The 115,343-nt window shown below is 41.0% G+C and carries 93 protein-coding genes, 5 tRNA genes and 1 pseudogene (2 of these 99 only partly in view); 47 read left to right on the top strand and 52 right to left on the bottom strand.

Features of this window, described 5'->3' with window-relative positions; translation table 11 throughout:
• Positions 1-297, bottom strand: partial view of an META domain-containing protein gene (locus SYJ56_RS10495; RefSeq protein ID WP_323834045.1) — the 5' portion only. It extends 126 nt beyond the left edge of the window; the window shows 297 of its 423 coding nt (coding positions 1-297); the start codon lies at positions 295-297; the stop codon falls past the left edge of the window.
• Between the two features lie 513 nt (positions 298-810).
• On the opposite strand from SYJ56_RS10495, the gene thrA reads away from it, so the two are divergent.
• From thrA to thrC, 3 genes are read left to right on the top strand one after another with little or no spacing between them, the layout of a single operon-like run.
• The gene (thrA, locus tag SYJ56_RS10490) at positions 811-3,261 is read left to right on the top strand and encodes a bifunctional aspartate kinase/homoserine dehydrogenase I (protein ID WP_323834044.1); all 2,451 of its coding nucleotides are present in this window, start codon (positions 811-813) and stop codon (positions 3,259-3,261) included.
• Entirely contained in the window at positions 3,261-4,196 is a 936-nt protein-coding gene (locus SYJ56_RS10485) for a homoserine kinase (protein WP_323834043.1), read from the top strand. Before thrA ends, SYJ56_RS10485 begins: the two co-directional genes overlap by 1 nt.
• 4 nt (positions 4,197-4,200) lie before the next feature.
• A complete protein-coding gene (gene thrC / locus SYJ56_RS10480) occupies positions 4,201-5,496 on the top strand; it encodes a threonine synthase (RefSeq protein ID WP_323834072.1) in 1,296 nt (431 codons plus the stop codon).
• Between the two features lie 28 nt (positions 5,497-5,524).
• On the opposite strand, the gene SYJ56_RS10475 is transcribed toward thrC, so the two are convergent.
• The 3 genes from SYJ56_RS10475 to SYJ56_RS10465 form a co-directional block, all read right to left on the bottom strand.
• Positions 5,525-5,998 (bottom strand): hypothetical protein, encoded by a 474-nt coding sequence (locus SYJ56_RS10475; protein ID WP_323834042.1) that lies wholly within the window; start codon positions 5,996-5,998, stop codon positions 5,525-5,527.
• Between the two features lie 18 nt (positions 5,999-6,016).
• Positions 6,017-6,982: a Fic family protein gene (locus SYJ56_RS10470; RefSeq protein ID WP_323834041.1), complete on the bottom strand. Its 966-nt coding sequence runs from the start codon at positions 6,980-6,982 to the stop codon at positions 6,017-6,019.
• Between the two features lie 77 nt (positions 6,983-7,059).
• Positions 7,060-8,034, bottom strand: a complete 975-nt coding sequence (locus SYJ56_RS10465; RefSeq protein ID WP_323834040.1) for a polyprenyl synthetase family protein — start codon at positions 8,032-8,034, stop codon at positions 7,060-7,062.
• Between the two features lie 148 nt (positions 8,035-8,182).
• Here SYJ56_RS10465 and SYJ56_RS10460 point away from each other — a divergent pair, with 148 nt between their 5' ends.
• From SYJ56_RS10460 to SYJ56_RS10445, 4 genes are all read left to right on the top strand, one after another.
• Complete coding sequence (locus SYJ56_RS10460; protein WP_323834039.1) at positions 8,183-8,686, top strand: DUF4199 domain-containing protein; 504 nt, start codon at positions 8,183-8,185, stop codon at positions 8,684-8,686.
• Between the two features lie 63 nt (positions 8,687-8,749).
• On the top strand, positions 8,750-10,447 hold the full coding sequence (locus tag SYJ56_RS10455; protein ID WP_323834038.1) for a 1-acyl-sn-glycerol-3-phosphate acyltransferase: 1,698 nt from the start codon (positions 8,750-8,752) through the stop codon (positions 10,445-10,447).
• Positions 10,425-11,483, top strand: a complete 1,059-nt coding sequence (locus SYJ56_RS10450; protein ID WP_323834037.1) for an NAD(P)H-dependent glycerol-3-phosphate dehydrogenase — start codon at positions 10,425-10,427, stop codon at positions 11,481-11,483. The genes SYJ56_RS10455 and SYJ56_RS10450 overlap by 23 nt, the downstream gene beginning before the upstream one ends.
• Before the next feature lie 60 nt (positions 11,484-11,543).
• Positions 11,544-11,732: a hypothetical protein gene (locus SYJ56_RS10445; RefSeq protein ID WP_323834036.1), complete on the top strand. Its 189-nt coding sequence runs from the start codon at positions 11,544-11,546 to the stop codon at positions 11,730-11,732.
• Between the two features lie 131 nt (positions 11,733-11,863).
• On the opposite strand, the gene SYJ56_RS10440 is transcribed toward SYJ56_RS10445, so the two are convergent.
• Both SYJ56_RS10440 and fbp read right to left on the bottom strand, forming a co-directional pair.
• A complete protein-coding gene (locus tag SYJ56_RS10440) occupies positions 11,864-13,030 on the bottom strand; it encodes a PQQ-dependent sugar dehydrogenase (RefSeq protein ID WP_323834035.1) in 1,167 nt (388 codons plus the stop codon).
• Between the two features lie 68 nt (positions 13,031-13,098).
• On the bottom strand, positions 13,099-14,136 hold the full coding sequence (gene fbp, locus SYJ56_RS10435) for a class 1 fructose-bisphosphatase (RefSeq protein ID WP_323834034.1): 1,038 nt from the start codon (positions 14,134-14,136) through the stop codon (positions 13,099-13,101).
• A 57-nt stretch (positions 14,137-14,193) separates the two neighbouring features.
• On the opposite strand from fbp, the gene SYJ56_RS10430 reads away from it, so the two are divergent.
• On the top strand, positions 14,194-15,462 hold the full coding sequence (locus SYJ56_RS10430; RefSeq protein WP_323834033.1) for an aspartate kinase: 1,269 nt from the start codon (positions 14,194-14,196) through the stop codon (positions 15,460-15,462).
• Positions 15,463-15,554: 92 nt separating this feature from the next.
• Positions 15,555-16,679: a Gfo/Idh/MocA family protein gene (locus tag SYJ56_RS10425; protein WP_323834032.1), complete on the top strand. Its 1,125-nt coding sequence runs from the start codon at positions 15,555-15,557 to the stop codon at positions 16,677-16,679.
• Positions 16,680-16,697: 18 nt separating this feature from the next.
• On the opposite strand, the gene SYJ56_RS10420 is transcribed toward SYJ56_RS10425, so the two are convergent.
• The gene (locus SYJ56_RS10420; RefSeq protein WP_323834031.1) at positions 16,698-17,573 is read right to left on the bottom strand and encodes a fructosamine kinase family protein; all 876 of its coding nucleotides are present in this window, start codon (positions 17,571-17,573) and stop codon (positions 16,698-16,700) included.
• Positions 17,566-18,051 (bottom strand): low molecular weight protein-tyrosine-phosphatase, encoded by a 486-nt coding sequence (locus SYJ56_RS10415; RefSeq protein WP_323834030.1) that lies wholly within the window; start codon positions 18,049-18,051, stop codon positions 17,566-17,568. The genes SYJ56_RS10420 and SYJ56_RS10415 overlap by 8 nt, the downstream gene beginning before the upstream one ends.
• A gap of 278 nt (positions 18,052-18,329) precedes the next feature.
• On the opposite strand from SYJ56_RS10415, the gene SYJ56_RS10410 reads away from it, so the two are divergent.
• The 4 genes from SYJ56_RS10410 to panB all read left to right on the top strand — a co-directional run bounded on the left by SYJ56_RS10410 (position 18,330) and on the right by panB (position 21,877).
• A complete protein-coding gene (locus SYJ56_RS10410) occupies positions 18,330-19,487 on the top strand; it encodes a 3-deoxy-D-manno-octulosonic acid transferase (protein WP_323834029.1) in 1,158 nt (385 codons plus the stop codon).
• An 87-nt stretch (positions 19,488-19,574) separates the two neighbouring features.
• Positions 19,575-20,498, top strand: coding sequence for a ribosome small subunit-dependent GTPase A (gene rsgA / locus SYJ56_RS10405; RefSeq protein ID WP_323834028.1), 924 nt, complete (start codon positions 19,575-19,577; stop codon positions 20,496-20,498).
• A 61-nt stretch (positions 20,499-20,559) separates the two neighbouring features.
• Entirely contained in the window at positions 20,560-21,051 is a 492-nt protein-coding gene (locus SYJ56_RS10400; RefSeq protein ID WP_323834027.1) for a phosphoribosyltransferase family protein, read from the top strand.
• Positions 21,052-21,055: 4 nt separating this feature from the next.
• On the top strand, positions 21,056-21,877 hold the full coding sequence (panB, locus tag SYJ56_RS10395; RefSeq protein WP_323834026.1) for a 3-methyl-2-oxobutanoate hydroxymethyltransferase: 822 nt from the start codon (positions 21,056-21,058) through the stop codon (positions 21,875-21,877).
• A gap of 61 nt (positions 21,878-21,938) precedes the next feature.
• Here panB and SYJ56_RS10390 read toward each other — a convergent pair whose 3' ends face one another.
• From SYJ56_RS10390 to SYJ56_RS10355, 8 genes are all read right to left on the bottom strand, one after another.
• Positions 21,939-22,970 carry a hypothetical protein gene (locus SYJ56_RS10390; RefSeq protein WP_323834025.1) on the bottom strand — a complete coding sequence of 344 codons (1,032 nt, stop codon included), beginning with the start codon at positions 22,968-22,970 and terminating at the stop codon, positions 21,939-21,941.
• Between the two features lie 183 nt (positions 22,971-23,153).
• Positions 23,154-23,306 carry a hypothetical protein gene (locus tag SYJ56_RS10385; RefSeq protein ID WP_323834024.1) on the bottom strand — a complete coding sequence of 51 codons (153 nt, stop codon included), beginning with the start codon at positions 23,304-23,306 and terminating at the stop codon, positions 23,154-23,156.
• Between the two features lie 491 nt (positions 23,307-23,797).
• Positions 23,798-25,006 carry a glycoside hydrolase family 57 protein gene (locus tag SYJ56_RS10380; protein ID WP_323834023.1) on the bottom strand — a complete coding sequence of 403 codons (1,209 nt, stop codon included), beginning with the start codon at positions 25,004-25,006 and terminating at the stop codon, positions 23,798-23,800.
• Complete coding sequence (locus SYJ56_RS10375) at positions 25,003-26,289, bottom strand: glycosyltransferase family 4 protein (protein ID WP_323834022.1); 1,287 nt, start codon at positions 26,287-26,289, stop codon at positions 25,003-25,005. The genes SYJ56_RS10380 and SYJ56_RS10375 overlap by 4 nt, the downstream gene beginning before the upstream one ends.
• A gap of 10 nt (positions 26,290-26,299) precedes the next feature.
• Entirely contained in the window at positions 26,300-28,216 is a 1,917-nt protein-coding gene (locus tag SYJ56_RS10370) for an amylo-alpha-1,6-glucosidase (protein ID WP_323834021.1), read from the bottom strand.
• 109 nt (positions 28,217-28,325) lie between these two features.
• Positions 28,326-28,466: a hypothetical protein gene (locus SYJ56_RS10365; RefSeq protein ID WP_323834020.1), complete on the bottom strand. Its 141-nt coding sequence runs from the start codon at positions 28,464-28,466 to the stop codon at positions 28,326-28,328.
• A 92-nt stretch (positions 28,467-28,558) separates the two neighbouring features.
• Positions 28,559-28,634: transfer RNA gene (locus tag SYJ56_RS10360), tRNA-His, on the bottom strand.
• A 76-nt stretch (positions 28,635-28,710) separates the two neighbouring features.
• Positions 28,711-30,054 (bottom strand): dihydroorotase, encoded by a 1,344-nt coding sequence (locus SYJ56_RS10355; protein ID WP_323834019.1) that lies wholly within the window; start codon positions 30,052-30,054, stop codon positions 28,711-28,713.
• A gap of 47 nt (positions 30,055-30,101) precedes the next feature.
• Between SYJ56_RS10355 and SYJ56_RS10350 the strand changes: the two genes are divergently transcribed.
• Both SYJ56_RS10350 and SYJ56_RS10345 read left to right on the top strand, forming a co-directional pair.
• The gene (locus SYJ56_RS10350; protein WP_323834018.1) at positions 30,102-31,475 is read left to right on the top strand and encodes a DEAD/DEAH box helicase; all 1,374 of its coding nucleotides are present in this window, start codon (positions 30,102-30,104) and stop codon (positions 31,473-31,475) included.
• Positions 31,476-31,558: 83 nt separating this feature from the next.
• The gene (locus tag SYJ56_RS10345) at positions 31,559-32,722 is read left to right on the top strand and encodes an alpha/beta fold hydrolase (RefSeq protein ID WP_323834017.1); all 1,164 of its coding nucleotides are present in this window, start codon (positions 31,559-31,561) and stop codon (positions 32,720-32,722) included.
• 75 nt (positions 32,723-32,797) lie between these two features.
• On the opposite strand, the gene SYJ56_RS10340 is transcribed toward SYJ56_RS10345, so the two are convergent.
• Entirely contained in the window at positions 32,798-34,105 is a 1,308-nt protein-coding gene (locus SYJ56_RS10340; protein ID WP_323834016.1) for an amidohydrolase, read from the bottom strand.
• A gap of 147 nt (positions 34,106-34,252) precedes the next feature.
• Here SYJ56_RS10340 and SYJ56_RS10335 point away from each other — a divergent pair, with 147 nt between their 5' ends.
• On the top strand, positions 34,253-34,951 hold the full coding sequence (locus tag SYJ56_RS10335; protein ID WP_323834015.1) for an SDR family oxidoreductase: 699 nt from the start codon (positions 34,253-34,255) through the stop codon (positions 34,949-34,951).
• Positions 34,952-34,976: 25 nt separating this feature from the next.
• Here SYJ56_RS10335 and SYJ56_RS10330 read toward each other — a convergent pair whose 3' ends face one another.
• Positions 34,977-36,191 (bottom strand): ATP-binding protein, encoded by a 1,215-nt coding sequence (locus tag SYJ56_RS10330; protein ID WP_323834014.1) that lies wholly within the window; start codon positions 36,189-36,191, stop codon positions 34,977-34,979.
• A gap of 193 nt (positions 36,192-36,384) precedes the next feature.
• Here SYJ56_RS10330 and gldA point away from each other — a divergent pair, with 193 nt between their 5' ends.
• The 4 genes from gldA (at position 36,385) to dnaN (ending at position 41,331) form a co-directional block, all read left to right on the top strand.
• Positions 36,385-37,293, top strand: a complete 909-nt coding sequence (gene gldA, locus SYJ56_RS10325) for a gliding motility-associated ABC transporter ATP-binding subunit GldA (RefSeq protein WP_323834013.1) — start codon at positions 36,385-36,387, stop codon at positions 37,291-37,293.
• A 388-nt stretch (positions 37,294-37,681) separates the two neighbouring features.
• Entirely contained in the window at positions 37,682-38,401 is a 720-nt protein-coding gene (gene gldF / locus SYJ56_RS10320; protein ID WP_323834012.1) for a gliding motility-associated ABC transporter permease subunit GldF, read from the top strand.
• Positions 38,398-40,086: a gliding motility-associated ABC transporter substrate-binding protein GldG gene (gene gldG / locus SYJ56_RS10315; protein ID WP_323834011.1), complete on the top strand. Its 1,689-nt coding sequence runs from the start codon at positions 38,398-38,400 to the stop codon at positions 40,084-40,086. Before gldF ends, gldG begins: the two co-directional genes overlap by 4 nt.
• Before the next feature lie 120 nt (positions 40,087-40,206).
• Entirely contained in the window at positions 40,207-41,331 is a 1,125-nt protein-coding gene (dnaN, locus tag SYJ56_RS10310) for a DNA polymerase III subunit beta (protein ID WP_323834009.1), read from the top strand.
• A 200-nt stretch (positions 41,332-41,531) separates the two neighbouring features.
• Here the strand turns inward: dnaN and SYJ56_RS10305 are convergent, their stop codons facing one another.
• The 5 genes from SYJ56_RS10305 to SYJ56_RS10285 all read right to left on the bottom strand — a co-directional run bounded on the left by SYJ56_RS10305 (position 41,532) and on the right by SYJ56_RS10285 (position 45,468).
• Positions 41,532-41,762: a VF530 family protein gene (locus tag SYJ56_RS10305; protein ID WP_323834007.1), complete on the bottom strand. Its 231-nt coding sequence runs from the start codon at positions 41,760-41,762 to the stop codon at positions 41,532-41,534.
• 54 nt (positions 41,763-41,816) lie between these two features.
• Entirely contained in the window at positions 41,817-42,203 is a 387-nt protein-coding gene (locus tag SYJ56_RS10300; RefSeq protein ID WP_323834005.1) for a VOC family protein, read from the bottom strand.
• Between the two features lie 179 nt (positions 42,204-42,382).
• Positions 42,383-42,757, bottom strand: coding sequence for a VOC family protein (locus tag SYJ56_RS10295; RefSeq protein WP_323834003.1), 375 nt, complete (start codon positions 42,755-42,757; stop codon positions 42,383-42,385).
• A gap of 155 nt (positions 42,758-42,912) precedes the next feature.
• Positions 42,913-43,860 carry a TIM barrel protein gene (locus SYJ56_RS10290; RefSeq protein WP_323834001.1) on the bottom strand — a complete coding sequence of 316 codons (948 nt, stop codon included), beginning with the start codon at positions 43,858-43,860 and terminating at the stop codon, positions 42,913-42,915.
• Between the two features lie 93 nt (positions 43,861-43,953).
• Positions 43,954-45,468 carry a Gfo/Idh/MocA family protein gene (locus tag SYJ56_RS10285; protein ID WP_323833999.1) on the bottom strand — a complete coding sequence of 505 codons (1,515 nt, stop codon included), beginning with the start codon at positions 45,466-45,468 and terminating at the stop codon, positions 43,954-43,956.
• A gap of 179 nt (positions 45,469-45,647) precedes the next feature.
• Here SYJ56_RS10285 and SYJ56_RS10280 point away from each other — a divergent pair, with 179 nt between their 5' ends.
• Positions 45,648-47,279 carry a sulfatase family protein gene (locus SYJ56_RS10280; RefSeq protein ID WP_323833998.1) on the top strand — a complete coding sequence of 544 codons (1,632 nt, stop codon included), beginning with the start codon at positions 45,648-45,650 and terminating at the stop codon, positions 47,277-47,279.
• Positions 47,280-47,313: 34 nt separating this feature from the next.
• Here the strand turns inward: SYJ56_RS10280 and SYJ56_RS10275 are convergent, their stop codons facing one another.
• The 17 genes and pseudogenes from SYJ56_RS10275 to SYJ56_RS10195 all read right to left on the bottom strand — a co-directional run bounded on the left by SYJ56_RS10275 (position 47,314) and on the right by SYJ56_RS10195 (position 65,937).
• Positions 47,314-48,072 carry an SDR family NAD(P)-dependent oxidoreductase gene (locus SYJ56_RS10275; RefSeq protein ID WP_323833997.1) on the bottom strand — a complete coding sequence of 253 codons (759 nt, stop codon included), beginning with the start codon at positions 48,070-48,072 and terminating at the stop codon, positions 47,314-47,316.
• Positions 48,073-48,358: 286 nt separating this feature from the next.
• Entirely contained in the window at positions 48,359-49,876 is a 1,518-nt protein-coding gene (locus tag SYJ56_RS10270) for a sulfatase family protein (RefSeq protein ID WP_323833995.1), read from the bottom strand.
• A 190-nt stretch (positions 49,877-50,066) separates the two neighbouring features.
• On the bottom strand, positions 50,067-51,146 hold the full coding sequence (locus SYJ56_RS10265) for a fatty acid desaturase family protein (protein WP_323833993.1): 1,080 nt from the start codon (positions 51,144-51,146) through the stop codon (positions 50,067-50,069).
• Positions 51,147-51,218: 72 nt separating this feature from the next.
• Positions 51,219-51,404 (bottom strand): hypothetical protein, encoded by a 186-nt coding sequence (locus SYJ56_RS10260; protein ID WP_323833991.1) that lies wholly within the window; start codon positions 51,402-51,404, stop codon positions 51,219-51,221.
• 692 nt (positions 51,405-52,096) lie between these two features.
• A complete protein-coding gene (locus SYJ56_RS10255) occupies positions 52,097-52,441 on the bottom strand; it encodes a cupin domain-containing protein (protein ID WP_323833989.1) in 345 nt (114 codons plus the stop codon).
• A gap of 466 nt (positions 52,442-52,907) precedes the next feature.
• Positions 52,908-53,468, bottom strand: coding sequence for a helix-turn-helix domain-containing protein (locus SYJ56_RS10250; protein WP_323834071.1), 561 nt, complete (start codon positions 53,466-53,468; stop codon positions 52,908-52,910).
• 335 nt (positions 53,469-53,803) lie between these two features.
• The gene (locus SYJ56_RS10245) at positions 53,804-54,685 is read right to left on the bottom strand and encodes a Nif3-like dinuclear metal center hexameric protein (protein ID WP_323833987.1); all 882 of its coding nucleotides are present in this window, start codon (positions 54,683-54,685) and stop codon (positions 53,804-53,806) included.
• A 110-nt stretch (positions 54,686-54,795) separates the two neighbouring features.
• On the bottom strand, positions 54,796-55,443 hold the full coding sequence (locus tag SYJ56_RS10240) for a hypothetical protein (RefSeq protein ID WP_323833985.1): 648 nt from the start codon (positions 55,441-55,443) through the stop codon (positions 54,796-54,798).
• A 30-nt stretch (positions 55,444-55,473) separates the two neighbouring features.
• The gene (locus SYJ56_RS10235) at positions 55,474-56,265 is read right to left on the bottom strand and encodes an SDR family NAD(P)-dependent oxidoreductase (protein ID WP_323833983.1); all 792 of its coding nucleotides are present in this window, start codon (positions 56,263-56,265) and stop codon (positions 55,474-55,476) included.
• Positions 56,255-56,929, bottom strand: coding sequence for a hypothetical protein (locus SYJ56_RS10230; RefSeq protein WP_323833981.1), 675 nt, complete (start codon positions 56,927-56,929; stop codon positions 56,255-56,257). The genes SYJ56_RS10235 and SYJ56_RS10230 overlap by 11 nt, the downstream gene beginning before the upstream one ends.
• A complete protein-coding gene (locus tag SYJ56_RS10225; protein WP_323833979.1) occupies positions 56,922-57,683 on the bottom strand; it encodes an SDR family NAD(P)-dependent oxidoreductase in 762 nt (253 codons plus the stop codon). Before SYJ56_RS10225 ends, SYJ56_RS10230 begins: the two co-directional genes overlap by 8 nt.
• 96 nt (positions 57,684-57,779) lie before the next feature.
• Positions 57,780-59,498 carry an IlvD/Edd family dehydratase gene (locus SYJ56_RS10220; protein WP_323833977.1) on the bottom strand — a complete coding sequence of 573 codons (1,719 nt, stop codon included), beginning with the start codon at positions 59,496-59,498 and terminating at the stop codon, positions 57,780-57,782.
• A 292-nt stretch (positions 59,499-59,790) separates the two neighbouring features.
• Positions 59,791-61,098 carry a UDP-N-acetylglucosamine 1-carboxyvinyltransferase gene (gene murA / locus SYJ56_RS10215; RefSeq protein ID WP_323833976.1) on the bottom strand — a complete coding sequence of 436 codons (1,308 nt, stop codon included), beginning with the start codon at positions 61,096-61,098 and terminating at the stop codon, positions 59,791-59,793.
• Positions 61,098-61,766 carry a DUF4290 domain-containing protein gene (locus SYJ56_RS10210; protein WP_323833974.1) on the bottom strand — a complete coding sequence of 223 codons (669 nt, stop codon included), beginning with the start codon at positions 61,764-61,766 and terminating at the stop codon, positions 61,098-61,100. The genes murA and SYJ56_RS10210 overlap by 1 nt, the downstream gene beginning before the upstream one ends.
• Before the next feature lie 66 nt (positions 61,767-61,832).
• On the bottom strand, positions 61,833-64,100 hold the full coding sequence (locus SYJ56_RS10205; protein WP_323833971.1) for an ATP-dependent helicase: 2,268 nt from the start codon (positions 64,098-64,100) through the stop codon (positions 61,833-61,835).
• Between the two features lie 13 nt (positions 64,101-64,113).
• Positions 64,114-64,959 (bottom strand): annotated as a pseudogene (locus SYJ56_RS10200) (lysophospholipid acyltransferase family protein); the annotation flags it as partial.
• Positions 64,960-65,097: 138 nt separating this feature from the next.
• The gene (locus SYJ56_RS10195) at positions 65,098-65,937 is read right to left on the bottom strand and encodes a lysophospholipid acyltransferase family protein (protein ID WP_323833969.1); all 840 of its coding nucleotides are present in this window, start codon (positions 65,935-65,937) and stop codon (positions 65,098-65,100) included.
• Positions 65,938-66,061: 124 nt separating this feature from the next.
• Between SYJ56_RS10195 and SYJ56_RS10190 the strand changes: the two genes are divergently transcribed.
• The 7 genes from SYJ56_RS10190 (at position 66,062) to SYJ56_RS10160 (ending at position 70,233) form a co-directional block, all read left to right on the top strand.
• On the top strand, positions 66,062-66,658 hold the full coding sequence (locus SYJ56_RS10190; protein ID WP_323827093.1) for a sigma-70 family RNA polymerase sigma factor: 597 nt from the start codon (positions 66,062-66,064) through the stop codon (positions 66,656-66,658).
• A 13-nt stretch (positions 66,659-66,671) separates the two neighbouring features.
• Positions 66,672-66,944 carry an anti-sigma factor gene (locus SYJ56_RS10185; RefSeq protein WP_323833967.1) on the top strand — a complete coding sequence of 91 codons (273 nt, stop codon included), beginning with the start codon at positions 66,672-66,674 and terminating at the stop codon, positions 66,942-66,944.
• A gap of 2 nt (positions 66,945-66,946) precedes the next feature.
• Positions 66,947-67,519 (top strand): guanylate kinase, encoded by a 573-nt coding sequence (gmk, locus tag SYJ56_RS10180; RefSeq protein ID WP_323833966.1) that lies wholly within the window; start codon positions 66,947-66,949, stop codon positions 67,517-67,519.
• A 125-nt stretch (positions 67,520-67,644) separates the two neighbouring features.
• A complete protein-coding gene (nadD, locus tag SYJ56_RS10175) occupies positions 67,645-68,211 on the top strand; it encodes a nicotinate (nicotinamide) nucleotide adenylyltransferase (RefSeq protein WP_323833964.1) in 567 nt (188 codons plus the stop codon).
• 186 nt (positions 68,212-68,397) lie between these two features.
• Positions 68,398-68,637, top strand: coding sequence for a hypothetical protein (locus SYJ56_RS10170; RefSeq protein ID WP_323833962.1), 240 nt, complete (start codon positions 68,398-68,400; stop codon positions 68,635-68,637).
• A 50-nt stretch (positions 68,638-68,687) separates the two neighbouring features.
• Entirely contained in the window at positions 68,688-69,806 is a 1,119-nt protein-coding gene (locus tag SYJ56_RS10165; RefSeq protein WP_323833961.1) for a 6-bladed beta-propeller, read from the top strand.
• Between the two features lie 40 nt (positions 69,807-69,846).
• Positions 69,847-70,233 (top strand): nicotinate-nicotinamide nucleotide adenylyltransferase, encoded by a 387-nt coding sequence (locus tag SYJ56_RS10160; RefSeq protein WP_323833959.1) that lies wholly within the window; start codon positions 69,847-69,849, stop codon positions 70,231-70,233.
• Positions 70,234-70,334: 101 nt separating this feature from the next.
• Here SYJ56_RS10160 and SYJ56_RS10155 read toward each other — a convergent pair whose 3' ends face one another.
• The 7 genes from SYJ56_RS10155 to SYJ56_RS10125 form a co-directional block, all read right to left on the bottom strand.
• Positions 70,335-73,646, bottom strand: a complete 3,312-nt coding sequence (locus tag SYJ56_RS10155; protein WP_323833957.1) for a VCBS repeat-containing protein — start codon at positions 73,644-73,646, stop codon at positions 70,335-70,337.
• A gap of 59 nt (positions 73,647-73,705) precedes the next feature.
• Positions 73,706-73,885: a hypothetical protein gene (locus tag SYJ56_RS10150; RefSeq protein ID WP_323833955.1), complete on the bottom strand. Its 180-nt coding sequence runs from the start codon at positions 73,883-73,885 to the stop codon at positions 73,706-73,708.
• A 60-nt stretch (positions 73,886-73,945) separates the two neighbouring features.
• Positions 73,946-77,230 carry a VCBS repeat-containing protein gene (locus tag SYJ56_RS10145; RefSeq protein ID WP_323833953.1) on the bottom strand — a complete coding sequence of 1,095 codons (3,285 nt, stop codon included), beginning with the start codon at positions 77,228-77,230 and terminating at the stop codon, positions 73,946-73,948.
• 346 nt (positions 77,231-77,576) lie between these two features.
• Positions 77,577-80,900 carry a VCBS repeat-containing protein gene (locus tag SYJ56_RS10140; RefSeq protein WP_323833952.1) on the bottom strand — a complete coding sequence of 1,108 codons (3,324 nt, stop codon included), beginning with the start codon at positions 80,898-80,900 and terminating at the stop codon, positions 77,577-77,579.
• Between the two features lie 25 nt (positions 80,901-80,925).
• Positions 80,926-81,528, bottom strand: a complete 603-nt coding sequence (locus tag SYJ56_RS10135; RefSeq protein ID WP_323833951.1) for a hypothetical protein — start codon at positions 81,526-81,528, stop codon at positions 80,926-80,928.
• 176 nt (positions 81,529-81,704) lie between these two features.
• Positions 81,705-83,339 (bottom strand): RagB/SusD family nutrient uptake outer membrane protein, encoded by a 1,635-nt coding sequence (locus SYJ56_RS10130; protein ID WP_323833949.1) that lies wholly within the window; start codon positions 83,337-83,339, stop codon positions 81,705-81,707.
• Between the two features lie 18 nt (positions 83,340-83,357).
• On the bottom strand, positions 83,358-86,324 hold the full coding sequence (locus SYJ56_RS10125; protein ID WP_323833947.1) for a SusC/RagA family TonB-linked outer membrane protein: 2,967 nt from the start codon (positions 86,322-86,324) through the stop codon (positions 83,358-83,360).
• A 292-nt stretch (positions 86,325-86,616) separates the two neighbouring features.
• Between SYJ56_RS10125 and SYJ56_RS10120 the strand changes: the two genes are divergently transcribed.
• From SYJ56_RS10120 to SYJ56_RS10105, 4 genes are all read left to right on the top strand, one after another.
• Positions 86,617-86,832 carry a hypothetical protein gene (locus SYJ56_RS10120; protein WP_323833945.1) on the top strand — a complete coding sequence of 72 codons (216 nt, stop codon included), beginning with the start codon at positions 86,617-86,619 and terminating at the stop codon, positions 86,830-86,832.
• Positions 86,833-87,211: 379 nt separating this feature from the next.
• Positions 87,212-88,294 (top strand): BF3164 family lipoprotein, encoded by a 1,083-nt coding sequence (locus SYJ56_RS10115; protein ID WP_323833943.1) that lies wholly within the window; start codon positions 87,212-87,214, stop codon positions 88,292-88,294.
• A 111-nt stretch (positions 88,295-88,405) separates the two neighbouring features.
• Positions 88,406-90,187, top strand: coding sequence for a glycoside hydrolase family 15 protein (locus SYJ56_RS10110; RefSeq protein WP_323833941.1), 1,782 nt, complete (start codon positions 88,406-88,408; stop codon positions 90,185-90,187).
• A 224-nt stretch (positions 90,188-90,411) separates the two neighbouring features.
• Positions 90,412-91,305, top strand: coding sequence for an N-acetylmuramoyl-L-alanine amidase (locus tag SYJ56_RS10105; protein WP_323833939.1), 894 nt, complete (start codon positions 90,412-90,414; stop codon positions 91,303-91,305).
• A gap of 106 nt (positions 91,306-91,411) precedes the next feature.
• On the opposite strand, the gene SYJ56_RS10100 is transcribed toward SYJ56_RS10105, so the two are convergent.
• Together SYJ56_RS10100 and SYJ56_RS10095 are read right to left on the bottom strand one after the other, a co-directional pair.
• Complete coding sequence (locus tag SYJ56_RS10100; RefSeq protein ID WP_323833938.1) at positions 91,412-93,586, bottom strand: bifunctional alpha,alpha-trehalose-phosphate synthase (UDP-forming)/trehalose-phosphatase; 2,175 nt, start codon at positions 93,584-93,586, stop codon at positions 91,412-91,414.
• 173 nt (positions 93,587-93,759) lie between these two features.
• Positions 93,760-95,100: a vanadium-dependent haloperoxidase gene (locus SYJ56_RS10095; protein ID WP_323833937.1), complete on the bottom strand. Its 1,341-nt coding sequence runs from the start codon at positions 95,098-95,100 to the stop codon at positions 93,760-93,762.
• Between the two features lie 813 nt (positions 95,101-95,913).
• On the opposite strand from SYJ56_RS10095, the gene SYJ56_RS10090 reads away from it, so the two are divergent.
• Entirely contained in the window at positions 95,914-98,571 is a 2,658-nt protein-coding gene (locus tag SYJ56_RS10090) for a DUF5686 and carboxypeptidase regulatory-like domain-containing protein (RefSeq protein WP_323833935.1), read from the top strand.
• Between the two features lie 319 nt (positions 98,572-98,890).
• Here SYJ56_RS10090 and frr read toward each other — a convergent pair whose 3' ends face one another.
• The 3 genes from frr to SYJ56_RS10075 all read right to left on the bottom strand — a co-directional run bounded on the left by frr (position 98,891) and on the right by SYJ56_RS10075 (position 100,852).
• Positions 98,891-99,451 carry a ribosome recycling factor gene (frr, locus tag SYJ56_RS10085; protein ID WP_323833933.1) on the bottom strand — a complete coding sequence of 187 codons (561 nt, stop codon included), beginning with the start codon at positions 99,449-99,451 and terminating at the stop codon, positions 98,891-98,893.
• A gap of 11 nt (positions 99,452-99,462) precedes the next feature.
• Entirely contained in the window at positions 99,463-100,173 is a 711-nt protein-coding gene (pyrH, locus tag SYJ56_RS10080) for a UMP kinase (RefSeq protein WP_323833931.1), read from the bottom strand.
• Between the two features lie 184 nt (positions 100,174-100,357).
• Positions 100,358-100,852, bottom strand: coding sequence for an acyl-CoA carboxylase biotin carboxyl carrier protein subunit (locus tag SYJ56_RS10075; protein ID WP_323833929.1), 495 nt, complete (start codon positions 100,850-100,852; stop codon positions 100,358-100,360).
• 66 nt (positions 100,853-100,918) lie between these two features.
• Here SYJ56_RS10075 and SYJ56_RS10070 point away from each other — a divergent pair, with 66 nt between their 5' ends.
• From SYJ56_RS10070 to rpoC, 14 genes are all read left to right on the top strand, one after another.
• Positions 100,919-103,558 (top strand): M1 family metallopeptidase, encoded by a 2,640-nt coding sequence (locus SYJ56_RS10070; RefSeq protein WP_323833927.1) that lies wholly within the window; start codon positions 100,919-100,921, stop codon positions 103,556-103,558.
• Between the two features lie 149 nt (positions 103,559-103,707).
• Positions 103,708-103,790, top strand: a tRNA-Tyr gene (locus SYJ56_RS10065).
• Between the two features lie 160 nt (positions 103,791-103,950).
• Positions 103,951-104,023, top strand: a tRNA-Gly gene (locus SYJ56_RS10060).
• A 42-nt stretch (positions 104,024-104,065) separates the two neighbouring features.
• Positions 104,066-104,137 (top strand) — tRNA-Thr (locus SYJ56_RS10055).
• A 66-nt stretch (positions 104,138-104,203) separates the two neighbouring features.
• Positions 104,204-105,391, top strand: a complete 1,188-nt coding sequence (gene tuf / locus SYJ56_RS10050) for an elongation factor Tu (RefSeq protein ID WP_323833925.1) — start codon at positions 104,204-104,206, stop codon at positions 105,389-105,391.
• A gap of 119 nt (positions 105,392-105,510) precedes the next feature.
• A tRNA-Trp gene (locus tag SYJ56_RS10045) sits at positions 105,511-105,584 on the top strand.
• Between the two features lie 16 nt (positions 105,585-105,600).
• The gene (gene secE / locus SYJ56_RS10040) at positions 105,601-105,789 is read left to right on the top strand and encodes a preprotein translocase subunit SecE (RefSeq protein ID WP_026966270.1); all 189 of its coding nucleotides are present in this window, start codon (positions 105,601-105,603) and stop codon (positions 105,787-105,789) included.
• 18 nt (positions 105,790-105,807) lie between these two features.
• Positions 105,808-106,365: a transcription termination/antitermination protein NusG gene (gene nusG, locus SYJ56_RS10035; protein WP_323833923.1), complete on the top strand. Its 558-nt coding sequence runs from the start codon at positions 105,808-105,810 to the stop codon at positions 106,363-106,365.
• A gap of 3 nt (positions 106,366-106,368) precedes the next feature.
• On the top strand, positions 106,369-106,812 hold the full coding sequence (rplK, locus tag SYJ56_RS10030) for a 50S ribosomal protein L11 (RefSeq protein WP_091692127.1): 444 nt from the start codon (positions 106,369-106,371) through the stop codon (positions 106,810-106,812).
• 10 nt (positions 106,813-106,822) lie between these two features.
• On the top strand, positions 106,823-107,521 hold the full coding sequence (rplA, locus tag SYJ56_RS10025; RefSeq protein ID WP_057939467.1) for a 50S ribosomal protein L1: 699 nt from the start codon (positions 106,823-106,825) through the stop codon (positions 107,519-107,521).
• 2 nt (positions 107,522-107,523) lie between these two features.
• The gene (gene rplJ, locus SYJ56_RS10020) at positions 107,524-108,066 is read left to right on the top strand and encodes a 50S ribosomal protein L10 (RefSeq protein WP_323833921.1); all 543 of its coding nucleotides are present in this window, start codon (positions 107,524-107,526) and stop codon (positions 108,064-108,066) included.
• A 42-nt stretch (positions 108,067-108,108) separates the two neighbouring features.
• Positions 108,109-108,489, top strand: a complete 381-nt coding sequence (gene rplL / locus SYJ56_RS10015) for a 50S ribosomal protein L7/L12 (RefSeq protein ID WP_323833919.1) — start codon at positions 108,109-108,111, stop codon at positions 108,487-108,489.
• 157 nt (positions 108,490-108,646) lie between these two features.
• Positions 108,647-112,522 (top strand): DNA-directed RNA polymerase subunit beta, encoded by a 3,876-nt coding sequence (gene rpoB / locus SYJ56_RS10010; protein ID WP_323833917.1) that lies wholly within the window; start codon positions 108,647-108,649, stop codon positions 112,520-112,522.
• Between the two features lie 48 nt (positions 112,523-112,570).
• On the top strand, positions 112,571-115,343 hold the 5' portion of the coding sequence (rpoC, locus tag SYJ56_RS10005) for a DNA-directed RNA polymerase subunit beta' (protein ID WP_323833915.1). It continues 1,538 nt past the right edge of the window; the window shows 2,773 of its 4,311 coding nt (coding positions 1-2,773); it begins with the start codon at positions 112,571-112,573; the stop codon falls past the right edge of the window.

Below are 115,343 nucleotides of genomic sequence, written 5' to 3'. Positions count from 1 at the left end.
AGGGCACATTTTTTTGGTCATTGCCCCGGGGTCAAGCTTGATTCCAGTGCCCTCAAGTGAGAAGTTTCCTGAGAAATTATTACAACCTGAAAATCCTGCTAGATTCCCCCCATCAAGAAAGCTCAACGTTGGAATACCTCCTGCAAATTGATTCATGTCTAGTCCAGTACCCATTAGGGATGAAAGTGCCCAAGTATTTCCTGTCAAAAGGTTCAAGGGGTTTATGGCCTTGTTGCCTGCGCAGCTCGTAAAAAGCAGGAAAATAAGTCCAATGGATAAGGTTTTTATAGCTCTCATGATTACCGGGGTTTAATACTTACCTAAATTTAAGTGATTTGAATCCAAATTCAATTTTGCCTTTCGGTCACATCAACAATGATTCTATGTAATTCTCATTTTTTTAGAGAATTGTTACAGTATTTCTAATTGGATTTCACTTTTTTTCAAAAAACTCCAATGGTTTGTTTGGGTAATAGAAATTTTGGCAGTAAGATTGTCCTGTCAATTGTCCAGTTATGGTATTTGCAGTAAAAATCTCTTCAGACAAAAATTTACTTCCAGCCAAGGAAGCGAGAGCCTGCACCACTTTTTCTATGACGACATGGATGGGTACCACAATTACGGGGTGATCCCGTTTCAATTTATAAAGTATCCGCCCCCGAGGCCTTTTGAAGGTCTATTTTAATTTCCCAGTAATTAATTCCAGAAGTATTATTTATGAAATCGAGCATGACTGAAGTGTCACACAACGGGATGACCGTCAAAACATGCGAGATTCCATAAGACCTTTGAAAAGAAAATTATCAACATATGAAAATCATCAAGTTCGGTGGCTCATCCGTAGCGAACCCAGAAAATATACAACGAGTTTTTTCCATCATTCAAAACAAACTCAAAGAGCATGAAATCGCCATTGTTTTTTCTGCTTTTGGTGGAGTCACCGAGAGTTTGCTAAAGATTGCTCAGCTGGCCAGAGAAGGGGATGAAGCGTATCGGGAAGTGCTTCAAACGCTCGAAGAGAAGCATTTGACAATTGTACGTCAACTTATCGCAGTACAGAGCCAATCTACAGTGATGACTTTTGTGAAGGTGAGATTCAAAGAACTAGAAGATCTTTTCCACGGTATCTACCTGATAAAAGAGAACTCGCCTCGCACCTTGGATTATGTGGCAAGTTTTGGAGAAAGACTGGCAGCATTTATCCTAGCTGAATCTATGCAAGGGCATGGGTTCAAAACGCAGTTCCTAGACGCTCGTGATGTTATTCGCACCAATGATAGATTTGGGCAGGCAAAAGTTGATTTTGAAGTGACGAATGCTGCGATCAAAAATTATTTTGCTAAGCATGAAGGTATTAAGGTAGTTACTGGATTTATAGCTTCCACGGCAAAGGGTGAGACGACTACGCTTGGTAGATCAGGATCTGACTATACCGCAGCGATTTTGGCAGCAGCTCTGGATGCTGAGAATCTTGAGATATGGACTGATGTTTCGGGAGTGCTGACTTCAGACCCGAAGTTGGTTTATACCGCATTTACCATTCCTCAGCTGAGCTACAATGAGGCGATGGAGCTATCGCATTTTGGGGCCAAAGTAATCTTCCCCGCGACCATGCAGCCTGCGATGCGCAAAAGCATCCCGATTTATATCAAAAACACTTTTGAACCAGAAAATCCAGGGACACTGATTAACGGAGAAGTAAGTCCAGGAGCTTTGATCAAAGGAATAAGCTCTATACCTAATGTATCCATTGTAACTGTTCAAGGAGCAGGTATGTTGGATTCAGTAGTGGGTACAAGTCGCGTCTTCAAAGCATTGGCAGAGGCAAAAGTTAATATTTTGCTGATATCACAGGCTTCTTCGGAGCACAGCATCTGCTTGGCGATTAAGACTCAGGAATCTTATTTGGCAAAAGAGGCAGTAGAAAAAGAGTTTTTCTATGAAATCAAATCCGGTGAAATGGATCAGGTAATCTTGTTGCATGACTTGGCTACCGTGGCAGTAGTCGGTGAAAACATGAAGCATAACCCTGGGGCTTCAGGACGAATGTTCCGAGCTTTGGGTAGAAATAACATTAACGTGGCGGCAATCGCACAGGGGAGTTCGGAGCTGAATATCTCGGCGGTGATCCCTCAACCTGATTTGCAGAAAGCGCTTAATGCACTCCACGAGGCATTTTTCCTTTCTGAGAATAAAGTGCTTCACGTCTTCTTGGTGGGTACGGGATTGATTGGTCAGGCTTTGATCAGAATGATCGCTAACCAACAGCAGAAACTGCGTGGAGACAATGAACTTGATATTCAGATTCACGGCTTGGCAAATAGCCGATTTATGGCATTCCATGAGGATGGTTTTGACCTCAGTAATCCTTACGAGTTGAGTGATGCTGATGATAAAACTGATCTTGACAAATTCATCAGAACGATGGAAGAAATGAATTTCTCCAACTCTGTATTTGTGGATTGTACCGCCAGTCAGTCTGTGGCAGAGCTCTATACTCAAATCTTGGAAGCAAAAGTGGCTATCGTCACCCCGAATAAAAAAGCAAATTCCGGCTCCATGGAACAATACAGGGCTTTGAAGAAGTTGGCTAAAAAACGTGGCGTAAAATTTCTTTACGAAACCAACGTGGCAGCGGGTCTTCCTGTAATCAATACTTTACAAGATTTGATGTTAAGTGGAGATAAGGTAATCCGTATCGAGGCAGTACTTTCCGGTTCCATGAATTACATCTTCTCTGAACTTGAAAAAGGAGATCCTTTCTCCGAAGTGGTTAAAAAAGCAAAGGAATTGGGATTTACTGAGCCAGATCCAAGAGATGATTTGAGCGGAATGGATGTGGCTAGAAAGATCTTGATATTAGGCCGTGAAGCAGAACAGGATTTGGAGTTTGATTCCATAGACATTCAAAGCATGGTTCCTGAAGATTGTCAGAATTTAAATTCTGTTCCTGAGTTTTTTGAAGTGCTGAAAACGCACGATAAAGATTTTGCCGAAATGCTAAAAACCGCTGAAGGCAGGGGAGAAAAGCTGCGTTTCATGGCTACTTTGGAGAATGGAAAGGCTAAAGTTGGCTTGAATTCACTTCCTATTGCTCATCCATTTAGTGGATTGGGAGGAAGCGATAATATGATTCTATTAACTACCGATAGGTATCGTGATAGGCCAATGATCATCAGAGGCCCTGGGGCTGGTGCAGATGTAACTGCTGCAGGAGTATTTGCAGATGTGATTCGTATCGGTAACTACACTAGAGAATAATGCGCTCAGTTAAAGCCTTTGCCCCTGCTACTGTCGCGAATGTGTCCTGTGGATTTGATATCCTTGGATTCGCGATTGATGCAATGGGTGATACAGTCGAATTGGTTCTGAAAGATGAACCGGGATTGGTTGTCGTTTCCATAGAAGGAGACGGTGGGAAGCTTCCTCTTGAAGCAGAGAAAAACACCTGTGCGGTGGCTATTCAAGCCATGTTGGATGAATTGGATTCCAAGGTGGGGATGAATATTTACCTGACAAAGGGTTTGCCATTGGGTTCAGGTATGGGTTCAAGCGCAGCCAGCGCTGTTGCGGCCTTAGCAGCTGCCAATCGGCTGTTGGGCGATCCTTTTGATAAGAAAGATCTATTGCCTTTCGCTATAGCTGCAGAGAAAGTTGCTTGTGGTGCTGGGCACGCAGATAATGTTGCTCCAAGTTTATTAGGAGGTTTTGTGCTGATTCGCGATTACCATCCGCTGGATGTGATCAAACTTCCAGTTCCAAGTGGTCTTTATTGTACGTTGTTGCATCCACATTTTGAGTTGAAAACGGCAGATTCCAGATCAGTGCTGAGAGATCAGATCCCTATGAAGTATGCGACAATTCAGTCAGGAAATGTCGCGGGGTTGATAGCGGGATTATATGAAAGTGATTTTGAATTGATTTCAAGATCGCTAAGGGATGTGATCGCAGAACCTTATCGTGCAGTTTTGCTTCCTGGTTTTTACGAAGTCAAAGAAGCTTTGAAAGCAGCGGGTGCTTTGGGTATGGGTATTTCCGGTTCGGGGCCTACACTTTTTGCACTATCCGTAGGAAAGGAAACTGCGGAGGCTGTGGGAGAAGCTGGTAAAGAAATCTATTCTAAAATAGGGCTTGGTGTGGATGTGTATTTTTCTGAAATCAACATCAAAGGCGCTTATGTCATCGAAGAAAAATAAGGTTATGAAGTTTTATAGTACAAACAATTCCGACCACCAAGTCAATCTTGCCGATGCGGTGATCAAAGGCCTGGCCCCAGATCAGGGGCTTTACATACCTATGGAAATCCCTGTTTTACCTAAGGAGCTTTTGGATAAATTTCCAGAAATGAGTTTTCAGGAGATAGGGTATGAAGTAATTGGAGCTTTGTTTTCGACTGCCTTAAGCCAAGAGCAGATCAAAAAGTTAGTAGATCATACACTGACTTTCGATGCGCCTTTGGTGAAGGTGGAGGAAGGTGTCTATAGCTTAGAGCTTTTTCATGGCCCTACGCTGGCATTTAAGGATTTTGGAGCGCGATTCTGTTCCAAATTGATGAGTATGCTGATAGCTAAGTCCGATCAGAAAGTAAGGGTGCTTGTCGCTACTTCAGGTGATACGGGAAGCGCAGTAGCCAATGGGTTTTTGGGAGTGGACGGAGTAGAGGTGATCATTCTTTTTCCAAAGGGAAAAGTAAGCGAACTCCAGGAGAAGCAGTTTACTACTTTGGGACAAAATATTACTGCACTGGAAGTAGATGGCGTTTTTGACGATTGTCAAAAGTTGGTGAAGGACGCATTTTTGGATGCTGAATTAAACGAAAAACTGTTGCTGACTTCGGCCAATTCTATCAATGTGGCTAGGTGGATACCGCAATGCTTGTATTATTTCTACGCTTTTTCCAGACTTCCCATAAATGGTAAAAAAGTAGCTTTCGCAGTTCCTTCGGGAAATTTCGGGAATATAGCTGCTGGTATTTTAGCACAAAGAATGGGTTTGCCTATAGACCAATTTGTGGCAGCAACGAATATGAACAAGGTAGTTCCCGACTTCTTAAATGGGGCCGATTTTCTGAAAATGTCCTCCATTGCAACGATTAGCAATAGCATGGATGTGGGGAATCCGAGCAATTTCCCCCGTTTATTGGCTTTGTATGGAGATGATGCCAACGTATTGAAAGATAATGTGAAGGGTTATTTCTACTCCGATGAGGAGACAATTGAAGCAATGCAGGCTGTCAAAAAAATGGGTTACACGCTCGATCCTCACGGTGCGGTCGGATACAAAGGCCTGAAGGATTTTATGACTGCCAATGCTGGTTTCCAAGGCGTATTTTTGGAAACTGCACATCCAGGTAAATTCCGGGAAACTGTAGAGAAGGCACTGGATTTAAAGTTGACTTTGCCAGAACGACTTGCAGCGTTTATGGACGGAGAGAAAAAAGTGGAAGCTATGGGGAATGACTTTGAGGAGTTTAAGGGGTATTTGATGGAGCTTTGAAAGAAATTAAATTGTATGTAATTGTAATTCAGAGGTTGTGCCCATAAGGTTTTAGTATCCCTATCTCTGAAAGTTTCCTGCTCAATAAATCAAATTCTGTGCTATTGAATTGGCCTACGAAATACTGGGTAAGTTCTTTTTTAGAATTGACCATAAAACAGATCCTTTGAAAGGATCTATGGTATTCTTCTATTTCTCTAAAGGTTAATTGGCTTTTTTCTGATTTAATCTTTCGCAAATTGTTTGATATGAGATATGTTATTTCAATTTCATGCTCTGAAACAAAAATTTGTTGTATGGCGATTTTGCTTACAAATAAGGCTCTTGTCAAAGCAATTAAGAAAAGAGGCAAAATAAAATAAACAGAATAAATTGGTAGTTTTTTTTCTACGAATAGAATAGATGATGCAGCCAAAATAGAAAGGAAAAAGTATTTATCTTGACTAATAGCCATTATAGTTCTTATGAGGAAGGGATTTGGTTGTTTTTCAAAAATAATCATGGAGCTTAATTACTTTTTCTACTTTATAATGTACTTCATCTGATTTCCTTTACCTCTTGCCAAGATCATATTGGACTCAACCGCTTTTTTCAAGTCTCTACTTGCTGTGGCAGAAGAAATAGATTTGAATACGTCCATGTAGTCTTTCCGGGTGAATTCGTTTTTATTCAAGGAAATGAAATGTGAAATCCTTTGATCTGAAGTCAGGACTTGTCCATTTATGTTCAGTAAGTTCCCAAGAGAACTGTCAATAATATTCAGCATGTATTCGACGAACAATGTTGACTTTCCTGCTTTATCGCTTCCCGCTAGGGCTTGATAGTACTCATCTTGAGTTTGGCTGATAAGTGTTTCAAAGGGTAGATATTCGAATACCGCGTACCTTTCTTTTAGAATTAGCGTTTGCCACAACCTTCCCATTCTGCCATTTCCATCCACAAATGGATGAATAAATTCCATTTCGTAGTGAAAGACACAGCTTTTGATTAATGGAATCTCTTCATCATTTTTCAAGTATTGGAAAAGATCCTTCATTAGTCCAGGTACAATTTGAGCAGAAGGAGCTAAATGGGCCACCTGCGACCCTTTTACCACTCCAACTCCTCCAGTCCGATATTTCCCAGGCTGATCAATCAATCCCTTCATAAGGGTTGCGTGTGCGGAGAGAAATGATTTCTCAGAAGTCAGCTTATAGCTATTTAAATTCTCATAAACTTCTATGGCATTCACTACCTCAGCAATATATTTCTGCGGCCCTATGATACGTTTATTTTCAATTAATGCAGTTATTTGATCTTCAGAAAGTGTATTTCCTTCTATCTGAAGAGAGGAGTGTATTGTCCGTATCTTATTTTGTTTTCGAAGCTGAGGTGATTGCTTGTCTAAAAAAAGTGTATTTGCCTCACCTATTTTTTCAGAAATAGAACTTACCAATTGAAGAATTTTTGGCGTGATATCGTAAGGAGGTCTGTTTGATAGTATCATTTGATACTATCAAAGATATTGTTATTTATTTTACCATGGATAATTTGTGATGGAATACTAGACTTTTGATTACCCGACTATTTCTTCCTTTCAATCGTGTAGCTCACAAGTCCCTCCAAGGATGTTTTGTAGGCTGATTCTGGGAAAGTTTTTAGGATATTGAGTGCTTCCATATAAAACCTGTCCATGATGGTTTTAGCATATTCGAGCCCTCCACTTTTCTTTACAAAGCTGATCACTTGATTTACCGCCTTCTTATCCTCACTTCGATTTCTGATCAGGTGAATAATTTTCTTTTTTTCCAGCCAGTCTGCTTTTTGCAAAGCAAAAATGAGAGGAAGAGTCATCTTCTTCTCTTTGATGTCAATTCCAACAGGCTTGCCGATTTCATCCTCTCCGTAGTCAAAAAGATCGTCTTTGATCTGGAATGCCATGCCTACTTTTTCTCCAAATTCCCGCATTTTGGCTATAGTCTCTTCATTACTTTCGGTGCTTGATGCTCCTACAGCACAACAAGAAGCCATAAGGCTGGCGGTCTTTTGCCGGATGATATCATAGTAAACTTCCTCAGTGATATCGAGTTTTCTTGCCTTGGCGATTTGAAGAAGTTCGCCTTCAGACATCTCTTTTACCGCATTCGAGACAATTTTTAACAGTTTAAAGTCGCCATTATCGACACTTAATAGCAAGCCTCGGGAGAGTAGGTAATCTCCAACTAAGACGGCGATTTTATTTTTCCAAAGCGCATTTATTGAGAAAAATCCACGTCTATAATTTGCATCATCGACTACATCATCATGTACTAAGGTAGCCGTGTGAAGCAACTCTATAAGGGCAGCTCCTCGATGGGTAGAATCATTAATACCTCCACAAACACCGGCACTCAAAAAAACAAACATAGGGCGCATCTGCTTGCCTTTGCGCTTGACAATATAATTTGTAATGTGGTCGAGTAGCTTAACCTTACTTTTCATAGAGTCCCGAAATTTCAGTTCAAACTGAGCCATTTCGTTCTCTATTGGTACTTGTATTTGCTTAAGGTCTAATTTCATCCGGTCTTTGATGCCGTAAAAATAATACCCTTTCGGTCATGGACAAGGGTTTGAGTGTCTAGGTATAGCAATCAATGGAAAATGATGTGGATTTTAAGAAAATGAAGTATTTTGTATTAAAAATTCCGCATCATTACCTTAGAGACATATGAAAAATATTAAGATTGAAATCAAATGGGCATTGATCTTTGTAGTCATGATGCTTGCTTGGATGGTTATGGAAAAGTCGCTAGGCTGGCACGATGAGAAAATAGCAGACCATGCTACAATGACCAATCTGGTGGCAATTCCTTCAGTTGCGATTTATGTTTTTGCTTTGCTGGACAAAAGAAAGAATTTCTATCACGGAGTGATGAGTTATTACCAGGGCTTCATGGCCGGTTTGCTGATTACTCTCATTGTAGCAATGCTCAGCCCGATTTCTCAATATATAACTAGCATTTTTATTACGCCTGATTATTTTTCGAATGTTACTAATTATGCAGTGAGCACAGGAGAAATGACCCAAGAGAAAGCAGAATCCTACTTCAGTCTAACTAGTTATATGATGATGTCTGTTGTTGGAGCTTTGATTATGGGGATTGGTACATCAGCTGTTGTGGCTGTTATTGTAAAGTCGAAGTCGAAACCTTCTGCTCTTTCTTCCCATTGATCATTCGCAGGAGAAAGGGCTTTTTCACTATCTTTGACTATATTTTCAATAACAACCAGCCACTTGGAGGAGAAATACATCAAGCATAAATACGAGCCGATTCACCCCAGCAAAGACGAATGGCCCGTAGTGAAGCTGGCAAGAGAGCGTAAGGAGTTTGTAAAGAAGGTTGCGGATCTGTCCGAAGAGCGAATTCTTAATCTGACGGGCAATAATCCGGATATTCTTAAGGAAGAGTTAGAGACAACGCTATATAGGGAAAAGCTCCGAATCAAGCAGAATCCATGGGTCGTAGATCCTGATGATGACGGGTCTTTTTGGAGTGGAGTAAAGTCTTCCTTGGTGCAAATTAGTACTGAAACTGCAAGAAGTAAAATCAAAAGTTTTCAGGCTTATAAGGCAGTTTTGAATAGTATTACAGCACGTTATGCGGAAGAAATAGCCAGTAATTTCAAGACAACGCATTACAAATTCACTCGCTCAGTAGTTACTTACGGCTTTTCAAGGTTGTTGAATGCTGCCCGTGTAAAGGGGTTTAAGTCAATCTTCAGTACCCAATACACTCTTCAGGATAAGATCCAGATTACAGGAGAAACAGACCAGTTACGGGATTTGGCTACCAAAGGAACGGTGGTAATGGTTCCTACTCACTTCAGTAACCTAGATAGTATTTTAATAGGTTGGGTAATATCAGTATTGGGCTTGCCTCCATTTATTTACGGTGCAGGATTGAATCTCTTCAATATCTCTATTTTCGCATACTTCATGAATTCACTTGGTGCCTATAAAGTGGATAGAAGAAAGAAAAATCTAATGTATCTGGAGACGTTGAAAACTTATTCCAAGGAAGCTATCCAGTTCGGGTGCCACTCATTGTTTTTTCCAGGAGGTACCCGATCCCGAAGCGGGATGATTGAATCAAAGCTCAAGCTTGGACTTTTAAGTACTGCGATAGAAGCACAGCGCGCAAATTTTGAGAATGGACTGAATACTATTTCAGGGAAGATTTTTATTGTGCCGGTTACGATCAATTATCACTTCGTGCTGGAAGCTCCAAGTTTGATCCGTGATCATCTCAGTATCACAGGCCAAGAACGATATTACAAGGAAAATGATGAGTTTTCGAATTCTTACAAAATCTCTAAATTCCTCATCAAGTTTTTTACTAAGGGGTCTGATATCTCCGTTTCCGTGGGGAAAGCCATGGATGTGCTAGGGAACTATGTCGATGTGGATGGTAGAAGCCTGGACAAGCATGGTAGAATAATTAACACTCGGGATTATTTTATTTCCGACGGAAAAGTCTCAGTGGATAATCAGCGGGAGGAAGAGTATACCAATATGCTCGGAAAGCGAATCGTGGAGGAATTCCATAAAATCAACCGCGTATTTAATTCTCATTTAGTGGCTTTTGTGGCTTTTGAAATGATCAAAAAGCAAAACAGAAAGCTGGATTTGTTTGATTTGCTTAGACTTCCCGAGGAAGATATTTCCATTCCATACGAAGATTTCAAGGCGAGTTGTCAGCTCGTTTTGGGCAAAATCAACGAACTGAAAGCACAGGGGCTTATCAATACCGCGCCGCATCTTTCCCGTGACCTAGATGAAATTATTAAGTGGGGAATGGAGAACGTAGGAATGTACCATTCCAAACGACCAATTATTCAAGATAAAAATGGGGATATAGGCACGGATGATATGAGCCTACTTTATTTTTATCATAACAGATTAACAGGATATGGACTCGAAAAACTCTACTAAACCAAAGTACATTGGCGTAATCGGAGTGGGAAGCTTTGGAGCCGTAATAGCGAATATTCTGGCTGCCAAAAACCCAGTGATGGTCTATGCGCGAAAGCAGGAAGTAGTGGATGAAATCAATGCCACTCATACTGCCCAAGGGAAAGTGCTGAGTGACAATGTAATTGCTTCAAATGACCCGGAGCAATTATGCAAAAGCTGTGATGTGCTATTTTTCATGGTTCCCTCTGTTGGATTCCAGAATGTGGTGAGAACTTTCTCTCCTTTTCTTTTCCCGTATCATTTGATTATTCATGGGACAAAAGGTCTTTGTCTAAATCTTAAACCAGGAGAAACGCTAGAGACTGTCAAGAGAATCAAACGAAGCCAAATCTTGACTATGAGCGAAGTGATCCTTCAGGAAACTGTCGCTGTACGAGTGGGATGCCTAGCTGGCCCTAACCTTTCTAAAGAGCTTTCCCAAGGCCAACCCGCAGCTACAGTGATTGCTAGTAAATACAATGAGGTGATCTTGGAAGGACAGAGTCTGCTGAGGTCTGAAAAATTTCAGGTTTATGGAAACTCGGATATTATCGGAGTGGAGATCAGCGGAGTGTTGAAAAACATCATTGCGATTGCCTCTGGAGCATTGGCTGGATTAGGTTTGGGTGAAAATGCAAAAGGATTGCTGATCAGCCGAGGAATGGTGGAAATGATTCACTTGGGAAATGCTCTGGGAGGGAGTATCAAATCTGTAATGGGGTTAGCCGGTATTGGTGATCTGGTTACTACCTGCAACTCGGTTCATTCCAGGAATTTCACGGTAGGCTACAGGCTGGCCAAAGGCGATTCTCTGGAGACTATACTTGGAGATATGGATGAAGTGGCAGAAGGCATCAATACAGTAAGAATCATTAAGGCATTTTTGGAAACAGCAGATCTCCGGGCTCCGATCACTGAGAATCTTTACCGGGTTCTTTTTGAAGATTTGGAAATCGAAGAGGCACTCCAGTTCTTGATGAAATATCCATTTAATGTGGATGTAGACTTTGTGTAAACAGGCAAGATGATGATGTGTGATGTTTTATTTCAGATTTTCATTTGATATCTTAAAGTGATGGAAATTAGATTTTTGACAAAAGAGGAAAGTAATGCATCAAGGAAGAAAGAGTTTTTAGCCCTTTCTGGTGCTGAGCGTTTTATGGCATTTTTAGCGCTGAGCCGAAGGATAAATCGGTTGTTTCCTTCAAAGTCCTCTTTGAGAGAACGTACGAAAGACAATTTCATTCTTGAAAGAAAAAAATGAACAAATCTGGCAAGAAAAAATGGAGGGTTTCAAGTAGCTCTGGCTAACGATTTATTGGATATGGATCAGTTAAAAAGAAAAAAGCTCTCCGAGCTTGCAGAGAGCTTTGTGCTTATTTTATCATTAGGAGACTATCTAATCGGAATAAGTTTCACCATCAAACCAGTACCTTGAGTGATAGCATAGATATAACCATCCGGACTTTGAGATACCTGGCGTACCCGACCAATATCCTGAAGCATTATTTCCTGTTCACCAGCGGAAGATCCGTCCATATCCACTCTATTGATATGCATTTTGGCTAGGGCTCCAATCAGGATATCACCTTTCCAAGCAGGGTATTTATCTGAAGATACCATAGTCATTCCAGCCGTAGCAATAGATGGAACATAATATGTTAAAGGCTGCACCATTCCTTCTTTTTCCTGAATATCCGAGATTGGCGTATCATCATAGTCAATTCCCCAAGTAATTACCGGCCAGCCGTAATTATTTCCTTTTTCAATCAAATTTAACTCATCACCACCTTGTGGACCATGCTCGGTTGCATACAATTTGTTGTTCTCCTTGTCGAAATACATTCCTTGAGGATTTCTGTTTCCATAAGTCCAAATAGAAGCAACAGCTCCTTCAGTATCTACAAACGGATTGTCAGTAGGGATCTTTCCGTCGTCATGAATACGGTGAATTTTGCCGTGAGAATTGGTTAGATCTTGTGCATTGCTAGGCGTGTCTCCACGCTCTCCGCTGGAATAATAAAGATATCCGTCGTTGTCAAAAACGATTCGGCTTCCCAAGTGTCGACCACCTTTCCAAGCTGGCAGTGATTGAATAATTTCTTCTTGGTTGGTCGCCGTATTGCCTTCTAATTTAAACCTCATGATCGTGGTAGAAGAAGTGCTGTCAGGCATTGGTTTACCATAGGAAATATATATCCAGCCATTTTCATCAAAATTTGGATGAGCTGTTATATCCAAAAGTCCCGATTGGTTTACTGTCCAAACTTCTGGAAGTCCCTGGATTTTTTCGCCGGTGTATTTGTCGTCTTTGAATATAAGTATTTCGCCCTCTTTTTCAGTGACTAGCATCCTACCATCAGGAAGCCAGGTCATGCCCCAGGGATTGTCAAATTCAGTATAAAGTGTGTCCACATTGATCAACATCGCTTCAGTTTGCACAGCATAAGTTTCATCGATTGGCTCGACTGCAACTTCCTCTTTTTTGGGTGAACATGATGTCCAAAAAGAGATGGCTGTAACCATTAGGGCTATAGGTAGGTGGGGTTTGATATTTTTCATAGTCAGTTAATTAATCACACAAGATAAAAGGCATCTTTCGTATACTGAACTATTTTTACACGAAGTGATTAAGAAATAGTCTTTTCCGCTAAGGAGGACAAGAAGGATTCCGCCTCTTTTACCATATCTGAAGAACCTATCAGAAGTGGAGTTCTTTGATGAAGCGTGGTAGGCTGGATCTCCAAAATCCGTTGAGTTCCATCCGTCGCCATTGCACCTGCTTGTTCGGCTATAAGTGCCAAAGCATTTGCTTCATACAGCAAGCGTAACTTTCCAGAGGGATTCTTTTTGGTGGCTGGGTATATGTAAATACCGCCTTTCAGCAGGTTTCTGTGAAAGTCTGCGACTAATGAGCCAATATATCTTGCAGAATATCTTCTTTCCTTACATTTTTCTATGTAAGTCTTAAAACCCTCTTCCCAATCATTCTGAGTTCCTTCATTTACAGAGTAAATCTCTCCACTTTTTGGAGCTTGAATATTGGGGTGAGAAAGGAAAAATTCGCCCAAAGACTGTTCGTATGTGAAACCATTCACTCCGCATCCTGTAGTATAGACTAGCATAGTGGACGATCCATAGAGTACATAGCCGGCTGCAACCTGCTCGGTACCTGCCTGCATAATATCTTCTTTTTGAATTGGACTGCCAGCGGGAGTTTTTCTTCGGTAAATTGAGAAGATTGTCCCGATACTGATATTTACATCGATATTGGAGCTTCCATCTAGCGGATCTATAGCCACTACATATTTGCCAGAGCTATTTTGCAAATCAATAACAGAATCCTCTTCTTCGGAAACAATGGCACAGACTTCGCCACCTTTACTCAAGGCACGCATAAATCTGATATTTGCGATTACATCTAGTTTCTGTTGCTCTTCACCTTGTACATTGACTTGGCCAAAAGCTCCTCCAATATTCGATAATCCGGCTCGAGTAGTTTCGCGATTTACTATCTTGGAAGCTAGTGCGATATCACGCAAAAGTTGGGAAAGTTCGCCTGAAGCAAAAGTGAAATCACTTTGCTTAAGTTTGATAAAACGATCGAGCGTGGTGCCGACTGAGTAAGCTAAGCCACTTTGATCTGGCTGATAAGGTAGAATTTTCATATGTTGGAATAGTTCAATTGGTGGTTAAATTCTCTTGAAAAATAAGCAAATATTTTAATGACAAAAACTCAAATCCACAAATTTGGAGGTGCATCAGTGAAAGATGCGCTTGCAGTTCAAAACTTAGCTATTATTCTCCGTAATCGATTGCGAAATAATTTTGTGATTGTGGTTTCGGCCATGGGGAAAACAACCAATCATCTGGAAAGTATTCTGTCACTAAAGTTAGAAGACCTGGAATATTCTAGGAATAGTGCAATTTTAAAGAGTTTTCATTTGGATATTTGCAAGACCTTGTTTCCAGTGGGGCATGTGATTTTTGCTAAAATCGAGAATTATTTTATCCAGCTCCATCATGAACTGAACAAACCTATTTCCAAGGAAAATTATGATGAGTATTATGATCGGATTATCGGATTCGGGGAATTGCTTTCATCTCGAATTGTCATGGAGTATTTATGCTTACAAAATTTACTAGTGCTGTGGCAAGATGCCCGGGAGCTGATATGTACAGACAGTGATTTCCGCTTTGCCAAAATAAATTGGGATACAACACGCAGAAATTGTCAATCTCAACTGAAGCCAAAGCTGGTGCAATTTCCTGTGTTGACGCAGGGCTTTATTGGGGCAGATGCTGCAGGTAAGCCTACTACGTTGGGACGAGAAGGGTCAGATTTTACTGCTGCGATTTTGGCTGCCAGTCTGGATGCAGGATCAGTGACTATCTGGAAAGATGTGCCCGGAGTATTGAATGCAGATCCAAAGATTTTTAGCGACACCACTCTTTTTACGGAGCTGGATTATCAACAAGCTGCGCAAATGACTTTCTATGGCGCGTCTGTTATTCATCCGAAGACGATCAAGCCATTGGCAAATGCCGGGATTCCGCTTTTTGTCAAGTCTTTTCTCAATCCTGATGAACCAGGGACGAGGATCTACTCACAAGCCAAGGCCGATTCGGTGCCTACTTTTATTTTGAAAAAGGACCAGATCTTGGTGAGCTTCAAAGTGACAGACTTTACCTTTATTGAGGAGAAGCACATTCACCAAGTATATGAACAATTGCAAAGGCTAAAGCTAAGGGTGAATATGCTACAGACTTCAGCGATTACCATTTCTATCGTGATCGATTCCCAATTGTTCAAGCTGGAGCAGTTGCTTTCTGAACTTAAGGGAGATTTCGAGATTAGGTATAATGAAGGGCTAGAGTTACTCACAGTCCTTCACCCGGATAATGATTCTATGCCAAAGCTGCTGGACGGCTATGAGGTTTTATTGGAGCAAAGCACACGAAATACAGTTCAGATCGTCCGAAGGATAAAATAGTCTTTATGGAAGTCATTTGTAAAACAGCGAGGGTATTTGGTCAAAAATCAATATTTTCAGGATATCCAAACTCAATAACCTAAACCTTATCTATGAAAACCAGAAGAATATTTTTACAAAAGGCCAGCTTATCAGCTATGGCATTGACCATTCCCGCATTTAACCCGCTATCTGCAATGACAAATTCAATGAACACATCGGCAAAAGATGTCAAAACACTTCGCGTTGCCATTATGGGATTAGGAAGCTATGGTACTCGGGTAGCAGAAGCTATTCAGGATTGTGAACGTGTAGAACTTGTGGGAGTGATTAGTGGAACACCATCCAAGGTGGTGACTTGGCGTGAGAAATATGGAATTCCAGAGAAAAATTGCTATAACTATGAAAACTTCGATGCGATAAAGGATAATCCAGATATTGATGCGGTCTATGTGATCACCCCAAATGGCTTGCACAAAGATCAGGTAATTCGTGTAGCAAAAGCTGGAAAGCATGCAATTTGTGAAAAGCCTATGGCTGTAAGTGCAGAAGATGGACAAGCTATGGTAGATGCATGTAAAGCTGCTGGAGTTCAGTTGCTGATTGGATACCGTATGCACTTCGAGCCGAATACCTTGGAAGTGATCCGAATGCGAAAAGCAGGCGAATTGGGAGAAATTCGATTCTTCCAGGGCTTGTGTGGTTTTGTGATCGGTGACCCAAATCAATGGCGCTTAGACCCGGTACTTTCAGGAGGAGGGGCGATGATGGATATCGGGATTTATGCGATTAATGGCGCTCGTTATATGATCGGCGAAGAGCCGATTTGGGTGACAGCCCAAGAAGTAAAAACCAATCCCGAGAAATTTAAAGAAGGGATAGACGAGACCATCACGTTCCAACTTGGTTTTCCAAATGGAGTGATTGCTTCATGTCTATCAACTTATAGTATGAATAATTTGGATCGTTTTTATCTCAATGGCAGTAAAGGCTGGGTAGAAATGCAGCCTTCTACCGGATATGGGCCTATCAAAGGAGAAACTCATAAAGGGCCGCTTACAGAGCCGATTGTTACTCATCAGACAGTGCAGATGGATGAGATGGCCGCGATAATTTTTGATGGAAAAGAACCAGAAGTGCCAGTGGATGGGGAAGAAGGCGTGAAGGATATGAAAATTATCGATGCAATTTTTAAAGCTGTAGAGACTGGTGAAAAAGTTCAGTTGAATCTCAGCTAAGACATTCTTGTAACTGGCCTATCTTACCAATCGATTGATGGTTCGCTCAATCCCGGGAAGGTAGGCCGTTCCAAAAAGATTCAGATGAACTAGTAGCGGGTATAAGTTGTAAATACCCATTCTATTTTCAAAGTCCGGTTCTAGCGGAAGAACTGATTCATAAGATTCGTAAAATCTACTATCAAAGCCCCCGAAAAGACGACTGAATGCCAGGTCCATTTCCCTATGTCCAAAATAAACAGCAGGGTCGATTAAACAAGGTTGGCCATCTGCTGTGCTTATTACGTTCCCAGACCATAAATCCCCATGTACTAAAGCTGGTTTTTCTTTTGGGAAAATAGCTTCTAGTTTAGGATAGATTTCCTGAAATTTCTTAAGGAATTCTAATGGTATTAGCCGATCAAAATAGGCTTTCCCCAACAAAGGCTCTAGTCGCTGCTCAATATAGAAGTCAACCCAATTAGCCGTTTGGAGATTTTTTTGGAGAAGTGAGGCAATGTAGTTGTTGTTTTCAAGCCCGAATTCATTTTGATGTGTCAGGTGAAGATGTGCTAATCCCAATCCAAGATTTTCCCAATAGTCGAGTTTATACCGTCCTGAAGAGACAAATTCTGACAATAAAAAATTGTAATCTCCAATTCTACCGCATCCATACGTTTCGGGAACTTTCAGAAAGGTTGATTTGCGCAATAAATCTAATCCTTCCAATTCTTTATGGAGTATATCTCTTTCGTGATCGAAATTCAGCTTTAGGAAAAAAACACCCTCGTTGCATTCAATCCGTACTCCTTGATTATGATTTCCAGCGGCAACCAGCGAGACTGATTTTAATTCTGCCATACCGCCTAGGCTTTCAAAAAGTATTTGCTGGTAAATATCGCTCTGCTCATGCATAGAGATGATGAGTAGCTTTTACCTGTGCCAGAAAGCTATCAAGTGCCTCATCCAAAATCTGATATATTTCCTCAAATCCTTCTTCTCCACCATAATACGGATCGGGAACGGACATCCCTTGAGTTTCAGCTACAAAATCACGCATTAAATGTATTTCCTTATCCTTAAATCCGTATCGAATTTTTAGGTTATTTAGATTTCGCAGGTTGTTATCATCCATTGCCAGTATGTAATCGAAATCTCTGAAATCTGTACGATTTAATTGTCTTCCACGGTGATTTAGAGGTAGGTTATATTTAATAGCGCATTTTATAGTTCGCTCATCAGGTAATTCTCCGATATGGAAATCAGAAGTTGCAGCGCTATCACATTTGAATTGTGCCTCCATGCCTGCCTGCTTTACCTTACTATTAAAAATAGCTTCGGCAAGAGGAGATCTGCAAATATTACCAAGACAAACAAACAAAACTCTAATCATAATACTTAAACGCTGAACTAATTAAGTTTAAAAAAAACGAGGGGTTTGAAAGTACCTAATTTTGGGTGGAAATGCACGGCGTAGTTTATCTTTTTTTTATAGGAAAGCACAAAATATGCCTTTTTATAATGCTTCTTGACCTAATTAATTGTGATTAAAACTATTCCCAGTCAAATGGCTACTTTTGACAGATGAAATGGATTTACAGACTCGGGATATTTTTTGCCAGGATACTTTTGCTCCTAAGCGGATTATTTATTCCCAAAATTAGCCATTTCTTGGCTAGTAGAAAAAATCTATTTCGAAGACTTTCTGAGTTTAGATCTATAAATTCAGGTGATCTGGCTTGGTTTCATGTAGCATCTTTAGGTGAATATGAGCAGGCTAGGCCGGTGATCGCTGAGCTAAAGCGAGTGCAACCCACTCAGCTAATTGCTGTAAGTTTTTTCAGCCCTTCCGGTTTTGATAATGTGATAAAAAAACCGCAATCCAATGTAGATTTCATTACTTATCTGCCCCTAGACAGTAAGAACCATGCAGAGGAATTTGTGAATATCCTAAGTCCACGGATTGTTTTTTTTGTCAAATACGACCTCTGGTATCATCATATAATGGCTGTGAAAAACGGAGAGATTCTTCTTTTTTTATTCTCTGCATCTTTTCGCCCAGATCAGATTTATTTTAAGCGAGATGGATTTTTCAGAAAGATCCTGTTTCAATTTGACCATATTTTCACTCAAAATAAGGATACTTTCGATTTACTAAATTCAATCGATTATCAACAGACTAGCATTGCTGGTGACACGCGCTTTGACCGAGTAGCTGAAACGGCTAAGAACTATAAAGAATATCCTGAACTGGCTAATTGGGTCGGTGAGAAACCGACTCTAGTTGCAGGCTCAGTGTGGCAACAGGACATGGATCTTCTTATTCCCCTGATGAATGCACATCCAGAATATCGATGGATCATCGCACCACATGATTTGTCTCCCGAGCCGATGAATCGTTGGGCGGATCAGTTATCATTATCAGCGATTAGGTATTCTCAATGGGATTCGGATCAATCTCCTGATGTGCTTTTTATAGATAATATTGGAATGCTAAGTTCATTGTATCAATTTGCTAGAGTGGCTTATGTGGGGGGGGCATTTGGCAAAGGACTTCATAATATTTTGGAGCCATTAGGGTTCCAAGTTCCGGTGATTTTTGGCAAGTTGAAAAAGACAGCTAAATTTCCTGAGTCAGCAGAGAGTCAGAAAAAAGGATGTGGATTTGAAGTAAGTGATGTAGAAAGTTTGAAAGCAGTTTTTGAGAAATTGGAAAAGCCGGATTTTTATCAACAAAGTGCGGATTCAGCAAGGGATTGGGTGGAAATGAATATTGGAGCAGCAGCAAGAATTATTAACAAGGTGGAGAAACTAGTTTCAGAAGCATGAAATCGAGCATGTCACAGGCGACACACAGTGGGATGATTATCCTCCAAGCGAGATTCCATGTGACCATTAGAAAACAATTATAAAAACATGAAAGGAAGAGTGATAAAATCCACTGGGTCTTGGTATTTAGTTCAGACCGACGGAAAAGTCGTTTCTTCCAGATTAAAAGGGAAGTTTAAGCAAGACGACCTTAAGTTGACCAATCCTATTGCCGTGGGGGATTGGGTGGAATTGGCAAAGGAAGAGAATCAGGAGACTGCTGTGATTTCGGACATTTTACCTCGTGAAAATTATGTGATACGGAAATCCACTCGAAATCAGCATTTTTCTCACATCATCGCCAGTAATCTAGATCAAGCAATTCTTGTCATTACCATGAAAAGCCCGAGGACATCCTTAGGTTTTATAGATAGGTTTCTGGTAAGTACTGAGAGTTTTAGAATTCCAGCCATTTTGGTAGTCAACAAAATGGATCAAATGTCTGGTGAAAAAGCAGAAGATTGGCTTTTGGATATTCATGAGATCTATGAGCCTTTGGGCTACCAGGTATTGGAAGTGTCGGCATTGAAGGAGGAGAATTTGAAAGAAAAATTCAATCCAGTTCTAGCAGGAAAATCCACGTTGATTGCTGGACATTCAGGAGTGGGGAAATCAACTTTGCTGAATGCGTTGGTTCCCGAAGCTGCACAGCATACCAAAGAAGTTTCTGGATTTACATCCAAAGGTGTGCATACAACTACTTTTGCAGAGCTTTTTACCTTGGAAAATGGAGGTGATTTGATCGATACACCTGGAATTAAGGAGTTTGGAATTCTTGATATAGAGGATAACGAACTCTCTCATTATTTTCCTGAAATGAGGAAATACCTTGGACAATGCAAATACAATAATTGCCAACACGTAAACGAGCCAGGTTGTATAGTGCTGGAGAAAGTGGAGTCAGGATATATCCATCCTTACCGTTACCAAAGCTATTTAAATATCCTCAATGAGGAAGATGACTACAGATAAGCTGTTTGCTTGATTTTGAATCCATGTAGAATTGGCCTAATTTTCATTTTTGAAATATACCATGAGCGAAGTACTCAATCACCAGCAGATAAAGAAGAAAATCACCCGAATGGCCTATGAGATTTACGAAAGGAATCTCAACTCAAAAGCCGTTGTGTTTGCAGGGATTTCTGGAATGGGGGAAACTCTAGCTGACCTTCTTGCCACCGAGCTAAGAGCAATTTCTCCTCTTACTATTGAGCAAACTGAAATTATTTTGGACAAAGCGCGCATAGCTACAGAAGAAGTGAATCTTTCCCATGAAATAGACTTGCAAGGAAAGACGCTGATTTTGGTGGACGATGTTCTCAACACAGGGAAAACTTTAGTGTATGCCATGAAGCCTTTTTTGGATGAAGAACTTTATAAAATGGAAATAGCAGTACTGGTCAATCGCAGCCATGGCCTCTTTCCTATTCGACCAGATTACACAGGCTTCGAACTTTCTACCACGCTCAATGAGCATATCAAAGTAGATTTCTCAGGAGATAATTACTTCGTTTATCTGCACTAAAACTATGTCAGTACATTCCTCTGCCAACGTAAAAAGAATCACTACGCACATTCTTCAGGAGATGAAAGATCGTGGTGAGAAGATCTCAATGCTCACTGCTTATGATTACTCCATGGCCAAAATTGTAGATGCTGCCGGGATAGATATCATCCTTGTGGGTGATTCTGCATCTAACGTGATGGCAGGTCATGAGACTACCTTGCCTATCACTTTGGATCAGATGATCTACCATGCTTCGGCTGTGGTGCGTGCGGTAAGTAGGTCATTTGTAGTGGTGGATATCCCGTTTGGCAGCTATCAGGGGAATAGCTCAGAGGCCTTGCGCTCCACTATTCGGATCATGAAAGAATCCGGGGCTCATGCTGTAAAAGTAGAGGGTGGTTCTGAGATCAAAGAATCAGTCGCTAGAATACTTAGTGCTGGAGTTCCGGTTATGGGACATCTGGGATTGACTCCCCAGTCGATTTATAAGTTTGGGACATATACAGTGAGAGCCAAAGAAGATGCAGAAGCAGCCAAACTAGTGGAGGATGCTAAGCTCTTAGAAGAATTGGGTTGCTTTGCCATCGTGGTGGAAAAAATCCCGGCTGATCTAGCGAAGAAAGTTGCCGAATCAGTATCCATTCCGATTATCGGCATAGGTGCTGGAGGTGGAGTAGATGGCCAAGTCTTGGTGGTTCACGATATGCTTGGAATTACTCAGGAATTTAAACCAAGATTTTTAAGGCAATATGCCGACTTAGAAGGTATAATGATGGAGGCCTTTGGGCAATATATTAAAGACGTGAAGAGTAAAGACTTTCCAAACGAAAAGGAGAGTTATTGAAATCTGACCAAACAAAAAGAGCAGCTTGGTCAAGCTGCTCTTTTTGTTTGGAGTGTATTTATCAATAGTTGCCGGTGTATGCTTTTAAATGGTAGGTTAGAAATTCATGGCCTGCGTTGTAAAGCCCTTCAGCATACTTAGAAGGGTCTACATCTACCCATTTTGTTTCTTTGGAGTAAGATGGTCCAGCGATCACCACTGGTGTGAAGGATGTAGTGGTTGCTGAACTCTGTCTGGAATAAACCACCATTTTCTCTTTTTTGATGATTCCTTCAATTTCTAAAGCTTCTTTTAGTGAACCTTGATATTGAATTTCTGCACCTGCTCCAATTTTCCCTTGGACAACCTTGATCATTGAAGTGATTTTGTCAAAGGATTCGGAACCTTTTAGCCCCTTTTCTTTCGGGGCGCGCACCATATATTCTCCAGCAAGTCTATAATTAGTGAGCATCTTTATCTCTGCACCATTTGAGGGCATCCAACTATCTCCATCTTCAGAATACATAAAGAAAAGATTAACAGAGGCAACGGCTGCATCATCCAATTCGCTAGAGAGTTTTTGTGCCGCATTTAAGTTTGCTAATGGTCCTTCTTTTCCACTATAGTAAAACGTAAAACCAGTAGGTACGCTCACCATGAGACCAGGGAGTGGTGATTCTATCACGTAAGGGCCTGTCGCTTTTTCCCAACCTTTATAAATCTCTGTGGCTCCAGCAAGCGCTGGATCTACTATTTCGAAACCTGATACTTTCAGACCCTCAATAAATTCCTGATATAATTGATCGGTTTTTTCCTGAATTTTAGCCTGATCTAGTCCGGTGAGACCAATTGCTCCTCTTGCAGTGGCCTCTCCTTTTACATTTCCACCAAAACCTGCTCCTCCTTTTTTATAATCTATAGCTTCTTTGTAGACTTCAAAGTTGATGTTGAAAGAAGCGATATAGATTTTTTTTGGTTTCTTGCTTAGCTTTTTTAAGCCATAGGACATTTCATCTGAGGGTGAGAATTTACTCAATGATTGGGCTGATAGTTCTGAGTATATGCTTAATACAAAAAGTAGAATTACTGCTTGCGTAATATTTTTTAGGTCCATGTTGGTGTGTGGGTTGTTTGAATTGCCAATTTGATTACAAATCCACTTTCAATAAATACGGCGTATGACCTATTTTTCATAAATCTCCAAGCTTGAAAATTCATTAAAAAAGCTAGATTATTATTCCAGCTTTATTGGATGTAATCCGAAAACTTAATTTTCTAAAAGTTCCTTGAAAATTATTTATTCAACGTCCTGCATTGAGCCTTTAGCTGCATCCTCTGCTGAAATGATTTCAAAACCTTCCGCTTCGAGTTGAGCTACAAAATCTGTATAAGCCATATCAACAATTTCTTGAAAATCGGGAATATCTACTCCGATGAGCTGAACTCCCATTCTGGTTTTGATTCCTGATACAGTTTTAAAAGGTATGTTGTGCGCAATTGGCAGCACTAAATAGGTAAAAGGAATTGTGATTGTAAAGCAGTGCTTTCGGCCTCAGTTTTTTGTCTGAGCGCATTTAACCCGGATTTTGCATTAGCAATTCTATTGCGACCAGTAATTGCTTCAAAATCAGTCACTACGTTGCTGTTTTCGACTTCACCATATCCGCCGCGGCGGACTCAGTTTCCAAGCAGCCTGATTTTATTGCAATTACTGGCCTCATAACGAAACCTAATGCAAAATCCGGGTTTAACCACTTTAAAAATTTGAAAATCAAGTAATTATACTGTTGGGTTAAGTTGTTGTCTTAGGGAGGGGTTCCCGTAAAATAGGGTGTATGTCGCACGAAAAAAATTGTCCTGTAAATGCGATATCAAAAAAAATGAGCTGAAAAGAGTTGATTTAGTGGAAAGCAAAAGAGCCGACTCGGGTCGGCTCTTTTTTTAGACTTCTATGGGATTTTTTGTTTTTTCCTTGAGTCGGATCATGAAGTCACTGAGTACATTCATGAAATTTATAAAGGCATCGTAGGGAGAATCATAAGGGCTAAAATAGGAGTGAATATCTCCGTCTGAGAAAAACTTTGTACACATATAATAGAAGTGATCCGAAGTCTGTAAGTATCTCCAGTCACGCTGAATCTCCTCATCGTCTATGGTATTGACTAGTTTTTCCAAATCATATAGCCGATCAAATGCCTCATCTTGCAAGTCATTTCCAAGCCATGCGGTCAAATCCCTTTCTTCATCAGCCCAAGAAATAGGAATAGGTACATGGATTTTTCCCACTGGTGCAATTTTCGATATTACTTCCGATGGAGTGGAAAAACCGAAGTTGGTTTTTGTAAATACTGCCTCTGGAAGGTGTCGCATGAAATCAAATATTCCAGTTTCAGCCCATTGATGTTCTCCAAATGTCTCGTAATCCATGAATAGATTAACAGTTTCTTCCTCTTTTGGAATCGCATTGATCCAGTTGATAAACTTATCAGTCGTCAATGGATAGTCATTCCAGGCCTTATTCCCAAATCTAAAAGCAATGTCATCGCTCAGTTGGAAATTCTTCAATAGAATTTTTAATTTTGGTTCAATGCTGTTTAAATAGATATAGTTGGGGCTTTTCCATCCCAGAATATGCTTTGCTCCTTCGGTTAGCATGGCATCGTATCCCAGTTCGGCGACTAAAGCTCCTATCAGATCACTATAAATCAACTCTGTATTTCGAAAGACTTTTGGAGTATATCCGTTGAAAAGCTCTTTGATTTTAGCCTGATGTTTATAAACAAGATCTTTAAACTCACTCTTGCTTTTGAGTGAGGCTAGTGAGTGGGAAAATGTTTCATTCAATAATTCGACATGACCTGTTGCCACCAGCTTCTGGAAACTCTCCAAAACATCAGGAGCATATGCCTCCATTTGATCCATGAAGGTTCCCGAGATAGAAAAACTAACCTTAAATGCCCCATTATATTTATTGATAAGCTCAAGAAGAAGGGCATTCATAGGTAAATAGCACTTTTGTGCTACCTTCCTCATGATACTTCGATTGGAGAAATCGTCCCAATAATGGTGATCCTCACCAATGTCAAAAAAGCGATAAGGTTTCAGTCGGTAAGGCTGATGAACCTGGAAATAAAAGCATAGGGTTCTCATGGTTTTTGCGATAATGTGTTTTGGTACACAGTGACAAGTTTTTCGGCCACATGCTCCCATTTTAATTTTTTCAATTCTTCAGTTCCAAGCTCTTTGAACATTCTGGAAATACCATCGTAGTGAAGCAATGCGAAAATGGCATCTGCCATGGAATCAATATCCCAAAAGTCAATTTTGATCGCATTATTAAGGACTTCCGCAACACCTGATTGCTTGGAAATAATCACAGGAGTATTGTGTCTTACAGCCTCTAGAGGAGAAATTCCAAAGGGTTCAGATACAGACGGCATCACATAAACATCAGAAATGGCATACATGTGATCTACATCATCGCCTTTAAGAAATCCAGTAAAATGAAATTTAGTACCCATGCGAAGCTCAGCTACACGATCAATCATTCTATTCAATAAATCTCCGTTACCCGCCATTACAAAGCGAACATTGGGATCTCGCTCAATGACTTTTTTGGCGGCTTCCACGAAGTATTCAGGGCCTTTTTGAAAGGTGATTCTGCCCAAAAAGGTTACAATTTTCTCAGGAACTTTCTTTTGATAGTTGGATTTGATAATACTAGCGTCCAAAACTGCATTGTGTAGTACGGTTATTTTGCCAGCCGGAACTCCATATTTTTTGATGATAATATTTTTTGTGAGCTGACTTACCGCGACTATGTGATCTGCCGCATGCATTCCAGCTCTCTCTATGTCATAGACGACTTGATTGACGGATTCACCCGAGCGGTCAAACTCAGTTGCATGGACATGCGCTACCATAGGTTTGCCACTGATTTCCTTCGCTGCAATTCCAGCCGGAAAAGAAAGCCAGTCGTGGGCATGGATGATGTCGTGTTCTTTGCTTTTGGAAATATGAGCAGCTACTAAGGCATAGCGAGAAACTTCCATCATCAAATCCTTTCCATATTTGCCGCTGAATGCAAATTTGTTTGAAAATACACTTTCATCTACATCAGTCCTATCATGGATTGTATAGTCGGTGTATTTCTTAAATTCATCAGGTCCCAGGTAAGGAACCAAAAAACTACTTACTTCTAGGTAAGTGAGGTTTTTCCAGAATTTTTTAAACCGTTTTTCCCGGTAATCTATGGTGACATCACTCGCATTGACAAAATCTGCCAATGGCTCCTCGTCGCCCCAGAGTTTAGGTACTACAAATATGATGTCTTGATGGTGATGAGCCAATCCCTTGACCAAACCATAGCACGCTGTCCCAAGACCTCCTGAAATATGTGGTGGGAACTCCCACCCAAACATTAGCACCTTCATAAAAAGTCTGTTATATCTTTTTGACCAAATCCATCATTCTAAGCAATTCTGATACGCTCCAAGCCTGCGAAATAGCACCTTTCGGGCGATGAGGTGGATCTCCATCATATATTTCTGCTACTGCCCCCACTCCATATTGAGTCATCACACCGTCAAAACCGTTTACGATTTTTTGGATGAAATTTGCTCCTGATTTCCCATGAAGTCTAATATATCCTTCTACAAAATGCCCCAATGGCCAAACCCACACGGTGCCATTATGATACGCTTCATCTCTGCTAATTTGGTCACCAAAGTAGTAACCTTTATAGGCGGGATCGTCTGGGGAAAGTGAGCGCATCCCCCTTGTAGTGAGAAGTTTTGATTTTGCAGTCTCCAGTACCTGATCACATTTATCATCACTGAGCATTACATAAGGTAGGGAGGTGGCAAAAATCATATTGGGACGTATTGCCCAGTCTTTTTCATCTCCATTTATGTAATCTGCCAAATAACCATGCTCTTCAGACCAAAACTCCTTTTCAAAAGTATTACTGATTTTTGTAGCATGACCTGCGATTTCTTCATCGCCGGTCAATTCATAGTAGAAGCAAAGGGCATTATACCAAAGTGCCTGAATTTCTACAGGGCATCCAGTCCTGGGAGTTACTGGCCCATCTGGAGTCACCGCATCCATCCAGGTAAGTGCTTTCCCTTCTTCCCCTCCGTAAACTAGGCCATTTTCCAGAACATGGATATTGAAATCAGTACCTTTTAGGTATCCGTCAATAATCCCTTTCATTTTACCTAAATAGCGATCTTTAATTGTCTTGCTGTCCCCTGTATATTTGATATACTGCTGTAATGCCCAAAAGTACCAAAGCGGGGCATCGATAGAATTCATATTGGTGGTCACTCCGCTTCCTACATTTGGAAAAAGAGGTCCTTTTAAATCACGGGACATGGTGTCCATGATATCCAAAAAAGTCTTTGAGTCACCCGTGGTGAGGGTCAGGCCAGGAGCCGCTACAAAGGTGTCTCTTCCCCACCAGCCAAACCAAGGGTATCCTGCAATAATTCTGGTGGCTCCGTCCCGCTGTCTTATAAATTGACCAGCAGAGTTTTTGAGACAGTTTACAAAATTACTTCTAGGGATTCTTCTTGCGATTTCTTTTTCGAAGGCATTTTGACGTGTTTTTGGATCTGCTTCTGTTAGCCCTGCCGAAAATATGACAGATTCACCCTTTTCGATATCAAATTCGAAATATCCTGGCACATATAAGTCTTCCTGATAGTCATATCCCCGCTCACGTTCGAGTATATATTCAATATTATGATACCAATCTGGAGCTGGAACAAAATCTACTTTCTTGGAGACCTGCAAATAAAGTGGGTCGTATTTTTCGTAAAGATGGAAAACTGCCCCATTCGCCGCCTTTTTGTAATTCTTATTTATATCCGAGCTGGCCTTAGAAAGGTCGTGAAATCCTCTAAAGGCCAAAAATGGCTGAATACGTATTTTGGTTGGGGAATGCGCATCCAGCAACGTATAGCGAATCATCAATCTATCTCTGTTAGTATCCAGGATTAATTCCTTCTGCAAAAGTACCCCCCCCACTCGGTAGGTTAATTTCGGGATTGGCTCAGAATCAAAGTCCTCAAGGTATTTATGACCTCTGGGAGAATAATTTCCCGGGAATTTACTGATGCCCAGATTAAAACTTGAACCGTGCTGGATTACCGTTTCATGAACGGTAGATAACATGACATGACTTTGAGAGTCGATTTTTGGTTGAGGTACAACCAACAGCCCGTGGTATTTGCGGGTATTGCAGCAAATAATCGAGGTACTGGTATAGGCACCAGAACGGTTGGATCTGATGATCTCTCTATCAAGAGAATAGTTCAGATTGACTAATTGTGTTTTATCGAAATGGATATAACTCATGAGGGAAAAATTCTATGTCGTTAAAAATAGAGTTTTGCACTGACAAGAAAAATGAAATGGAAAAAAATAAAGGTTATGTTTCCATAACCTTTTGTTTTTGTAGAGAAAATCAAGAATGAATCGCCTCTTTTTGGACTTCTTCGAAATTTCTTAGCGATTCTTCAAACTTCATCAAGTAGCTTTTTGCCATTCTGATGTTAATGGGTTTTACCTGAGGAAATTTTGGCGAAGTTTTGAACAAAGTAAACATCTGAAGTTGGTTTAGTTCTGGCAGGTTTTATCAAATGCTGTGCCAACAGAACTCTGGTAATAACAAAGCCCCTCAATTATGAGGGGCTGCTTGGGTGAAAGACCGGGTTCGAACCGGCGACCTCTGGATCCACAAACCAGCGCTCTAACCAGCTGAGCTACAATCACCATTTATACACCTGGACTGGTTTCTTCCAAACGGTCTGCAAAAGTAATAATTAAGCTGAATCAGCGCAACATGATTATCAAAATTTTATAGAAAAATTAAGTCGCTCACCTTTTTTCTCTTCATGGAATGTGCCGTTTTCGTACGCTAAATGTCCAGAAACGACTGTGTGTGTGACTTTTGACTGGAATGTGTGACCTTCAAAGGGAGACCACCCACACTTTGATAAAATATTCTCTTTGCCGACTTTCCATGGATTATTTAAGTCTACCAATACCAAATCGGCGTAATATCCCTCTCTGATAAATCCTCTTTCCTTAATGTGGAATAAGGTGGCGACGTTATGACACATTTTCAGTGCAATTTTTTCCAAGCTGATTTTACCTTGATGATAAAAGTCAAGCATGGCAACTAAGCTGTGTTGATTAAGTGGTCCGCCCGAAGGAGCTTTAGTGTAATTCTGAGCCTTTTCTTCTAGTGTATGCGGTGCATGATCTGTGGCTACTATATCGATGGTACCGTCAAGCATTGCATTAAATATGGCTTCCCTGTCTTTTGCTGTTTTTACTGCAGGGTTCCATTTAATCAGGTTTCCTTTGGTTTCATAATCTGATTCGGAAAACCACATATGGTGAATGCATGCTTCAGCAGTTACTTTCTTTTCTTCCAATGGAATAGTATTGGTGAAAAGCTCCAATTCTTTTGCGGTACTGATATGGAGAATGTGAAGGCGAGTGCCATATTTTTTTGCCATTGCCACGGCTCTGCTGGAAGCGTCGTAGCAGGCTTCTTCGGATCTGATTTTTGGGTGAAATTTTACAGGAATATCATCACCATAGATTGACTTGAATTCATCTAGATTGGCTTTGATGATGTTGTCATTTTCACTGTGGATCGCGATGATCGCTTTGCACTGTTTAAATATCTCTTCTAAGGATTCAATGTTGTCCACCACCATATTACCAGTGGAAGAGCCTTGGAAAATCTTTAATCCACATACTTCTTCGAAATTGACTTTCATGATCTCATCCAAGTTGCTGTTTGTCGCCCCCATGAAAAAAGAATAGTTGGCCAAAGAAACCTCAGAAGCTCTGGAGTATTTCTGCTCGAGAAGTTCCAAAGTAGTTGATTGAGGTACTGTATTTGGCATTTCCATATACGATGTAGTGCCTCCAGCCACGCCGGCTTTTGCCTCTGTGTAGATCTCAGCTTTGTGAGTAAGCCCAGGTTCTCTGAAGTGTACCTGATCGTCAATTAGCCCAGGAAAAAGATGTTTTCCAGTAGCGTTAATATGAATGTCAGCATTTTCCCCACTTAGGTCTTCTCTAAGTTTTGAGATTCTTCCATTTTCTACTAAAACATCGCCCGGACTTATCCGGCCTTCATTGACTATATTTGCACCGGTGATCAGAATACTTTTCATCTTTACTCCTTTTAGGATTTTACTAGTTCAACCAAAATTAACAAATCATGAGCAATGAGGCCTCAACTTTTGAAGCATTTAAGCTAAATCGACAGCTATTGAATGCGGTGGCGGACGCTGGATATGTTCACCCAACACCTATTCAGGAAAAGGCTATCCCGCTTGCTCTTGCTGGTCATGATGTGTTAGGGATTGCTCAGACAGGTACAGGAAAGACTGCAGCCTATGTATTGCCTCTTCTCATGAAAGTGAAATATGCGCAAGGTGATCATGCGAGAGCAGTGATATTGGCACCTACCCGTGAGCTGGTGATGCAGATCGAAGAAGTGGTGCTTCAGATGGCAGCAAATACCGATTTGAGGATGGTAGCCCTCTATGGTGGTTTGGGGCCAAAAACTCAGATTGAAATCCTGGAGAAAGGTGTTGATATTATTGTTTCTACACCGGGAAGATTTCTGGATATCTATAGAAAAGGAAAAATCCTGACCAAGGAAATCAAAACCTTGGTTTTGGATGAAGCTGACAAAATGATGGATATGGGCTTTATGCCTCAAATCCGTTCAATTTTGGAAGTCATTCCAATTAAGCGACAAAATTTACTTTTCTCTGCAACTTTTGGAGAACGCATCGACAGGTTTGCTGGCGAATTTTTGGAGTTTCCGGAGCGGGTAGAGGTTACTCCTCAGGCGACTACGGCTGAGACTATCGGTCAGGTAAAGTATTTGGTACCAAATATTAAAACGAAACTGAGTCTTCTTGCTCATCTATTCAAAAATGAAGAGATTAATAGAGCTATAATTTTCACTCGATCTAGAAGAAATGCTGAAGAGGTATTTGCTTTTCTAAGTCATCGGAGTTACGGCGAAGTGAGAGTTATTCATGCGAATAAGGGGCAAAATACCCGTATCAATTCCATTGAAGATTTTAAAGGTGGCGAAGTACGGATACTTGTTGCGACAGATGTTGCCTCTAGAGGACTGGATGTGACAATGGTTTCTCATGTGGTGAACTTTGATGTGCCGCTGATCTATGAGGACTATGTACACCGAATCGGTCGAACAGGCCGAGCTGAGAAAGAAGGCAAGGCAATCAGCTTTGTCAATCCTGCAGAGGCCTATCACTTCGAAAAAATCGAAGAAATCATACGCATGAAGGTAGAGGAAGCAGAAATACCTTCCGAAGTGGAAGTCACTGCTACTCCTTATGAGGAAAAACAAGCCTATGCACGTGAACTTGATCGCTTGCTACAAAGAGATAATCCTGATTATAAGGGAGCTTTTCATGAGAAAAAAGAGTTTAAAAAACCGAATCCAAACCTAGAGCAACAGGAGAAAGAGAAAAAGCGTGGAAATAAAAATTCCAAAGCCAAAACCAATAGAAATCAACTAAAGACAAAGCACCAGAAGAATAAGGGGAAGTAGATGATTTGCTTGTGTTGAGTTATTTTTCTGTAAAACTAATCCGGATCTATTTGTCGTTTTATATACAATGATAAAATTACTGTGTGAGATTAGTGTTACTATTTGTTTTTATAAGAGCTTCCCTGCAAGCCCAAACTTTTTTGGTTCCCTATGACCATCATCTTCCTGGTTCAAGAAAAATAGAAATTCAAGTTGAGTTGTTAAACGGATTTGATGAAGAAAGAGAAACCGTATTCCTTCTGGAAGATGCTTTCGATGAGCTTTTTGTATCGATCAATGAATTGCTGGATTTTTCTGAATCTTGCAATTTTGTTTTGATCAAGGGGAGAAAGAATAATGAAGAACTGAGAAGGGGTGTGATGTATTCGGGAGCCCCGGATTACCAATTGGCTTACAAGCTTTACAATCAGGATCAAGTTGCACGGGATATTGAAGTGATCCGAAAGAAGCTTCTTGGAGATAAGCAGGTGATTTTATTGGGCTACTCTTCCTCGGCCATGGTGTTACAGCATTACCTATCCTTATTTCCGCAGCATGTAAGCAGAATGATCAGCGTCAATCCCTTGGTTTTTGACATTCAAAAGAACCTGCGTTTTCCTTCCTCAGGGCTGTCGTTTTCGGATATGAAACTTAGAGATGAACAAAAGGTTGATTTCAGTTATTATGCAAATTTCGATAGAGAGAATATGGGTAGAAAGTCATTATCCATAGAGAACCTGATTAATTTTTTGACTTTTCAGGATGTCTTGACGGGATTAGCGAATGTTCAGGATATTCAAAGCAATATCCCGTTAATGGTGAGGTTGTTTGAGCATGCGATAGCACTTTCCGGATTGCAGGATTCTGTAAATAAGAGCAACTTGAGCGTAGAAATGATGAAAAAATTGAGCAGCCCACTTTGGACTGCCTATCAAAATAGCAACTTTGACTTCTATGGTACCAACTACGATAACTTATTGGAGTTTGATGGGAAAATGATATTAATCGGAGGAGCGTTTGATCATTTGATTTACTCCAAGTCTTATGATGTCCTCGCAGAATATTATGCTAATTGCACCTTGTTATTGCTCAACGATGGTCATGGGTTGCAGCAAGCACTGAAGCTTACTTCCTTCCATGAATTAGTAAATGCATTTATTTCCAATGACACTGCGGGCAAGATTGCTGCATATAAAAAGTTGTCCGAGGAGAACTTCATCTTCGAAAAATATTACGAGGGGGACTTTAAAGTTCCTCCACTTTTTTGATTCAAATTTGGATAGAAATATAAAACCCGATTCATTATGAATCGGGTTTTTCAATATCTACCGACATATAGCTACCTACTCACTCTTATTCTGTCCCATATAATCCACTACGAAATAACTTAACGTTCGCATTCCCAATACAAATCCGCCCTCGTCAATGTAGAAACCAGGCGTGTGGTGAGAAGGAGTAGTAAGCGGATCGCCTCCTTTTTTCATTCCTCCCAGAAAAATAAACACACCAGGCTTTTCTCTCTGGAAAAAGCTAAAATCTTCTGCTCCTGTAACAGGGTTTAAATAAATTAAATTTTCTGCACCTGCTGCAGCTTCTAGCGAAGGGAGCATTTCCTTGGTCAGATCGGAATGATTGACGGTGGATGGATATAGTTTCTCGATCTTCAGGTCAACTGTAGCTCCTGCACTTTCGGCAATATTTGTCACGATCTCTTTCACACGCTTATGCACTAGCCCTTGCTGTTCGTCACCAAAGGTTCTGATGGTTCCGATCATTTCCACTTCCTCGGGGATAATATTATGACGAATTCCACCATGAATCGCTCCAATGGTCACTACTGCTGGGTTCTGGGTGACATTTACATTTCGGGAAAGAATGGTCTGTAGTCCTATGATGATCTGCGAACTGGTAACTATGGGATCCACACTGGACCAAGGATAGGCACCATGGGCTTGCACACCTTTGACTGTGATTTCAAGATTATCTACAGCTGCCATTATTGGACCAGATCGGTAGCCAATCTTCCCTACTTCTGTCTGGGAATTGATATGCAAGCCGAAAACAGCATCCACATCCTCCATCACGCCTTCTTTCACCATCAGCTCCGCTCCAGCCATTTCAGCATCAAATACACCTTCTTCTGCTGGTTGGAAAATGAACTTCACTGTTCCTTCCAGGTCATTCTTCATGCTGGCTAGAACCTCTGCCACACCCATAAGGATGGCTACATGTGAATCGTGACCACAGGCATGCATTACACCTGTTTCCTGGCCGTTGTAAGTAGCGGTGTTAATGGATTTGAATGGTAAGTCATTTCGTTCGGTTACAGGAAGGGCATCCATATCTGCGCGAAGTGCTACGGTCGGGCCGGGCTTTCCACCTTTCAAAACTCCTACTACTCCTGTAATAGCTACGTTTTCGGTGACTTCTATTCCTAAAGAACGAAGATGGTCTGCGACTTTCTTTGCTGTACGAAATTCCTGATTTCCCAACTCTGGATGCATATGAAAGTCTCGGCGCCACTCGATCACCTTAGATTCTATTGAATTTACCTTGGTGTCGATAGCTGGCCGGAGTTCGGATTGTGCGCAAAGAGTTCCTGTTCCTATGAGCATTGGAACAAATAGTAGGGGGCGTAAAAGTTTTTTCATGGTTGGGGGTTTTCTTGATGTTATTCAAATTTAGAAAAATGTGCCAATGCTCAAGTTTTTTAGGGCTAATAGGAAGGAAACTCTTTAGATTATAGAACTATTTCACCTGAAATGCTTTTGTAGTATAAATCTCTTGAACAAGAATCTATGCAACTGAATAATCAAATCGCAGTGGTAACTGGCGTGAGTAAAGGAATAGGGCTGGAAGTAGTCAAATTATTAATTGAAAAAGGAACGATTGTCGTGGGATGGGGTAGAAATGCTCCGGATTTTCAGCATGATAATTTCCATTTTTTCACATGCGACATTTCGAAGGAAGATTCAGTGGAAAAAGCTTTTCAGCAAACTACGAGTAAGTTAGGTTCGGATATCAGAGTACTAATCAATAATGCGGGGTTTGGTATTTCGGGTAAATTAGAAGAAATGTCCTCAGAAGATTGGAAAACCATGTTTGACACGAATGTTCATGGATTGTTTTATGTGAGCAAAAGGCTGGTTCCAGCAATGAAATCTGCGGACGAAGGACATATTTTAAACATCGCATCAATCGCTGGATTGAATGGGGTGGCCAATTTTGCTGGATACGTAGGGACAAAACATGCAGTACGCGGGATTTCCCATTCTATGTATATGGAACTTAGAGATTTTGGAATCAAAGTTTCTACGATCTACCCAGGTTCTACACAGACGAACTTCTTCGATGATATAGAAGGTGCAACTGCGCATGAAAATATGATGCGTCCTGAGGATGTAGCTCAGACGATTGTCCAAACCTTAGAAACTCACCCGAATTATTTCGTGGCAGACGTGGAATGTAGACCTCTAAGACCAAAAGGGAAGAAGTAGGGAGTGATATTGCTGAAGCCAATACTCACTCAAGATTAAAGTAAGTATTGGCTGGCTTTAAGAACCATTTCCACGCTGCAATCACAGAAATTCCTTCGAAGATGTCTTCCTGATTATACGTGATGATAAAGCCTGAGCTGAGTCCGATTTCCTTCATCGCATCTTTGATGCCTTTTACTTCTCTTTGCAAATTGTCTGAGTTTAATTCCCAGCAGACCTGGACTGTACCGATAATTTCTTCATTCCATTTGATAAGAAAATCACATTCAGAGTTTTTGGATCTGTAATAATGGATTGTATTGAATGACCTCCGCAGATGTAAATACACGAAATTCTCAAGCCTTCTTCCCAAATCCTTACTAAAGGAGAGGGAATTTGCGGAAGCCAGTGCCGGATCAACGCAAAAGGCTTTTTTTGGATTAGCTACTTGCTTTCGGATGGATTTGGAATACATAGGGATCAAGTCAAATAAGTAACTTTCTTCCAAGTAATCACAGTAATCTATCAGTGTTCGCACGGATTTGATTTCCAGCAGTTGTGCCATTTTAGAATAACTGAATTCCTTTCCTACGTTGGATGCTAAAAAGACCCCTAATCGGATCAGTTGAGTTTCATTGGAGATATTTCTTCTGACAGCCACATCCCGAGTCAATATATCCCGCATCAATGTTCTTAGATATTCTTGATCTTGGTTGTGCAAATATTCAGGAAAGCCTCCAAGGTGAAAATAAGATTCGAAGCTGGCTTCCTCAGGAGCCAAACCTTTATAGGTTAAAAACTCTGTATAACTGAACGGGAAGAGCTCTATTTGTTTGTATCTACCGGTAAGTCTGGTTCCTAGCTCTCGGCTGAGCATGCTGGCGTTGGAGCCTGTGATGTATAGCGGTTGCCCTTTTTCATGTAATGAGCGGGCAAAAACCTCCCAGCCTTCTATCCATTGAAGTTCATCTAAAAGTATGGTAGTTTTTCCAAACTCATTTCTTAACTCTTCTAGCTTTGGGAAATCCGTTGGCTCAAAGTCTACCAGTCTAGGATCCTCAAAATTGAGATATAGTCCGGATTGGTTTTCGGAAAAGCTGTTCCGTATCAAAATACTTTTTCCACAGCGTCTCACCCCGCTTACTATCACGATTTGATTCATGTAATCGGGTAGGCTTTCCTCTCTTGCTATCAGGGATTTTTGAAGAAAATTTTTATTTTGATCTAAGATTATTTCTCCAAGTGTTTGCTTTTGTATCATTTAAGTTTCTGTAAATCAATGTAAATATAATATCTTGTATTTACAATACAAGATATATTGTATTGTAAATACAAGATATTTCAAAAAGAATGGAGTTGAAAAGTGAATTGTCGAAGATGTAATGACTTCCAAATGCGCTTCGGCCAATGAAAACTACATTTTTTCCTTACTTTTGATTGACTAAAAAAGCTACATGTCACTAGAAGTATCCCAACTCACCAAACTCTATGGAACCCAAAAAGCATTGGAAGAAGTGTCTTTTGTTGCTACACCTGGAAGGATTCTTGGGTTTTTAGGTCCAAATGGCGCAGGGAAATCCACCACGATGAAAATCATTACCGGATTTCTGTCGGCAGATTCCGGGGGAGTGACTGTGTTGGGGAAGGATGCATTGAATTCACCAAAAGAGGTCAGTCCATTGATAGGCTATCTGCCTGAGCACAATCCTCTTTACTTTGATATGTATGTGCGGGAATTTCTGGAATTCTCTGGAGGACTGTATGGGTTGTCAGGCCAAAAATTAAAGTCCAGAACCAGGGAAATGCTTAATCGCACCGGTCTTGAACCGGAGCAACATAAAAAAATAGGACAGCTTTCCAAAGGATACCGACAGCGGGTAGGTTTGGCCCGGGCTTTAATCCATGATCCGCAGGTGATTATTCTGGATGAACCGACTACTGGCCTAGACCCTAATCAATTGGTGGAAATCAGAAGCCTGATTCAAGAAGTGGCTAAGGACAAAACACTAATACTTTCCACTCATATAATGCAGGAAGTAGAGGCAATCTGCCATGATGTGGTCATTATCAATAAGGGTAAGATTCTAGCTTCGGATTCACTTTCAAATTTGAAGTCCAATTCTAATGAGACTATTTTAATTCTTGAAACAGAGGAGAATTTAGAGCTTTTATGGTTTGAAAATGTGGGTAAAGTAGATTTTGGCTCAAAAGGAGAAATGGAGTTACTTATTTCTACTTCAGATCCTGCTTTCGCAAGAAAAGCTATCTTACAAATTCTTCATGAGCGTTCAATAAATCTGGTCAGCCTCAATCAAAGTAAAAAAAATCTGGAATTAATTTTCCGGGAAATCACCAACGCCTAAGTATGAAATCGAGCATGACTCCAACGTCACATACTGGAATGATTATTTACCATGCGAGATTCTTTCCAATAGCTAGCGGGATGGTAAAAATATAATTATATAAAACAGATGAAATACTCATGATGAGCGGACGACACACAGGGGGATGATTATATCCAGACATATACCGCATCAGCAGATTTGCTTGTTGTTAGGGCGCGCTGGGGTGACGCAGCAGCGAGCCAGGCGGCTGGCCTGCGGGGTGAAGCTTTGCTGGCGTCTTGACTTTTTGGTTCTTTTGCGTCAAGGCAAAAGAACAGAGAAATCGAGCATGACTCAAGCGTCTCACACTGGGATGATTATAATACATGCAATTCCATATGACCTTTAAAAATCAAATTATAATCATATGAAAAGCCTTTTTCTTAAAGAAATCAATGCCTTTTTCGGAAGCCTTTTAGGTTATCTGGTTTTAGCATTGTTTCTGGTATCGCTAGGTTTGATTGTTTGGGTATTTCCAGAAAGCAGTGTACTCGAATATGGTTTTGCCGATCTGGAAGCACTGTTTACTTATACTCCTTATGTATTTACGTTTCTAATCCCTGCGCTCTCCATGCGAGCAATTGCTGATGAGCGGAAAACCGGAACCTGGGAGCTATTAAGAACCTCTCCACTTTCTCTAGTGAAGATTATTCTGGCAAAATATTGTGCGTTGCTTTGTATGGTACTTGTGGCGCTATTACCTACCCTTCTTTACTTCTATAGCATTATTCAACTTGGTGACCCAATAGGCAACCTAGATCAAGCAGGCTTTTTTGGCTCTTGGATTGGATTGATTATGATCGGAGCGGTTTTCGCGGCGGTGGGCTTATTTGCAAGTTCGCTGACTTCCCAGCAGGTTGTAGCTTTCGTATTGGGCGTGTTTTTATGCTTTGTTCTTTATTTCGGGTTCTCCGCTTTGGCAGACATGCAGCTCGGCAATCTTTCCTATTGGGCAGAAGATCTTAGCCTTAGTTTTCATTATATCAACCTGAGCAGGGGAGTTATTGATTCAGCAGATTTGTTCTTTTTATTCGGCATGATTTGGTTGTTTTTGGGTGGGTCGATTTTGGTTTTGAGAAATAAATGAAAAACACGGCCTTACATATCGCAAAGCCTTGGTTATTCCTTTTTGGGGGAATTCTTGTATTTGTATTGTTGGCTCAATTCCTCAATTTCCGGATTGACCTTACAGAGGAAAAGCGCTATTCTCTTCATCCTGCCACTGAGGATGTGCTTTCTGAAATCACCGAGCCCCTGCGTGTGGAGATTCTTTTGGTAGGAGAAAATCTGCAAGGTGGTATGAGAAGATTGCAAAAATCCATTGAAGAAACAGTAAGGACTTTCAATGCATATAGTCCTGAGAAAATCACTTTTTCATACTTTGACCCAATGAGTATAGAAGCCGAACAGCGGGAAGAATTTGTGCTTTCTCTGACTCAATATGGCATCAATCCAACGAACCTTTCCGTCAAGCAAACTACCGGGTTGCAGACGCAGCTGATTTTTCCGGGTATCCTTGTCAGCAATGAAGAATACGAAACTGGAGCATTGATTCTCAAAGGAGAGCGTGGAATGAGTTCGGATCAAATCCTAAATCAATCCATCGAGAATTTGGAATTTGAACTCAGCAACGCCATCCGAAAGTTAACTTCTCCTGAGTCCTCTTCCATAGCGATGATCATGGGGCACGGAGAAATGAGTTCAGATGAAGGCTTTGGAATGGTAGAAGCATTGGACGGAGAATTTGAGCTTTTCAAAGTACCGCTTGAGCAGGCCAATTCTCCTGCAGACTTGGTTGGGTTCAAGATGATTTTTATTCAGGGACCAAAAGAAAGTTATACTGAGCGGGAGGTTTACCTGCTGGATCAGTATGTTATGGGAGGAGGAAATTTAGTGATATTACTAGATGGTGTAGCAGTGGAAATTGAGAATGCAGGAGGTGAGGGAACCTTAGCTATGCCTGTTGATCTGGGCTTGGACAACTTGCTATTTCGCTATGGTATCCGCGTGAACAAGGATCTGATTCAGGATTTAAACTTTGGATATTTCCCGGTGATGGGAGGGAATTTTGGAGATCAACAGCAAATGGTGCGACTGCCTTGGCCTTTTTATATCAATGCTGGAATAATGGCTGACCATGCCATCACCAAAGGCTTAGATGTGGTCCAATTTCGATTTGCAAGTAGCTTAGATACTGTCAAGGCCGATGGTGTTATTAAGACTCCTTTGATTTTCAGTTCAGAGTCTTCCCGGATTTTACCAGCTCCGGTGCGTGTTGCATTCAGCGATATGGAAAGTGAACCTGATTTGACACTTTTCAATAGAAAAAATCTTCCACTAGCGTATTTACTGGAGGGCAATTTTACTTCCATGTATAAAAACCGTTTTCTGCCAGAGGACTTTGCAAAAGCAGATTTTAAAGATACAGGAAATGGGAAAGTGCTCGTGATCGGGGATGGTGATGTATTTCAATCTCAAACTAGCCTAGAGAACGGTGCACCGTTGGCATTGGGAGAAGATCCATTTAGTCAAACTACTTATGCGAATAAGCTTTTTCTGAAAAATTTAACACAGTATCTTGCTGATCCTGAAGGGATAATTGCTTCACGTACACGTACATTCCAGATTCGCCCATTGAATAAGGTGAAGATTGCACAGGAAAAGACATTTTGGCAAGGATTGAATGTGCTGGCCCCGGTAATTGTATTGGTTATTTTTGGATGGATAGTCTGGTGGATTCGAAAGAATAACTACAGCAGAAAAGTAAACTAGCCTAAAAAATAGCATCTATTTCAATAATTTTCCAGAGAATCATTTATACGGCGGTTCGAATTAGAATTTATTTATAAATTTACCCCCATTCAAAAGTAAAAATAAAATAAGCCCTACGATATGAAATTTATTGTTTCCTCTTCTGCCTTACTAAAGCAGCTTTCGGCTATCAACGGGGTGGTGACAACCAATCCCGTAGTGCCAATTTTAGAAAATTTTCTTTTTGAGATCAAAGAAAGTCTATTGACTATTACTGCATCTGATTTGCAGACTTCCATGATTACAGAAATCGGCGTGGAGGCCAAAGAAGATGGCAATATCGCGGTGCCAGCAAAGATTTTGATTGAGACATTGAAAAATCTTCCTGAGCAGCCGGTTACATTTAGTATCGACCACGATACCTATGCTGTAGAAATCAGCTCTGATAATGGGCGCTACAGACTGGCTGGGGAGAATGCTACTGACTTCCCAAAAATCCCGACCGTAAGCAACGCTACTTCTGTAGATATGTCCACTGAGGTGCTTTCTTCTGCTGTTTCTAATACCATCTTTGCTACTAGTTCTGACGAACTTCGCCCTGCGATGACGGGTGTTTACATCAATCTAAGCCCAACCAATACGACCTTCGTGGCAACAGACGGACATAGATTGGTGAGATATAGAAGAGTGGATATTGCTTCCCAGGAGGCTGCTACATTGATTATTCCCCGTAAGGCGTTGAACTTGCTTAAGTCAACATTGCCTTCTGAAAACCTTCCGGTTACCGTAGAATTCAATCAGTCGAATGCTTATTTCAACTTCAATAATATCAAGATGATTTGTCGTCTGATCGACGAGCGTTTCCCTGATTACGAAAATGTGATTCCTGCGGAAAACCCAAATCGTATGAACATTGACCGTCAGGAATTATTGAGTTCGCTACGTCGAATTGCGATCTATGCTAATAAAACTACGCATCAGGTGAGATTGAAATTGACAGGTAGTGAATTGATGATTTCTGCTGAGGATCTTGATTTCTCTAACGAAGCGAATGAAAGACTATCCTGTGATCATGACGGTGAGGATATCGAGATCGGATTCAACGCAAAATTCTTGGTAGAAATGCTTAATAACCTTTCTTGCAAAGAAGTTAGCTTGAAGTTCTCTGCACCTAACCGTGCGGGTTTGATTCTCCCTGCTGAACAAGACGAAAACGAAGACATCCTTATGCTGGTGATGCCAGTGATGTTAAATAATTACGTATAATAACCACAAACTATAAAACGAAAAGCCCGGAGATTTCTTCGGGTTTTTTTGTGAAAGACTTTTTTTAACCGCAGTGTACGTGGAGGGTTTCACAGAGGACACAATTGGTTCGTATGGTTTATATTCTCCAAGTCAGGAGAATTGAACAAGAGAAGTTTTTTATCCCGTCGCGCTGCCGACCTGCTGCGAGAAAAATCAACTTAATTCTTTTTCGCGTCACGAAGCGACTTCAGATACAATCCTTCTACCCGCTCTCTGGCCCAAGGCGTTTTTCGAAGAAATTTCAAGCTGGAATTCACGGAAGGATCATGTGTGAAGCAACGGATAGTAATTCGCTCTCCTAGTTCTTCCCAGCCGTAAAATTCAACTAGATGCTCAACTATATCTGCGAGTTTGATTCCGTGAAGAGGATTGTTGGGTTGGGGTTCCAAAATGGAATATAAAATGAGTGAATTTAAAATTATGAATTCTTTATTACTTGTTAATTATTTCCTCTCTATAAAATCCCAGAGATTTCCATATAAATCCTTAAAAACTGAAACCGTCCCAAATGCTTCCTCAGAGGGTTCTCGGATGAATTCCACGCCTTTAGCAGTGTAATTATGATAATCTCTGTAGAAATCGTCAGTGTACAAAAAGAGAAAAACTCTTCCTCCAGATTGAAAGCCAATTTGATTTCGTTGGAGTTCATCAGCAGCTTTTGCTAGTAATAATTGGCAGGATGAACCTGGTGGACAGACTCGTACCCAGCGTTTTGTGTCGCTGAGATGCGTGTCTTCTACCAATTCAAATCCCAAGGTTTGCGTATAATATTCAATTGCCTCATCGTAATCCCTAACCAAAATTGCGATTTGCCCGAGTTCTTGTTTCATCTGTTTAATAATTGATTTTTTATGGCCACATAGCCTGTCCCGTCCCGATAGTTATCGGGATCGATTCGGGAGAATCTCACATGGCCAATAATCATCCCTCTGTGTGATGAGTTAGTCCTATTCGATTTCATATTCAAAATAGGCTAAATCCATTCTTAATTGGAAGCCAATTGAAGTATTTAGGAAGTTTTTTCTGTTGAGGATGCGATGTCTTCGACAATGAAAATCGCGTTGTTATTCGGATCATACAGCCCAAATTCATGAGTCCCCCAAGCAGTATTTCTGATAAGTTTATCGCATTTAATAATTCCTTTTATCACTAGGGATTCAAAATACGGTTCAATGTTTCTTACAACCGATCCTCCCAAAAGTGGGTCTTCTGTAGTATCGGCATGCCATTGTAAATGTATCTCAATCCCTTCCAGACGCATGCCCGCGTACCTATTATCACCAAAGGTCTTGATAAATCCAAAGTTTCGGGAATACCAGTCCAAATCCCGGGCAATATTTTGAGACGGTAGAACTGGAATAGTGCTTATAAAATCAGTTTTCATATGTTTATAATTGACTTTCAAAGGCCATCCCGATAGCTATCGGGAGGAATCTCGCAAGGTGAATAATCATCTCGCTGTGTGTAGCCTTCGATATGCTCGGTTTCATAAGAGTAAATAAAAGCGGTCCCGAAGAATCAGTCGGTCCGTGCAGTATATTAACCTTCGTTTTGGAGCTGGTTTCTTACTTTCTCCAGCTCTATTTTTATATCTTCTATACTTTCCCACTCCCGACCTTCTTCACCATGTTCTATGCCTACATATTCATGAAAATCATGTGCTAGTACAAGTTTCATCATTTTAGAATAATCTAAGGGGAATTGATTGCCTTTGTCATCCCAAACCGTAGGCTTTAGACTCACTCCTTTTGCTCTTGGCATCAATTCATCCACTCCAAGGTAGGAGTCATAGGAAATGTCTTTCCCATCTTCACTAGTGATTCTGAAATTACCAAAATCTGGCAGCGTTCCTGCCCGACGATGATTAGTTTTAGCAATCATTTCGGCAAGCCATTTTCCATTGCTTGAAAACCCACCGTGATTCTCAATGAGGACATTGATATCAAAATCATCTGCAAATTCACAAAGTTCATGCAAGCCTTCGCTGGCAAGATCACTTGCCATTTTATAATCTTGCTCAGAAGCACTCCAAGGTACTGATGAGTAAGCATTTACCCGGATGGAATGACAGCCTAAAAATTTGGCTGCCTCTACCCATTTTTTATGATTCTCTACTGTTTGTGCTCGCTCTTCAGCCGTCGCCGCACCTAGCATACCTTCCCCATCACACATAATCAAAACAGATCTAACTCCTTCTCCATCAGCCCGGGTTTTCATTTCCTTAAGATAGGCCATGTCTTGTGCCTTGTCTTTGAAAAACTGATTGACGTATTCTACTGCTTCGATTCCAGCTTTTTTGGTGAGAATGGGGAAATCCAAGTGGTCCATTTTTTCAGCGAAAAGCTGCTTATTCAGAGACCATTCCGCAAGGGATATCTTAAAAAGAGGATCGGCTTTACCTGATGAAAAAGCCATTTGTGGCATTCCTAGGCCAATTGCAGCAGTAGCAAGCCCAGCTGATTTGAGAAAATTTCTTCTGTTAGTCATGTTGATTTTTTGAATGGTTTAAATGAATTTAATGGTTGACAGGAGACTTGATATTCACGCTTCTTATTGGAAAACTGGAAACTGAATGCGTTCTTATATCTCCCAGCCTTTTCTATATTCTCTTGTTAAGAATTTATTTGCTTCTTTATCATTGGTAATCTCCAAAGTTGAAGCGTCAAAATCCACCTTTTTTCTTGCTCTCAAAGCTACAGCACCAAGATTGATGGTATCTGTGATGGTCTGTGCACGGATGAAGCTACCTGGGGTTTGCATTCCTGATTGGATTGCTTCCACCCATGCCGATGTATTCCTTTCTACACTGTCAGAATCAATTCGCTCTGATGCAGGACGACTGGCCATTTTACTTTCTGGAAGTAGCACAGGATTTTCTCCTCTGAATCCTCCTAATATTTTGCCTTTGGTTCCCACAATCATTAAGCCTTCCTCAGGCGTTTCTTTACCATCCACTTCCAGTTCCTCTGGGGCAAATGGCTTCATGCCTCCATCATACCAGATTAGATCAAATGCAGGTAGGGAAGTTTGCTTAGGGAATTGCCATTTGATCATACAGCTGGCAGGAAAAGCTACATCATTGTTAACCCATTGATAGACCCCATTGATTTCTTCCCGGGTGGTGGTCCCGTATGCTTTGGCGGTTAAAGGAGATTTAGTAATGCCCAGGGTTTCAAAAAGCGGAAAGAGACTGTAATGTCCCATATCTGCTACAGAACCTCCCCCGAAGTCATACCAGCCTCGAAAAACATTATGTGTGTAGTTTTTGTGGTAATCCATTTCGGGTACGGGTCCCAACCAAAGATCCCAATTGAATCCTTTCGGAATAGTTTCTTCGCCCTTAGGTCGCTGTGTCCATTGCTGCCAAACTGGTCTATAGGACCAATTGTGAATTTCTTTGAGGTCCCCAATTAACCCTGCATCCATCCAAGATTTGATCTGACGATACTCTGGACGATCAGACCAAGCAAGTAAGTGCGTGATTACTTCGGATGATTTTGCCTTTTCTATTACTTTTCTTCCTTCCAGAAGTCTATTGGAAATAGGCTTGTGAGTCACCACATGTATTTTTTGTTCCATTGCGGCTATGGCAATGGAAGCATGCGTATGGTCAGGTGTCATTACTTTGACTGCGTCGATTCCTTTTTCCTTTGCAAAAAGCTCCCTAAGATCTTCGTAGGATGCGCAGCCTTTGTATTTCCCAGAGGGGTTATTTTTTGAATAGTATTTCTCCACATAGGCTTGGGCCACATCTCTTCCACCAGCAATTCCTTTTACGTCGCTCCTCCAGCTGTCATCACCCAGTGTCTTGCGAATATTATCCCGGATCCCATAAGGGGACCAATCAATGTAATCTTCCGAGTATTTATTCGCATCGCAAACGGCAACTACCCGAACTTTTTGGTTCTGTAAGAGCTCTCCCATTTCTCGCAATCCTTGCGTCCCGCAACCAATATTTGCTACGGTGATTTGATCGGAAGGAGGAATTTTTCCAAGACCGGCAATGACATTTGACGGGACAATAGAAATAGATGCAGCTACTGTGGCTGCGGAGCCAAGGAATTCTCTTCGGTTGAAATTCTTAATTGGAGCCATTTTTTATGGATTCATGAAATTGGGCTTTTAAGTTACCAAAGCTGGACATTATTCCAAAGAAGTCTGCCGTTGGATGGGGTATTGTAAAATGTTCTATGGCTAATAGCTGAGTTGATATAGGGAAGATTTTAATTTCTAGAGTAAATGGAATATCTTGAAATGTTCAAAACCATTTCAGTATGAAGTACTTATTTGCTATTTCTCTTCTTTCGATTCTATTTTTTTCATGCCAAAAGAAGTCAAATTCTGATGCGGAAATAGAATATCCTGAACGACCTAATATCCTTTGGATTGTGAATGAGGATATGTCACCAGAGCATTTGGGAATATATGGAGGAACTGGCGGAGAAACCCCCGTTTTGGACTCGTTGGCTAAGGCTGGTGTTCTTTTTACAAATGCCTTTTCTACAGCAGGGGTTTGTGCTCCAAGTCGTGCAGCACTTATTACAGGTGCATATCAAACATCGATTGGTGCAATGCATATGCGCACTCTTTCCTTTTCAGCTGCAGGTGGGGATAATTACCCTCCGGATCATAAATCCTATTCGGCTGTAATACCAGAAGGAATGCATGGGTTTCCTGAATACCTACGCATGGCGGGTTATTATACCAGTAACAATGTGAAGGAAGATTACCAGTTTGTCGCGCCTGGTACGATGTGGGATGAAAGTAGTAACCGCGCGCACTGGAGAAACCGTAAAGATCCAGACCAGCCATTTTTCTCAATTTTCAATTTCACTACTACACATGAATCTCAAGTATGGGGACGGGAAAATGAAGATTTGCTGATTGATCCGACAGATGTGACGGTGCCACCAGTGTATCCTGATGATTCCATTACACGAAGGACCTTAGCAAGATTTGTTACAAATGTGATGCGCTTTGATGTACAGGTGGGGGATCTTTTGCAGCAGCTAAAAGATGATGGGTTGTATGAAAACACGATTATTTTCTATTATTCAGATCATGGGGATGGCATGCCTTATTATAAGCGGGAGTTGTATGATAGAGGCTTGCGAGTACCTCTTTTTATAAAGGCGCCTTTTATCGAACCAGGAACAGTGGATGATCAGTTGGTGAGTTTTGTGGATTTTGGTCCTACTGTACTTTCACTGGCAGGTGTGAAAATCCCAAATAACATGCAGGGGCAGGCATTTATGGGAAATCAAAAGTCAGCTCCAAGACAATACATCTATGCTGCACGGGATCGAATGGATTCTGAGGTAGATCGGGTTCGAGCAGTGAGTGATGGTCGATATAAATACATTAAAAATTATTTGCCTGATAAGCCCAATTATCAGCATATACGTTACCGATTAAGTAATCCTCTGATGGTTCACTTGCTGGAATTACACAAAGAGGGGAAATTGGATGAAAACCAAGAACGCTGGTTTGATGAGACAAAGCCGGAGGAGGAATTATATGATACACAATCAGATCCCTATGAGTTTACTAATCTGGCAGGAAATCCTGACTTTGCAGATAAACTCATAGAGCTTCGTGACGCCCATTTAAAATGGGTCGATGAGTTTGGAGATTTGGGAGCACTTCCTGAAATGGAAATGGTGCATCAGTGGTGGAATGGAGTAGATCAAGCGCCGACTACAGACCCTGCAGAAGTGCATTTTGAGGAGGGCATGGTTTCGATTTCCACTGCGACAAAAGGGGCTTCAATAGGCTTCAAGAAGAATGCTGCAGAGGGTTGGTCGGTGTATCAGGTTCCGTTTAAAATGAATCCGGGAGATTCTTTGTATCTATTGGCACATCGAATTGGCTATGAACCCTCGACTGAGGCGATAGTGGTGAAGTGAAAAGTCTATTCGCTTATAGGGTTGCTCAAAGTTCCTATTTAACTAAAATTCCCCCATCAATCGTGTAAGCTGATCCTGTAATCCAGGAAGCTTCATCAGAAACCAGAAACAAAGCCAGTGAAGCAATATCTTCTGGCTGGCCAAGACGCTTCATCAACGTATTATTGGCTGTTTGCTGTACGATGGTATCAGGCGCACCAAAAGCTTTTGCTGAATCCCAAATTAAAGGAGTGTCGACAGGACCGGGACAAATTGTATTCACACGGATTGTTGGACCATAATCCAACGCCATCTCTTTTACCAACGCAACCAGAGCTGCCTTGCTGGCACAATAGGCTGCATGATTGGGGAAACTCTTGAACGCTGCAATCGAACTATTTGCGAGTATGACCCCCTTACCATTTTTCTGCATCTCAGGAATCGCAAACCGACTCAGGTAAAACACGGAGTTCAGATTGGCGCTTATGGTTTCATTCCATTCTTCAAAGGAAATATCCGTCACAGATCCTAAACCTAACCTTCCGGCATTGGTTACGACAATATCCAGTTTTCCGAAATTATGAATCGCTTCGTGAACGAGCGTTTCATTTACAGCTATAGTAGAAATGTCCCCAGCAACAAAAACTGCCTTTCCGCCATGCTGAATCAGCTTTTTCTCTAACTCTTTGCCTCTAAGTTCATCACGACCACTTAAAATCACGGATGCTCCTTCGCTGACAAAACGCTCTGACATGGCTTTTCCCATGCCACTTGTAGCTCCGGTTATGATGGCTGTCTTTCCTTGCAATCTCATTTTTTGGGGTCTAGTAGAAAATGTTTTTTTATCCTGAATTGGTTGGGTGACATGCGCTTTAGTTTCGCGTTGCGGATTTAATTTACTTCTATTTCTCGTTAAACCTTATGCCAGTTTAGGTCACGCTAAATCTTCTTTTTCAAAGATGTACTTTTGAGTACTTAGTTAATTATTTTTCATCCGTTTTGGGATAAAGGATTGCAAACCCATTGATGGATCTTCGAGATTACAAATCTCGAAGATCTGAATCTTGAAAAAACAATAAAAAAACACAATCGTGGGACTTTCAATTTACAGGCAAACAAGGGATTCCTCCCTTTGTATATTTTCCAAATGGGGGTTTAATCCGGTAATCTTTTATTCCCTGATGAAAGTCAAAATCTTTCATCTGATAATTGGGAGTATAGCGGACTTCATCCCAATACAAAGAACGGGGATCACTCGCTCTTAGGTCACCTGTTTCTTCCATCCAGGCTTGTAGCTTTTTTCTCATTTTGACTTTGACAGTTTCATAGTTTCTGTCATCTGCCAAATTAGTTAGCTGGTATGGATCTGCGATTACATTGTAGAGTTCTTCTTCAGGTCTTTTACCAAAGGCCAATTTGAAATAATCAGGACTCCCAGAAATAGATTTTCCTTCCATTTCCATTATTAGATATTTGGTGATGGAATTGTCCACGTCTCCATATTGCCCCACGGATTGATGTACTTTCGGATCTCCGGCAGGATTCCTCTCGGGCATCATATTCCTGATGTATAGATATTCATGATCTCTGACTGCGCGCATTGGATAGGAGAGATTGCCTTTTCTCACATTTGCGTGTCGTTCTCTTTCCAAATATACTTGAGCCCGATCTTGCTTTTCTCCTGCCAGCAGCGGCCATAGTGATTGGCCACTCATTGTCTGGGGACTTAAACCAGCAGCTTCAACAAAGCTTGGGGCAAAGTCCACAAAATTCACAAACTCATTGATGACGGTTCCAGCTTTTACTTTTTCTGGCCATCTAATCACAAGAGGCATGCGTGTACCATAATCGTATAGATTCGCTTTTGCTCGGGGAAAAGGCATGCCATTATCACTCGTCATCACGATAATTGTATTATCCAATTCCCCCGCTTCCTCCAGCATCTTGATAAGTTGCCCACACTCTCGATCAAATCGCTCCACTTCGAAATAGTAATCCAACATGTCATTCCTTACACAGTCCACATCAGGAAAAAAGCCAGGTACCCGAACATCTTCTAAAGCCATTCCAGTTTGGATTCCAGAGTTTGTTACATATTCCCGATGTGGGTCTGTACTTCCGAACCAAAATGTAAAGGCTTGATCTTTTGGTTTTTGAACGAGGAATGACTGAAAGTCTTCGTAAGTTTTTCCTGCAGGATTATGTGCCAAGCCACTTACTTCGTATTCTCCGGGGCCCCAACCTTTTCGAGTTGATCCTGTGAAGTATCCATCTTTTTCTAATAGGCTTACGTAAGTCGGGTATTGTTCTGGGAATTCTGACCAAAGATTACCACCATCTTGATTTTGGTGAGGATATCTACCCAAAAGAATTGCAGCACGGGAGGGAGAGCAAGAAGGCGAAGCTGTATAAGCATTGGTAAATAATGCCCCCTCTGCGGCCAACCTGTCAAAGGTTGGGGTACGTACTACCTGGTCTCCATACACTCCCGCATGAGGGAATGACCAGTCATCGGCTATCAAAAAGAGAATGTTGGGCTGGGAGGCTCTTTTTATTTCGGGGGTTTGGGGTGTTGAAAAAAGTGTGATCAACAAAACTATAATCGAAAAAAGATGCATGGCTACAGGGTTTAGAGAAATAAGTTAAGTCTCTTCTCCAAGTGATGCAAATTTCAAGCTGCACCTATAGGACACTTTTCTTCTATGAGTTTTCTAAACCAGAACTTAATAGGGACAGAATATTTCGACGGCAATGATCGATAGTGTAACCCTGAAAACGGGGTAGTATATTTTTCTGCCTAATTATCCGCTATGCTCTTCCTAACTGCCTGAGCATTTTTATATGATCACCTAGCGCACCCAAAAATGTATCTTTTACTAAGTAGGGGATATTATACTCTTCAGCTGTTTCAGAAACTATACTAGAAAGATTATGATAGTGGATGTGTGAAATATTAGGGAATAAATGGTGCTCGATCTGAAAATTCAGACCACCGATCAACCAGGAAAAGAACCTGCTTTTAGGTGCATAATTACTGGTAGTGGCCAATTGATGTACCGTCCAATCACCATGGATTTGACCAGTATCATCGGGCTGTGGAAAGGAGGTGTCTGAAACAATATGTGCCGTCTGGAAAACAGCACTAATGCAAATCCCAGTAACAAAATGCATACTCAAAAAGGCTAAAATAATTATCCAAGCTGGGAGTGGTACCATAATCAAGGGCAACACAAGTGCGTAAGAATAATAGAGCATTTTCCAGCCTATAATTTTTAAAATTTCCTTTTTGAATTCACTTCCTCTCTTGAAGAATCCCATTTCCTTATAACGGTTGATTCTTACAAAATCCTTCATGGTAATCCATGATATAGTAGAAAGCCCATAAAATAACCAGATATACAAATATTGAAAACGATGGATCCAATATCTCTTAGCGTGTGGGGAAAATCTCAAGAAAAATGGAGCATTTATATCGTCGTCAGCATGATCGATATTAGTGTAAGTATGGTGAAGGACATTGTGCTGAATCCTCCAAACGCTAGCATTGGCACCAATTAGATTCATAGTGTAACCCACATACTTATTCACAGATTTGTGTTTAGAATAAGATCCATGGATTGCATCATGCATTACTCCCATACCCACTCCTGCCATTCCTAGTCCGCTGGTGATGTATAGTGCAAAAAGTAAAAATGGACTGGCAATTAACCCAGTGCTAATAGTAATGAGTGGCAAAAAAAATATAGAAAGCATAAAAACGGTCTTGAAGACCATGTTGCCATTACCATAAATGTTCTTGTTGTTTTTTTTGAAATAATCATTCACTCTCATTCGCAAGATTTTAGAGAATTCAGCATTTCCTGTTTTGTCGAATGTTAAAGTTTTCATTTATATTTTGTCTATACTATTTCTTTTCCTACCAATCTTCAATACTTGTCTGGGCCGGCTTCTGTTTACGACTCAATAGGTCTGCAATTCGGCAAAGAGTGTTTGAAGCTCTTCCTTGGTTTTTTTAAGTTTTTGAGAAAGCCTGTCGAGCATACTTTCCCTTTGTCCTTGATTAAATTGGAAATCCGCATCCTTTAGAATAGGAAATCGTAGTTTTAGCATCACTTTTTGCTCTCGCCAGCTTCTTGTTATTTCCATTATTATATTGATCTCCCTTTTTATCAGGATGTTTTATTCTTGGGCTTTTTGATTTTTTTCCTCCAACGGAAGATTTGCTACTATTTCTCTTTCAAAATAGACCAACTCTTTTTTTTCTGGATGATCCTTTATTTTGCAATAATAGACCCCATTATAAAATCGCCTTAATAACCAAATCTAATGAGGGATTGACTATCGCATTTACAACATCACCTGAGTTGTGTTTGTTTTGGACAAATTCTTTATCCATGGTGGGCTCTATTGGGTGAATAACATCAACAAGGTTGAAATTTTTACATTAAGACCTGTTACACATCATGCTCTATATGTTACATTTATCTCACTTACGAATTGGAATAAGTACTTATGCGAAAGATATTTCACGAATGTTTTACTCTTTGAGTGGAGTATCTGCTAATGATTGGGGTGATATTATAAGGCTTAAAAAATAATGTTACTTTACTCATTTCATCAGCAAGTGGGGTTAATATTTGTGTGTAGCTTCTCACTTAGCCGATTGATATTATCAGCGCATTATAAGAAATTTTGCGTAAAAAATGTATAGATACGAATTCCATATCAGCCCCTAAACTACACATGATTTTTGTACTCACAACTATTTTAAATGCAGCATATTTTAACTCACTTAGAAACGTATTTTATTGAACTAGTAGTTTTTAAATGGATCAGAATTAGAATCTTTCATATCCGCTTTTAATAATAGTGGAGATGATTTTAAACCTGACATTGGCTTTAATGATATTTCGACAATGTGCTGGAATTATTATCGATTGTCCTGTAGTCAAACTTTTTGATTCATCATCAATTAAGACCTCAGCTCTCCCTTCAATTACCTGAACAAACGTGTCGAAAGGCGATGTTTTCACCGTCAATGCTTCACCTGAATCAAACGAAGATACCGTTACATTTCCTGAGTTTTTTTTGAGGATCGTTTTTATCAACACAGAATTTGGGACGTATTCTATTATCTCATTTATTGTGAAGACTATTCCTTTTTCTTGTTCTTTATTTTCCACTTCGTTTAGGCCCGGATCCTAATCTTCATTTCGTTTTTCACTGCGCTTTGCTTCTTTAGCTGCTCGCTTTTCTTTCAATGATTTAGTAGGTGCTGTTTTACCCGATTTGGCTTTACCTTCCTTTTCTTTAGACATGATTTATACAGATGTTTCTTGCTTTATAAAGTTCATTAAGATTTTACAGAAACAGTTACATATCCGGAAGAGGGTATTGCATAAATCACATGTTTTATGTGGGAATCAGTTTGTCATTTAACCTGATAGGAAGCCAGGCGTACTTTTCTACCCGTTAGCTAATTCAAAAGATAGCTGATGGTGTATCTGCTCCTTGGTTTAGATTAACATGGTGTTCTTCCAGACCGTCCTAACACCCGCCTTTGATGCAATATTGTCCAATTGGAATCTGGAAAAAAGGAAGAAAACGTTTAGGTATGGGAAAAAAGCAAATCATTAAAGGCCAAGTAGCTTAAACGTCTTCTAGATTTTGCTTCCGCTTATCCTTCAATTGCTTGTAATAAGTTGGAGTGAGGCCTGTGATTTTTTTAAACTGATTTGATAAATGAGCGACGCTACTGTAATGTAAATTGTAAGCGATTTCAGTCAAATTCAATTCATCATAAATCAGCAATTCTTTTACCCGTTCGATTTTGTGAGTGATGATAAATTGTTGAATCGTAATTCCCTTTACTTCTGAAAAAATGTTCGCCAAATAGGTGTAGTCATATCCTAGGCTTTCGCTGATATAATCAGAATAATTCACTTTCGGCAATTCATCGGAATAGTGAATCATTTCAATAATGAGGTTTTTGATCTTCTCAATAATGATACTTCTCTTATCATCTAGAAGTTCTAATCCCGACTTCATCAGGCTTTTTTTAAGCTGCGCTCTTTGTTCATCTGTAATTTCCTCAAGGATTTCAACCATGCCCAAATCCACTAAAACGTAATGAAGGCCGAGTTTTTTCAACTCATCCATTACCAGAATTTTGCATCGCAAACTCACCATATATTTTATATAGAGTTTCATCATATTGGTTCTGGTTAAATTACTGAAAAATGCCAGGAATAGAGTCTAAGATAAGCCAACACGCCTATTCCTGCATCCTGTCGTTATGTAATCATAAGGATGCCAAACAATTTTGAATAAAAAAATGTGAGTGCGTTTCACTGGGTTTTAAATTCAATTTTGATAGTAGGATTATCAACCTTTTGATATCTCATCGATGCTATAATACTCTTTGATACTTTCTAGTTCCATTGAAAGATTATATGCCTGGTTTGTTTTTCCTAATTGCATGGCAGCTAAGAAATAGACATTCCAAGTCTTAATCTGATACTTTTTTCTGCCTATTCCCAATTCTATTACCCCATCAATAGAGAGTTGTTGGAGGCAAAGTGAGTCACAGGTATTCCAGGGATATTCTTTTTGATCCACTCTGCCATAAATGCTGATCCGCCCTCTTCACTTGCCGAGTGACCGATCACGATCAAGCCGAGCTTTTCACCCATTTCATTTGCATTTCGAACGTATTCGGGAGTTTCCCATTCCGGACTTTCACCACAGATCAAAACATCGGGTTTTTCCTTCATAATCATTTCCATTTGTCGCCTACCGCCTGCTGCTCCAGGCATGAGTAGAATTTTACTTGCCTTTTGTGAAAGATCACCAACATAACGAAGTTCTGGGACATTCATTCTGGACTTCACATGAGAGATCAAATCACCGAGCGTTGTCTGTGGGAGATTCAAGACTGCATTTTGCTCGTAATATTCATCCCAACCCAGTTCATTTACCACGCCTGCCTGTACCCCGTCGATTTCGAGACTGTGCACATAATCGTGGTTTCGCCAAACAGCAATACCATTTTCATCGAGAAGTTTTCGTTTGAATTGGTAAACCGGATCATTGCCAAGCCAGGCGATTTCATCCAAATGATTGTAAAAAGTGGGTTCATGCACTATGATGAAATTTGCCTTCAGCTCGATGGCTTTTCGGATTACCGTGATAGTAGCAAACATGGTAGTGACAATACCGGTAACCTGTTGATCTTTGGAGCCTGTCTTCAGTGTATCTACAGTTTGCGGGAAAGGCGCATTAGGAACCTGAGCGATAAATATATCCATGACTTCTCTGACTGTATAATTTTTTACAGAGGTGGAAAAAGCAGCCATTGGATTAGTAATCAGTCCCGCACTGATAATGAGACTGGAGTTTTTGAGGAAATTTCTTCTATTTGATTTCATTTTGGATTTAGGTTTGTTTGGGCTAGTTGTTGTTTTTCAATTTAAGGAAAAGCAACAAAAAAAAACCGTTTGCATCAAAGCAAACGGCTAGTTATTAGCGCTTCAAATCATTAATTCACAGAAATATTCGAAAACCAGATAAACTTCTCACCGGCTTGATTGGCATGGGTAGTCGCTAGCTTAATTGGTCCAAATTGTTCTACATCCTCCCAAGTAGTAGGTCTGCCATCAGGGCCATTGCCTCGGCGGAATACCCATTCCAGAATCATGTTATTTTCGTCCAAATATAGATCATACGCATCGCCAGGCGTGTAACCATCAGCTCCATTATAAACGATTGTGAGTTTCGTTGAATTGGTTCCGGCAATTGGAGTAGGTACATTTTCTTCTGTCTCGTACTCGTAGCCACTGTCCCAGGCGAGTTGAAAGGGGAACATCATCCAGTACTTATCGTTGATAAATCCCTTGTCGGCATCTGGCAGAGAATCTGCTGGCATGTCCAAGCTGTATGTGTAGCTGGTATCCGAGGTGGCATAATAAACCGTGCGGTCTTTTATATTCCATTTCCAATCTCTGGTCATCACATTCACAGAGTCACGTTGCACATTCCATGTATATGCGATTGAATTGACTTCGTCAAACTTATCGAACCCATAAGCCATCGCTACTTTCATAGGCAAGGTGTCAGGCATGGTTTCTTTGGGCTGGCATGCCTGTAATGCACAGACAACTAGCAGAATGAATGCAATATTTTTCATGGCTTTGCTTTTTTTATAAAGTTAACAGACTTAGAATTCAGATTGTTTTTTTAGCCACTTTTTATACTTCTGGTATTCAAACAGTTGATAAAGCCATCTGATGAATCTTAAAAACCGATTCAACACTAACATAGTAAGAAATAAGGCAGAAGGGAAGATTTTCTTATTTCCTTTGGCAGTGCCTCTCAGTATGGTTGTTGCGACCCAACTTGGAGATTGGATTGGAAATACTTTAGGTATATTCCTACCGGCTATTTCAAAAAACTTCGTTTTAGTAGCTATGGGAAAAACCAAGGTTAGCCAATTTTCATTTTTCTCCAACCAAACCGTCCTTGCCCATTGAAGTAAAGCTGATTTGGTGGCTGCGTATAAGCTGTAGCCGGGAATTGTCCAAAATGACATTGCTGAGGCGGTAATGATCAGTCGGAAATTCGCTCCTGGGAAACGCTCACGGATTTCCATACCGATCTGAATTGGGCTATAGACATTCAATTGAAAAAGCAGATCCATTCCTTTCCAATTCGGATCTTCTGCTGGTCCAAATTCTGCTTTCCCTGCATTAGCAAAACAGAAATCAACGCTATTCCAGTGTGCTGAAACCCAAGCTAAAATCTGTTCATTGCCAGATTTTAAACTCAAGTCTGCCTGTAAAATGTGAAGGTTTGGGAATTCACTTTGCAGTTGTTCTAAACCTACCAAATTAAAATCTACCGCCAAGATTTGTGGGTTAGATGGAATCAGTTGTCTTACCAACTCTTCTCCAATACCCGAAGAGGCTCCAGTGATGATAATATTCTTCTCGGTAAACGCCTTATAAAGCATAGGTTGCCTTAGGGAATTTGATATGAAAAGGATCTATTTTGACGGCAAAGAGTGGCTTTTGAGGACTAATGTCAGGGAAATAAGCAGGGTCGATTTGCAAATTTTTTAGGCTAGCAATTTTTCCCCATCCTGAACCTGAAGGTTTGGTGAAAAAATCAACTCCATCCCACACTTGATGTAAGTGGATAGGCAACAAACTGGTGGATATAGGAAAAGGAATTCCCCCAGACTTTATCTCACATGAGAAAGCTATTTTCTCATCATTTTTTATTTGGATGAATTCTTTTCCAGCAGTTTTCTCCCAGAAAATCGGTAAGGTCTCTTTGGGGATTCCCCAATTAGTATGGCCGTTTTGTGTGCTTACTTCCGAACTTACATATATTTTGGTGATCGCCTGCTTGTGATACTGTGAGAATTTTCCGGGGATTAAAAGTAGCTCCTTGTAGGGCCCGACGGGTGATGTGTGGTAATTTACTAGCATGATGTAGCCCAGACCTCCTTGAAACTTTCCCATTAAATGTTCTGGTAAATTCCCGTAAGTTTCCACCCAAGTTTTTGAGAATTTGTAAATCAAGATAATCCCTTCCCCTTCCAATTCCCATGGTGCTGGTGCCTGTTTGTAAAGTTTAAGGCTCTTCAGGGTGATTTGATGATTTTCAGGCATATGGTGAAGGGCTGACACTGGTCCAGCCTCCGTCAATTATTAGCGTTTGTCCAGTAATATGTCTTGCTTCATCAGAGACCAAAAATGCAGCAGCGTTGGCGATGTCTTGTACAGCAGCTGGTCGACCCAGTGGAGTAATTTTCGACCAGGTGTTTTCATAAGTTGGATCCAGCGTTGTTCTGTTTGTTACCGTGGCGCCAGGGGCTATAGTATTGACTCGGATTTTGAAAGGAGCGAGCTCTAGTACCAAATTCTTTGCGAGCATTTCCAGTGCAGCTTTACTCATAGCGTAGGCAGCTAGATTTTCATGACTCTGGTGCGCTGTGACTGATGAGGTGAAAAGCAAAGCTCCTCCACTGGGCTGGTCTTTCATCACTTTGGCGGCAGCCTGTGCCAGAAAGAATGTACCTGCTTGGTTTACTCGTGTTACTTCCATGAAGTCTTCTCTGGAATAGTCCAAAAAAGCTCCAAAAAGCGTTATGCCTGAATTTGCGACCACAATATCAACTGAACCAAAATTGCTTAGCGCAGTTTTGATCAAGTCTTCTATGACTTTTTCAGCACTGGAATCACCCGGAATAGCAAGTGCGGATATACCGTGAATATGACTGATCCGCTTACATGCTTCCGTGATCAAACCCTCTTCAAGATCATTTAGGATTAGATTTACACTTTGCGCCGCGAGTTTCTCAGCGATTGCCAATCCAATGCCCTGTCCTGCTCCAGTGATAATGGCCGTCTTTTGGGGTTTCATCTGATTATAAGTTGTCTTTTATTGGCCATATGGAATCTCGCGTATATAATAATCATCCCAGTGTGTGACGTCTGTGTCATGCTCGATTTCATCTGTTTAATGTGAATCTCGTTTTACTTCTGAACCTGAACCTCCCTGAAGGAAATCGAAATCTACACCTTCGTGTGCTTGGTTTACTTTATCAAGAAAAAGGTTAACATATCCACGTTCATACGGTAGGTTTAAAGGTTTAAATCCGGCTCTTCTTTTTTCAAATTCCTCCTCTGAAATCATCAAATTTAATGTTCTGGCTGGGACATTGAGTTCGATGCCATCACCATTCTGCACAAATGCCAATGGTCCACCAATTGCTGATTCAGGCGAAACGTGTAGAATTACCGTACCGTATCCCGTTCCACTCATTCTGCCGTCAGAAATCCTTACCATATCTTTTACGCCTTTCTTGAGGAGTTTTTCCGGTAACCCCATATTACCTACTTCTGGCATCCCTGGATAGCCTTTTGGCCCCACATTCTTCATTACCATCACACAGGTTTCATCTATATCCAGCTCCGGAGAATCAATTCGTGCCTTGTAATCATCAATGTTTTCAAATACTACCGCGCGTCCAGTATGCGTTAGTAAACTTGGTGTCGCTGCTGATGGCTTGATCACTGCTCCATTTGGACACAGATTGCCTTTCAGAACTGCAATTCCCGAATCTGGTTTGATAGGTTTTTCGAACGTGCCAATTAGGTTTCTATCGTAGCATTCAGCTTTTTCTATGTTTTCACCTATTGTTTTACCATTTGCTGTAATAGAATCCCGATGTAGGTGTTTTTCTATTTCTTTCATTACCGCTGGAAGTCCTCCAGCATAAAATAAATCTTCCACCCAATGCTCTCCAGATGGCTGCACGTTGGCGATTAGGGGAATCATGGAAGAGAATTTATCGAAATCAGTCAAATCAATATCGACTCCAATTCTTTTGGCAATAGCGGTAAGGTGAAGGATGAAGTTTGTAGATCCGCCTAGCGCTGCATTGACCATGATAGAGTTTTCAAATGCTTTGCGGGTCAGGATTTTGCTCATTTTCAGATCCTCATTCACCATCTCTACGATTCGCATTCCCGTCATGTGAGCCAATACTTTCCTTCTGGAATCAGCAGCTGGGATAGTAGCATTGTCTGGCAGGGATAGGCCTAGGGACTCGACCATGCCTGCCATCGTAGATGCGGTGCCCATTGGTGCGCAGTGACCCACAGAGCGGGACATTGCTGCTTCTGCCTCAATAAATTCTTCTTGCGATATTTTACCGAGTTTGAAATCTTCGGCAAATCTCCAAACATCAGAAGTTCCGATCTTCTTCCCTTTAAAGCGCCCTACCAACATTGGTCCTCCAGAGAGAACTATGGAGGGAAGGTCTACTGACGCCGCCCCCATAACAAGGGAAGGAGTGGTTTTGTCACAGCCGCACATCAAGACTACTCCGTCCATTGGATTGGCACGGATACTCTCTTCTACATCCATGCTGGCGAGGTTGCGGAAAAGCATCGCAGTGGGTTTTATGGAACATTCTCCCAAAGACATCACGGGGAATTCCAACGGAAAGCCACCAGCTTCCCAAATTCCACGCTTTAGTGCTTCTGCGAGATCTCTGAAATGTGCGTTGCAAGGGGTGAGCTCTGACCAGGTGTTACAGATCCCGATTACAGGTTTGTCTCCTTCAAATAGGTGATGGGGAAATCCCTGGTTTTTCATCCAGGAGCGATATATAAATCCGTCTTTTCCAGTGCGTCCGTACCAATCTTGACTTCGTAATTTTTTCTTTGACATATAGGTTGTTTTGGCTTATCGAGCCAGAATTTACCAAAAATTTCGAAAAGGAAAGAAATGAAAGAATATTGATGAAGTAAATATTTTACTTTCTTCAAAAAGCCATTAGTTGGAAACGATGCCTATCTGTTTGATTACGTGTTCCCTAGCGCTATAGACTATCAGACTCAGCTAAGTTAATCTTGCTGATTGGGTTTTTGATCAGTGGAAAGCGAAGTTTTTACATTTAGTGATGCAAAAAAAGAGGGGCTATGTTTCCAAGCCCCTCTGTAATACGGTAGTTAATTTAATGCTATGAAATTCTCTCGATATCTGCACCAAGTGCCCGTAGTCGATCGTCAATGTTTTGATAGCCACGATCGATCTGCTCAATATTATCGATAATAGAAGTGCCATTGGCTGAAAGTGCTGCGATAAGCAATGCCACTCCGGCACGGATATCCGGGGAGGTCATTCTGATTCCCCGCAGTTCGGTTTTTCTATCCATACCGATTACGGTAGCTCTATGTGGATCACAAAGGATGATCTGGGCACCCATGTCGATCAGTTTATCCACAAAGAATAATCGGGACTCGAACATCTTCTGATGAACCAGTACTGTTCCTTTTGCCTGTGTTGCTGTTACCAAAATGATGCTTAGCAAATCTGGTGTGAACCCTGGCCAGATTGCATCTGCTACTGTCAGAATCGATCCATCGATAAAAGTTTCAATCTCATAATGCTTTTGTGCTGGAACGAAGATGTCATCACCTCTGAATTCCAATTTGATTCCCATTCTTCTGAACGTATCCGGAATATTCCCAAGCCGTGGAATTTGACAGTCTTTAATCGTAATCTCCGATTGAGTCATGGCAGCTAGACCTATGAAAGATCCTATTTCAATCATGTCTGGGAGCATTTTGTGGGTAGTTCCTCCCAATTTCTTTACTCCTTCTATGGTAAGAAGATTCGAACCTACTCCAGAGATTTTCGCTCCCATGCGATTAAGCATGTCACAAAGCTGCTGAAGGTATGGCTCACATGCAGCGTTGTAAATTGTAGTCGTGCCTTCGGCCATCGCCGCAGCCATTACAATATTAGCTGTTCCCGTCACCGAAGCTTCATCAAGTAGCATGTAACAGCCTTTAAGATTTTTCCCATCGATATGGAAAATCTCATTTTTTGAGTCGTAATTAAATTTTGCGCCGAGTTTCTGGAAGCCTGTAAAGTGAGTGTCCATTCTTCTACGGCCAATTTTATCTCCTCCTGGCTTAGAAAGTTTACCGGTACCGAATCTTGCCAGCAACGGTCCAAGAACCATGACTGAGCCTCTAAGTCCTGATGCTTTTTTCAAAAATTCCTCCGTTTCCATAAAGTCAAGATTGACTTCATCAGCTTGGAAAGAGTAAGTCTCAGGACCTTCTTTGGTGACTTTTACACCCATGTCGCTCAACAACTCGATGAGCTTATTGACATCTACGATGTTTGGGATTTTTTCTATGGTAACTTTCTCCGGTGTTAGGAGAACAGCGCAAAGGATTTGAAGTGCTTCGTTTTTTGCTCCCTGAGGAATAATCTCGCCCTTGAGTTTAATTCCACCATTGACCCGAAATGAACCCATTAATTTCTACGTTTTTTATTGTGTCCCGTATTTGGGCGACGTTTATTACTGTGATTTGATCGCTTGTTTTTGGTATTTGTGCGCTCTTCTTGGCGAGGTGGCTTGAAATCACGGTGTGTGTTAGATTCAAACAGGCCATTTTCTTTTACCTTTTCTAAGTCGATATGCAGTTTGCCTTTGGATAACGTCTTGATGTCGTCCAAGATTATGGCGTCATCAAAATTTTCCCTGTTCCATGTAGAATGAAAGCTTCTCATCAGCTGGCCTATAAAAATAATGGCTGCCTCCTGCTCTTCGTCATCTTCCAATAGGATAGCTCCTTCGATTAGTTTTTCGATGTTTCTACCATAGTGTTTAAATCTCACTTCACCTTTAGGATAGCCAATTGGAAGCGGTTTTTTGCCTAACAATTCCTTTTCAGGCATAGGAAAAGGTGCGTCCACATCCAGTTTGAAATCAGACATGATATACAAGTCATCCCAAAGCTTTTGGTCGTTTTCCTGCTTCATGGTAGGATTCAGTTGCTTGATGATTTCAATTGCCGTATAGGCGCTTTGGGTACGCTTGTCACGATCTTCAATCGCCGTGATATGATCAACGAGACGTTGAATATTTTTGCCGTATTCTTTCAAAATGAGTTTTTGTTTGTCTGGTTCAAATTGCTCCATAATGCATCCCTATTTTGCCTAATTAAGGTAATGAAAAAAATTACCAAAAGGCAGGGGAGCAGGTGATTAGTCTATAATTCTGAGCTTCGCAAAGCTAAGTAATAATGTTTTCTCTCCAAAATGCTCGAATTGAATCGTTGCTTTTCGGTTAATTCCTTCTGTCTCAATCTTTTGAACTTTTCCAAAGCCGAACTTTGGATGCTCTACCAATTGCTCTGCTTGTAGATTATTCGTATTTGAAGGTTTGAAATCAGGGCTTGGCGTGTGCAGCTTCATTGCAGTTGGCATACGAGTTTCAGGTTTCTTCTTGATGCCAATATATCCAGAAGATTCGGATGTTCCCGGTAATCCTTCCTTACGGAAAGCCCCCGACATTTCCTTCGAAGATACTCTTTTATTCACTTTGATACAGTCGGGAGATACTTCTTCCAAGAATCTGCTCGGCTCACAATTCAGCAATCTTCCAAAACGATATCGGGTAAGCGCATAGGTGAAATATAGCTTTTCCATTGCTCTGGTAGTAGCTACATAGAATAACCTTCTTTCCTCTTCCAGATCTTCCCTGCTCTGCATCATCATTTGTGAGGGGAATAAATCCTCCTCCAACCCCACCACAAAGACCTGCTTAAACTCCAGACCTTTTGATGAGTGAATCGTCATCAGCGTGATAGCATCGGTCATGTCTTTGTCACGATCATTGTCTGTCAATAACGCGATTTCCTGAAGGAAGGCCCCTAAGCTTTTGTCCTCGTTCTCCTCGTTATCCACATATTCTTTGATCGCGTTGAGCAATTCCTGAACGTTTTCATAGCGGTTCAGCCCTTCTATGGTTTTGTCTTCATACAGTTCTCGTAACAGTCCACTTTGCTTCGCAATGCTACTGGCTGCTTCGAATGCATCTTTTCGTTCTACTTCGATCTTAAAGGCTTTGATCATCGTGGCAAAGTCGTCCAATTGGCTTGCGGCTCTTCCTCCAATGAAGCTGTGCGCATTTTGCACCACCTCCCAGAGCTGCATGTCATGATCAAATGCTGCTACCAGAATCTTATCCACCGAAGTATCACCTATCCCACGCTTAGGATAATTCACGATTCGCTTAAATGCTTCTTCATCTACAGGATTTACTGTGAAGCGCATGTAAGCCATCAGATCCTTAATTTCTTTTCTTTGGTAGAAAGAAAGCCCGCCGACGATCTTATACGTCAAATTCAATTTGCGAAGCGCTTCTTCTAGTGCTCTGGATTGAGAGTTGGTTCTATAGAGAATAGCGAAATCGCTGTTGTTGAGTTTTTTGGTGTTTCTCTCTTCGAAAATTGTGGAGGCGACGATTCTGCCTTCTTCGCTATCAGTACTTGCTTTGACCAGTTCGATCAGATCTCCATCTCCATTAGCAGTCCAGACGTTTTTCTTGAGCTGCGCTTTATTTTTATCAATGATTGAATTGGCTGCATCTACGATAGTCTTGGTGGAGCGGTAGTTTTGCTCGAGTTTGACTACAAACAAATCCGGGTAATCCTTCTCAAAATTCAGAATGTTTTGGATATCCGCCCCGCGGAATGCATAAATACTTTGTGCATCGTCACCTACCACGCAAATATTTTGGTGAACGGCTGCCAACTTCTTGGTAATGAGATATTGGGAAAGGTTTGTGTCCTGAAACTCATCCACCATCACATATCGGAAGCGCTGTTGGTATTTATTCAGCACATCGAGGTGATCACGGAAGAGAATATTGGTGTTGAAAAGTAAGTCATCAAAATCCATCGCCCCGGCTTTGAAAAGCCTGTCTTGATAGCGCTGATAGATTTCGCCGATTTTGGGTTTCATGGCAGCTTCATCATCAGCTTTCACGAAAGGGTCATCTTGATAAACTTTCCAAGAAATTAATCTGTTTTTAGCCCCAGAAATCCTAGAAAGAACGGCGTTGGCTTTATATACTTTATCATCCAGACGCATTTCTTTGACAATCGTGCGGATAAGCGATTTGGAATCATCCGAATCATAAATGGTGAAATTGGAAGGGTATCCAATTTTCGGGGCTTCCACACGTAGTATTTTTGCAAACACGGAGTGAAACGTTCCCATCCAAGTATTTCTGGCTTCCAAACCTGCCAACGTTTCTATCCTATGGCGCATTTCAGCGGCCGCTTTATTGGTAAAAGTCAGCGATAAAATATTAAATGCATCTACGCCTTTACCATAAATTAGATGTGCGATTCGGTAGGTGAGTACACGGGTTTTGCCAGATCCGGCTCCAGCGATGATCATCACCGGTCCATCCGTATGTTCTACAGCCAGTCGCTGTTCTGGGTTTAAACTATCGAGGTAATCCATTTTTATTTTTTGCTTAAGCGATTTTCCATCGCTTGTGACTCCAGAGGTAAAGATCCGGCTGAAGTTTGATATTGTCTTCAAGCATGTCACAGAACTTGTCCGTAATGCTATGCTCTTGGTGTTCAGTATATGGTGGCTCTGCCAATTTGATCATCTCATAGCGGTAATGACCTCTTTTGATTTTAGTCATTTTGCCATAGATGACATGGAGATTCATCTTTTTAGAAAGAAATTCTGCTCCCTCGAAGAATACTGCAGGTCTATTTAAGAAGTCCTTTTTATACCTTTTTTCCGACTTCGGAGGGCGTTGATCTGATCCAAGCAATACCACTCTTGGTGATTTCGCTAAGGTAAGCATGGTCCTCCGAAAAGCCTTTTTTTCTGTCACTATTCCGCCAAAGTGTGTCCGAATACTATTGATCAGGTTGTCAAAGAAAGGATTATTCACTTTTAGATAAACCGTTTCTATGGGAGCTTGAATCGCAAGGTTGATGCCTATTACCCCCATTTCCCAATTGAATAAATGACCTGATACCAGTAACGCGGACGTCCTGGAAGAAACAGCTTCATCTAGCAAATGCGTATTGATCATCTCAAATCTTCTTTCAAACTCTTCCTTTGAGATAGTCAGCAGCTTAATTGTTTCTGCAAATGAATCAGTGAAATTTCTATAAAACCGGTTTCTGATTTTAATTCGTTCCTTTTCAGATTTATCGGGAAAGGCGTGTTTCAGATTATCATCAATTACCTCTTTTCTGTAACGAAGTATAAATCTTGCTACCAAATAAAGTAAATCAGAAATCAAATAAAGAACAGGAAGTGGAAGAAAAGAGATTAGCCTTAGTACAAAGGTCATAAGGTTTTGGGTGTATCGTGCTGATCATGTCAATTCTTCACAAAGAAAAGGAAATCACTCGAATTCTTTCTGTCCTAAATTCTTATCAGTCACAAAGTGAGCATTTGCTCTCCTTTTTGCAAAAGTCCACGTGCCCGCATATTATAATTTCCAGCGCTTGTGACTCCAAAGATATAGGTCAGGTTGCATGCGGATGTTTTCTTCCAGCCTTCGGCTAAACTCATCAGTTATACTGTGAACAGCATGATCATCATAAGGTGGTGTGGCAAGTTCTTTGAATTCAAAACGATACTGACCACGCTTTATTTTGGTCATCTGGCCATAGAAAACGGGAAGATTCATTTTTTTAGATAAAACTTCACCTCCCTCAAAAAACAGCGCAGGTCTATTCATAAATTCCCTAGTATAACGGCTATCAGACACTGGAGGTCTTTGGTCCGCTGCCAAGTGAACGATTCTAGGTGTGCTTCTCATGGTGATCATGCTGCGTCTAAATGCGCTTTTCTCCGTCATGATTCCTCCGAAACGCGTTCTGATAGCCATCATCAATTTGTTGAAGAAAGCATTGTTCAGCCTAAGATAAACGGTCTCCGCAGTCACTTCCGTATTTAGTGCGACACCTAAAATAGCCATCTCCCAATTAAAGACATGACCCGCCATCATCAGTGAACTTTTCCCATTTTTAACTGGAGCATCTACTAATTGTTGGTTGACTACCTGGAATCTGTGCCTGTGTTCGACCTCAGAAATTGTTAGCATTTTAAATGTTTCGGCAAAAAATGCATCTGTAAAATTCCGATAAAACTTATTCCGAATCGTCTTTCTTTCAGCAGGAGTTTTCTCTGGAAAAGCAAATTTTAAATTAGTGTCAATAATGTCTTTTCTATACCTAATCACATAACGGGCTAGTAAATAGAGAATGTCTGAAAAAATGTAGAGTACCGATAAGGGTAATCTGGAGAGTAGTCTAAGTGCAAACATCTCGTTAGAAAGCTAGTATTAGTTGGAATAATTTGAAGAATCATGAACGCATTTCAAATATGTTGCGTTCGAATTATTCCTATTTTCTAGTTATAAATTGACCCAAGTGTTACTTTTGAATCTTATGTCGGAAGTTCAGCGCAGAAAATATTCTCAGGAAGAGAAAAATGCCATCTTCGATGGGGAGTTTATGCCACACATAGACTCAATGTACAATTTTGGCTACAGGCTCACCTTCGATGAAGATGATGCCAAAGATCTTGTGCAGGATACCTACCTGAAGGCCTATCGGTTTATCAACTCATTTGAGCAGGGTACGAATGCTAAAGCTTGGCTTTTCAGAATTCTGAAAAACAGCTTTATCAATGAATATAGGAAGAAATCCAAGCAACCTACGAAGGTAGATTATCAGGAAGTTGAAACTTATTACAACTCAGATGACGTTCACTACCAAAGCACTAGTGACCTTAGGGCTGAATCCGTTAAGGATATGCTCGGAGACGAGATCTCAAATGCGCTTAATAGCTTGGCAGTGGATTTCCGTACAGTGATTATCCTGTGCGACTTGGAAGGGTTCACATACGAGGAAATGGCCAAGATTTTAGATATCCCTATTGGGACAGTGAGATCCAGATTGCACCGCGCAAGGAATCTTTTGAAAGAGAAACTTCAAGGTTATGCCCATAATATGGGATATAATACGGACCAAGAGGAGGAATAACAAAAAAATACCCATGGAAATGAATGACAACCCATCTGGAAAGCGAAAGATGCAGTGCAGCGACGAGAGCAAATGCTTCGAGTTGCTAGAAAGTATTTTGGACGGAGAACTGCAAGATTCAGGCAAGGAAGTCTTGAAGGAAAAGCTAGCCAAGTGCCAACCGTGTTTTGAACATTACCACTTGGAGCAGGCAATTCGTGATGTATTGAAAACTAAATGTACAAAGCACAATGTGCCTACTGAGCTGGCGGATCGCATCCGTCAGAAGATTCAGGATATTAAATAGTCATGACAAAAGGTAAGGCCATTATTTTTTCCGCTCCGTCCGGGTCAGGAAAAACTTCCCTCGTGAAGCACCTGATCCAAACTATCCCAAATTTGGGATTTTCTATTTCTGCCTGTACGCGGGACAAGCGTGGTAGACATGAGGTTCATGGCAAAGATTACTACTTCCTCTCTCAGGAGGAATTCATCAAAAAAATAGACGAGAACGCATTTATCGAGTGGGAGGAAGTCTATGCAGGCAACTTCTACGGTACACTCAAAGAGGAAATCCAGCGGATCTGGGATTCTGGAAAGGCTGTTATTTTCGATGTGGATGTAAAAGGTGGGCTAGCCCTGAAAAAATACTTTGGGGATCAGGCTTTGGCGATTTTTGTGAAAGTACCCAGTCTTAATGTGCTGGCTGAGCGGCTAAATGATCGAGGCACAGAATCCGAAGAGTCCCTTTCCCGTCGCTTGTTCAAAGCAGAATTTGAATCCAAGTTTGAACCTCAGTTTGACGTCACTGTAGTCAATGACGAATTTTCAAAATCCAGTGCAGAGGCCGAATACTTGGTAAGCGAATTTTTAGCCCGCTAGTGCTGTGAAACCGACATGATTAACAAAATCATTAAACATTCAGGTTATGATTGTTTTAATCATCAAAGGTTCCCTGCCTACCGGACAGGCAGGCATATGACCACTGGAAAACAATTAACCATCATATGAAAATCGGTCTGTATTTCGGTTCCTTTAATCCCATCCATATCGGTCATCTGATCATAGCAGACACACTTCATGATAGTACAGATTTAGATCAAGTCTGGTTTGTGGTGAGTCCACAGAATCCCCTGAAGAAGCGCCAGTCACTAATTCATGAATTTGATCGATTGCGAATGGTGGAGCTTGCTATTGAAGACAATTACCAGTTTCGGGCTTCGGATGTGGAGTTTTCCATGCCTAAGCCGAGCTATACCATCGATACCCTCGCTTACCTGACAGACCAATACCCGCAGCATCAGTTCTGCTTATTTTTAGGTTCGGATAACCTTGCCCAGCTGAAGCGCTGGAAGAATTACCAAACCATCTTGGATAACTATGAGATTTTCGTCTATCCCAGGCCCGGCGATGGGAATTCCTTCGATCATCCGAATATCAAGCTGATTGATGCACCTTTACTGGATATCTCAGCAACTTTTATCCGCAAATCCATTCTTGCAGGCAAGTCTGTCAAATACCTCCTTCCTGAGGGTGTGGCAGATTATATCCGGGATAAGAAGCTGTATTTGTAGAAATCACAATGCTTTGATATAAAGCAACCTGCATTTCAAATCAAAATTTGAGTTTTGTGCGTTAATTATTAGTTAATTTTCAAACTAATCCTTGCGACTAAAAAAAAAAATAAACTTATACCGAAGTCTTAAGTGAGACTTTGATTCCGGCCGGGATTTTTTTAAACAATCATAATTATAAGTTTTATGAAAAAATTACTATTTGGAATGGCCTTTATGGGGGCTATAATGTGTGCTGGTTTTGAAGTCGGTGCAAGTGTGCCCTATCCAGGCGGTGATGAAGGTCCTTGTAAAGATAAGGTAATTCGAGATGGAGAATTAATCACTACCATTGTATGTAATCGAAAAACTACGTTGGGAGGGGCAATGATTGGCGCGCATTGTACCAAAGTGGCAACTACATCGTGTTCATTTACTAATATGTAACTAAAATTCAGAGGCATGTTTTTCATTAACATACCTCTACTAATTCTATAATGAAAATAACTTTCTATATTCCTTTTTTGCTGTTAGGTCTAATTTTTTCTTGTTCCAAGCCCAATCCTATAACTCAAACTATTCAAGTTCATCAGCCAACAGATCCCTCAGATCTCAGAATCGATAACCCACAACTAATCAGACTCTCTCCCAACCCATTTTCGGAGATCAGTGGAATAGACAAAATCCTTTTTGCAGAGAATCGAATCATCATCCTAGATCAGATGAAAGGCAATACAGTATTCATTTATGATAGATCAGGCGAATACATCAATCATATTTATAGCGTAGGGGAAGGGCCCGGAGAATACAGGAGAGTTGAAAATATTTTTTACTCACCTATTGAAATGCAACTTGTCTTGATCCCGATGGACTTTGATAAAAAGATGTATTTCGATCTCGACGGGAATTTCTTGAAAGAAGAATTTCATGAACATTCTACAGTCTATGCAGATTTATTCTTTTTAAGAAATGGTGAAATCCTCATCAATAACAGCGCTATCAATGGTGAACCCAACCTGAAAGTCAGTCAAAATGGTAAAACGGAATTGATAGCATTCCCTTTTGATCCATTGCTGGACGACAGTCCTTTGGATCAAACAAATCTGATTTCCCAAATCGATGAGCATAGCTTTTTACTTTCGATAGGCTTGAGGGACACCTTATATTCTTTAGATCTGCAAGACTTCTCATTAAAACCAAGCTATTTTTTGGATTTTGGCAATGGCCCCTCTTATCAACTGAATGAAAAGCCTGATCCTATTCAGTTTTTCTTGAAAAACGATATTTATGTAGGAGCAATCGATTTGTTCCACAGTGGACAGTTTATATCCTTCACCACCTTACACCACAGTGGTCTTCAAGGAAGAATTTTTTCCAAAGAGCAAAGAATTCTGGTGTCTACCGAAGACCTGATCCTGCAGGAAATAGGATCTGTAGGCTATGACGGAATCAAAGGCCTCACTACCACTCAGGAATTTGCAGCAGTCTTATCCAGTGGCGAAGATGGGATTTGGGATTTTTCTCAGAATCCAAAACTGCAAAAGCAATTTGAATCCTTAATTGAAGTAGATCAAGAAGAGCTGATTTTGTTGCTATTTTCTATAGAAGAGAAATAGACATTCATTCATGAATTTGACAGACTGAAAATGGTGGAACTTGCTATCCGAGGATAATTTCAATTTCAGAGCCTCAGATGTTGAGTTTGGTATGCCCAAACCTAGTTATACTATCGACACCTTGGCCTATTTGACGGATCAATACCCGCAACACCAGTTTTGTTTGTTTTTGGGGTCGGATAATCTCGTGCAGCTTAAGCGATGGAAAAACTACCAGACGATTCTGGACAACTATGAGATCTTTGTCTATCCCGGGCCTGGCGACTCTAATTCTTTTGATCATCCGAATATCAAGCTGATCGACGCGCCTTTACTAGATATCTCAGCAACGTTATATCGCAAATCAATTCTTGCCGGCAACTCTTTCAAATACCTTCTTCCTGATGGAGTGGCGAATTATATCCGGGAATTGAAGCTGCATTTGTGAAGAAGGATTTCCGCAGTGAAAATATCAGCTAATCTATCGCCGTTGTTGTTAGTCAGGTAATTTTCTATGCTGTAACTAATGGTATTGGAGATCAAGCAATCTCATTTTTTGACTGAATACTTCCATATCTCAGCTGATGCGCTGTTTTTTACGACTAGAATTTTATCATCACCTAACTTGCTGAATGCGCGAATATTTCCCTCCAGCATCAATCCATGCTGAGCATTTGGCCAAAAAGTGAAAGTCCCGTCACCCTTACCAACAAGAACTTCACCAAAGCTTGCGTCAAATTTCCCTATTTCCGGTTTTACCTGAGATAGATTTCCTCCGAGTATCAAATCTAGAACACCGTCTTTGTTGATATCCATCACTTGGATTGCAAATGTCCATGACCGCTGAGCAAATCTTGGAAAAGGCTTCCAGTCAAAGTTTCCTCCTCCAAGGTTCAGTAAAACCCCTGATTCCAAGTTGTTGATTACCTGAACAATAGATTTGTCTACAATGTCCTTAGAGAAAATGTCATAAAGTCCCTGATGGTTGTAGTCTGAATAGCGCATGTATTTTTTCTTAATTCCAGGTACTTGTCTTTCCAGCTCGTGTTTTAGTGCGTAGGGGATCTGGACTTCTCCAACTTTCTGTGTGAAAAGTTGTTCGATTGATCCATTTCCGTCAAAATCATTCAAAAACAAACTAACTGGAGAGTTAGCACTAGCTTTGAGTCGGGTGTTCAATCCGTGATTCCCAAAGGCAATGTCAGGCAATCCATTTCCGTCAAAATCTCCAATTTCAATGGTCCGATACCAGCCTTTTAAGTTGTTTAAACCCGGCATTTCCACTTTTTCCAGCTTTCCCCCACTATTTTTGAAAAATGTAGGTGCCATCCACTCACCGACTACAACTAGATCGTTTTTTCCATCGCCATCCCAGTCAAGAACTTTCGCATCTGTCACCATTCCTAAGTCCTTAAATGCCGGGGCAAGTGTCGCAGATTGTTCGGTAAAATTGCCTTTGCCGTCGTTGATCCAAAGCTGGCTGCTGGCTGGAGCTCCGTAGGTGAATGGGATCAGTCTTCCGCCAGTAAACAAATCCATAGCACCATCTCCATTGATATCGATCGGTCTGACGCTGCTGCTGCTTCCAAAAACTGAGGCAAAGCCTGCCTGAGGTTTTTTCGTAAAGTTTCCCTTTCCATCATTGAGGTAAAGTCGGTCTGAAAGATCAAGAGACCCATAACCGGATTCATTTCCTCCGGAGGTTACAACCAGGTCCAAATCCCCATCCCCATCGGCATCAAAGAAAACTGCATCTGTATCTTCAGAAAGTGCATCGGCCAGAAAGGCTTCCTGTGGGCTTTCTCTATATTTTCCAGATGGGTCAGCCAAATAGAGTTTGGCAGGGGAAGTTCTAGCTCCTCCGAAGAACAGATCGTCCAGACCATCTCCATTTACATCGGCTTTGGCAAACGCAGGTCCTTCTGTGGAAAACATAAAGTACGTCATGCGGTCCCGGTCAAAGTCTACAAAGGAATTTTCCTCATGGAGGAATTCCAATCCGGGGTTTTCAACTTTGGAAAATTGTGGGGCTGTTTTCTTTTCAAAAAAGGATTTTCCATCAGGAAGCTCGGCTGCATTTTCCCACTTTACCACCAGTAGCTGATCGACCGGCTGATTTTTCAATTCAGTGAATTTACCGTCTGGCCACAGTATTTCTATGGACTCTACCTGAGTGAGAGTGCCTAATCCGACGGTGATCTTTGGATCAACCGAAGATTGAAATCCCCGGTTGGGCATCTGTTCTGAGTAAAAGATTTTACCTCCGGAGGTAATTCGGATTTGGGTTCCGATGGCCTGAGTATTCTTACTTTTACCCTCTAATTTCAACTGAAGGGAGTGGTTTTCAGGATATATGGTTTTCCCCGTATTTTTGAAGATCTGGGCAGATTTATTCAGATTGTTTACAACCAAATCCAGAGTGCCGTCATTATCCAAATCTCCGTACGCCGCACCGTTGGAATGGATTGCTTGACCAAGTCCCCAAGCAGTTGCTTTGTTTTCAAACTCCAGTTCTCCCAGATTATGGAAGGCATAGTTAGGGATCGGATTGACAGGAATCGGATCAATGAGCGCTTTGTAATTAACTCCTCCCTCGGAAACAATCTTACTTTTAGTCTGCTCGTCATCTATGAAATTCAGGTAATCCAGATCAGTGATATCCTGGTAGATTCCATTTGCGACAAAAATATCCCGAAGGCCATCATTGTCCATGTCAAACATCAGCGCACCCCAACTCCAATCGGTAGCTTCCACGTTTGCCAATCTGCCAATTTCGCTGAAAGTCCCGTCGCCGTTGTTAATGTGAAGCATGTTTCGGGAAAACTGATAGTGGTAACCATGGGTCTTGTTAAACTGGAACTTGTCCCAATTCTCAAATGTCGTAACCTGTTTAAGACGTGCTTGTGGTTCTGGAAGCATGTCGGTGACAAATATGTCAAGCAATCCGTCCCCGTTGATGTCAGCAATATCAGCACCCATAGATGCTGCGCTAATCGAGCGCATGGAGCTTTCCAAGGATTCGGTGAAGGTTCCGTCCTGATTATTGATATAGAGATAATCGCGTTCGAAGAAGTCATTGGAAATAAAAATATCAGGCCAAGTGTCCTGATTAACATCGCCAATGGTAATTCCCAATCCAAAACCGATTATTGAGCCATAGATTCCTGCTTCTTCAGATACATCCGTGAATTTGTCCCCGTCATTTCTGAAGAGCTTATCACCTCCGACAGGGTCTCTTTTTGGACGCTCATTTTGCATTTTATTGAAGCTTCCGATTGCCTGATAGGAGTTATTCAGCAAATAAACATCCAGATCTCCATCTTTGTCATAATCAAAGAAAACTGCATGGGTGGAAAATCCTTGGTCTGCCAGTCCATATGTCTCGGCCATCTCGATAAACGTGCCATCTCCCTGATTGATGAAGAGCTCATTCTGCTTGTTGTCGCCTGAGATGTCTCCAGAATTGCAGACATAGATGTCCAGCCAGCCGTCTCCATTGACATCGGCCATGGCTATACCTGTACTCCAGGCGCGGGTTCCTCCTGACCCTGATTTCTCAGTTACGTCTTCAAATTTAAAATCCCCCTTATTCAGATAAAGCTTGTTAGGTCCCAGATTGGCAGTGAAATAAATGTCCAAAAGCCCGTCATTGTTCACATCACCCAATGCCACGCCACCTCCGTTGTAATAATTACGGTAGGTGAAAATGTTGAACTTCTCATCAAATGAAAGTTCATTGATAAAATCAACCCCTGAATCTTTTGGATCGATTTGCTCAAATAAAGTTGGCGTTTTCTCCTCTTTCTTCTGACAAGAGATGGATGCCGCTAAAAGTAAAAGTACAAGCAATTTATTTTTCATGAGAGATTTTCTTCTTTCAGTTTTTGAATTTTCAGATCTATGATTTCAGCTCTCCCATTTCAAGTAGAACCCATTGTTGCAGTGTCAACCACTGAAACTTCGGAAGGACTATTTGTAATAAGTCCTTTTTCATTAAGATCCCAGCATTTTTCGTAAAAGGATTTTTTATCCATTCCCAGCTCCAAACCAAGAAATATCTCATTCTCAACCTTTCTAGAAGATAATTCTCTGGACTGCATTTTTTCATATTTTGACTTGCAGGACATTTAGAAAAGGATAAAATTAAGATAAGCAGAAATTTATTGAAGCTTAAATGCAATAGGTTTTTCATTGTTTCTCAATGTGATAATATGTGGTTCGTTTTCGATTTTGATTGACAAAATCTGCCTGATTTCACCGGGGACGAATAGTCCGCTTTGTTCAGGAAGGAGGGTTTTCCATTGGTTTTTTCCGCTTGGTTTCAGTACCCATCCGTAGCTTCCCATTTGTCCTCCGAGTTCGGGTTTAATGCGACTTTGATTTCCTCCGAAGAATAGAGTTGCATTACCTGATTCGGAAGGAAGTGCATAAATTGCAAAGACTGGTGAGGATTGGATTTCATTTGGTAATGGGCTAAGAGATAGCTTCCCATTACCTTCATTTATCCATAGCGAAGTCTCGAGTAAATCAGCCTGTAATGTTAGTGATTTTGATATGACTGACTCAGGAAATAGCTCTTCTAAGGTCTTGTTTTGATAGGAGGAATAAGTCGGTAATTGCTTTCGCAAAGAAGGGATTTGTTTTATCAGACTGTTTTTCATAACCCATGGATTGGACTTGGTTCCGTCGAATGAAACCAGAATATGGTCCAAAGATCCGTTTTGGTCAAAGTCATTGACCACCATTCGGAGCTTGGATTTTTCAGATGTTTTTAATCTGGAATTCAATCCCCAATTTCCTGCCAGAATATCCGGTTTTCCATCGCCATTGATGTCTTCAACCAATAGACAATTCCAAAGCCCACGAGTTTCGGAAAATCCGAATTCGGATGTTTTTTCAACAAATTGATCCTTTAAAATAGTGAAAATCCTGATCGACATCCAATCACCTGCTACAATAAGTTCTTGTTTTCCATCCCCATCTAAATCAGCAATAGCCCCTGAAGTGAGCATTCCGAGTGACTGGATTGCCTCGCCGAATTTTGATGTGATGTTTTGAAATTCTCCTTTTCCGTTATTTTCCCAAACTTGGATTCCGGCAGGAATTCCATAGGCAAACGGAATGCTTCTGGCTCCAATAATCAAATCTTCGTCACCATCATGATCGATGTCATTGCTGAGAATAAAGGAGGTTGGGAAAGAAGAGAAGACCTGATTACTTTTCACAAAATTGCCTTTGCCGTCATTCAGATACAATCTGTCTTGGTAAAGTAGTGAATTGGATCCAAACTCAATACTTCCGCTGCCCACTAGTAAATCCGGTGCACCGTCTCCGTTTGCATCAAAAAAGTAGGCGGTCACGTCTTCTGCCAGACTATCTTCTGCGAATAGAGCAGATTGGTGGTTGCGGAATTTCCCCCCTTTCTCCTGAATTAAAAGGGTTGACGATTTTCCTTTGGCACCCGGAATGAATAGATCTTCCAAACCATCCTGATTTACATCTGCTTTAGCGGCTTTTGGACCCTCATTGCTGATCATCCAAAATCGAAGTCGGTCTCTATCGAAATCAACAAATTCGCTTTCAATATGTTTAAAAGGAATTTCTTTATCAGAAAGGGAAAGGAGTGTAGTTATGGATGGAAGAGGTTCTTCTAAAAGAACTGCATCAGCCTGATCCGGCGTTAGAATTTGGTTGGCAGAGACATTTTTCAGAATACTCGTTTTTCCATCCGGCCAAAGAATTTCTACAGAGTCCAGTTTTGTATTTTCTCCTAATCCAAAGTGCAATCTGGGATCTACTGACGACATGTAACCTTTAACAGGCTGAAACTCCTGGTAATAGGTTTTTCCATTTGCATAGCAAGTAATCTTGGTCCCAAATGAATCGCCTAAGTCCAGTTGGAGATAATTGCCTGATCCGTTTTCACGACTTGTGTTTTTGTAAATAAAAGCACGCTCATTGAGATTATTAACTACCAAATCCAAGTCGCCGTCATTATCTAGATCTCCATAAGCTGATCCTGTGCTGAAGGTGAGTTGGTGTAAACCTTGTGTGGCAGCCTGATTTTCAAATTCCCAGTTTCCCAAGTTCTTGAACCAAAAGTTCTGCTGGGGAATTGAAGGGAATTCGTCAATCATTTTGGTAAGGAGAACAGAGTCCTCTCTATAACCTTGCACTTTTCTCTGGTTATTCACATAAAAGTCGACGAAGTCAAAATCCGTCAAATCCTTCACTATACCATTTGCCACAAAGACATCTTTCAAGCCATCATTGTCAGCATCAAAAATCAAAGCTCCCCAGCTCCAGTCAGTAGCGTCCATTCCGGTTTGGCGCGAAATTTCAACGAAAATCGGCTCCTTGGTTCCGGGCTTGAATCCCAGATTTCTCTGAAGTGTGTTTCTTGTGAATTGATGATGATAGCCGGCTTTTACATTTGCCTGATACTTGTCCCATTCTTCAAAAGGAGTTTTGGTTTTAACTCGTGCCAAGTCTGTAGGAAGCATTTCGGTTACAAAAATATCAGGACGTGTATCATTGTCCAGATCGGCGATATCAGCACCCATAGAACCCATACTGATTTCTTTCAGAGTCTCAGGCAAAACTTCGGAAAAAGTGCCATCCTGATTGTTGAGGTAGAGATAGTCACGCTCAAAAAAATCATTTGAAATGTAAAGATCCGGCCAGTTGTCCTGATTGAGATCTGCAACAGTCACTCCCAAACCATAGCCTATAGCACTACCGTAGATCCCGGCGGATTCACTTACATCGGTGAAAATTGCACCATCATTTCTAAATAGTTTGTTGCCACCATCGGGATCACGGATTTCGCGTTGACCTTTGCGAAGGTCAAATATACCGACTGATCGTCCAGAATTAGCGAGAAGGTAGAGATCCAAATCTCCGTCTTTGTCAAAATCAAAAAATACTGCATGCTGCGAAAGCTTTTCCTCGGCAAGCCCATATTCTTTGGATCGTTCTGAAAATGTAAGGTCACCATTATTGATGAAGAGTTCATTGTGACGATTATCGCCACCTCCAGGTCCTGATTTGCATACATAGATATCAAGCAGGCCATCCCCGTTGATGTCTGCCATGCTCACACCTGTGGACCAATATCCGGTTGATTCCAAGCCGGCGGATTGAGTAATGTCTTTGAATGTCAAGCCCCCCTGATTGAGATATAACCGGTTGGAGGTTTGGTTGCCAGCAAAAAGAATGTCTATCAACCCATCGTTGTTGATGTCTCCGAGTGCCACGCCGGCCCCATTATAAAAGTTTCTAAATGTGTAAGGGTTTATTTTTTCGGAGTAAGCGAGGTCATTCCGGAAGCTTATGCCTGTTTGATCTTCTGAGAGAAGTTCGAAAAGAGGATCATTAGCCTTCTGTGCCTTTTGGCAGGAAGAAAATAGAAGAATAATCGGAAGGATGTAATTCCTAAATTTCATGTGTTTATAATTGATTTTAATTGGACACATGGAATCTCGCAGGTTTTATAATCGTCCGGCTGTGTGACGCTTGAGTCATACTCGATTTCATCTAGTTTTTTTAGAAATTAATTGTATGCCATCAATCATAAGGGTATTGCTTCAAGTTAGGGTTAGCATTGATTTATTGCAATGGAATAGGAAATTAATCTGAAAGCTTGAGAAGCTGTTTTTTCATGCACATGTCTTCAATTCATTTACAAAACGGATCAAACGAGTTCTTCTTGAAGCTTCTTCAAACATTTCACTCTCTTTCTCCAAAGGTCAAAGACTTTAATTTCTAAATGGATCGTTAAGAATTGTCGCATCATCTCACCTGGTAAACTTCCAGTTCACCGTCATTTTTCAAAAACAGGATCCACTTCTGATCGCCTACCTCCATTACTTTGATTTGGCGGATATCTCCGCTGATTAATAGTCCAGAATCGGTCATGGGAAGAAAATTCCCAAATCCATCTCCCTTTAAAATCAATCCCTGACTCCCCAGAAAAGCTCCGAAATAAGGAGCAACCTGTGTTTTATTTCCGCCAAGGATGAGATCGAAATTTCCATCCCCGTCCAGATCATCAATGGCAATGGCTTCCAGAGAGGAAAAATCAGCCTCTATGGGCAAGGGTTTCTTTAAAAAACCACTACCATTCTGATTGACCAAGACCAAAGACTGTAATTGATGGACTTCATAAAGTAAAGCCTCTTCCAGCTTGAAGCGATTAAAAAGCTCCCTTATGGTTTTGCCGGCAAAGTCCCTGTGGCTGAGTAGATCCTTTTTCATCATGGGAATCTGCCTGACCAGTTCATCTCTTGTAGCCACTGGGTAATAGTTGCCTTGCCTGGAATAGGTAATAATCTGCTCCAAACTTCCGTTTCCATCAAAGTCCTTAACATACATTTTCAAGGGGAATTCCTCTGTGGCTTTTAACCTGCTGTTCAATCCCAGATTACCCACCACTAGATCCGGGAATCCATCTCCATTCAGATCCTCCACTGCTAGGGAATTCCACCATCCTGAAGTTTTAGCCAGACCCATTTTTTCTGTTTCGTTGACTAGATGCCCCTCTCTGTTCATAAAAACCGTTACCGGCATCCAATCCCCCACTATGACCAGATCCAACTTGCCGTTTTGATCCAAATCCACCCAAGCGGCATCAGTGACCATACCGATGAATTCCAATTCCGGAGCAATCCTTGCTGTTATATCTTCAAACTCATTTCCGCCTTTATTCCTTAGAATATAACTCCTCGGGATCAGCCCGTATTTCCCAGTGACATTTCTGCCGGCGGCAACTAAATCCAGTAACCCGTCTCCGTCAATATCTGCCGGCAATACCACGGAGACCAGGATGTCAGCGTCAACGGGTAGCTGTTTCTTTTTTGAGAAATGGTTATTCCCCAAATTTGTATAAAGTGTGTTGTTTCCTTCTGTCTGGGTGTCTGGTATATCCCTTCCATTGAAGACCAAAAGGTCAGGTTTTTCTTTTTGTTCATTGTTCAAAAAAACTGCAAAAACCTCATCCTGATCCAATTCTTCTCCTTCGATAAAAAGAGATGATCTTTTAAACTTCCCATCTTTGGTTTGGACAAATAGAGCTCCCGTTTGACCTTTAGCCCCCCCAAGATAAACGTCCATGTACCCATCAGCATTCGCATCACCCAGAGCCATGGCAGGCCCGGTATTAGAAAGCTTGAAAGGAATTAAGGGCTGATGGTTGAAGTCATTGTACTCATCTTCCATATGGAAAAATTCTAGTCCAGTGATTCCGGATGGGATTTTATGAAAAAGAGGGTCTCTCTTAGTCTCGATTGGGAGGGGTGGGGTCTGTGCGTCGATTTCCTTGAAAACCAAACTTCTGTTCACCTCCACCTTCTTCAATGTCTGGCTTTCACCGCCGGGCCAGGTAACTTTCAGGGAATCCAAAAATTGTATATCACCCAGTCCCAAATGGATCTCGGGAGCCACGGATGACTGAAATCCCCTAGCGGTAAAATTTTCCTGAACAAGAGTACGGTTTTCACTAAAAGCCTCAACGCGCGTACCTATCCCAAATTTATTATTTCTGGCACCTTCAAACTGGATTTTTAAAAATGTAGTTCTGTCATTTCCTGGTATTTTGTTGAGTTGATTTTCAAAAATACCAGCCTGGGCATTCAGGTTATTGACTACCAGATCTAGATCCCCGTCATTATCTAAGTCGGCGTAGACAGCTCCATTGGAAGCAGTCGCTTTAGAAATACCCCAGTTTGCACCCATATCCTCAAAGGAAAGATTTCCCGTGTTTTTGTAGATATAATTTGAAACCTTCCCTGAAGGCATTTTTTGGGCCAGATCCAAGTTGCTGATTTTCTGATTTTTATCCACGCCCTTCTCCAATTCCGGATTGGTTATGAAGTTGATGTAATCCATGTCGTTGGGTCGCCTCAAAATACCATTGGAGACAAAGAGGTCCTTCCAGCCGTCGTTGTCAAAATCGGCAAATAAGGGAGCCCAACTCCAATCTGTGGCAGAAATACCAGCCAATTGCGCGATTTCTGAAAAAGTCCCATTTCCGTTATTCAGTTGTAGGGTATTTCTGCTCACTTGTCGCCCATATCCAAAATTCAATTTCAACCGGTAGATTTCATAGCTGTCCTCTCCTGCTGAGCGCTTTTGTGTGATTTCATCCTCCGGTAGCATATCAAGACTTAAGATATCTATCCACCCGTCATTATTGATATCTGCCAGATCATTGCCCATGGAAAACCGGCTGCTCTGTGTGACAGTCTCTGATGCAGATTCCTTAAAAGTCCCATTTGTAAGGTTCAGATAGAGGTAATCATTTTCATTAAAATCGTTGGAAATATAGATGTCCGGCCATCCATCATTGTTGACATCTGAAATTCCCACGCCCAAGCCATAGCCGATTTGGGAGGAAAAAATCCCGGCTTCATTGGTGACGGGCGTAAATTTTTTTTCACCCTTGTTCGCGTTGTTGCGGTACAGCCGGTCTCCCGAGGGACCACTGTCTATATACCTTAAAGAGGCTCGGCCATAACTATTGGCAGTATGCACTGCATGATTGAGTAGATACATGTCCAGATCTCCGTCCCGATCGTAGTCAAAGAATGCTGCCTGTGTACTAAACCCTTGAAAGTCAAGACCGAAATCCTCGGCATTTTCGATAAAGGTCAGATCTCCCTGATTGATATAAAGCTCATTTTTACCTTTTATTCCCTTCCAGTCCCCCAGTCTGCAGACATAGATATCCAACAGTCCGTCTCCATTGATATCTGCCATACTCACTCCAGTTTTCCAGGCTCCAGGAGAAGCCAGACCGCTTTGAGCAGTGATATCTTCAAAAACCAGATTTCCTTTATTCAAAAAAAGCTTATTGGGCAGCTGGTTGGCAGAAAAGTATAAATCCAGAAGCCCGTCATTATTGACATCACCCACGGCTACTCCACCGCCATTGTAGAAATACAAGTATTCAATGATATTGAATTCCTCTGTCTCTGTCAGTTGGTTGCTGAAATCAATGCCTGTGATATTGGAATCCAACTCCACAAACAAATATTCTGAGCCGGACTTAGTTTCCTTATTACAAGAGGAAAAAATCAAAAGGGAAAGGATAGGAGTCAGCAGACAGGTATTCTTCATCAAACATTTAATTTTTAGAATTTAATCAGTCATTTGAAGGTTCATAGTTGGGGGTTTTGGTTTTCTCATATTCCTTTTTCAGTCTTTTTTCAATTTTCAAATCCGTAAAAACAGCCTGGACTAGGTGCTCATCTCTGACAAAAAGGTTGATTCTCCTTTTACCATCTATTTTATAATAAACTTTGCCTTGGGTGGGATGTTCAAGAAGTTTAAAATCATCCCCATAAGTTTCTTTGTATTGTTCTAGTACTTTGGGAAGGAGTTTTTCTGCCCAATATTGTCTGTTCCAAGGTGCCCAAGCTACATAAGAATAAGTAACCGGCATTTCAAATATTTTTTCATCGATGAAAGTCGGAAAAAACCTCATACTGACTTCGGAATCAAATCCATCCTCAATTCTATGCTCCACATTTGTATTGCCACCCGGTCCTTGTGTAATAAGTTGATTTTTATTCAATTCAGTACAGAGGTCATAAAAATCTTTTTGAGACATACCCAAATGGATTCCTAAAAATAAGCTATCTGATTTTGATAAATCATCATCTGAAGAAAAGATTGAAGTACCGCAGCCTTGGATGAATAGGCTAAGTATTACTAAAGAAAATAATATGATTTTAGAACTGCGCATAGGTTAAATGGGGGGCGAGATATATGATTTTTCCAGCTATTGAGGGTTGAAATTAAATAATTTTGATCTTCTACTTCAATCCTTCTGGTTAAAATATTGGCTTTTAAAATAGTAAGAAAAAAAAAGCAAGCTGGAAACTTTTCCAGCCTGCTTTTTTATTGTAATTCAAACCCTAATTAATTATACCCAGGATTTTGTACCAATTTTGGATTGGCAAGAAGCTGGGGTGCAGGAATTGGGAACAATTCCAAGAAGCTTCCTGGACTGTGAACTTTCTTAGGTCTGTTCATGCCGGCATAAGGCCACCATGCACTTCCATACTTTTTAAACCGGATCAAATCCTGTCTTCTGGTCATCTCCACATACATCTCTCTGCCCCTTTCGGCCAAAAGATTTTCATCTGTCAAAGTAGTAAAGGGACTAAGATTACCTGCCCTTTCACGGACTTGGTTTACCAAAGCCAAAGCTTCTGCTGATTGTCCTAACCTGAACTTCGCTTCGGCCAATGATAGTATGGCATCAGAGAGTCTGAAAATCACAAAGTCATTGCTCATGTTCTCGGTACCTCCTTTCTCAAATTCATACTTGCCGATTCTTGCTCCTGCCTGACGCAAACCGCCAGGGGAGATTTCATTAAGGAATGGCATGAAAGTGATTGGCTGACCATTCGGATCGCCGTTTTTTCCGGTAGGATCTGTTGCTTCCACTCCCGGATCTAACAAAGGAGAACCATCAGATCTGGTTTGTGGGCCTACCAGGAAATTACTCAATCTCCCATCTATCGTACCCGTAGATTGGGTCAATGCCAATCCTTTCCATACCGGTCCTTGAACACCAGGGTTTTTGACTGGATCTACGTAGGAATTATAAAATTCCTCTACAGTTTGATAGCCATTCCATGGTTGCTGAGTTAGGTTAAATGTACTGTTGCTTGCAATGTGCAGAGTCATCATGACCCAGTTGAAACCTCGAGCAAAAACTTTGTCATAGGGATAAACGAATATGTTTTCATTCGAGCCACCATTGCTTACTGCAAAATTTTCTTTGTAAGAAGGGTTCAAGCTGAATGTACCGCTATCCACAATTTCAGCGGCATCAGCTGCTGCTAAGGCCCATTGGGCAGTACCTGTATACACTTCTGCATTCAGGTAAAGCTTCATCCTGATCATCAAAGCAGCCCATTTGGTCATCCTACCATAGGTCTCTTCGCTTTTTGCAGTAGGTAACAATGGGATGATTTCATTGAGTTCTGCCAATATGAATGCATAAACCTCACTTCTCGGTTTTGTATCTGGAGCTTCTTCATCAAGGAAATCAGTTACTATCGGAACATTTCCAAATGCATCCATTGCCCAATAATAATAAAGTGCTCTTAAGGCTCTCAATTCAGCAATAAAGGCAGGGGAATTAGGATTGTCCAAAATCTCAAAGGAATAAATCAACCTGTTGCAAGTATTGATTCCGGAGAACAGGAAAGTCCAGGAATTTTGCAAAAAAGGATTATCAGGTTGGAATTCATGCTGATGCAATTGTAAAAGCACCCCGCCATCAAACCAGTCACCACCCTTGTGGGAGACTACGATTTCATCTGAAGCGATTTCATTGATAGACCAAAGCCCGGAGTGGTTTCCCAATCCGCCCAATGAACTATAAGCCTGGCCCAATGCTGAGACAAATTCTTCCTCCGTTTGGAAAAAGTTATCTGCGGATACTTCGCTGAATAATTCCTCTTCCAAATTGACACATGAAGAAGCGAAGTAACTCATTCCCAGGCCAATCAAGAAGTATCTTATATTGATTAATTTTTTCATGATATCTTATATTTTAGCTTAGAAACTTAAATTGAGTCCAAAAGTGGTGATTGTAGTCGTAAAGTAGGTTGCCCTTCTCTCGATGCCTGGTGCAAGTGGATCATTGCCTGATTCCGAGTCCCCATACCTTACTTCCGGATCCACACCGGTATATCCGGTAAACATGAAGGGGTTTTGGACAGAAATGAAAGTTCTGATTTTTCCGATTGTTTTTCCTGAACCCACATTAAAGTTGTATCCAAGTGTCGCATTATCAAGGACTACGAAATCCGCTTTTTCTACGTGAGTGCTGTTGTACTCTGCCTTTGTGATCGCAGGATCAAAATACTTGGTATTTACAATATTCCAGTTTTGAACAGTTGTAGTTTCAGTATTTTCATAGAATCCTCTGTAGCTATTGATCAGCGAATGGCCGATTGATCCTCTGAAGAAGAAATTCAGATCCCAGTTTTTATAATTGAAGTTGTTGTTGAATCCAAAGTTAAAAGTCGGATAGGCAGTACCCAATTGGGCACGGTCCAGATCACAATTACAATACACCGGATCGCCATTGTCATCCACAGCAGTACCGTCGATTACTTTCATGATAGGAGCACCGGTTTCACTTACACCAACCTGTATAGGGCCCCAGATCTGTCCAAGTGGACCGTTTTCTTGGATTCGAATTAATTGAGTCAGGTTTTGACCGGGGGATCCAAAGTTGGAACGGTAATTAACCTCTCCAAAACTAAGATCATCTGTAGATAAACTTCTCAGGTTGGTTCTCAATGTTGAGAAATTGACTCCTGTAGTCCATCTGAAATCAGATTTATTGATGGCTTTGTAATTTAACATTACCTCCAGACCCGAGTTGGACATTTCTCCGATGTTCAATTGAGTAGTACGAAAAAGATTTGGTGGAATAGGAACATTTATCGGTAAGATCATGCCTGTCGTGATCCTGGTGTAGTAGTCGATCGCACCATCCAGTCTGTTATTGAGGATGACAAAATCCAAACCAACGTTATATTCGTCCTTTGTTTCCCATGCCAGGTCTGGATTGGCATTGGACACAGGGCCATAGGAAGGTACAAAACTACCGTCGTATAAGAAATTATTTCCCTTTCCAAATCTCAATAATGATATATAAGATGAGTTGGGCTGGGTACCTGTTCTACCATAACTTGCCCTAAATTTCATGGCACTTACGCCTGGCATATCGACCAAATTGGCAATATTGATACCCCCACTTATTGCAGGAAACAACCCCCATTTGTTATTAGCTCCAAATCTAGTAGAACCCTCATATCTAGCACTGACAGATAAAAGGTAAGTGTCATCTAAATTGAAATTGGCGCGTCCAAAAAATGCTACCAACTTGTTTGAGTTAGCAAAACTCTCTAAGCTAGCCAATCCATTCTCTCTATCTAATGCTGCATTCATATTGTTATATGTAAATGCATCAGTCAGGAAATTACCAGCTTGCACAAAACTGCCTTGATTGAAAAATTCCTGATAAGAGTAACCTCCAAGGAAAGCCATAGCAACTTTTCCTGCATCGGTGTCATAATGAAGGGTAGATTCAAATAATTCATTCATAAACGTATTATTCCGGACTGAGGCCAAACCATTTCTACCATATCCACCACCAAATTTGGCTGTCTTTGGTGAATAATTTCCCCTGAATTCAGTTTCTCTCTGGCTCGCATAAAAAACCGCACCGCGGAATTTGCTGGTAAAATTGTACTCTCCCCGGATACTTGCCAGCAATTTGCTGTCTCTGCCATCTGCAATGTTTTGCTCCGCAATGGATACCGGATTGAACCAGTCAAAAATATCCAGTTCTTTATAGCCTCCAAACTCGACATCAACAGGCAATGAACTTCTTACCGGAAGGGTAGGGTTTGTGATGATAGCATATCTGAAGGAGTTTTCATTTCCAAATCGTCTGTCTATGGTAGTATTGGAAACGTTTACCGTAAAAATTGCCTTGTCTTTCAATGCCTTTTGCGTCAGGTTGATCCTGGCATTCAATTGGTCAAACCCTGAATTGATACCGACACCATCAACCTTTCGGGAGTTGACCGAAAGCCTGTAATTGGTAGTGGCGGTTCCACCTCCCAAGCTCAGGTTATTAATAAAACTCAAGCCAGTATTGGTCACTTCATCAAACCAGTCAGTGCTAGAACCATGGTCAATTGAACCAGGGATTTGTTTGTATTCTTCCGCATTCATGACACTGATGGTTCTTGCCACGTTTTCAACAGCCGCACTGCTATTGAATTCTACGACAGTTCTACCTGTTTTACCTGTTTTAGTAGTGACCAAAATCACCCCGGCAGAACCCCTTGTTCCGTAAATTGCAGCGGCCGAACCGTCTTTCAATACATCCATTGATTCAATGTCATTAGGATCCACGGTACTCAAAGAACCTCCGATCACACCATCAATTACTACAAGAGGTTCAGCATTTTCCCCTATGGAAGAAATTCCCCTTAGACGCATGTTAAAGCCACCGTTGGGGTTGCCTCCAGGTCTGGCAATATTCAAACCAGCCACTTTACCTTGAAGCAATTGGCGAGGGTCATTTACAGTACCTTGGTTGAAATCCTCTGCCTTGACACTAGTCACAGCACTTGTAATTTCCTTCCTTTCTTGGGTACCATAGCCTACGACCACTACCTCGTTAAGGGCTTGAACGTTTGGCGATAAACTAATATTTATGATGGACCGGTTGGCGATAGGTTGCTCTACAGTATCATAGCCTAAAAATGAAAATACGAGGACTTCTTCCGATCCTGCTGTAATCGAAAAGCTCCCGTCTAAATCGGTAATAGCCCCTCTGGTGGTCCCCTTTATAAGGATACTTACTCCAGGAATTCCCTCGCCGGATTCTACGTCCGTAACTGTTCCAGTTATTTCCTCCTGTTGGGCAAATGTCTGGCTAGTCAGGCTCAGGCACAGTAGGAAAACCAACAGGAAAGATAACTTCCTCTGCTTTTTCATAGTGATTGGGTTATTGGGTTGATTAATAATTGAACTCATTGAAATGTAACGAATCCCACAAGATATTCAAAGGTGGTATTCTAAATTGAGATTCGAATCCATCGTTTACAAATCTGAAGAATTAATACATGAAATGCAATCCATTTCCCTGATTAATTTTCAGAATATCAGTATAAAAGTATTGCCTCTCCTCCAATTACCTAATAATGTTTCTTTATTTCTATTCAAACTGATTGGTTATACTGAAACTGTCAATTGAAATTCGTGTATGCAGATTTAGTCTTTATAGAAAATGGGGGAATTGATTGTTAATTACAGCTCAATCAATGGAGAATCCAATGTAGCTATCTATCAGGATGGTGAGGTTAAACTGGCAGGATTTCTCTTTGATCCGGTGTTGTTTGACAGCCCTTTGGATAAAAGAAACATCTTATCAAAGATTGATGAACACAATTATTTACTAGCGTTGGGATTGAGGGATACCCTATATGCGGTTAATTATAGATGAGTATCTTATTGAACTCAAGTACATTCTGGATTTTGGGAATGAGTTACCTTGAATCCTGAATTGAATCAGCAGTTTGCAGATTTAGGCAAGGTGGATAGGGAAGAATTACTTTTTATGCTATTTGATTTGGAGATAGATATATAGTTAATGGCTTTATAGAACTTTGGAAACGGCCGCTTGATTACTATTGAAATAACAGTTTAGTTTTGTTAATTCTATTTGCTTACCAAACCTTTTTTTTAGTTGATATTTGGTATTTGCAAATTATTATAGCTGGTAGTTACTTATCAAACTAAGTCTTGTGATTATAAATCAAGAGTCCTATTATAGGATGGTATTTATCTTACCTTTTTTATTTTGAGGCTTAATGACATCAGCCATGCCAACTAAAACAATATATACCCTTTGTATTATTCTGCTTTTTTGCGCATGTCAGCCGAAAGTTCAAGATGGAAATATCTATTTCACAGAAGATGACCTTCCCCCGCCCATTGAGCTAGTTGGAGAAAAGTACAACATCCCTGAAATAATTAACCCGCGAGGAATTATGATTAAAGATGGGCTTGCAGTGGTGTTTGAGAGAAAGAATACCTATGACGACAAGTTTCATGTGATTGATCTTGAATCAGGAAGTTATCTTCGCTCTAAGGGAATTCATGGGTTGGGACCAGGTGAAACCACTACAATTACTCAGATAGAGGATGCGGGAGAAAAAAATAAAGTCTGGGTCTATGATCCGGAAGTTCGCAAATTCTCAAAGTATGATTTGTTGGATAGCAGTAAGCTTGCAGAAGAGGAGTTTAGATCTCCTGAGACAGAATTTTTTATAACCCGGGCAACATGGGCAAAGGATCAAACGCTATTGGCTAGCTTAGTGGACGGGTGGACAAAATATCTTCATTTAACTACCTCTGGTGATACATTGGCCACTTTTGGTAATTGGAGGGATATGATCAAAGGAAAGGAATTGCCCAATGGCTATAAGGAAGAAGGCTTAGATGCCAATCTGGTGAGTACTGTTTTTCAGGCAACCATCAAAGCTGATCCAACGAAAAAACATTTTATCAGTGCGGGCAAAGTAGCCGACTATATTGAAATCATTGATTTGGAGAATAGGTCGAGTAAATTGATTTATGGACCGAGGCAAGAATTGCCTGAGTTCAAGATCAGTTATAGTATGGGCTATCAAATGGCAGATTTTGGAAGGAATTCTACATCAAGGTATATGGATGTTTATGCTGGGAATAATTCTTTCTTTGTTCTTTTCAGCGGTAAATCCTATCGGGAAATAAGTAACTCAGATAATCTCAACAGAATATTTGAGTTTGATTATGAAGGGAATATTCTAAAACAATATCAGCTGGACTATCCTTTATTTGGTTTTGCAGTGGATGAGGGAAATAGAGCTATCTATGGAGTGACAGTGGACCGTGAGCCCAATCTGGTGCGGTTTGATTATTAACTTTCTTTCAAAATTTCTTTAGTGGACAGGATTTTTGCATTCTGTCCCCTTTTTTACTTTCTTGCTTCAGACCCAAAAGCCCGTACTTTTCCCATTTCAAACCTGACCTTAATGAAAAAACATACCTATGGAAGTGGGGTGATCGGCAATTGTGCCTATATCGCCCATGTGGAACTGGATACCAATATCAGTTGGATGTGTCTGCCAAGATTTGATTCTGATTTTATTTTTGGGGGAATGCTGGATCGCGAGAAAGGCGGGGAATTCACTATTCATCCAGAATCCAATGACTTTAAATCTTCACAAGCTTATCTAGAAAATACCAATGTACTTAAGACTACTGTGGTATCCGGTGAGGATAGTTATTCAGTGACTGATTTTGCGCCAAGGTTCAAGAACTTTGATCGCTACTATAAGCCGCTGATGCTGATTAGAAAGATCGAAGTGGTATCCGGCTCGCCATCAATACTCATCAAGTGCCAGCCATCAGCAGAGCATGGTGCTAGATTGCTAAAATCCAGTATGGGGAGCAATCATATCCGGTTTATGGATACAGATCAGGAGCTCAGACTGTCCACCAATGCACCGCTGAGTTACATTATGGATGGTAAGGCTTTTTCCTTGAATAAGCCCATTTATTTGGTATTGACATACGGTAGACCGTTAGAAGCTCCAATAGACACTACTTCTGAGCGATTTCTTCAGGCGACGACAAGCTATTGGCAAGAATGGGTGAAGTCCACGAGTATCTCTAATTTTCATCAGAAGTTGGTGTTGAGATCTGCTCTGATACTGAAGATTCACCAATATGAGGATACTGGGGCAATCATCGCAGCTTCTACTACAAGCCTACCAGAGTCACCGGGATCTACCCGTAACTGGGATTACCGCTACTGCTGGATACGTGATAGTTATTATACCCTGACCTGTTTTAACAGTTTGGGCCATTTTGAGGAATTGGAGAAGTACTTCGAATTTATTCATAACCTAAAACCTGGTCCAGATGGGCGGTATCAACCACTTTATTCTATCACAGGCGATTCGCTTTTGACAGAAGAGATTTCAGAACTTGCTGGTTATTTGGATAATAGGCCAGTTCGTTTTGGGAATCAGGCATATACGCATATCCAAAATGATCTCTATGGTCAGGTCTTAGTGTCTTTACTTCCGCTTTACTCCGATCAGCGTTTTACAGAAGAGGAGAGAAGTAGCTCAAAGCCGATGATCATGAACCTGCTAAACAAGATCGAAGCAACAATGGATGAGAAAGATGCAGGACTCTGGGAATTCAGAAATCTAGCTCAGGAGCATTGCTATACCTTCTTGTTTCACTGGGCTGGTTCTTGTGCTGCCGCCAAAATCGGTATTCGTCTGAAAGATGATAACATGTATCAAAAAGCGATTCAGCTTCGGGATCTGGCGGTTCAAAAAATAGAATCCTGCTATCTCCCAAATCGAAAAGCCTACGCACAGGCATTAGGCTCTACTTACATGGATGCTTCTACACTTCAATTGATTACCATGGGGTATTTTGGGGAGGATTTGGAGCGTGCAAATGATCACCTAAAAGCCTTGGAAGAAGAGCTATTGGCAAAGGATTTCCTCTTCTATCGGTATAAGCATATGGATGATTTTGGTGTGCCTGAGACCACTTTCTTGATCTGTGCATTCTGGTATATTGAAGCCTTGGCTTGCGTTGGAAGATTAGATGAGGCTGTAGAAGGATTTGAGACGCTTGTGAAATATTGCAATCACCTAAAGCTATTCTCCGAAGATGTGGATCATAAAACCGGAAGTCAATGGGGCAATTTCCCGCAGGCATATTCCCATGTAGGTTTGATGAATGCAGCTTTCCGTATCGGCCGGAAGTTAGATAGACCGAATTTCTTGTAAAAGATTTCCCGCAGATTTTCGCAGATAAAATTTGCAGATCGTCGGAGATAATTTCCAGAGAATATCAGACTAAGTGTTGTCCTGCTTTTGAGTTGCCTTGCTTCTCCAGAAGCAGGACTTTTTTTTCCAGTATTTTGTCCCACCTCCTCCTGTTTTTTCTATAGTTGGTTTTCAGACTTAGTACAATACTTGTAGCTTCAAATTCTGATTAACTATTTCTTCCCATGAGTTCCCGTAGAATCACCTCTGCCGTTTTATTGATTACAGCCTCGTTAGCTTTTGCTTCCTGCTCAAGAGACATCTACCGAAAGAATAACAAAGCACATAAAAAGGCAGTGAAGGAAGCCACAGCTACTATCCAAGAAATTCCTAAAACCAAAGCTGAACTCGACTATGACACCTTGAGCATCACAGATGAATGGGTAGGGACTACAAATTTCAGTATTCGAAAGCCAAACTATGTGATCATCCATCACACAGCTCAAGACTCACTGAAGCAGACCATCACCACCTTTACCCTCAGCCGAACTCAGGTTAGTTCACATTATGTAGTAGGCAGAGATGGTGAAATCGTGCAAATGCTGAATGATCATCTGCGTTCTTGGCATGCAGGTAGAGGACGTTGGGGAAATGACACAGATCTTAATTCAGCTTCTATCGGCATAGAACTGGATAATAATGGGAGTGAGCCATTTACAACAGCACAAATAGAAAGTCTTTTGGTATTACTGAAGCGGTTGAAGTGGAAATATGGAATTCCTACCGCTAATTTCATCGGTCATTCTGATATTGCTCCTGCACGAAAAGTTGATCCAAGTGTTTATTTCCCTTGGAAAAGACTAGCGGAAGAAGGTTATGGGCTTTGGTATGATGAAGATGTGGTTTTTCCAATTCTTACTTTTCAGGATAATTCATCAATATCTATTGAAAGTACAGACTATATACCCGAAAAGAGATTAGATACAGTTCTCGCGCTTAGGATAATTGGATATGATGTGAGCGATCCAAAAGCTGCGAGGCGCTCATTCAAGCTGCATTTTATCCAGCGTGACATAGAAGCTGAATTGACAGAAACCGATAGGCGAATTCTCGATAACCTCTATAAAAAATACCTGTAGTTTTCTAACTGCAGAGTTCACAAAGAGTGACGCGGAGGGCGCAAATGTGTAAGGGCGAAAAATCTTTCACCCTTACTTTAAATTCTTAACCCAATTTTCAAATCAATCAAGTAGTCAATTTCTGAAGCAATTGCCTTACTTGTCTAAATGATTTGATATTGTAATTGGCTTGAGTATAGGCATAACCTACACGAATCGAATACGCGTTTTTCGGCATCGCTTTGAAGGTGTCTTCATCGGTCCAGTCATCACCAATGGCTAATACAAAGTCATATTCTGTTCCTTTCATCATCGCTGTGGCAGCACGCCCTTTATTGATGTCAGGTCGCTTAATTTCTAAGACCATATTTCCTTCCAGCACCTGCAAGTTGTAGCCTCTTGCCATGTATTTCAAATGGCTAAAGAGTTCGCGCATTCTTAGATCTCCTAATCCACTTTCTACTTTTCTATAATGCCACACAAGAGAATGATGCTTCTCTTCAATGAATGCACCAGGGGTTCTGAGTACATAATACTCCATTATTTTTCTGATGTCATCTTTCCAGCCGTCTTCGACCTCGGCGTACAATTCCCAATCACCTTGATTCTCTTTTCTTTTTACCCACACACCATGCTCGGCGATCATGTCTATAGTCTGCCCTTCAAACCATCTTCCCAGTGTGTCCTTATCTCTTCCTGAGATAATCACTACTTGGGCAAGTGCGCTTAAGTCTTTCACAATCCCTTTCAATTCTGCATCAGGCGAAGCTTTCTGTGGGTCTGAATGAAAACCGGTTAATGTGCCATCATAGTCAAGGAACAAAACAGCATTTTTAGCTTTTTTGAAACTTGCCTGGATCTCATTCATCACCTTGGTATCCACGTCCTTGGAAGTCAATTCTTCTTGCTTTTTCTTCACATGATCCAGACGATCCATAAATACTTTCACCCATTGGAAAACGTCGTACTTTTTCAGACTTTCCTGCATGCTTTTCATTCGGGCAATCTGCTCAGCCTGCGGCATAGATAGGGCATTGTAAATCGCATCCACCACGCCTTGTCTGTTATTTGGATTGACTAGGATTGCATCTTGAAGCTCTTTGGAGGCTCCTGCCATTTCTGAGAGAATCAATACACCAGTCTGATCAGTTTGGCTTGCCACAAATTCCTTACAAACCAAGTTCATCCCGTCGCGCAACGGCGTTACTAGCGCGATGTCAGACATGTTATAAAATGCACTGAGTTCTTCGAATGGGAAACTTCTGTAGAAATAATGAACCGGTACCCAGTTCAGTGTGGAGTGCTCACTATTTATACGACCTACCAGAAGGTCAATCTCTTCTTTAAGTTCTTTGTAGGACTGTACTTTGTCCCGACTGGGTACTACGATCATGATCATGGATACCTTGCTATGAAGTTCTGGATGCTGTTCCAGCAATTGATTGAAAGCCTGAATACGCTGGGGAATTCCTTTGGAATAATCCAGTCGATCAATGGTAAGAAGCAGTTTTTGATCTTCCACCTGCTTACCAAATTCTTTCACAAAACGTAGCGTCCGTTTACTTTTTGCCTGCTTTGCAAATTTGTCATAATCAATTCCCATCGGGAAAGAATCCACATTGATGATTCTATTTTCTGCTTGGATATAGCCGCTTTCGCTCGATAAGCCAGTAATTCTACCTACTGCACTAAGGAAATGGCGCATGTCATCATAGGTATGGAAACCTATCAAATCTGCTCCACAAACTCCCTCAAGTAATTCCTTCCTCCAAGGAATCATTCGGATGATCTCATAAGAAGGGAATGGGATATGCTGGAAAAATGCGATTGTAGCATTTGGCAATACTTCTCGTAGCATTTGTGGAAGTAAAAGCAGCTGGTAATCATGAACCCATATCGTATCGTCTGGCCCTGCTTTTTTCAAAATAGCATCACAAAACTTCTGATTCACACGGACATAAGCTTCCCAATGCTCAGGATTATAGACCATGTATTGGGTAAAGTAGTGGAATGCTGGCCAAAGCGTTTCGTTACTAAACCCTTCATAGAATTCTTCCACATCTTCTTTGGAAAGGAAGACAGGAGCCATTTTTAGCTCATGAAGTTCGAGGATGATTTCTGCTCTCTGCTCAGGATCATCTACCGTGTTTCCAGGCCATCCGATCCAAATATTTTCTCCTTCCTTATAAATAGAACCAAGCCCTGTGGCCAGTCCTCCAGCACTTGGTTTGAATTCAAATCGGCCATTTCTGTGTCGTAAACTGATAGGCAGGCGATTGGAAACTATAATGGTTTTTGACATAAAAGGGTGGTTTTAAAACAAGAAAAGGAAAAGTCCAATTTAAAAAGGGGATAAGAGAAGTTACAGAATATCTCTTGGAATAAAAACATAATGAAGCAACATGAGTTCAATCTTGATACAGAATTCACAATTCGGAAACAAAAAAGCATCCAGGGTGGTGGATGCTTTTAGAGTTAATTACTTGCTACACTTTTGGACTTGGTCTCCACCTTTGTCCAGATGAATTTAGCCAAGTCTCTCCCTTCTGTAATGCCATACTCAATGGCTGGACGGTAGTGAATTCCTCCATAAAATCTGCTAAGTGCAGCTTCTTCCGCGGCTTGAGAGAAGGAGTCAAATTCCCTCACCGGAAGACCATAGGCTACTTCCGAGCTGTCTACGATATGGAATTCATCTCCAAAAAGTTGAGCTAATGTATAAGCCGAAGCAGCAGAGGCTACGCTGTGCCCGCTGGTATGCTCAGGGAAAGGAGGCGTTTGCAATAGGGGTACCCATTGCTCATCTATGTGCTGATTGATGTAGGTTTCCGGTCTGATAACATTACTCCGATACTTTTCATCCCAGCAGGAAATGAAGGCTTCATTGAGAGAGATTCCCGTCATGGCAAAAGCCTCTGCGGTACCTTTCCAATCTCTTTCGGCTCCTTTGGATGCAATTGCTGCTATACTCATCCAATGTCCGCCAGGAGTGATTTTCTTCTCTGCAAACATTACATGGCCTTTCACATTCATTTTGTAAGGATTGCAATCCCAGAATAGGGCAATATTTTTTTGTTCTTGGGTGGCCATCCTGTCCATATCATAGACTTCCTTAGCCACTTTGTAAAATTCACTGTCAGGCTCTGTTGAGAATGGTGGAGGTGGAAGTGGTCTGAACTGTGATGCTGAGTCCAGCACGAAAGTCCTGATCTTGCTCCAATGAGGCTCAATGGCTTCCATGTAAGCTGGTGGAGTAGGCTGCCATGTACCTTCTTCACCAGTGACGGTGAATTTGGGGAAAGACCGACTCTGGTGATAGTTGTCTTTGGAGGAATATGCCTTGATCACGTCACCCACTTCTTTGCCAAAGGCTATAGAAGCTTCAAATACGTCCTCAGGGATACCTTTTTCCATTAATGCGGCGTAGGTAGCGTCTCTATGCTCATTCATCATATCTTCTGAAAAGATTAATCCAGTGCCTACATAATAATAGGCTGCAAGTGACGCTAAGGGCGGATATACTTTTTCCGAAGGAGAGAAAGACACCTTCTCTGATCCATTTAATTGCCCTAAAAGAGACGTGTAATTGGGATCAACTGCTGCTGCCACTTCATATGCAGCTAGTGATGCATATGTGTAGATTCTCGCTGCTACAGGGGGGGAGAAAATATCGTGAATGATCACTTCTGTGATTCTATCTTGTGCTTCGGTTATGTAGTGGCCGTCTGTAATGGCTTGGGAATAATCGGCTTGTTTTGCGCAAGAAACAGCAATCAGGAGAATCCCTGAAAAGAGCATGAATTTAACGGTACGCATATTTTGGGATTTGTTTTTATGATTTCTAATGGCTGAAATCGTGGTTCAGCTTTAATGAAACGGATTTCAATTTGTTGTGTTTGGACCTCAAAGCTATTGGAAATTAAGACACTTTGCAATGATTTCTAAGAAGTTTAGCTTTAGGGCAATACAATATTTGTTCTTTGGGATGAGATTTCAAAATCATCTGTTTTTAAGTTTTTGTACATGAATTTCCTTGAAAAAAGAACTGCAAGAATCAGTTTAGTAGTTTCATATTTCTGAAGGAGCATTATTTTTTACAACCAAAAGTTTTCCATTTTCCAGCTTTGCAAAAGCTCGGACATCACCCGTTAGCCGAAGTCCATTTTGAGAATTGGGCCAAAAAATCGAAGGTACCATCACCCCTTCCCAATAAGACTTCACCGTAGCTGGCATCGTATTTTCCTACCTTGGACTTGGCCTGAAAGATTGCCTCCGAGGATTAAGTCTAGGTTTCCATCCTTGTTTAAGTCCTCCACGTTTAAGTCCTCCGCCTGAATAGCGAAAACATAAGATTTTTGTGCAATTCTTGATGAAGTTATCCAAATGAATTTCCCATTTCCTTGAGCTACCTTTTTAAGATTTAAGCTTACGTATCAGTCGCTTATATAACTTTTTTCAAAGTTGAATTTCGGGGAATCATATTGCTTGGCTAGAATTCCTGATCATTCAGTGATAATATCATTTTAGATTTATCATGGAGTTTGTTACGTTCCTAAATCATCTTAAAACACAATGGGTATAAAGCTCATTTTTGAAAACCTGTTTATCTTGAGATATAAACCAACTTTTATGAAAAAACTAGTACAATCAATTTTGGTCATATGTGTTTCCTTAGTAGCAGTATTTTTTAGTAACCACTCTGAAGCACAAGGTGTCAGGGGGAAAGTGAGATCATCTGATGGAGAACCTTTAGCTTATGCCTCAGTCTATATTCGTAATCTCGGTGATGGAGTCCCAACCAATGAGGAAGGGAATTATGAGTATAAGCTTCCAAACGGGGTTTATGATGTATTAGTCCAATATCTTGGCTACAAATCCCAGCTTGAAACTATCATTGTGACCGATGAGTGGACGACCAAAGACTTTGTATTGGAACCCCAAGAATATACGCTGGAAGAGGTGGAGGTAAGGGCCGGGGCAGAAGATCCTGCGCTGACCATCATGCGTAAGGCAATCGCAAAAGCCAAATACCATAGACTCCAGATTCAAAAATATAGCATGACAGTCTATCTAAAAGGAACTGGGAAATTGACAGATGCTCCTTTCTTTCTGAGAAAAACCATAGAAAAAGAAGGACTTAAGCTTAATGAAGCTTATACCTCAGAATCCGTATCGAGAATCACATTTACTCAGCCTAATAAAGTAGAGGAAAAAGTGATTTCTATACGTACCAATGGAGATAATCAGTCTACTTCACCGGCCCCCTATATTCAAACTACTTTTTACCAGGAGAAAATTAATGGTATCATCTCACCACTTTCTCGCTCAGCGTTTGTGTACTATAAGTTTAAATATGAGGGAAGTTTTTTTGATCAGAATGTAATGGTAAGCAAGATCAAAGTGACACCGAGATCCCGAGGGGAGCAGGTCTTTGAAGGATTCATTTACATTATAGAAGATTTGTGGGCGATTCATAGTTTGAACTTGCAAACTTCCTTGCTAGGATTTCAGATTCAGGCTAAGCAGCAGTATGCTCCAGTGGCTGAGAATGTCTGGATGCCTCTGACACACACCTATGACTTTGGAGGGAAGATTTTTGGCTTTGAGGGGAATTTCAAATACCTAGCTTCTACTCGTGAATATGAGATAGAACTGAATCCAGATCTGGAGGTCGTACCAGAGATTATTGATGAAAAAGTACAGGAGGTGCCTGAAGAAGCGGTAGCTTTTAATAAGTCCGTCTCAGCTTTGGAGCAGCTCGCAAAGGAAGAACCAAAAACGCGAAAAGAGTACCGTAAACTACTTAATGAATACGAGAAGGAATCTCTGAAAGAGCAAGAAGAACCCGATGTGATCCAAGAGAGCTACTATGAGGTGGATTCTATGGCAAAAAAATATAATCAAGTTTATTGGGATAGTATTCGTCCAGTTCCATTGACCGAAAGTGAAATTCAGGGATATCAGCGAGATGATAGTTTGGCTACGGTTGAGGCTGCTAAGATGAGTGATGTTGATTCTGTGGCTAAAAAAGCTAGAAAAAAATACAAGCCGCTTGACTTTATGAATGGCGCCTCGTACAGCATGGGAAAAGGTGTTTCTATAGGTTTCAAGCAAAATTGGACCAAGACTTCATTCAATACAGTTGAAGGTGTCAAGCTTGGAATAGGACTGTTTTATAGAAAGCAATCATCAACCAAGTTGGCTGATAGTGTGAGCGTTCATCTCAAAAGTTTTAATATAGAACCTGAGTTGCGGTATGGGTTTTCGAGTAATCGGTTTTATGGGAAAGTGGATTTTCGGTGGTCTAGTACTTTGCGTATCACTGGGACTACCTTCGGCGTAAGAGGCGGAAGATACATCTATCAATTTAACGGTGGAGAGCCTATCAATGAGCAAGTAAATGCCGTCTATTCCTTGTTTTTCAGGCAAAATTACATGAAGCTGTATGAGCAGGATTTTGCGCAAGTGTACTGGGCACATCGGGTCAATGGTGGTATTACATATCGGGTAAATATGACTTATGCTAATAGAAGAGAATTATTCAATACGAACAATTATAGTTTCTACAATAAGCCCGTGCGGGAATACTCATCAAACCAGCCAGAAAATGTGGAAACTGATCCGGGCTCTTTTAGCAATTATGATATTCTAAAACTGAATACTGAACTGGAATGGCGACCGGGAATAAAATATGGTATTAGAAATGGCCGTAAGTATCCGATAACAGATCGATCTCCATTGGTCAAGCTGGCTTATAATAAAGCATTTGGTGGAATAAGTAGCAATGGAATTGCTGCGGATTTCGATCACTTAGAACTGGGAATTAAACATAATTACACTTTTGGGGTCAGCGGTAAGTTGGATTTCAATCTTGCTGCCGGAGCCTTTTTGTCCAATGGCCAAGTTTACTTTCCCGATTTTCAGCATTTCGGGGGCAACAGAACCATCTTTTCCAATTTCGGTCCGGCATCGAATTACCGTTTTATGGATTATTATAAATACAGTACAAATTCAAAGTACTTTTCTGGGATAGTGCATTACCAGTTTAGGAAATTCATTTTCACACAATTGCCTATGCTAAGATTCTCGGGAGTGAGAGAGAATATTTTCTTTAATTATTTGAAGACTGACAATTCCCCGCATTACTGGGAAGTAGGCTATTCATTAGACAATCTGTTTAGAATTTTCCGGGTGGAGATGGGAGCTGGGTTCGAAAATGCGGATTTTCTCCGCGGAGGAGTGAGATTTGGAGTTGCCACCTTTATCAATGTGAATATTGATAACTAGACAAAAAAATGGTGACAGGTAGGAAGTTAAAGGGGATAAGTAATAAGTAGAGCGGGAGGGTGGTGTTAATTCTTCTTGACTTTTTGCATCAAGGTAAGAGGCAGATAATAGAGATAAGAAATCGAGCATGACCCTAAGCGTCACACATTGGGATGATTATCTTCCAAGCGAGATTCCATGTGACCATTAGAAAACAATTATAAACACATGAAAGTAAGCTTAAGTATTAATCAACGGAGAAGAAAATGCAAATTAATTCCGGCTTCTGGAGAAGCAGGATAACAAAATAAAACCCGGCTTAAGACCGGGTTTTTATGAGTTATACTTTCATGATGTCCACTTCTTTTTTGGCGAGAAGCTCATCTATTTTAGTAGAGAACTGATCGGTTAGTTTTTGAACGACATCCTCTGCTCTTTTTATTTCATCTTCAGATGCGCCATCTTTTTGAAGCTTTTTGAGCTCGTCATTGATGTCTTTGCGCACCGTTCGTAGGGAGATTTTCCCTCCTTCACATTCATGCTTTGCTTGCTTCACCAAATTTATCCGTCTTTCTTCTGTAAGAGCAGGAATGGTAAGAATAATTACTTCTCCATTATTTTGAGGTGCCAGTCCAAGGTCTGAATTGATGATGGCTTTTTCGATCTCAGAAATCATTGATCGTTCAAACGGCTTGATGGAAAGAGTCCGGGCATCCGGAGTGTTTACTGATGATACTTGGCTCAAAGGAGTATTAGCGCCGTAATACTGAACCAAAATACCATCTAGGAGATTTGGCATTGCCTTACCTGCGCGTATTTTCAGAAGTTCCGCTGAGGTATGAGCTACCGCTTTCTGCATCAATTCTTTTGCTTCGTCTAAATATAATTCTATTTCTTCCATGGTTTTTAAACTTAAAGAGAAGTGATCAAAGTACCAATTTCTTCACCTTGTACCAATTTGCTAAGGTTTCCTGCTACGTTCATATCAAAGACGATGATGGGCAGGTTGTTTTCTTGGCAAAGCGTAAAGGCCGTCATATCCATTACGTTAAGGTTCTTTTCATAAACTTCTTGAAACGAAATGATTTTATATTTTGTGGCTGTAGAATCTTTTTCTGGATCAGCAGTATAGACGCCATCCACTCTAGTTCCTTTCAATACGATATCAGCCTCAACTTCAATAGCTCTCAAACTTGCGGTGGAGTCAGTAGTAAAATATGGATTTCCAATACCTGCTCCGAAGATTACAATACGGCCCTTTTCAAGGTGTCTGATTGCTCTTCGACGAATAAATGGCTCACAAACACTTTCGATTTTGATACCGGACATTAAGCGGGTGTACATTCCACCTTGCTCAAGTGCACTTTGCAGCGCCATAGCATTGATCAAAGTTGCCAGCATCCCCATGTAGTCACCTTGAACTCTGTCGATCCCGGACTTTTCGGCTTGCACTCCTCTAAAAATATTACCTCCCCCGATTACAATCGCTACTTCAACACCCATATCCTGTACTTTTTTGATCTCCTGTGTGTATTGCTGAAGTCTAACAGGATCAATGCCGTAACTCTTTTCACCCATTAGCGCTTCTCCACTGAGTTTGAGCAGTATTCTCTTGTATTTCATATATTTGGTGTTGTTTTCAGAGGTTTTTTGACGCTATTATTGCGATTATTTGAGGCGAGTTATTCTCAGATTAGCGCTAAAAAGAATTTAGCAAATTGACTGAAAAAAGATCGGACGTGATCCGATTTGCGCAAAATAATCCGACAAATATAATTTCTTCAATTCATTATGCTAGGCATAAAGGCTAAAATTGAATCAAGACTTGGTTTTTTTCTACACTTTGATGAAGAGTTACTTTTACGGCTTTTACGATGCCATCTCCTGAGGATTTGAGGATATTCTCCATTTTCATAGCTTCCAAGATCAGTACTACATCTCCTTTTTTAACTACATCTCCCGGCTTTACTTTTAGATCTAATATAAGACCGGGCATAGGAGCTTTTATTTCTTTCAAAGCCTGGGAGGCTATATTGTTCATTCCCAATTGTTCCAAAAGTAGATCAAATCTGTCCTTGAGCAGAAGGCTGGAGATTTTGTTTCCAAGTTTGATTTGAACTGTTTTTGTTTCTTTATCTATGGAAATCAATTCTGCTTCTACGGACTTATTATCATAAATAAGGTGAATTTTTCGATCAGAAATCCACTGAAGATCCCAGTTGATCGTTTTGCTATTTACTTGGATAGTATCATCAGATTTTTCTATCGAATAGCTTTTATTTTGGATGGTAACTGTAAACATTCATGTTAATTTGAAGCCGAATATACAATTTCAAATAAAACCAATCCTTTTTCATTCGTTTTAAATATGAATCAATTGTCAGTTAAAAAGTTAAGGATCAGAGGATATTCTTTTGCAGGTCAGATTATTTTTTTTCTTGTTTTTGCAATTGCGTGCAAGTCTGCAAAGATTCCAGACCAGGGACAATCAGAAAATCCCATAATTGAAATTCCTGCAGAAGAGAAGCTGGTTGATAGTGCCGCTTTGGTAGCAGACACTTCTCGGGAAGAAAAAGCTGATGAAACCTATGATTATAATCCTTCTGCAAAGAAAGATTTCGACATTTTGCATACAGACTTGGACTTGTCTTTTGAGTATCAACGACAAGCAGTAATTGGAAAGGCCGAGTTAACGATCAAACCATTTTTCTATCCCACTCGAGAACTGGTCCTCGATGCCCAAGATTTTGAATTTGACGAAATATTTTTCATTCAAGCCGGAAAACGGGAAACCACTACCTATAACTACGATGAAGAGAAAATCCATATTTACCTGCCGAGAGAATTAACAAGAGCTGACACTTTTCGGATAGTTTTCGATTATATAGCGTTTCCCGAGCGTAATGGAGGAGGTGGAAGCGAGGCTATTACTGATACGAAAGGTCTTTATTTTATTGATCCGCTGGATACGATACCAGACAAACCGACAATGATCTGGACACAAGGGGAGACTGCACATAATTCCAAGTGGTTCCCAACCATAGATTCCCCAAATAATAAATTCACCCAGCTTATTAAACTGACTGTATCCGACACCTTAGTGACCATAGGGAATGGGGAATTAGTGAAGCAAGAGGTTTTAAGTGATGGAATGAGGAAGGATTATTGGGAAATGAAGCTCCCTCATTCTGCTTATTTAGCTGCTTTTGCCGTTGGCGATTTTGGGAAAGTAGAGGCTAACTGGGAGGATGTTCCCTTAGGTTACTATGTGGAAAAAGGCTACGAAGAAGGAGCCAAAAAAGTGTTTAAGAATACGCCTGAGATGATTGGTTTCTTCTCCGATTTACTTGGTGTGAGATATCCTTGGCCAAAATATGATCAGATCGTAGTGCGGGACTTTGTGTCTGGAGCAATGGAAAATACGACTGCATCTATTTTTATGGAGGAATTGCGGCTTACCGAACGTGAAGCAATTGATTCCGAGTGGGATTACATTATTGCCCATGAGCTTTTTCATCAGTGGTTTGGAGACTATGTGACTGCCGAATCCTGGGCAAATCTCACGTTGAATGAAGGCTTTGCAAATTACAGTGAGTTCTTGTGGAATGAGTACAAATACGGATCAGATGAAGCTAAGCTGAAGCTTATAGCAGAGATGGAAAATTACTTTATGGAAGCAGAAACAAAGCAGGTTGATTTGATTCGTTTCGATTATGAAGATGCTGAAGATATGTTTGATTCACATAGCTATTCCAAAGGAGGAGCTATACTTCACATGCTCCGGGAATACTTAGGAACGGAAGCATTTTATGCCAGCCTAAAGGTTTATCTAGAAGAGCATGCATTTGATAATGTGGAAGTGAATGATCTTCGTATAGCTTTTGAAAAAGTTAGCGGGGAAGACTTGAATTGGTTTTTTGATCAATGGTTTCTTGATAAAGGACATCCTGAGCTTAATTTTGATGTTGACTATTCAGATCCAAAAAGCATCATTATATCCGTTTCTCAGGAGCAGGATTTGACAACAAAGCCGCTTTATCAGCTTCCCTTAGAAGTGAGCTGGTACGAAGAGAAGGAAAGAAAAAGTAAGCGATTCATGATCACTGAGGCTTTTCAGCAAGTTTCTGTGGAGAGTGAAAATCCAATTAATCTGATATTAATTGATGAGCAGAAAAATCTGCTTGCTGAGAAGTCCATTGAGATGGATGCAAATCAAATGCGTCAACAATTCAGGGTTTCAAAATTTGGAATAGCAAGATATGAAGCATTGGATAGTCTGGCAGCTTGGGAGGCTGTGACTGAATTAGAATCAATTCTCCCCGAGGCTTTGGATGATGAGTTTTGGTCTATAAGAGAATCAGCATTGTCTATCCTCCAAGGGTACCCGGAATGGCTAGAAGATACCCCAGAATTAGCTCGTAAAATTGCCAACCTAGCTGAGAATGATCCAAGAAATTCTGTGAGAGCAGGTGCAATTGATGTGCTTTCGGCTTTTTCTCCTGATGATTATTATTCTACTTTTCTGGAATTAGCTAAGGGCTCGTCTTATCTCGTCGCTGGATCTGCCTTGATGGGCTTGGTGAGCATGGAATCCCAAAAGGTCGATTCCTTGTTGATAGAGAGTTATGCTAGTGAAAATAACTTCCGCATGGTGATTCCAGTGGCAGATTATTATATAACTAAGGCTGTTGCTGGCAAAGGAGATTGGTTTCTAAATCAAGCAAATACCATTTCAGGGGAAGGCTTGTACTATTTCTTTGGTTATCTGAGTGAATATTTCAGCCGCTTCCCGGAAGAAGGCGAAGAGGATGTAATCGATTTTTTATTGGCTAAAATGGGAAATGATAAGAGAAGCTATATTCGTTTGGGAGCTTTCCAGGGACTGCTAGGGTTTTCTGACGATCCAGAGATTTTGAAGAAAATTAGTGAGGTTGCTGCCCACGAAATGGATAGTAACCTGATTATGTACTACCAGAATTTTCTTGAAGCGATGAAAGGCGAAAATTAATCCGTTGATTTATAAATGTTTGGAAATAAAAACAGCAAAATCTCATCAAATATGAAATGCATGTTTTGAATCTTTAATAAAAGCCTATAATTTTGCCATCCGTTACGATAGAAAAGCCTGAGAAAAAGGCTAGAATTGAAGCGGAATTTGGGGGAATACCAAAGCGGCCAACTGGGACGGACTGTAAATCCGTTGACTTAAGTCTTCACAGGTTCGAATCCTGTTTCCCCCACACCATTGCCAGAATGCAAAATTTTTTTTCTAATTTTGCAGGGCGAAAAAAAATCTGGATAAGACCAGGTTTAAATGGAAGTAGCTCTCCAAGGCATTATTGAAAGATAGATTGCCTAGAGGTAGAGCGGCAGAGATGATTTCATCTCGAAAGATTACAAGCGGGAGTAGCTCAGTTGGTAGAGCGGCAGCCTTCCAAGCTGCAGGTCGCGGGTTCGAGCCTCGTCTCCCGCTCTTTGTTTCCCTAAGAACTCTTAGGGGAGCATAAGAGTCTAAGCCGACGTAGCTCAGGGGTAGAGTACTTCCTTGGTAAGGAAGGGGTCAGGGGTTCAAATCCCCTCGTTGGCTCATTTCGATTATAATAAGAGAAAAAAATTAAATATATCTTTAAACTTAAACTGAGGATTTTCACGCATGGCAAAAGCACAATTCGACCGTTCCAAGCCGCACGTTAATATCGGTACGATTGGTCACGTAGATCATGGAAAGACCACTTTGACTGCTGCCATCACTACCGTTCTGGCTAGTAAGGGTCTATCTGAATTAAGAGACTTTTCTTCTATCGATAACGCACCGGAAGAAAAAGAAAGAGGTATTACCATTAACACCTCTCACGTAGAATATCAAACTGAAAAAAGACATTACGCTCACGTAGATTGTCCAGGTCACGCTGATTACGTTAAGAACATGGTAACGGGTGCTGCCCAAATGGATGGCGCTATTTTAGTAGTTGCTGCTACTGATGGACCAATGCCTCAAACTAGAGAGCATATCCTTCTGGCTCGCCAGGTAGGTGTTCCTCAACTAGTAGTGTTTATGAATAAAGTAGATATGGTTGATGATCCTGAGCTTCTTGAGCTTGTGGAAATGGAAATCAGAGAACTACTTTCTTTCTATGAATTCGACGGAGACAATATCCCAGTAATCGCTGGTTCTGCACTTGGTGCATTGAACGGTGAAGAAAAGTGGGTTAATACTGTAATGGAATTGATGGACGCTGTTGATTCTTACATTCCTCTTCCAGAAAGAGCTATTGATAAAGACTTCTTGATGCCTGTAGAAGATGTGTTCTCGATCACTGGTCGTGGTACTGTAGCTACTGGTAGAATCGAAAGAGGTGTTGTAAACTCTGGAGAAGCGGTTGACATTATCGGTATGGGTGCTGAAGGCCTTAAGTCTACAGTAACTGGTGTTGAGATGTTCCGTAAGATCCTTGACAGAGGAGAAGCAGGTGATAACGTAGGTCTATTGCTAAGAGGTATTGAAAAGTCACAAATCAAACGTGGTATGATTATCTGTAAGCCAGGATCTGTGAAGCCTCACTCTAACTTCAACGCTGAGGTTTACGTTCTTTCAAAAGAAGAAGGTGGACGTCACACTCCATTCTTTAACAAGTACCGTCCACAGTTCTACCTTAGAACTACAGATGTAACTGGCGAGATCAAACTTCCAGAGAACGTTGAAATGGTAATGCCAGGTGATAACGTGACTATCGAGGTAACTTTGCTTAACGCGGTTGCTCTTGAGAAAGGTCTTCGTTTTGCGATCCGTGAGGGTGGTAGAACAGTAGGAGCTGGTCAGGTTACTGAAATCCTTGACTAATTCATCAATCACTGATTGACTATTTATACAATGCGATCTCAAATTATTTTGGGATCGCATTTGTTTCTTTAGTAATCAATACCTAATTTTGCGTTCCCATTAGCGGGACGTTCATTTACACGGGCATAGTTCAACGGCAGAATAGCGGTCTCCAAAACCGTTGATGGGAGTTCGAATCTCTCTGCCCGTGCCAGTAAGTTAAGTACACTATGAATCTAAAAAACTTTGTCCTGGAGTCATATGATGAAATGAAGAATAAGGTCACCTGGCCAAAATTCTCTTTTCTTCAAAATAGTGCAGTATTGGTGTTAGTCGCCTCTCTGATCTTTGCCCTATTTATAGGTGTGGTGGATCTAGGGTTCGAGAACATTATGACATGGTTTTATGATTTATTCTAATTGAATTGACATTACAGAATGGCTGAACATAAATGGTACGTACTCAGAGTAGTAGCGGGACAGGAAAAAAAAACTAAAACCTATCTGGATAATGAAATTTCCAGGCAGAAAATAGGCGATTTTATTCCCGAAGTCTTAATACCCTCTGAGAAAGTATATGAGATGCGTAACGGTAAAAAGCGTGTTAGAGAAAGAAACTTCTTTCCTGGCTACGTTTTAGTTAATGCGGATCTCTCCAATGGTGAGGCCAATCACGTAATTACGAGTATTCCGGGAGTAATCGGTTTCTTAGGATCTAACTCAGGTGGGGCTTCCAAAACCCCTGAGCCACTTCGTCAGTCAGAAATCAACCGTATTTTAGGTAAGGTTGAAGAGATTGATGAGTTCGCAGAGAAGCTGGATACACCATTTATAGTCGGAGAGACTGTCAAAGTAATGGACGGTCCTTTCAGTGGATTTACCGGAACAATAGAGGAGATATTTGAGGAGAAGAAAAAACTTAATGTTATGGTTAAGATCTTCGGCCGAAATACTCCTGTCGAATTAAACTTTATACAAGTAGAAAAACAAGACTAAGCAATGGCTAAGGAAATCACTGGTTATTTAAAACTACAAGTGAAAGGTGGCCAGGCAAACCCGTCGCCTCCAGTAGGTCCGGCTCTTGGTTCCAAGGGTCTGAACATCATGGAGTTTTGTAAGCAGTACAATGCACGTACCCAAGATAAAATGGGTCAAGTGCTTCCTGTATTGATTACAATCTACTCAGACAAGTCTTTTGACTTCGTAGTAAAAACTCCTCCAGCGGCAAATATGTTGCTTGAGGCTGCGAAAATTAAAAGCGGATCTGCTGAACCTAACCGTAAGAAGGTAGGATCAGTAACCTGGGATCAGGTTAAGGAAATAGCGGAGGTAAAAATGCCTGACCTTAATGCTTTCAAAGTTGAGTCTGCTATGAAAATGGTAGCTGGTACAGCAAGAAGCATGGGAATCACAGTATCTGGTAAAGCCCCTTGGGAAGTATAAATAAAAAACAATGGCTAAGTTAACAAAAAAGCAAAAAGAAGCTCTTTCTAAATACGACCCAAGCCAAGTGTACTCCCTGGAGGCAGCTTCTACTATCGTGAAGGATATTACTATGACGAAGTTTGATGCTTCCGTAGATCTTGACATCCGTTTGGGTGTAGATCCACGTAAAGCTGATCAAATGGTAAGAGGCGTTGTTGCGCTTCCTCATGGTACAGGCAAAGACATCAAAGTATTGGTGCTTTGTACTCCTGACAAAGTAGCAGAAGCGACCGAAGCAGGTGCAGATTACGCAGGCTTGGACGACTATATAGCAAAAATCGAAGGCGGATGGACTGACATTGATGTCATCATCACTATGCCTAACGTAATGGCGAAAGTAGGTAGATTGGGTAGAGTATTAGGACCAAGAGGTCTTATGCCAAATCCTAAATCAGGAACTGTTACTCTGGATGTAGCTAAGGCAGTAAGAGAAGTAAAAGCGGGTAAAATCGATTTCAAAGTAGATAAATTTGGAATTATTCACGCGGGTATCGGTAAGGCATCCTTCACTGCAGCGCAGATTGAAGAGAATGTGAAAGAACTTATCCTTACTATTTCTAAGCTGAAGCCTTCTTCATCTAAGGGAACATATTTCAAGAGTATTCATTTATCCAGTACAATGTCTCCTGGGATTGCAGTGGACAAGGGTAGCATTCAAGGAATTTAATCATGACTAGAGACGAAAAGAAAGTAATAATCGACGGTCTTACTGAGAAATTTAAAGAAAACCCTTTCTTCTACATCACTGATGCTTCAGGTTTTTCTGTTGCACAAGTGAATGCATTCAGAAGAGCTTGTTATGAAAAAGGAGTGGAGTACAAAGTGTACAAAAACACCTTGATCAGCAAAGCACTGGAAAATTTAGATGCCGACTTTACGGAGTTGTCAGATAATGCATTGAAAGGATTCTCTGGAATTATTTTCTCAAAAGAGACGAGTAATCTTCCGGCAAACGTATTGCTGGATTTTAGAAAAAAAATAGGTAAAAAAGCAACTAAGCCAGCATTTAAAGGAGCTTCCATCGATGCAGATATCTTCATCGGAGAAGAGAACCTAGAAATGTTATCTAAGTTGAAGTCAAAGGAGGAGTTGCTAGGCGATCTAATCAGCTTGCTACAATCTCCAGCGATGAATCTTATCTCAGCATTGCAAAGTGGCCAGAACAACATTACTGGTGTGCTTAAGACGCTTGCTGATAGAGAAGAAAAATAAGTTAAAAAAAATAATTCAAACAAATATTAAATTTCAAATACAATGGCAGATCTTACGCAACTTGCAGATCAGTTGGTAAACTTGACTGTAAAAGAGGTTAAAGAATTGACAGATATCCTTAAGGATCAGTATGGCATCGAGCCAGCTGCTGCAGGCGCAGTAGTTGTTTCAGGTGGTGCTGGTGCTGGTGAAGCTGCAGCTGAAGAAGAGAAAACGACTTTTGACGTGATCTTGAAAGCTGCTGGTGGATCAAAACTGGCAGTTGTTAAGCTTGTAAAAGAATTGACAGGTCTTGGTCTTAAAGAGGCTAAAGAACTAGTTGACTCTGCTCCTAAAGCATTGAAAGAAGGTGTAGCTAAAGACGAAGCTGAAGGCTTGAAGAAGTCTTTGGAAGAAGCTGGTGCTGAAGTAGAGATCAAATAATTTGCTGAACCGCAACTATTAGGTTGGGGTTCACACCTAAGACCTGACTATTTTAGTCAGGTCTTTTCCTGTTTATGCACAGGTTTAAAATTGCATTATTCTCATCGGAAATACGATTATTCCGATATCAAAAATTTCACCATAAACATACACTACCTTGGCTATCAAGAATCAAACCGAAAGGAAAAGTTTCTCCTCCATTAAGGTGGTCAAAAGCTATCCGGATTTTCTCGATATTCAGTTGCAGTCTTTCAAAGACTTTTTCCAACTGGATACTCCTGCAGAAAAGCGCCGGGCAGACGGTTTATTTAAAGTATTCGCAGAAAACTTCCCAATCAGTGATTCCAGAGAGAATTTTACTCTTGAGTTTATTGATTATGCAGTAGATCCCCCGAAATATTCTGTGGGCGAATGCATTGACCGTGGCTTGACCTACTCTGTACCGTTGAAGGCAAAGTTGAGATTACTTTGCCATGACGAGGATAATGAAGATTTCGAAACGATTGAGCAAGAAGTATTCTTAGGTAATCTTCCATACATGACCGAGAAAGGGTCATTTGTAATTAATGGTGCTGAAAGAGTTATTGTTTCACAACTTCATCGTTCTCCAGGTGTGTTCTTTGCCCAGAGCAAACACACGAATGGGACGAAACTTTACTCTGCCAGAATTATCCCTTTCAAAGGATCGTGGATTGAATTTGCTACTGATATTAATAATGTCATGTATGCTTATATCGATCGTAAGAAGAAGTTCCCTGTGACCACATTGCTAAGATCAATTGGGTATGGCTCTGATAAAGATATCCTGGACTTGTTCGGTCTATCTGAGGAAGTCAATGCCACTAAGACAGCGATGAAGAAAGTAGCTGGGCGTAAGCTAGCTGCAAGGGTTCTGAGAACTTGGGTAGAAGATTTCGTAGATGAAGATACAGGTGAAGTAGTTTCCATCGACCGAAATGAGGTATTGCTAGAGCGTGATACCGTTCTTTCAGACGAAGACATTGAAATGATCTTGGATTCAGGCTCGAAAAGCATCATTCTTCATAGAGAAGATGTGAACGTGGCTGATTACTCTATCATCTATAATACATTACAAAAAGATAGTTCTAACTCTGAAAAAGAGGCAGTAGAGGTTATCTATCGTCAGTTAAGAAATACGGAAGCTCCTGATGAGTCAACAGCTCGTGAGGTAATTCATAGTTTATTCTTCTCTGACAAGCGTTATGATCTAGGTGAAGTTGGTCGTTATAGAATCAACAAAAAACTAGGTCTTGACATCGATTCTGAGAAAATCGTCCTTACTAAGGAAGATATTATCAACATCGTAAAATACCTGATCGGGCTTATTAACTCTAAGGCTGTGGTCGATGATATTGATCACTTGAGCAATAGAAGAGTAAGAACGGTAGGCGAACAGCTATATAGCCAGTTCGGTGTTGGTTTGGCCAGAATGGCAAGAACGATCCGTGAGCGAATGAACGTTCGTGACAATGAAGACTTTAAACCAGTCGATTTGATCAACGCACGTACGCTTTCTTCTGTGATCAATTCCTTCTTTGGTACAAACCAGCTTTCTCAGTTTATGGATCAAACCAATCCGTTGGCGGAGTTGACTCACAAGAGAAGACTTTCAGCTTTGGGTCCAGGGGGTCTATCTAGAGAAAGAGCAGGATTTGAGGTTCGAGATGTTCACTATACGCACTACGGTCGTCTTTGTACTATCGAAACTCCAGAAGGTCCAAACATTGGTTTGATTTCTTCTCTTTGTGTTCATGCTAAAGTGAACTCAATGGGCTTCCTTGAGACTCCTTACCGTAAGGTAAAAGAGGGTAAAGTAAGCATGAAAGCTGAGGATATTTTGTTCTTGACTGCTGAAGAAGAAGATAATCATAACATTGCTCAGGCAAATGCTCCTTTGGACGAGTCTGGCAAGTTTATCAATGAAAAAGTAAAAGCAAGATTCGAAGGTGACTTCCCAGTGTTGGAGCCTTCTGAAATCAGCTATATGGACGTTGCTCCTAATCAGATTGTATCCGTTGCAGCATCTTTGATTCCATTCTTGGAGCATGATGATGCCAACCGTGCATTGATGGGATCCAACATGCAGCGTCAGGCAGTTCCTTTGTTGAAAGCTGAAGCTCCTATTGTGGGTACCGGTTTGGAAGCAAAAGCTGCTGTTGATTCTAGATCATTGATCATTGCGGAAGCAAATGGTTTAGTTGATTATGTGGATGCTAGGAAAATTGTCATCAAGTACGACCTTACTGATGATGAGCTCATGGTTAACTTCACTGATGAATACAAATCTTATGACTTGATCAAGTTTAGAAGAACTAACCAAGATACTACAATCAACCTTACTCCTTTGGTGCTGAAAGGCCAAAAAGTGAAAAAAGGTCAGGTATTGGTAGAAGGTTACTCTACTAATAACGGTGAGCTCGCTCTAGGTAAAAACTTGAAGGTGGCTTACATGCCTTGGCAAGGATACAACTTTGAGGATGCTATCGTAATCTCTGAGCGTGTAGTAAGAGAAGATATCTTTACTTCTATTCACGTAGAGGAATTCCAATTGGAAGTTCGTGATACGAAGAGAGGTGAAGAAGAATTGACTTCTGAAATCCCTAACGTCTCTGAAGAAGCAGTAAAAAATCTTGATGAGCATGGTATCATCGCTATTGGAGCTGAAGTAAAAGAAGGCGATATCATCATCGGTAAGATCACTCCAAAAGGAGAAACTGATCCGACTCCTGAAGAGAAATTGCTTAGAGCAATCTTCGGTGATAAAGCAGGTGATGTGAAAGATGCTTCCTTGAAAGCTTCTCCTTCATTGAATGGTGTAGTGATCGAGACGAAGCTATTTGCAAGACCTAAGAAGGACAAAGACGTAAGAGCTAAGTCTAAAGCTGAAGTTGAAAAACTTAAGGGAAGATATTCTAAGGATCTTTTGGGCATCAGAGCCCGAATGATCAATAAGATGGTAACTATCCTTGATGGCAAAACTTCTCAGGGCGTTAAGCATAAATTTGGTGATGAGATCATCACGAAAGGCCAGAAGTTCAATGCGAAAAACATTGAAAACAACCTTTTCCCTGCTAAGAATCCTTACAGAGATGAGAGTAATTACAATGTACCTGAAGAGGCTAATCTAATCTCAGATATAGTTCTTGACGACTGGACAAATGATCCTCACATCAATGGGCTAATCGTTCATCTTGTGAAAAACTATACGAACTCAAGAAATGAGATCAGTGGTACTTTCAAGAGAGAAAGATTTACTCTTGAAGTAGGGGATGAACTTCCTGCTGGTATCGTTCAACTTGCAAAAGTGTACATCGCTAAGAAGCGTAAGCTGAAAGTTGGTGATAAGATGGCAGGTCGTCACGGTAACAAAGGGATTGTAGCAAGAATCGTAAGAGACGAAGATATGCCATTCCTAGAGGATGGAACTCCAATGGATATCGTATTGAATCCACTAGGTGTACCTTCTCGAATGAACATCGGACAGATCTTCGAAACTGTATTGGCTTGGGCTGGACAGAAGCTGGATAAGAAGTATGCTACTCCAATATTTGACGGTGCTTCTATGGAAGAAGTGTCTCACGAATTGGAATTGGCAGGCTTACCGGCTTATGGACGTACCTACCTATACGATGGTTTATCAGGTGTGAAATTCGATCAGCCAATTACAGTAGGTATTGCATACATGCTGAAACTTGGTCACTTGGTAGATGATAAGATGCACGCACGTTCAATCGGACCATACTCATTGATTACGCAGCAGCCATTGGGTGGTAAAGCCCAGTTTGGTGGTCAGCGTTTTGGAGAGATGGAAGTTTGGGCACTTGAAGCATTCGGTGCATCTCACGTACTGCAGGAAATCCTGACAGTGAAGTCTGATGACGTAATTGGTAGAGCAAAAGCTTATGAAGCGATTGTGAAAGGTGAAAACCTTCCTAAACCTAATATTCCTGAATCATTCAATGTATTGGTTCATGAGTTGAGAGGTTTGGCTCTTGAAATTACCCTAGATTAATAAAGCGAATGGGCTCGCAAGAGCCCTTTACATATCTTTCAAAAAACTATGGCGTTCAGAAAAAATAAAAAACTTAACAATGATTTTTCCAGAGTCACCATCAGTTTGGCTTCCCCAGAATCTATTCTGGATAGCTCAAACGGTGAGGTGACCCAGCCAGAGACCATCAATTATAGAACTTACAAGCCTGAAATGGGCGGGTTGTTCTGTGAGCGAATCTTTGGTCCGGTAAAAGACTGGGAGTGTCATTGTGGAAAGTACAAGCGCATCAGGTATAAAGGTATTATCTGTGACCGCTGCGGTGTAGAGGTTACAGAGAAGAAAGTAAGAAGAGAGAGAATGGGCCACATCGAGCTGGTAGTACCGGTTGCGCACATTTGGTATTTCAAATCTCTTCCTAATAAAATCGGTTACCTTCTTGGTCTTCCAACTAAGAAACTTGACCAGATTGTCTATTATGAGCGTTATGCGGTTGTTCAGGCAGGTATCAAAGCAGAAGAGGGAGTTCAATACCTGGACTTCTTGACAGAAGATGAATACTTGGATATCATGGACAAGCTTCCTAAGGAAAACCATATGCTTGACGATGAGGATCCAAATAAATTCATCGCCAAAATGGGTGCTGAAGCGTTGGAGATGTTATTGGCAAGAATTGATTTGGATGACCTTTCTTACTCACTTCGTCACCAGGCGGCCACTGATACTTCTCAGCAGAGAAAAGCAGAGGCACTGAAAAGACTGAAAGTAGTAGAAGCATTCCGTGATGCTAGAACCAGAATCGAAAACCGCCCTGAGTGGATGGTCGTTCGTATGGTTCCGGTTATTCCACCTGAATTGCGTCCTTTGGTTCCTTTGGATGGTGGTCGTTTTGCGACTTCCGATCTCAATGACCTATATAGAAGAGTGATTATCAGAAATAACCGTCTAAAGAGATTGATCGATATCAAAGCTCCAGAAGTTATTTTGAGAAACGAAAAGAGAATGCTTCAGGAAGCTGTCGATTCTCTATTTGATAACTCTAGAAAAGTAAATGCGGTAAGATCCGATGGAAACCGTGCATTGAAATCCCTTTCTGATATGTTGAAAGGGAAGCAAGGCCGATTCCGTCAAAACTTGCTCGGTAAGCGTGTGGATTACTCCGGTCGTTCTGTGATTGTAGTAGGTCCAGAATTGAAGCTTCACGAGTGTGGTCTTCCTAAAAATATGGCAGCTGAGCTTTTCAAACCTTTTATCATCAGGAAACTGATCGAAAGAGGTATTGTGAAGACAGTAAAGTCTGCTAAGAAAATCGTGGATCGTAAAGATCCTGTGGTTTGGGATATCTTGGAAAATGTACTGAAAGGACACCCTGTGCTCCTTAACCGTGCTCCAACACTTCACAGACTTGGTATTCAAGCTTTCCAGCCAAAACTAATTGAAGGAAAAGCTATCCAGCTTCACCCATTGGTATGTACTGCATTTAACGCCGATTTCGACGGTGATCAGATGGCAGTTCACGTACCTCTTGGTCATGAGGCAATTTTGGAAGCTTCTACCTTGATGCTTTCTTCGCACAACATTCTTAACCCTGCTAACGGAGCTCCGATTACTGTACCTTCTCAGGATATGGTGTTGGGTCTATACTATGTGACCAAGGGCAAGAAATCTACTCCTGAAGAGATAGTTGCTGGTGAAGGCATGACGTTCTATAGTGTTGAAGAAGTGATCATCGCTATGAATGAGGAGCAAATCTCCAAGCACGCGAATATCAAGTGTAAGGTTCAATTAAGAACTGAAGACGGTGGTTACAAGGATGAGATCATTGAGACCGTTGCCGGTCGTTTGATTTTCAACCAATTTGTGCCAAAAGAAGTAGGTTTTGTAAATGAGCTTTTGACTAAAAAGAAACTGCAGCAAATCATCGCTAAGGTGGTAAAAGTATGTGGAATGGCACGTACAGCTACATTCTTGGATGACATCAAGCACCTAGGATTCCAAATGGCCTACAAAGGTGGTTTGTCTATGGGGCTGAATGATGTAATTATTCCGGAAGAAAAAGAACCAATGATCGCTAAAGCGAAAGATGAGGTAGATGAGGTTTGGAATAACTATAGAATGGGTCTGATCACAGACAACGAGCGTTATAACCAAGTAATTGATATCTGGACTCGTACCAACTCTCATTTGACTAATAATCTGATGAAGCAGATGGAAGAGGATAAGCAAGGATTCAATGCTATCTACATGATGATGCACTCCGGAGCCCGTGGTTCTAGAGAACAAATTCGTCAATTGGGTGGTATGAGAGGCTTGATGGCTAAACCACAGAAAAACCTTCAAGGCTCTGTTGGTGAGATCATCGAAAATCCAATCCTTTCTAACTTCAAAGAAGGTCTAGATGTATTGGAGTACTTTATCTCTACCCACGGTGCACGTAAAGGTCTTGCCGATACTGCATTGAAGACTGCTGATGCTGGTTACCTAACCAGACGTCTAGTAGATGTGGCTCAGGATATGATCGTAACTGAAGACGATTGTGGCAGCTTAAGAGGACTTCTTGTACAACCATTGAGAGACAATGACGAGATTGTTGAACCTCTTTCTGAAAGAGTTCTTGGACGTGTTTCTGTTCACGATATTTTCCATCCTACTACGGATGAGCTAATCGTAGAATCAGGTCTTCAGATTAACGATGAAGTAGCTAAGTTGATCGACGAAGCCGGAATCGACGAAGTTGAGATCAGATCTGTATTGACTTGTGAGACACGCAGAGGTGTTTGTGGTAAATGTTACGGAAGAAACCTTACAACTGGCCACATGGTACAGGAAGGTGAATCTGTAG

The sequence above is a fragment of the Algoriphagus aurantiacus genome (assembly GCF_035156405.1).
Classification (GTDB): Bacteria; Bacteroidota; Bacteroidia; order Cytophagales; family Cyclobacteriaceae; genus Algoriphagus; species Algoriphagus aurantiacus.
The sequence above is the reverse complement of the archived record's forward strand: the minus strand, read 5'-3'. Positions and strand labels throughout refer to the sequence as shown.

Excerpts from the sequence above, each read along its gene's own strand:
- SYJ56_RS10135 (WP_323833951.1), bottom strand. The coding sequence starts at position 81,528 with ATGCGCAGTTCTAAAATCATATTATTTTCTTTAGTAATACTTAGCCTA.
- nadD (WP_323833964.1), top strand. The coding sequence starts at position 67,645 with ATGAAAATCGGTCTGTATTTCGGTTCCTTTAATCCCATCCATATCGGT.
- SYJ56_RS10485 (WP_323834043.1), top strand. The coding sequence starts at position 3,261 with ATGCGCTCAGTTAAAGCCTTTGCCCCTGCTACTGTCGCGAATGTGTCC.
- SYJ56_RS10235 (WP_323833983.1), bottom strand. The coding sequence starts at position 56,265 with ATGCTTTATAAGGCGTTTACCGAGAAGAATATTATCATCACTGGAGCC.
- SYJ56_RS10230 (WP_323833981.1), bottom strand. The coding sequence starts at position 56,929 with ATGCCTGAAAATCATCAAATCACCCTGAAGAGCCTTAAACTTTACAAA.
- gldF (WP_323834012.1), top strand. The coding sequence starts at position 37,682 with ATGAAAAGCCTTTTTCTTAAAGAAATCAATGCCTTTTTCGGAAGCCTT.
- SYJ56_RS10335 (WP_323834015.1), top strand. The coding sequence starts at position 34,253 with ATGCAACTGAATAATCAAATCGCAGTGGTAACTGGCGTGAGTAAAGGA.
- SYJ56_RS10130 (WP_323833949.1), bottom strand. The coding sequence starts at position 83,339 with ATGAAAAAATTAATCAATATAAGATACTTCTTGATTGGCCTGGGAATG.
- SYJ56_RS10380 (WP_323834023.1), bottom strand. The coding sequence starts at position 25,006 with ATGAGAACCCTATGCTTTTATTTCCAGGTTCATCAGCCTTACCGACTG.
- SYJ56_RS10145 (WP_323833953.1), bottom strand. The coding sequence starts at position 77,230 with ATGAAATTTAGGAATTACATCCTTCCGATTATTCTTCTATTTTCTTCC.
- SYJ56_RS10385 (WP_323834024.1), bottom strand. The coding sequence starts at position 23,306 with ATGGGAGTTCAGCTCATCGGAGTAGATATTCCCGATTTTCAAGAAATT.
- SYJ56_RS10120 (WP_323833945.1), top strand. The coding sequence starts at position 86,617 with ATGGGGGAATTGATTGTTAATTACAGCTCAATCAATGGAGAATCCAAT.
- rsgA (WP_323834028.1), top strand. The coding sequence starts at position 19,575 with ATGAAAGGAAGAGTGATAAAATCCACTGGGTCTTGGTATTTAGTTCAG.
- SYJ56_RS10110 (WP_323833941.1), top strand. The coding sequence starts at position 88,406 with ATGAAAAAACATACCTATGGAAGTGGGGTGATCGGCAATTGTGCCTAT.
- SYJ56_RS10470 (WP_323834041.1), bottom strand. The coding sequence starts at position 6,982 with ATGATACTATCAAACAGACCTCCTTACGATATCACGCCAAAAATTCTT.
- SYJ56_RS10475 (WP_323834042.1), bottom strand. The coding sequence starts at position 5,998 with ATGATTATTTTTGAAAAACAACCAAATCCCTTCCTCATAAGAACTATA.
- SYJ56_RS10070 (WP_323833927.1), top strand. The coding sequence starts at position 100,919 with ATGAATCAATTGTCAGTTAAAAAGTTAAGGATCAGAGGATATTCTTTT.
- SYJ56_RS10225 (WP_323833979.1), bottom strand. The coding sequence starts at position 57,683 with ATGAAACCCCAAAAGACGGCCATTATCACTGGAGCAGGACAGGGCATT.
- secE (WP_026966270.1), top strand. The coding sequence starts at position 105,601 with ATGAATCTAAAAAACTTTGTCCTGGAGTCATATGATGAAATGAAGAAT.
- SYJ56_RS10250 (WP_323834071.1), bottom strand. The coding sequence starts at position 53,468 with ATGAAACTCTATATAAAATATATGGTGAGTTTGCGATGCAAAATTCTG.
- SYJ56_RS10095 (WP_323833937.1), bottom strand. The coding sequence starts at position 95,100 with ATGCGTACCGTTAAATTCATGCTCTTTTCAGGGATTCTCCTGATTGCT.
- SYJ56_RS10370 (WP_323834021.1), bottom strand. The coding sequence starts at position 28,216 with ATGAGTTATATCCATTTCGATAAAACACAATTAGTCAATCTGAACTAT.
- SYJ56_RS10240 (WP_323833985.1), bottom strand. The coding sequence starts at position 55,443 with ATGAAAAATATTGCATTCATTCTGCTAGTTGTCTGTGCATTACAGGCA.
- SYJ56_RS10125 (WP_323833947.1), bottom strand. The coding sequence starts at position 86,324 with ATGAAAAAGCAGAGGAAGTTATCTTTCCTGTTGGTTTTCCTACTGTGC.
- gldG (WP_323834011.1), top strand. The coding sequence starts at position 38,398 with ATGAAAAACACGGCCTTACATATCGCAAAGCCTTGGTTATTCCTTTTT.
- SYJ56_RS10365 (WP_323834020.1), bottom strand. The coding sequence starts at position 28,466 with ATGTTTACTTTGTTCAAAACTTCGCCAAAATTTCCTCAGGTAAAACCC.
- SYJ56_RS10350 (WP_323834018.1), top strand. The coding sequence starts at position 30,102 with ATGAGCAATGAGGCCTCAACTTTTGAAGCATTTAAGCTAAATCGACAG.
- SYJ56_RS10220 (WP_323833977.1), bottom strand. The coding sequence starts at position 59,498 with ATGTCAAAGAAAAAATTACGAAGTCAAGATTGGTACGGACGCACTGGA.
- SYJ56_RS10445 (WP_323834036.1), top strand. The coding sequence starts at position 11,544 with ATGGAAATTAGATTTTTGACAAAAGAGGAAAGTAATGCATCAAGGAAG.
- SYJ56_RS10295 (WP_323834003.1), bottom strand. The coding sequence starts at position 42,757 with ATGAAAACTGATTTTATAAGCACTATTCCAGTTCTACCGTCTCAAAAT.
- SYJ56_RS10340 (WP_323834016.1), bottom strand. The coding sequence starts at position 34,105 with ATGAAAAAACTTTTACGCCCCCTACTATTTGTTCCAATGCTCATAGGA.
- SYJ56_RS10140 (WP_323833952.1), bottom strand. The coding sequence starts at position 80,900 with ATGAAGAATACCTGTCTGCTGACTCCTATCCTTTCCCTTTTGATTTTT.
- SYJ56_RS10150 (WP_323833955.1), bottom strand. The coding sequence starts at position 73,885 with ATGCAGTCCAGAGAATTATCTTCTAGAAAGGTTGAGAATGAGATATTT.
- SYJ56_RS10400 (WP_323834027.1), top strand. The coding sequence starts at position 20,560 with ATGAGCGAAGTACTCAATCACCAGCAGATAAAGAAGAAAATCACCCGA.
- SYJ56_RS10090 (WP_323833935.1), top strand. The coding sequence starts at position 95,914 with ATGAAAAAACTAGTACAATCAATTTTGGTCATATGTGTTTCCTTAGTA.
- gmk (WP_323833966.1), top strand. The coding sequence starts at position 66,947 with ATGACAAAAGGTAAGGCCATTATTTTTTCCGCTCCGTCCGGGTCAGGA.
- SYJ56_RS10390 (WP_323834025.1), bottom strand. The coding sequence starts at position 22,970 with ATGGACCTAAAAAATATTACGCAAGCAGTAATTCTACTTTTTGTATTA.
- gldA (WP_323834013.1), top strand. The coding sequence starts at position 36,385 with ATGTCACTAGAAGTATCCCAACTCACCAAACTCTATGGAACCCAAAAA.
- rplA (WP_057939467.1), top strand. The coding sequence starts at position 106,823 with ATGGCTAAGTTAACAAAAAAGCAAAAAGAAGCTCTTTCTAAATACGAC.
- SYJ56_RS10105 (WP_323833939.1), top strand. The coding sequence starts at position 90,412 with ATGAGTTCCCGTAGAATCACCTCTGCCGTTTTATTGATTACAGCCTCG.
- rplJ (WP_323833921.1), top strand. The coding sequence starts at position 107,524 with ATGACTAGAGACGAAAAGAAAGTAATAATCGACGGTCTTACTGAGAAA.
- SYJ56_RS10205 (WP_323833971.1), bottom strand. The coding sequence starts at position 64,100 with ATGGATTACCTCGATAGTTTAAACCCAGAACAGCGACTGGCTGTAGAA.
- SYJ56_RS10460 (WP_323834039.1), top strand. The coding sequence starts at position 8,183 with ATGAAAAATATTAAGATTGAAATCAAATGGGCATTGATCTTTGTAGTC.
- murA (WP_323833976.1), bottom strand. The coding sequence starts at position 61,098 with ATGGGTTCATTTCGGGTCAATGGTGGAATTAAACTCAAGGGCGAGATT.
- SYJ56_RS10190 (WP_323827093.1), top strand. The coding sequence starts at position 66,062 with ATGTCGGAAGTTCAGCGCAGAAAATATTCTCAGGAAGAGAAAAATGCC.
- SYJ56_RS10170 (WP_323833962.1), top strand. The coding sequence starts at position 68,398 with ATGAAAAAATTACTATTTGGAATGGCCTTTATGGGGGCTATAATGTGT.
- SYJ56_RS10265 (WP_323833993.1), bottom strand. The coding sequence starts at position 51,146 with ATGAAAACTTTAACATTCGACAAAACAGGAAATGCTGAATTCTCTAAA.
- SYJ56_RS10210 (WP_323833974.1), bottom strand. The coding sequence starts at position 61,766 with ATGGAGCAATTTGAACCAGACAAACAAAAACTCATTTTGAAAGAATAC.
- SYJ56_RS10165 (WP_323833961.1), top strand. The coding sequence starts at position 68,688 with ATGAAAATAACTTTCTATATTCCTTTTTTGCTGTTAGGTCTAATTTTT.
- SYJ56_RS10290 (WP_323834001.1), bottom strand. The coding sequence starts at position 43,860 with ATGACTAACAGAAGAAATTTTCTCAAATCAGCTGGGCTTGCTACTGCT.
- SYJ56_RS10155 (WP_323833957.1), bottom strand. The coding sequence starts at position 73,646 with ATGAAAAATAAATTGCTTGTACTTTTACTTTTAGCGGCATCCATCTCT.
- SYJ56_RS10415 (WP_323834030.1), bottom strand. The coding sequence starts at position 18,051 with ATGATTAGAGTTTTGTTTGTTTGTCTTGGTAATATTTGCAGATCTCCT.
- SYJ56_RS10075 (WP_323833929.1), bottom strand. The coding sequence starts at position 100,852 with ATGTTTACAGTTACCATCCAAAATAAAAGCTATTCGATAGAAAAATCT.
- frr (WP_323833933.1), bottom strand. The coding sequence starts at position 99,451 with ATGGAAGAAATAGAATTATATTTAGACGAAGCAAAAGAATTGATGCAG.
- SYJ56_RS10185 (WP_323833967.1), top strand. The coding sequence starts at position 66,672 with ATGGAAATGAATGACAACCCATCTGGAAAGCGAAAGATGCAGTGCAGC.
- SYJ56_RS10375 (WP_323834022.1), bottom strand. The coding sequence starts at position 26,289 with ATGAAGGTGCTAATGTTTGGGTGGGAGTTCCCACCACATATTTCAGGA.
- rplL (WP_323833919.1), top strand. The coding sequence starts at position 108,109 with ATGGCAGATCTTACGCAACTTGCAGATCAGTTGGTAAACTTGACTGTA.
- SYJ56_RS10420 (WP_323834031.1), bottom strand. The coding sequence starts at position 17,573 with ATGCATGAGCAGAGCGATATTTACCAGCAAATACTTTTTGAAAGCCTA.
- SYJ56_RS10430 (WP_323834033.1), top strand. The coding sequence starts at position 14,194 with ATGACAAAAACTCAAATCCACAAATTTGGAGGTGCATCAGTGAAAGAT.
- SYJ56_RS10280 (WP_323833998.1), top strand. The coding sequence starts at position 45,648 with ATGAAGTACTTATTTGCTATTTCTCTTCTTTCGATTCTATTTTTTTCA.
- dnaN (WP_323834009.1), top strand. The coding sequence starts at position 40,207 with ATGAAATTTATTGTTTCCTCTTCTGCCTTACTAAAGCAGCTTTCGGCT.
- SYJ56_RS10270 (WP_323833995.1), bottom strand. The coding sequence starts at position 49,876 with ATGCATCTTTTTTCGATTATAGTTTTGTTGATCACACTTTTTTCAACA.
- SYJ56_RS10260 (WP_323833991.1), bottom strand. The coding sequence starts at position 51,404 with ATGGAAATAACAAGAAGCTGGCGAGAGCAAAAAGTGATGCTAAAACTA.
- SYJ56_RS10425 (WP_323834032.1), top strand. The coding sequence starts at position 15,555 with ATGAAAACCAGAAGAATATTTTTACAAAAGGCCAGCTTATCAGCTATG.
- panB (WP_323834026.1), top strand. The coding sequence starts at position 21,056 with ATGTCAGTACATTCCTCTGCCAACGTAAAAAGAATCACTACGCACATT.
- SYJ56_RS10440 (WP_323834035.1), bottom strand. The coding sequence starts at position 13,030 with ATGAAAAATATCAAACCCCACCTACCTATAGCCCTAATGGTTACAGCC.
- rplK (WP_091692127.1), top strand. The coding sequence starts at position 106,369 with ATGGCTAAGGAAATCACTGGTTATTTAAAACTACAAGTGAAAGGTGGC.
- tuf (WP_323833925.1), top strand. The coding sequence starts at position 104,204 with ATGGCAAAAGCACAATTCGACCGTTCCAAGCCGCACGTTAATATCGGT.
- pyrH (WP_323833931.1), bottom strand. The coding sequence starts at position 100,173 with ATGAAATACAAGAGAATACTGCTCAAACTCAGTGGAGAAGCGCTAATG.
- SYJ56_RS10330 (WP_323834014.1), bottom strand. The coding sequence starts at position 36,191 with ATGATACAAAAGCAAACACTTGGAGAAATAATCTTAGATCAAAATAAA.
- nusG (WP_323833923.1), top strand. The coding sequence starts at position 105,808 with ATGGCTGAACATAAATGGTACGTACTCAGAGTAGTAGCGGGACAGGAA.
- SYJ56_RS10115 (WP_323833943.1), top strand. The coding sequence starts at position 87,212 with ATGCCAACTAAAACAATATATACCCTTTGTATTATTCTGCTTTTTTGC.
- SYJ56_RS10300 (WP_323834005.1), bottom strand. The coding sequence starts at position 42,203 with ATGAAACAAGAACTCGGGCAAATCGCAATTTTGGTTAGGGATTACGAT.
- SYJ56_RS10195 (WP_323833969.1), bottom strand. The coding sequence starts at position 65,937 with ATGTTTGCACTTAGACTACTCTCCAGATTACCCTTATCGGTACTCTAC.
- SYJ56_RS10355 (WP_323834019.1), bottom strand. The coding sequence starts at position 30,054 with ATGAAAAGTATTCTGATCACCGGTGCAAATATAGTCAATGAAGGCCGG.
- SYJ56_RS10285 (WP_323833999.1), bottom strand. The coding sequence starts at position 45,468 with ATGGCTCCAATTAAGAATTTCAACCGAAGAGAATTCCTTGGCTCCGCA.
- SYJ56_RS10245 (WP_323833987.1), bottom strand. The coding sequence starts at position 54,685 with ATGAAATCAAATAGAAGAAATTTCCTCAAAAACTCCAGTCTCATTATC.
- SYJ56_RS10450 (WP_323834037.1), top strand. The coding sequence starts at position 10,425 with ATGGACTCGAAAAACTCTACTAAACCAAAGTACATTGGCGTAATCGGA.
- SYJ56_RS10100 (WP_323833938.1), bottom strand. The coding sequence starts at position 93,586 with ATGTCAAAAACCATTATAGTTTCCAATCGCCTGCCTATCAGTTTACGA.
- thrC (WP_323834072.1), top strand. The coding sequence starts at position 4,201 with ATGAAGTTTTATAGTACAAACAATTCCGACCACCAAGTCAATCTTGCC.
- thrA (WP_323834044.1), top strand. The coding sequence starts at position 811 with ATGAAAATCATCAAGTTCGGTGGCTCATCCGTAGCGAACCCAGAAAAT.
- fbp (WP_323834034.1), bottom strand. The coding sequence starts at position 14,136 with ATGAAAATTCTACCTTATCAGCCAGATCAAAGTGGCTTAGCTTACTCA.
- SYJ56_RS10465 (WP_323834040.1), bottom strand. The coding sequence starts at position 8,034 with ATGAAATTAGACCTTAAGCAAATACAAGTACCAATAGAGAACGAAATG.
- SYJ56_RS10275 (WP_323833997.1), bottom strand. The coding sequence starts at position 48,072 with ATGAGATTGCAAGGAAAGACAGCCATCATAACCGGAGCTACAAGTGGC.